At 34.9% G+C, this 115,343-nt stretch carries 89 protein-coding genes (2 of these 89 cut by a window edge); 36 read left to right on the top strand and 53 right to left on the bottom strand.

The features are described 5' to 3' along the window. Window positions 1–1,015, bottom strand: the 5' portion of a protein-coding gene (locus ACT3CE_RS10125) for a sugar-binding domain-containing protein (RefSeq protein ID WP_444709655.1). 1,460 nt of this gene lie to the left of the window's left edge; the window shows 1,015 of its 2,475 coding nt (coding positions 1–1,015); it begins with the start codon at window positions 1,013–1,015; its stop codon lies off the left edge, out of view. Window positions 1,016–1,227: 212 nt separating this feature from the next. On the opposite strand from ACT3CE_RS10125, the gene ACT3CE_RS10120 reads away from it, so the two are divergent. Beyond that, complete coding sequence (locus tag ACT3CE_RS10120; protein WP_444709654.1) at window positions 1,228–2,001, top strand: hypothetical protein; 774 nt, start codon at window positions 1,228–1,230, stop codon at window positions 1,999–2,001. A 163-nt stretch (window positions 2,002–2,164) separates the two neighbouring features. Here the strand turns inward: ACT3CE_RS10120 and ACT3CE_RS10115 are convergent, their stop codons facing one another. Then, entirely contained in the window at window positions 2,165–3,340 is a 1,176-nt protein-coding gene (locus tag ACT3CE_RS10115; protein ID WP_444709653.1) for a hypothetical protein, read from the bottom strand. A gap of 219 nt (window positions 3,341–3,559) precedes the next feature. Here ACT3CE_RS10115 and ACT3CE_RS10110 point away from each other — a divergent pair, with 219 nt between their 5' ends. The 6 genes from ACT3CE_RS10110 (at window position 3,560) to ACT3CE_RS10085 (ending at window position 14,194) form a co-directional block, all read left to right on the top strand. Beyond that, window positions 3,560–6,418, top strand: coding sequence for a glycoside hydrolase family 2 protein (locus ACT3CE_RS10110; RefSeq protein ID WP_444709652.1), 2,859 nt, complete (start codon window positions 3,560–3,562; stop codon window positions 6,416–6,418). Window positions 6,419–6,477: 59 nt separating this feature from the next. Next, window positions 6,478–7,887: a glycoside hydrolase family 30 protein gene (locus ACT3CE_RS10105; RefSeq protein WP_444709651.1), complete on the top strand. Its 1,410-nt coding sequence runs from the start codon at window positions 6,478–6,480 to the stop codon at window positions 7,885–7,887. A gap of 39 nt (window positions 7,888–7,926) precedes the next feature. Further along, entirely contained in the window at window positions 7,927–9,495 is a 1,569-nt protein-coding gene (locus ACT3CE_RS10100; RefSeq protein WP_444709650.1) for a beta-N-acetylhexosaminidase, read from the top strand. Window positions 9,496–9,536: 41 nt separating this feature from the next. Then, window positions 9,537–12,107: a glycoside hydrolase family 3 C-terminal domain-containing protein gene (locus ACT3CE_RS10095; RefSeq protein ID WP_444709649.1), complete on the top strand. Its 2,571-nt coding sequence runs from the start codon at window positions 9,537–9,539 to the stop codon at window positions 12,105–12,107. Between the two features lie 18 nt (window positions 12,108–12,125). Further along, the gene (locus ACT3CE_RS10090; RefSeq protein ID WP_444709648.1) at window positions 12,126–13,013 is read left to right on the top strand and encodes a hypothetical protein; all 888 of its coding nucleotides are present in this window, start codon (window positions 12,126–12,128) and stop codon (window positions 13,011–13,013) included. A gap of 368 nt (window positions 13,014–13,381) precedes the next feature. Beyond that, window positions 13,382–14,194 carry a nitrilase-related carbon-nitrogen hydrolase gene (locus tag ACT3CE_RS10085; RefSeq protein WP_444709647.1) on the top strand — a complete coding sequence of 271 codons (813 nt, stop codon included), beginning with the start codon at window positions 13,382–13,384 and terminating at the stop codon, window positions 14,192–14,194. Window position 14,195: 1 nt separating this feature from the next. Here the strand turns inward: ACT3CE_RS10085 and ACT3CE_RS10080 are convergent, their stop codons facing one another. Continuing rightward, window positions 14,196–14,375: a hypothetical protein gene (locus ACT3CE_RS10080; RefSeq protein WP_444709646.1), complete on the bottom strand. Its 180-nt coding sequence runs from the start codon at window positions 14,373–14,375 to the stop codon at window positions 14,196–14,198. Between the two features lie 873 nt (window positions 14,376–15,248). On the opposite strand from ACT3CE_RS10080, the gene ACT3CE_RS10075 reads away from it, so the two are divergent. Further along, window positions 15,249–16,895 carry a diflavin oxidoreductase gene (locus ACT3CE_RS10075; protein ID WP_444709645.1) on the top strand — a complete coding sequence of 549 codons (1,647 nt, stop codon included), beginning with the start codon at window positions 15,249–15,251 and terminating at the stop codon, window positions 16,893–16,895. Between the two features lie 117 nt (window positions 16,896–17,012). On the opposite strand, the gene trpA is transcribed toward ACT3CE_RS10075, so the two are convergent. The 6 genes from trpA to ACT3CE_RS10045 form a co-directional block, all read right to left on the bottom strand. After that, a complete protein-coding gene (gene trpA, locus ACT3CE_RS10070; RefSeq protein ID WP_444709644.1) occupies window positions 17,013–17,762 on the bottom strand; it encodes a tryptophan synthase subunit alpha in 750 nt (249 codons plus the stop codon). A 187-nt stretch (window positions 17,763–17,949) separates the two neighbouring features. Further along, window positions 17,950–19,782 (bottom strand): bifunctional phosphoribosylanthranilate isomerase/tryptophan synthase subunit beta, encoded by a 1,833-nt coding sequence (locus ACT3CE_RS10065; protein WP_444709643.1) that lies wholly within the window; start codon window positions 19,780–19,782, stop codon window positions 17,950–17,952. Window positions 19,783–19,789: 7 nt separating this feature from the next. Beyond that, a complete protein-coding gene (gene trpC, locus ACT3CE_RS10060) occupies window positions 19,790–20,593 on the bottom strand; it encodes an indole-3-glycerol phosphate synthase TrpC (RefSeq protein WP_444709642.1) in 804 nt (267 codons plus the stop codon). 2 nt (window positions 20,594–20,595) lie between these two features. Further along, window positions 20,596–21,588 (bottom strand): anthranilate phosphoribosyltransferase, encoded by a 993-nt coding sequence (trpD, locus tag ACT3CE_RS10055; RefSeq protein ID WP_444709641.1) that lies wholly within the window; start codon window positions 21,586–21,588, stop codon window positions 20,596–20,598. An 83-nt stretch (window positions 21,589–21,671) separates the two neighbouring features. After that, a complete protein-coding gene (locus ACT3CE_RS10050; protein WP_444709640.1) occupies window positions 21,672–22,241 on the bottom strand; it encodes an anthranilate synthase component II in 570 nt (189 codons plus the stop codon). 3 nt (window positions 22,242–22,244) lie between these two features. Beyond that, entirely contained in the window at window positions 22,245–23,645 is a 1,401-nt protein-coding gene (locus ACT3CE_RS10045) for an anthranilate synthase component I family protein (RefSeq protein ID WP_444709639.1), read from the bottom strand. Between the two features lie 930 nt (window positions 23,646–24,575). Between ACT3CE_RS10045 and ACT3CE_RS10040 the strand changes: the two genes are divergently transcribed. The 7 genes from ACT3CE_RS10040 to ACT3CE_RS10010 all read left to right on the top strand — a co-directional run bounded on the left by ACT3CE_RS10040 (window position 24,576) and on the right by ACT3CE_RS10010 (window position 31,806). Beyond that, window positions 24,576–25,730 carry a pyridoxal phosphate-dependent aminotransferase gene (locus ACT3CE_RS10040; protein ID WP_444709638.1) on the top strand — a complete coding sequence of 385 codons (1,155 nt, stop codon included), beginning with the start codon at window positions 24,576–24,578 and terminating at the stop codon, window positions 25,728–25,730. A gap of 86 nt (window positions 25,731–25,816) precedes the next feature. Further along, window positions 25,817–26,713: a prephenate dehydrogenase gene (locus ACT3CE_RS10035; protein ID WP_444709637.1), complete on the top strand. Its 897-nt coding sequence runs from the start codon at window positions 25,817–25,819 to the stop codon at window positions 26,711–26,713. 77 nt (window positions 26,714–26,790) lie between these two features. Continuing rightward, the gene (locus tag ACT3CE_RS10030; protein ID WP_444709636.1) at window positions 26,791–27,879 is read left to right on the top strand and encodes a chorismate mutase; all 1,089 of its coding nucleotides are present in this window, start codon (window positions 26,791–26,793) and stop codon (window positions 27,877–27,879) included. A gap of 74 nt (window positions 27,880–27,953) precedes the next feature. After that, complete coding sequence (gene aroB / locus ACT3CE_RS10025; protein WP_444709635.1) at window positions 27,954–28,997, top strand: 3-dehydroquinate synthase; 1,044 nt, start codon at window positions 27,954–27,956, stop codon at window positions 28,995–28,997. A gap of 20 nt (window positions 28,998–29,017) precedes the next feature. Next, window positions 29,018–29,449, top strand: coding sequence for a DUF523 domain-containing protein (locus ACT3CE_RS10020; protein WP_444709634.1), 432 nt, complete (start codon window positions 29,018–29,020; stop codon window positions 29,447–29,449). 90 nt (window positions 29,450–29,539) lie between these two features. Further along, window positions 29,540–30,523 (top strand): chorismate synthase, encoded by a 984-nt coding sequence (locus tag ACT3CE_RS10015; protein ID WP_444709633.1) that lies wholly within the window; start codon window positions 29,540–29,542, stop codon window positions 30,521–30,523. Window positions 30,524–30,879: 356 nt separating this feature from the next. Beyond that, window positions 30,880–31,806, top strand: coding sequence for a CsgG/HfaB family protein (locus ACT3CE_RS10010; RefSeq protein WP_444709632.1), 927 nt, complete (start codon window positions 30,880–30,882; stop codon window positions 31,804–31,806). A 93-nt stretch (window positions 31,807–31,899) separates the two neighbouring features. Here ACT3CE_RS10010 and ACT3CE_RS10005 read toward each other — a convergent pair whose 3' ends face one another. Beyond that, complete coding sequence (locus ACT3CE_RS10005; protein WP_444709631.1) at window positions 31,900–32,658, bottom strand: hypothetical protein; 759 nt, start codon at window positions 32,656–32,658, stop codon at window positions 31,900–31,902. A gap of 319 nt (window positions 32,659–32,977) precedes the next feature. Between ACT3CE_RS10005 and ACT3CE_RS10000 the strand changes: the two genes are divergently transcribed. Next, window positions 32,978–35,485: a DPP IV N-terminal domain-containing protein gene (locus ACT3CE_RS10000; protein ID WP_444709630.1), complete on the top strand. Its 2,508-nt coding sequence runs from the start codon at window positions 32,978–32,980 to the stop codon at window positions 35,483–35,485. A gap of 112 nt (window positions 35,486–35,597) precedes the next feature. On the opposite strand, the gene ACT3CE_RS09995 is transcribed toward ACT3CE_RS10000, so the two are convergent. Beyond that, window positions 35,598–36,635 carry a 3-deoxy-7-phosphoheptulonate synthase gene (locus ACT3CE_RS09995; protein ID WP_444709629.1) on the bottom strand — a complete coding sequence of 346 codons (1,038 nt, stop codon included), beginning with the start codon at window positions 36,633–36,635 and terminating at the stop codon, window positions 35,598–35,600. Window positions 36,636–36,844: 209 nt separating this feature from the next. Between ACT3CE_RS09995 and ACT3CE_RS09990 the strand changes: the two genes are divergently transcribed. The 4 genes from ACT3CE_RS09990 (at window position 36,845) to ACT3CE_RS09975 (ending at window position 41,237) form a co-directional block, all read left to right on the top strand. Next, window positions 36,845–39,223 carry a TonB-dependent receptor gene (locus tag ACT3CE_RS09990; RefSeq protein WP_444709628.1) on the top strand — a complete coding sequence of 793 codons (2,379 nt, stop codon included), beginning with the start codon at window positions 36,845–36,847 and terminating at the stop codon, window positions 39,221–39,223. 4 nt (window positions 39,224–39,227) lie between these two features. Next, a complete protein-coding gene (locus ACT3CE_RS09985; protein ID WP_444709627.1) occupies window positions 39,228–40,070 on the top strand; it encodes a DUF4249 family protein in 843 nt (280 codons plus the stop codon). 281 nt (window positions 40,071–40,351) lie between these two features. Then, entirely contained in the window at window positions 40,352–40,558 is a 207-nt protein-coding gene (locus tag ACT3CE_RS09980) for a hypothetical protein (protein WP_444709626.1), read from the top strand. 16 nt (window positions 40,559–40,574) lie between these two features. Continuing rightward, window positions 40,575–41,237 carry a hypothetical protein gene (locus ACT3CE_RS09975; RefSeq protein WP_444709625.1) on the top strand — a complete coding sequence of 221 codons (663 nt, stop codon included), beginning with the start codon at window positions 40,575–40,577 and terminating at the stop codon, window positions 41,235–41,237. A 67-nt stretch (window positions 41,238–41,304) separates the two neighbouring features. On the opposite strand, the gene ACT3CE_RS09970 is transcribed toward ACT3CE_RS09975, so the two are convergent. Further along, window positions 41,305–42,348: an NAD(P)/FAD-dependent oxidoreductase gene (locus ACT3CE_RS09970; RefSeq protein WP_444709624.1), complete on the bottom strand. Its 1,044-nt coding sequence runs from the start codon at window positions 42,346–42,348 to the stop codon at window positions 41,305–41,307. Window positions 42,349–42,482: 134 nt separating this feature from the next. On the opposite strand from ACT3CE_RS09970, the gene trhO reads away from it, so the two are divergent. The 4 genes from trhO (at window position 42,483) to ACT3CE_RS09950 (ending at window position 47,695) form a co-directional block, all read left to right on the top strand. Beyond that, window positions 42,483–43,517, top strand: coding sequence for an oxygen-dependent tRNA uridine(34) hydroxylase TrhO (trhO, locus tag ACT3CE_RS09965; protein WP_444709623.1), 1,035 nt, complete (start codon window positions 42,483–42,485; stop codon window positions 43,515–43,517). A gap of 58 nt (window positions 43,518–43,575) precedes the next feature. Then, window positions 43,576–44,577, top strand: coding sequence for a tRNA dihydrouridine synthase (locus ACT3CE_RS09960; RefSeq protein WP_444709622.1), 1,002 nt, complete (start codon window positions 43,576–43,578; stop codon window positions 44,575–44,577). Between the two features lie 566 nt (window positions 44,578–45,143). Further along, complete coding sequence (locus ACT3CE_RS09955) at window positions 45,144–46,595, top strand: TlpA family protein disulfide reductase (RefSeq protein WP_444709621.1); 1,452 nt, start codon at window positions 45,144–45,146, stop codon at window positions 46,593–46,595. A gap of 41 nt (window positions 46,596–46,636) precedes the next feature. Next, window positions 46,637–47,695 carry a DUF4932 domain-containing protein gene (locus tag ACT3CE_RS09950; RefSeq protein ID WP_444709620.1) on the top strand — a complete coding sequence of 353 codons (1,059 nt, stop codon included), beginning with the start codon at window positions 46,637–46,639 and terminating at the stop codon, window positions 47,693–47,695. A gap of 224 nt (window positions 47,696–47,919) precedes the next feature. Here the strand turns inward: ACT3CE_RS09950 and ACT3CE_RS09945 are convergent, their stop codons facing one another. The 14 genes from ACT3CE_RS09945 to dapA all read right to left on the bottom strand — a co-directional run bounded on the left by ACT3CE_RS09945 (window position 47,920) and on the right by dapA (window position 66,615). Then, on the bottom strand, window positions 47,920–48,381 hold the full coding sequence (locus ACT3CE_RS09945) for a hypothetical protein (protein WP_444709619.1): 462 nt from the start codon (window positions 48,379–48,381) through the stop codon (window positions 47,920–47,922). Between the two features lie 206 nt (window positions 48,382–48,587). After that, window positions 48,588–49,418 carry a YecA family protein gene (locus ACT3CE_RS09940; protein WP_444709618.1) on the bottom strand — a complete coding sequence of 277 codons (831 nt, stop codon included), beginning with the start codon at window positions 49,416–49,418 and terminating at the stop codon, window positions 48,588–48,590. Between the two features lie 157 nt (window positions 49,419–49,575). Continuing rightward, on the bottom strand, window positions 49,576–49,764 hold the full coding sequence (locus ACT3CE_RS09935) for a YgaP family membrane protein (RefSeq protein WP_444709617.1): 189 nt from the start codon (window positions 49,762–49,764) through the stop codon (window positions 49,576–49,578). 12 nt (window positions 49,765–49,776) lie between these two features. Continuing rightward, window positions 49,777–50,085 carry a hypothetical protein gene (locus ACT3CE_RS09930; RefSeq protein ID WP_444709616.1) on the bottom strand — a complete coding sequence of 103 codons (309 nt, stop codon included), beginning with the start codon at window positions 50,083–50,085 and terminating at the stop codon, window positions 49,777–49,779. Window positions 50,086–50,103: 18 nt separating this feature from the next. Continuing rightward, entirely contained in the window at window positions 50,104–53,337 is a 3,234-nt protein-coding gene (locus ACT3CE_RS09925) for an efflux RND transporter permease subunit (protein WP_444709615.1), read from the bottom strand. Window positions 53,338–53,419: 82 nt separating this feature from the next. Then, entirely contained in the window at window positions 53,420–54,505 is a 1,086-nt protein-coding gene (locus tag ACT3CE_RS09920; protein ID WP_444709614.1) for an efflux RND transporter periplasmic adaptor subunit, read from the bottom strand. 29 nt (window positions 54,506–54,534) lie between these two features. Continuing rightward, a complete protein-coding gene (locus tag ACT3CE_RS09915; protein WP_444709613.1) occupies window positions 54,535–55,869 on the bottom strand; it encodes a TolC family protein in 1,335 nt (444 codons plus the stop codon). A 442-nt stretch (window positions 55,870–56,311) separates the two neighbouring features. Next, complete coding sequence (locus tag ACT3CE_RS09910; RefSeq protein WP_444709612.1) at window positions 56,312–57,577, bottom strand: competence/damage-inducible protein A; 1,266 nt, start codon at window positions 57,575–57,577, stop codon at window positions 56,312–56,314. Between the two features lie 46 nt (window positions 57,578–57,623). After that, a complete protein-coding gene (locus tag ACT3CE_RS09905) occupies window positions 57,624–58,862 on the bottom strand; it encodes a M48 family metallopeptidase (protein WP_444709611.1) in 1,239 nt (412 codons plus the stop codon). An 86-nt stretch (window positions 58,863–58,948) separates the two neighbouring features. After that, window positions 58,949–60,010 (bottom strand): DUF6340 family protein, encoded by a 1,062-nt coding sequence (locus ACT3CE_RS09900; protein ID WP_444709610.1) that lies wholly within the window; start codon window positions 60,008–60,010, stop codon window positions 58,949–58,951. A gap of 27 nt (window positions 60,011–60,037) precedes the next feature. Continuing rightward, window positions 60,038–62,131 carry a hypothetical protein gene (locus ACT3CE_RS09895; RefSeq protein ID WP_444709609.1) on the bottom strand — a complete coding sequence of 698 codons (2,094 nt, stop codon included), beginning with the start codon at window positions 62,129–62,131 and terminating at the stop codon, window positions 60,038–60,040. 407 nt (window positions 62,132–62,538) lie between these two features. Beyond that, window positions 62,539–64,515: an LruC domain-containing protein gene (locus ACT3CE_RS09890; RefSeq protein WP_444709608.1), complete on the bottom strand. Its 1,977-nt coding sequence runs from the start codon at window positions 64,513–64,515 to the stop codon at window positions 62,539–62,541. Between the two features lie 90 nt (window positions 64,516–64,605). After that, the gene (locus ACT3CE_RS09885) at window positions 64,606–65,388 is read right to left on the bottom strand and encodes a hypothetical protein (RefSeq protein WP_444709607.1); all 783 of its coding nucleotides are present in this window, start codon (window positions 65,386–65,388) and stop codon (window positions 64,606–64,608) included. A gap of 306 nt (window positions 65,389–65,694) precedes the next feature. Beyond that, window positions 65,695–66,615 carry a 4-hydroxy-tetrahydrodipicolinate synthase gene (gene dapA, locus ACT3CE_RS09880; protein ID WP_444709606.1) on the bottom strand — a complete coding sequence of 307 codons (921 nt, stop codon included), beginning with the start codon at window positions 66,613–66,615 and terminating at the stop codon, window positions 65,695–65,697. Window positions 66,616–66,908: 293 nt separating this feature from the next. Between dapA and ACT3CE_RS09875 the strand changes: the two genes are divergently transcribed. Next, a complete protein-coding gene (locus ACT3CE_RS09875; RefSeq protein ID WP_444709605.1) occupies window positions 66,909–67,568 on the top strand; it encodes a hypothetical protein in 660 nt (219 codons plus the stop codon). 73 nt (window positions 67,569–67,641) lie between these two features. Here ACT3CE_RS09875 and ACT3CE_RS09870 read toward each other — a convergent pair whose 3' ends face one another. The 3 genes from ACT3CE_RS09870 to ACT3CE_RS09860 all read right to left on the bottom strand — a co-directional run bounded on the left by ACT3CE_RS09870 (window position 67,642) and on the right by ACT3CE_RS09860 (window position 70,225). Continuing rightward, a complete protein-coding gene (locus tag ACT3CE_RS09870; protein WP_444709604.1) occupies window positions 67,642–68,127 on the bottom strand; it encodes a YchJ family protein in 486 nt (161 codons plus the stop codon). A gap of 8 nt (window positions 68,128–68,135) precedes the next feature. Beyond that, window positions 68,136–68,987, bottom strand: coding sequence for a hypothetical protein (locus ACT3CE_RS09865; protein ID WP_444709603.1), 852 nt, complete (start codon window positions 68,985–68,987; stop codon window positions 68,136–68,138). A 95-nt stretch (window positions 68,988–69,082) separates the two neighbouring features. Then, complete coding sequence (locus ACT3CE_RS09860) at window positions 69,083–70,225, bottom strand: MFS transporter (RefSeq protein WP_444709602.1); 1,143 nt, start codon at window positions 70,223–70,225, stop codon at window positions 69,083–69,085. A 162-nt stretch (window positions 70,226–70,387) separates the two neighbouring features. On the opposite strand from ACT3CE_RS09860, the gene ACT3CE_RS09855 reads away from it, so the two are divergent. The 5 genes from ACT3CE_RS09855 (at window position 70,388) to ACT3CE_RS09835 (ending at window position 75,254) form a co-directional block, all read left to right on the top strand. Beyond that, entirely contained in the window at window positions 70,388–70,903 is a 516-nt protein-coding gene (locus ACT3CE_RS09855) for a nitroreductase family protein (RefSeq protein WP_444709601.1), read from the top strand. A gap of 3 nt (window positions 70,904–70,906) precedes the next feature. Continuing rightward, entirely contained in the window at window positions 70,907–71,875 is a 969-nt protein-coding gene (locus ACT3CE_RS09850) for a CobW family GTP-binding protein (protein ID WP_444709600.1), read from the top strand. Window positions 71,876–72,073: 198 nt separating this feature from the next. Then, window positions 72,074–72,529, top strand: a complete 456-nt coding sequence (locus ACT3CE_RS09845; RefSeq protein ID WP_444709599.1) for a hypothetical protein — start codon at window positions 72,074–72,076, stop codon at window positions 72,527–72,529. 148 nt (window positions 72,530–72,677) lie between these two features. Continuing rightward, window positions 72,678–74,897 carry a TonB-dependent receptor gene (locus tag ACT3CE_RS09840; protein ID WP_444709598.1) on the top strand — a complete coding sequence of 740 codons (2,220 nt, stop codon included), beginning with the start codon at window positions 72,678–72,680 and terminating at the stop codon, window positions 74,895–74,897. Between the two features lie 42 nt (window positions 74,898–74,939). Beyond that, entirely contained in the window at window positions 74,940–75,254 is a 315-nt protein-coding gene (locus ACT3CE_RS09835) for a heavy-metal-associated domain-containing protein (protein ID WP_444709597.1), read from the top strand. An 81-nt stretch (window positions 75,255–75,335) separates the two neighbouring features. Here the strand turns inward: ACT3CE_RS09835 and buk are convergent, their stop codons facing one another. The 16 genes from buk to ACT3CE_RS09755 all read right to left on the bottom strand — a co-directional run bounded on the left by buk (window position 75,336) and on the right by ACT3CE_RS09755 (window position 97,339). Further along, entirely contained in the window at window positions 75,336–76,415 is a 1,080-nt protein-coding gene (buk, locus tag ACT3CE_RS09830) for a butyrate kinase (RefSeq protein WP_444709596.1), read from the bottom strand. Between the two features lie 59 nt (window positions 76,416–76,474). Further along, a complete protein-coding gene (locus ACT3CE_RS09825; protein ID WP_444709595.1) occupies window positions 76,475–77,620 on the bottom strand; it encodes an acyl-CoA dehydrogenase family protein in 1,146 nt (381 codons plus the stop codon). Window positions 77,621–77,748: 128 nt separating this feature from the next. Then, window positions 77,749–79,563, bottom strand: a complete 1,815-nt coding sequence (locus ACT3CE_RS09820) for an acyclic terpene utilization AtuA family protein (protein WP_444709594.1) — start codon at window positions 79,561–79,563, stop codon at window positions 77,749–77,751. 40 nt (window positions 79,564–79,603) lie between these two features. Beyond that, complete coding sequence (locus ACT3CE_RS09815; RefSeq protein ID WP_444709593.1) at window positions 79,604–81,583, bottom strand: ATP-binding protein; 1,980 nt, start codon at window positions 81,581–81,583, stop codon at window positions 79,604–79,606. Between the two features lie 42 nt (window positions 81,584–81,625). Then, a complete protein-coding gene (locus ACT3CE_RS09810; protein WP_444709592.1) occupies window positions 81,626–82,426 on the bottom strand; it encodes an enoyl-CoA hydratase-related protein in 801 nt (266 codons plus the stop codon). 10 nt (window positions 82,427–82,436) lie between these two features. After that, window positions 82,437–84,044, bottom strand: a complete 1,608-nt coding sequence (locus tag ACT3CE_RS09805) for a carboxyl transferase domain-containing protein (protein WP_444709591.1) — start codon at window positions 84,042–84,044, stop codon at window positions 82,437–82,439. A gap of 108 nt (window positions 84,045–84,152) precedes the next feature. Continuing rightward, entirely contained in the window at window positions 84,153–87,503 is a 3,351-nt protein-coding gene (locus tag ACT3CE_RS09800; protein WP_444709590.1) for a methylmalonyl-CoA mutase family protein, read from the bottom strand. A 16-nt stretch (window positions 87,504–87,519) separates the two neighbouring features. Further along, a complete protein-coding gene (locus ACT3CE_RS09795) occupies window positions 87,520–88,317 on the bottom strand; it encodes a (Fe-S)-binding protein (protein WP_444709589.1) in 798 nt (265 codons plus the stop codon). A 72-nt stretch (window positions 88,318–88,389) separates the two neighbouring features. Then, window positions 88,390–89,649 (bottom strand): 4Fe-4S dicluster domain-containing protein, encoded by a 1,260-nt coding sequence (locus ACT3CE_RS09790; RefSeq protein ID WP_444709588.1) that lies wholly within the window; start codon window positions 89,647–89,649, stop codon window positions 88,390–88,392. 120 nt (window positions 89,650–89,769) lie between these two features. Then, complete coding sequence (locus ACT3CE_RS09785) at window positions 89,770–90,738, bottom strand: electron transfer flavoprotein subunit alpha/FixB family protein (protein WP_444709587.1); 969 nt, start codon at window positions 90,736–90,738, stop codon at window positions 89,770–89,772. 25 nt (window positions 90,739–90,763) lie between these two features. After that, a complete protein-coding gene (locus tag ACT3CE_RS09780; protein ID WP_444709586.1) occupies window positions 90,764–91,513 on the bottom strand; it encodes an electron transfer flavoprotein subunit beta/FixA family protein in 750 nt (249 codons plus the stop codon). A 96-nt stretch (window positions 91,514–91,609) separates the two neighbouring features. Beyond that, on the bottom strand, window positions 91,610–92,752 hold the full coding sequence (locus ACT3CE_RS09775) for an acyl-CoA dehydrogenase (protein WP_444709585.1): 1,143 nt from the start codon (window positions 92,750–92,752) through the stop codon (window positions 91,610–91,612). A gap of 116 nt (window positions 92,753–92,868) precedes the next feature. Then, a complete protein-coding gene (locus tag ACT3CE_RS09770; RefSeq protein ID WP_444709584.1) occupies window positions 92,869–94,113 on the bottom strand; it encodes a thiolase C-terminal domain-containing protein in 1,245 nt (414 codons plus the stop codon). A gap of 33 nt (window positions 94,114–94,146) precedes the next feature. Then, the gene (locus ACT3CE_RS09765) at window positions 94,147–95,475 is read right to left on the bottom strand and encodes a 3-hydroxyacyl-CoA dehydrogenase family protein (protein WP_444709583.1); all 1,329 of its coding nucleotides are present in this window, start codon (window positions 95,473–95,475) and stop codon (window positions 94,147–94,149) included. A 129-nt stretch (window positions 95,476–95,604) separates the two neighbouring features. Beyond that, the gene (locus ACT3CE_RS09760; protein WP_444709582.1) at window positions 95,605–96,384 is read right to left on the bottom strand and encodes an enoyl-CoA hydratase/isomerase family protein; all 780 of its coding nucleotides are present in this window, start codon (window positions 96,382–96,384) and stop codon (window positions 95,605–95,607) included. Window positions 96,385–96,631: 247 nt separating this feature from the next. After that, window positions 96,632–97,339 (bottom strand): YebC/PmpR family DNA-binding transcriptional regulator, encoded by a 708-nt coding sequence (locus ACT3CE_RS09755; RefSeq protein WP_444709581.1) that lies wholly within the window; start codon window positions 97,337–97,339, stop codon window positions 96,632–96,634. Window positions 97,340–97,622: 283 nt separating this feature from the next. On the opposite strand from ACT3CE_RS09755, the gene ACT3CE_RS09750 reads away from it, so the two are divergent. After that, window positions 97,623–99,665, top strand: a complete 2,043-nt coding sequence (locus ACT3CE_RS09750) for a hypothetical protein (RefSeq protein WP_444709580.1) — start codon at window positions 97,623–97,625, stop codon at window positions 99,663–99,665. 295 nt (window positions 99,666–99,960) lie between these two features. Here the strand turns inward: ACT3CE_RS09750 and ACT3CE_RS09745 are convergent, their stop codons facing one another. Then, the gene (locus tag ACT3CE_RS09745) at window positions 99,961–100,614 is read right to left on the bottom strand and encodes a hypothetical protein (RefSeq protein WP_444709579.1); all 654 of its coding nucleotides are present in this window, start codon (window positions 100,612–100,614) and stop codon (window positions 99,961–99,963) included. 154 nt (window positions 100,615–100,768) lie between these two features. Between ACT3CE_RS09745 and ACT3CE_RS09740 the strand changes: the two genes are divergently transcribed. Beyond that, the gene (locus tag ACT3CE_RS09740; protein ID WP_444709578.1) at window positions 100,769–101,098 is read left to right on the top strand and encodes a hypothetical protein; all 330 of its coding nucleotides are present in this window, start codon (window positions 100,769–100,771) and stop codon (window positions 101,096–101,098) included. A 125-nt stretch (window positions 101,099–101,223) separates the two neighbouring features. On the opposite strand, the gene ACT3CE_RS09735 is transcribed toward ACT3CE_RS09740, so the two are convergent. The 6 genes from ACT3CE_RS09735 to ACT3CE_RS09710 form a co-directional block, all read right to left on the bottom strand. Continuing rightward, a complete protein-coding gene (locus ACT3CE_RS09735; protein WP_444709577.1) occupies window positions 101,224–102,093 on the bottom strand; it encodes a GIY-YIG nuclease family protein in 870 nt (289 codons plus the stop codon). A gap of 135 nt (window positions 102,094–102,228) precedes the next feature. Continuing rightward, window positions 102,229–103,767, bottom strand: a complete 1,539-nt coding sequence (locus ACT3CE_RS09730; protein WP_444709576.1) for a UvrD-helicase domain-containing protein — start codon at window positions 103,765–103,767, stop codon at window positions 102,229–102,231. Between the two features lie 110 nt (window positions 103,768–103,877). Next, window positions 103,878–106,778: an NACHT domain-containing protein gene (locus tag ACT3CE_RS09725; protein WP_444709575.1), complete on the bottom strand. Its 2,901-nt coding sequence runs from the start codon at window positions 106,776–106,778 to the stop codon at window positions 103,878–103,880. A 492-nt stretch (window positions 106,779–107,270) separates the two neighbouring features. Next, the gene (locus ACT3CE_RS09720; RefSeq protein ID WP_444709574.1) at window positions 107,271–110,969 is read right to left on the bottom strand and encodes an ABC transporter permease/M1 family aminopeptidase; all 3,699 of its coding nucleotides are present in this window, start codon (window positions 110,967–110,969) and stop codon (window positions 107,271–107,273) included. Then, window positions 110,966–111,847 carry an ABC transporter ATP-binding protein gene (locus ACT3CE_RS09715; RefSeq protein ID WP_444709573.1) on the bottom strand — a complete coding sequence of 294 codons (882 nt, stop codon included), beginning with the start codon at window positions 111,845–111,847 and terminating at the stop codon, window positions 110,966–110,968. The genes ACT3CE_RS09720 and ACT3CE_RS09715 overlap by 4 nt, the downstream gene beginning before the upstream one ends. Before the next feature lie 300 nt (window positions 111,848–112,147). Beyond that, window positions 112,148–112,663, bottom strand: a complete 516-nt coding sequence (locus ACT3CE_RS09710) for a tetratricopeptide repeat protein (RefSeq protein ID WP_444709572.1) — start codon at window positions 112,661–112,663, stop codon at window positions 112,148–112,150. 238 nt (window positions 112,664–112,901) lie between these two features. On the opposite strand from ACT3CE_RS09710, the gene ACT3CE_RS09705 reads away from it, so the two are divergent. Continuing rightward, on the top strand, window positions 112,902–113,306 hold the full coding sequence (locus ACT3CE_RS09705; protein ID WP_444709571.1) for an FKBP-type peptidyl-prolyl cis-trans isomerase: 405 nt from the start codon (window positions 112,902–112,904) through the stop codon (window positions 113,304–113,306). A 58-nt stretch (window positions 113,307–113,364) separates the two neighbouring features. On the opposite strand, the gene ACT3CE_RS09700 is transcribed toward ACT3CE_RS09705, so the two are convergent. After that, window positions 113,365–113,835, bottom strand: coding sequence for an RNA methyltransferase (locus tag ACT3CE_RS09700; protein WP_444709570.1), 471 nt, complete (start codon window positions 113,833–113,835; stop codon window positions 113,365–113,367). A gap of 243 nt (window positions 113,836–114,078) precedes the next feature. Between ACT3CE_RS09700 and ACT3CE_RS09695 the strand changes: the two genes are divergently transcribed. The 3 genes in view from ACT3CE_RS09695 to ACT3CE_RS09685 are tightly spaced (at most 51 nt apart) and all read left to right on the top strand, a layout consistent with a single transcriptional unit that may run on beyond the window. Further along, window positions 114,079–114,372, top strand: coding sequence for an ArsR/SmtB family transcription factor (locus tag ACT3CE_RS09695; protein WP_444709569.1), 294 nt, complete (start codon window positions 114,079–114,081; stop codon window positions 114,370–114,372). A gap of 51 nt (window positions 114,373–114,423) precedes the next feature. Further along, window positions 114,424–114,816: a rhodanese-like domain-containing protein gene (locus ACT3CE_RS09690; protein ID WP_444709568.1), complete on the top strand. Its 393-nt coding sequence runs from the start codon at window positions 114,424–114,426 to the stop codon at window positions 114,814–114,816. Further along, a protein-coding gene (locus ACT3CE_RS09685) for a sulfite exporter TauE/SafE family protein (RefSeq protein WP_444709567.1) crosses the window boundary here: on the top strand, window positions 114,816–115,343 show its 5' portion. Its footprint extends 249 nt past the window's final position; only the first 528 of its 777 coding nucleotides appear in the window; it begins with the start codon at window positions 114,816–114,818; its stop codon lies off the right edge, out of view. The genes ACT3CE_RS09690 and ACT3CE_RS09685 overlap by 1 nt, the downstream gene beginning before the upstream one ends.

Here is a 115,343-nt window from a genome sequence, read left to right as displayed (position 1 = left end):
TGTCTTTTAAATTTGTAAGTCTTCGCTTCCATACGTCGCGGATAAAAACACCTCCAACAGCACCTGCATCGTGATGCAAGCAAACCCCCTTCAGTTTTATGTTTTTATCATTTAAAAAGAATCCTTTATTGGCATCAAAACGAATCGAACGAATACCAAAATCTACTTTGTATTCATCTTTCAATTCTTTTCCTAAAAACACCTGAACTTCGGCCGAGTATTGATTTGTTTCTTCTAAACTCCAAAGTTTAGGATTCGCAATATTCAATATCATAGATGTTGTATCCACATCTAAAACAGTAAGTTTTTTAGAACTACTTGAAACCAACTTACCTGTTTGGTCTTTAATAAGAACTTTAAATTTTAGTTTTTGTGCTTTTGCCAAAGTATTTTTTACAATAGAACTTACTTTTACTTTTGCTTGTTTTTGATTAACCTGCGGCGTTTCTACCCATACTCCGAACTGTGGCACATGCACTTTCGATGTACTTACCAATCGCACATTCCTATAAATACCCGACCCGGTGTACCATCGAGAATTGGCAAAGTTTGAATTATCAACCTTTACGGCAATCACATTTTGCTCATCAAATTTTAAATACTTGGTTAACTCGTAAGAAAAAGCAGAATAAGCATAAGGCCGTTTTCCTAAATAATGCCCATTAATCCATACTTCGGAATTGCTGGAAATGCCATCAAATTCTATATAAAACAACTTATTTTTTTGATCTTCGCTAAGCTTAAAGCTTTTACGATACCAAGCTATTCCTGTGGGTAAAAATCCTGTTGAACCGGAAGTATTTTCGGTAGTATAAGATTGTTCAATGCTCCAATCGTGTGGCAGTCTTAATTTGCGCCAAGCGCTATCGTCATAATTAAAACTATTTGCATTGGGTACATCTCCCAAATTAAATTTCCAGTTAAAATTAAAATCTTCAATTGTTCTAACGCCATCTGCCTTACTGGTAATGGTAATCAGTAAAAGAAAAAAAAGGACAAGACTAACTCTTTTCATACATTTAGGTTTTCATTTATTTACACTTACAAGAGGTAAACAATTCATATTTATTTCGAATAATACTACTTAATTACAAGCAAAACTATAACAAGCGGAGCGCAATTAATTGTTCTATCTTATCAATAGTTTAGCTATATTGACCAATATTAGTTGGAAAGTTGCACCACACAGATAACAGAAAAATAAATTTGAGAATTTATATTCAAATCATGAGACAAATACTGCAGATTTTAGTTTTATTGTTTTTACCATTATATTCTTTAGGACAATTGGAAAGCTATGGGAAACTAATTAATATTGAAGATAAAATAACAGAATCAAAAGCAAATACAGAAGAGATAAAAAAACATGATCTACGAAAGTTTTGGTTTAAAAATAAGACCGAACGTCGTTTTGCATACATTGGAGATAATTTTCAAAGATTAAAAATTGTTTTTCTCTCGGTAATTCAAAATACTGAAAACCCGCTGGAATATTTCGTTTATGGAAAAAGTAATGTATCTGATAATGTTTGTCCGTTTCAAGGTAAAATTATTATTAAAGATTCTTACTACATAACAACTCTTGAAAATCCCACTGCAAATTCAGGTATTATAATTGGTGAATATGTATTTTTTGAAGATCCGGACACTATTCATTCGGGTATTTTTAAAGGAATGTGCACAAGCCTATGGTACAAAGATAGTAATGGTGACATTAAATATGATAATCGCAATTCGGTTTCTGATTCTTACAATAACAACCAATTTACAGGCACATGGACTCAATATGGAAAACACAAAAATAAAACAGCAAATTGGGGAGATAGTAGAATTCCTGAATCGGGAAAACTAGATACTGGTGCTGGTGAATTTAATCCCAGAAAAGAATTCATGAAAAATGGCTGGGATTCATACATAAAAGCCTGGAGCGGCGGATACAGTAAAACCCAAACAGAAAATGCCCGAAAAAAAGAACAAGAAAAATGGTGGAAGGAAAAATAAACTTTATTTCACTTATCTACAAATGAATAAAGAACGACTACATAGTACTATTTTCATTGATTTCATTTTTTGTCCATTCGTATTTTTTCGAAATGGTAGAAACAAATCCAATATAGAAATATTCATTTTTCACTCTTAAAACAAAGTAAAGAATTTTCAAAATCTACTTCAAAACCTCTAACTCTACCAATAGACAGCTAACATCAGTTCGTTGCAAGCCACTCACCTCAAACAAAGCATTAAAATACTTCGATTCATCTGGTAATTGTTTTGCAAATTCTTTTAAATATGTTTTATCCGTAAAATTTCGCACCGTTGCCATCACACCAATATCATTATTCGACACAAAATACAAGACATTTTTACCATTACTAAGAGGTGCATAAGAGACCATAGCATATTCTACTTTTTGATTTTCACCAAAGCGAGTATTGTAAATTTTTTCGGCATTCCCATTTTTATATTTAAAACCATCATCAAAAATTGCAAACACTTTACTATCCTTTAAAAATAAAGATTCGGATAAATTCATGGTTTTATGTTGCCCAACAAACAAAAGGTTATGATTTCGCACATCGTCGTAGCTAAGCTTACTTTCTAACTCAAGATCAAAACTACTTTTGTTTTTTGTAAACCAACTACTTAATGAATGAACTGTGTATGGGGCCATTTTCGACATTAAAGTATAATCGGTTAATTGTAAACTTTTCTCGGGATGCTGCTTACTATATTTAATAAAATCGTTGTCGTTGTTAATTTCGCGATACAAAACTGCTCGTTCCTTTCCTTCTGGAAACCTCTCTCCCACTACGAATTGATCCGAAACAACAAGAAGGTTTTCAGAATTGGATTCAAAGTAAGACTCCCAAATAAAATTCGGTTTATCAGCAATTGTTTTCACAAGAAAAAAGCTCAGAATTACCAGTAACAATATCCCTGACAGAATTTTAATATATTTTATCGGGATATTAATTGTGTCGCCCTTTTCTCCTCTTGATTTATGATATTCTGCGGGCGATAAAAAGCTAAGATTGCACTGTCCTTTACGAATTTCGAACAGAACAGATTCATTGGTGCTGGTATTCTTATAATAATCTGCCAGCTTATTGCGAAGCTTGTACATATATGAACGAACCGTGCTGTTGCTTTTGTTTTCCGAATAATCAATTCCATAAAGTTCACTGCCAATGGTAATCTCGTTTATTTCTTCGCACGCTATTGCCTTTTCAACAAGGTATTTTAGCAAATTACTATTAGTAGGTGAGTTTACAAACAGTTTGTGAGAACAGATATTATCCAGTGCCTCTTTAATAAATTTTTCTTCCTTTTTATTGATCATACCACACAAAAATAACATGTTTTTTCTCTAATTCACACATTCTATTTTAAAATCATTTACTTTTCTGATTTTGAACTACTTAATCAATCATATTTAACCGTTAAATCACCGTTGCAGTCGCCGTTTCGGAACTCAAAACAAAGAAAACAATACAAGAATAAGCTACTTTCATCTGTATTATTGTAGTAAACAATACCAAACGAGTAAAAATCATCTCTAATGAATAGTAAAGCTATACTAACAGGTTTGTTTTTGACTTTCGGAACATTCGTGCTAGCCAGCTCAACAGATGGCTATCCGAAAACGAATCGTACAAAACAGAACATCAACCTAAATTGGAAGTTCTCTAAGATGTTGAAATCGGAGAAACCTATAGCAATTGCATTCGACGATAAAAAATGGGAAGATATTTGCCTTCCACACAATCCCGATCCGGTTTCGCTTTGGTTTGAAGATGCTAATGATATCTGGACACAGAAGGAATATATGCGTGACCAAAACTGGTACCGCAAAAAATTGTACATTGAATTGGACACCAACGAAAAAGCATTTATCGAATTCGAAGGTGTTCATAATGCCACCGAATTGTGGGTAAACGGAAAACATGTAGGTCGTTACTCAGTCAATGGCTATGTGCCTCATCATTTCGACATTACTAATTTTGTAAAATCTGGCGAACAAAATACCATCGTAATTAATGCCGACAACAGCTTTAACCCAACAATCGCACCCGATCCAGACCAAACTGACTATTTAAAATGGGCAGGAATATATCGTGATGTATATTTGGTAAAAACCAACAAACTGCATGTGAACTTCAACTGGGAGGATTTTGATGCAGGTGTGCACATTACCACTCCTTCAGTTAAGAAAAACAATGGTACCGTATCGGTAAAAACAACGGTTGTAAATGAATACAGCAAAGATGCCGATTGCCGCATTGAAACCATGATTGTGGATGCTGAAGGCTATGTGATTAAGAAGCTAAAATCAAGTACAAATATTACAGCAGGTCAACAAAAAATATTTCGCCAAACTACTGAGATAAGCGACAATTACAACTTATGGTCACCTAATAGTCCTTATTTGTATCGTGCTATTTCAGTGATTTACATGAATGATAAAGCAGTTGATTTTGTAGAAAACACCTTTGGTTTCCGTTCAATTGAATTGGTAGACGGACAAGGTTTGTTACTCAATGGAGAGCCTTTCTTTATGGTAGGTGTAAACCGTCATCAAAATTACCCACACATTGGTGATGCTGTTCCCAATTCTATGCACTACGAAGCCGCTTTACGCTACAAACAAGCTGGAATGAATGCCATTCGACTATCGCATTACCCACAAGACAATTCGTTTATTGAAGCTTGCGATGAATTGGGCATTTTGCTTTACGAAGAACCATCAACCTGGATTGGCTGGCACCAAGACAAGTGGATGGATAATTTGGAACAGTCACTTCGTGTGATGGTTCGTAATCATCGCAACCACCCTTCTATTGTTATTTGGGGAGCAGGTATCAACCACCGTGGCCCTGTACCCCAGCTCAACAGTGCAGCAAAAGAAGAAGATCCTTATCGTTTAACAGCAAGTGCTTCAAGCCCGTGGTGTGGAATTAAAAATGCGGGTGTTACCGATATTTATGCCACCATGGATTATCGAAAAACAGATTTCCCTGAGAGCGATTTCTGCATGGTGATGGAGCATGGTTTTTCGGAAAATGGATTAGGACAACAACAACATATTTCGAGATATAAAAAGCGTAACAACAACATTGGCACTTTGCTTTGGGTGGGTGCTGATTACAACCACCTGCGCGAGAACACCAAAAAAACCGACATGATTACAGAATATGGCTTGCAAACCATTTACCGCGTGCCTCGTCCTGCTTATTATTGGTATAAATCTGAGTTGACAAATGCGCCTTTCGTACACATTGCCGATCAATCTATTTATAAAAATCAAAAAATTCATGTGTACAGCAACGCTCCCGAAGTTGCACTTTATGCCGATGATAAATTGGTGGCCATCCAAAAACCAGACAACGACCTACTACGAAACCTAAACAATCATCCTTCATTTACTTTCCGCTATAACTGGACCAATGAAAGGTTAGTTGCAAAAGCACTTTACAATGGCAAAGAACAAACAAGACATTCGCGCACTAAAACAGGTGAAGCTTATGCCCTAAAATTGGCGGTAGACAACCCAGATCTATCACTCACAGCAGGCGGTTCCGATCTGAAAATGATTCGAGCTTATGTGGTTGATAAAAATGGCGAAGTAATTACCAACACCGATGTAAAAGTACATTTTGAAGCGCGTGGTGCAGGTTCTATTGTGTATGCCGACAAGGATTTTGTAAAAAACATGCAAGCCTATCATGGTGTTGCAACGGTTTATCTAAGAGGAAACACAGAAGTAGGCGATGTAAAAATAAAAGCGACTTCTGGAAAACTTAAGTCGGCAACTTTATCTTTAAGCACTACTCCATTCCAATCGGATGAGCTTGCTCACAAAGCAAAGGCAATTTACGATTACCCAATCCATAAAATTGATTTACAAACCAAAGGTCAGCTTTCGCAATTTGGCTGGAAAGTTGAAGAAGGTGGTGCTACTAAGGATTTTTCGTTCAAAACAGATGAATGCAGCTTCACCATATCAGCCAACACAAATTTGAAATGGCGCAAAGGAACTTATGCCATGCTCGGAGATTTAGCTTTTATGGGCTGCGATGGTGTATATGTAGGTTCGGGCAAACTCAAGCTTACTTTAAACGGATTGCCTAAAGGAAAGTATCAACTAAAAACCTACCATCATTCTTTCCAAAACAAAGCAAAACTTTTCCCTTACAACATGAAAGTAGAACGCAAGGATGCGAGCGGTGAATTCTCGTTTGTTTCAGACGATGATCATGTGGGTTTGTATGATGGAAAAGATGTTGGGGAGCGAAAACCAGTATCAGTTACCAACTACATCGAAAGCGATGGACTTAATCCGGTAAGCATTTCATTTGAAACGGATAAAAAGGATGCCGAAACCTGGTTGAACGGTCTGGAATTTAAAAGAATTAAATAAATCGTGATAGTTGGGACTCTACTTAAGTCGCTTCATCTTGAATTTTAAAAATATACAAAATGAATATTCTACAAAAAATAAAATTCATTAGCCTTGTTAGTTTACTGATTATTGCTCAAATGGCTTGTGCACAAGAAAGTCCAAGTGTAAAAATATGGGCGGCTAAACTTGATAAAGGTGAAGCTGCACCTCTATTCGAAGTGAAAAACGACACGGAAGGTAAAAAGGCAGGTTGGAAAAACCGCATTTACATTCAGCCGAATGTCACTTTTCAAACAATAGAAGGAATTGGTGGTGCATTTAACGAAATCGGTGGCGAGGCATTGCTTTCTCTCTCGAAAAAAGAACAAGATGTAGTCATGAACAATCTATTTTCGAAAGACAAAGCTGGTTTTACGTTTTGCCGAACGGCTATCGGCGCAAGCGATTTTGGAATAAATGCTTATAGCTATTCGATGACAGCTGATGATTTTGAAATGGAGCATTTCTCTGTTGATCGAGATCAAAAATACGTCTTGCCTTACATCAAAAGTGCATTTGCTATCAATCCTAACTTCACTCTATTTGCTTCGCCATGGAGTCCTCCGGCATGGATGAAAGAAAGTGGCAAGATGGTTGGTCTACAAAAAGAAGGCAACCGCATGAAAAGTGATCCTAAAGTTCAAAAAGCTTATGCCAAATACTTTGTGAAATATGTACAGGAGTATGCAAAAGCAGGTGTAAAGATTGACCGAATTTGTATTCAGAATGAAAATGATGCCGATACAAAATACCCAAGTTGTATTTTTCCGGCCAAAGAAATGGTTGCTTTTGCCAACAAATACATGGCTCCTGCTTTCAAGAAAAATAAAATCGAAACGAAAATTTATGCCGGAACGTTCAGAGCTGCCAACCAAATGGATTTGATGGATTTTGTTCAGTGTAAAAACATGGATGGCATAGATGGTATCGGCATTCAATACACCGAAACAAAAATTATTAACGATGCAAGAACTTTAGTTCCCAACATGAAAATCATACATACCGAAGGGGATTGTTATAACGGGAAAAATTCTGCTGAGGAAGCCGGAAACCGATTGAAGGAAGTGGCCAGCTACATCAACAGTGGAAGCACCAACTTCACCTATTGGAATATGATTTTGAACGAAACCACTAAAAGTGGTTGGGAATGGCCACAAAACTCACTTATCAATATCGATCGCAAAAACGGCACTGTACAATACAATCCTGATTACAACGCCATGTACATCATCAGTAAATTCATTCAGCCTGGCGATGTACGTATTGCCTCGGTAAATAGAAGTAATAGTCACCCCATTATTACCGTAAAATCTCCTGATGGAACTATTAAAGTTTTGCTGCAAAATACGAATGAAAAAGATGGAGTATTTGAACTAGTTATTGGTGAAAAATCTATAAAAGTTCATGCTCCTGCTCAGGCAATTACGGCAGTAGAACTAAAAAAATAATATTTAGAACCTAAAATAACACAATTAAAATAAATTGATATGAATAGTAAACAACTTTTCTTTTTAGTAGCAATGACACTACTCTTGGTCAACAAAGCCAAGTCTCAAGACATTACAATTATCCCTGAACCTGCAAATATCAAGATGTCTTCAAAAACATTGATATTTTCAAAAGAAACGTATTTAAACATAGATAAGAGCACGAAGAATAGCGCTTCATATTTAATAAAGCGTCTAAAAGAAGGCTTGAATTTAACATTGTCTGAAGATAGCCAGTACAAATCTAAATTATCTTTAATTTTGGATACTACTTATTCAGAAAACAAAGAAGCATATTCTTTAACCATTGACGAAAATATTGAGATTCGCGCTGCAGGAGATGCAGGATTGTTCTATGGTGTACATAGCTTTCTTCAGTTGCTACCCGCTAATGTGTACTCGAATACAGGGAAATCGCAAGGAAGTTATGAGTTGCCTCAACTCATTATAAAAGATGAACCTCGATTTGCCTGGCGAGGGCACATGCTAGATATTGCACGACATTTTTTCGACAAAAATGAAATTATGAAAACAATAGATGTAATGGCGTCACACAAGTTAAACGTTTTACATCTTCACTTATCAGACTTCGATGCCTGGAGAGTAGAAATAAAAAAATATCCGGAATTAATTAATGTAGGATCAAGAGGACATCACACAAGCTATGCAAAAGGGAAAGCTCGATACTATCTTTCTCAAAACGAAATTAAAGAAATAATTGCTTTTGCTCAAACCCGCCATGTAATGATTATTCCAGAGATTGATATGCCAGGTCACTCCACAGCTGCGGCTCGCTCTTATCCTGAGTATTTTGACGGCAAAGCCACCTATAACCCAGCCAAAGAAGAGTCCTTCGAGTTTATTTCTGACATTATAGACGAACTCATAGCGATATTTCCCGCTCCATATTTTCATATGGGAGGCGATGAGGTTTCTAATCAAATGCAGTGGGAAGATAGGGCTGACATAAAAGCTTTAATGGAAGAAAAAGGTTTTGCCACCTTAGATGAAGTAGAAGGTTATTTCGATGCTCGAGTAGTGAATATGGTGCTTGACAAAGGAAAAATTCCTATAGGTTGGAACGAGATGGCACATTTTGACGTGGATAAAAGAGTCCAGTTTCAGTGGTGGCAAAGTGATTTTAGTACACCAACAGGACAAAAAGCTATAGCAAACGATCATAAAATTGTTATGTCTTCAAGCAGCAAGCTTTATCTCGATTATCCTCAGCAATTTAATGAGCCAGGATGGGGAACAGAAACAAATAGTCTTAATGAAATTTATTTATGGGAACCCATTCCGAGTTCCTTATCTACAGAAAAAGAAAAATGTATTATCGGTGTCGAAGCTCCACTATGGACAGAGTTTGTGGAAAGCAACGAGTATCGTCAGTTTATGACTTACCCGCGTTTAGCTGGGCTTGCTGAAGTGGCATGGTCGCCAAAGGGTAACAAAAACTTGGCTGGCTTCAAAAAACGTATGGAATATCAGTATAAAAGATACAAAGCACAAGGAGTGACTTACCGTGCACCGGGAACCCATTCTGGGGATAAATACAAAGTGAATTAAGCTTGAAAGAGAAGAAAAAAATCCGTATTAATAGTTGGAACATGAAGAAAAAAAACATCTATATTTTAGTATTTCTACTAATAGGGAATATAGCCAACGCTCAAATCTGGAAAGATCCCAATGCAAAGCTCGACGCACGCGTTGACGACCTGTTATCGAAATTAACACTGGAAGAAAAAATAAGCTATTGCGGATCAAGAATCCCTGAAGTAAAACGCTTGGGCATTCCTTATTTTGAATGGTATGGCGAGGCTCTCCATGGAATTATTGGCTGGAACTGCACACAGTTTCCTCAGAACATTGCCATGGGAAGCACCTGGAACCCAGACCTGATGTTCGATGTAGCAACGGCAGTATCGAATGAAGCACGCGCTTTAAAGAATACAGGCTCTAAAGAAGTGATGATGTTCTCTCCTACAGTGAACATGGCGCGCGATCCACGTTGGGGACGTAATGGGGAGTGCTACAGCGAAGATCCTTTCCTGATGTCGGAGATAGCACGAATGTTTATTCGTGGTATGCAAGGCAACGATCCTAAATACACTAAAACAGTGACTACCGTAAAGCACTACGTGGCAAACAATGTAGACAAAGGCCGCGAAAAGCACCATTCGTACATCAACAAAAAGGACCTATACGAATACTATTTTCCGGCTTACAAAACTTGTCTTGTAGATGAAGAAGCAACTGGGATTATGACTGGACTAAACGGTCTTAATGGAATTCCGTGTTCGGCTCACGATTGGGCGGTAAACGGAGTTTTGCGCAAAGAATGGGGTTTTGAAGGTTATGTTATTGCCGACTGGGCAGCTGTTCAAGGACTGGAAGTGAGAATGAAATATGCGAAATCTCAGCCAGAAGCTGCAGCAATGGCCATAAAAGCAGGTGTTGATCAGGAGTGTTTCAGAAATGATAAGCGACAAGCACCCATGGTGAATGCCTTGAAACCTGCCATTGAGCAAGGTTTAATTACAGAAGCAGACTTGGATGTATCTGTTCGCAGATTGCTACGCTTGCGATTTATGACTGGCGATTTTGATGATCCATCACTAAATCCGTACTCAAAAATACCAGCAAGTGTAATGGAATGTGATGCGCACAAAAAATTGGCATTGAAAGCTGCCGAACAAGCCATTGTCCTTTTAAAGAATGATAATGTACTTCCCCTAAAAAAGGATACCAAAAGTCTTGCAGTGATTGGACCTTTTGCCAATAGATGTTGGATGGGAATTTACTCTGGCTTCCCAAATAGTAAAATTAGTCCACTAGATGGACTTAAGAAAGCAACTTCTGCCAAAGTAAGCTATGCCGAAGGTTGCGATGTGCTTGCTGATGCTGATGACGACAAAAAAATTGCTGAAGCGGTAGCCTTAGCCAAAAAATCGGAACAAGTTATTTTGGTAGTTGGAAACGATGAAAGCACTTCTACCGAAAATGTTGATCGTAAATCTTTACAACTTCCGGGCAATCAGCACAAGCTGATTAAGGCAGTTCGGGCTGTAAACAAAAACATCATTTTAGTACTTGTACCAAGTGGTCCAACAGCCATTAAATGGGAACAAAAGAACATTCCAGCAATTGTGTGTATGTGGCCAAACGGTCAGGAACAAGGAACTGCATTGGCCAATGTCTTATTTGGCGATGTAAACCCTGGCGGAAAACTGAGTTCTACATGGTTTAAATCGGATAAGGATTTACCTGATTTCAACGATTACAACATTCAAAGCGGACGTACCTATATGTATTTTAAAGGCAAGCCATTGTACCCTTTCGGTTATGGATTGAGCTACACCAATTTCAAAATTGACAATGTAAAATTGAGCAGTGAAAAAGTTAATCCTCTGGAAGATCTTATTGTATCTGCAAACATAACAAACACTGGTAAAATAGACGGTGACGAGGTTGTTCAGGTGTACATTCATGATGTGAAATCTTCGCAAAAAACACCTATAAAAGCCCTGAAAGGTTTCAAACGCATTAGTGTAGATGCTGGAAAAACTAGATCAGTTGAAATTAAACTTCCTTACGAAGCTTTTGCTTATTATGATACCATACAAAATCAATTTATGGTAGAAGGTGGTGTGTTCGAAATTATGGTGGGTAGTTCAAGCGAAAGTATTGCCGAAACAAAATCCGTGAAAGTAAAAGGTGGCCTTGTTCCTGCAATAAAAGTGGGACAAAAAAGCGGTTATTTTAATGCCAGGGACGAAAACAGAAAGCAAAAATGGGATTGTATCTACTCAGATAAAACGGCCATGAATTCATCAGAAAAAGGTAAAGCAGATGGCAAGGAATGGCTTGAGTACGAAATAACATTTGTGGATCCTGGTTTTTATGTGAACACCTGGGAAGCGGAATTAAACTTTACTTCAGCTACAAAAGAAGCAATTGTAGAAACATCGATGGCAGGAGCCAAAATAGGTTCATACACCATTATGAAAAATCAATTGAAGCTACCAATTCGCATCCCAATTCCACCAGAATACGGAAAACCAGTTCGATTAAAAGTAAAAACAATGCATGGTGAAGTAAATCATCACTCCATTAAAATTATTCCTCCGGGAGGTAAGAAGCCTTTTGTGGTTACCAAAGTGGTTGCTAAATCGGAATAAAAAAGTAAAATTATACGTATGAAAACAAAATACACATTACTATTTTTTGTAATGCTGGCACTTACTTTGGGCAACTCGTATGCCCAAAGTTGGGGCTACAATAACAACCGAATTGCAATAAGTTTCGACGGAAACAGTGCTCCCGATCATCAGTACAAATGGCCTATAGGTGACCCTGATGATTGGGGTGCAAGTGCAGCAAGCCTTGCAATTATAGCAAAGTTAGGTTTACAAGATCAATTGGTGCATTGTTCATACAATAATTTTATTGATGCACCTGCCGGGCCCGACAGCGAAAATCAGAATAAGATAAGTTGCGATGGTGCAATCAGTAGGTGGCATTTTAATGCAGGCAATTTTTATGATGTTACAACACAATTGGAGGAGGCTAAAACAAATTTAGCCTCTGAAATGGCCTCATCTACCGCCGATAATCCTCTGTACTTTATTCATGCAGGATTATCTGAATTTGTTTATCAGGCAGTAAAAAAAGCAATCGATCTGGGCGGATTAGAAGCGCTTAAGTATGTAAAACTTGTTTCGCACAGTGGTTTTAATGAAAATGAAACCCGCAGAGATTGGCATCATACATGGAGTGATATTCAGGAACTTTGTGGCAATAGAATTCAATATCATAAAATTATAGACCAAAATGCTTGTGGTAAGCCAGATGTGTTATGGTGTTCGGGAAAAGATTTTTCGCCTTGGTATTGGATGCGCGACCATCAAGACGAGGGGATTCGCTTTTTGTACAAAAGAGCACAAGCGCACAAAGCTGGCAAAGCCGATATCTCGGATGCAGGCATGTTGTATTGGTTATTCACTGGAGATGAAAATGGAAGCCCAGAAAAATTTAAACGCTTTTTAGGTAATGGAATCTTAAATTCAATGCAATTAAGTAAATGAAAAAATTTAAACACAAAGAGAATAATTGCACAATCCATTAACAACAAACACCAAAATCACCGATTTACAGAGAAAAAACCAGAATCCAGAGGATTCAAATGTTTGTAGATAATTCAGCACAACATAGAATATGACCCCAGCGGAGTAAATACCCCTAGCTTGAATCATTGCTCGAAAACACAATTTTGGCTTTCTATTTCTTCTCAAGCTATGAAACGTAAGAATTTTTGATAAATTTAAAATGGAAATAAAACTCATTCTGCAGCCAATTGCATACCTAAATAAATATGCATGCATTTGCCCATAAAAATTAAATTTCCAGAGCTATTTTTACAAACAAAAAACAACCCTTAACTAAGCGATAGTAAATGAAAGTTGCTGCAGTACCTATAAAGTCAATTATTGGAGACCTTAACTTCAATCTGGAAGAAAGCATTAAATGGCTCACCAAACTCAGTGCTCAAAATGTTGATTTTGTTCTTTTTCCAGAAATGAACCTGACAGGATACACCAAGAATATTGAAATAATTAAAGATGCTAATTCCAGAAAAGAAGATATTTTTAATTGTTTACAAAAAGCTTCCTCAGATTTAAATATAGCTTTTGCAGTAGGCTTTCCCGAACAGGTAGATATGAAATACTACATATCGCAAATACTATTTGACAATGGAAAAATTGCAGGCATTCATCGTAAAACACATTTAGGTCCAAGCGAAATGAATGTTTTCACGGCTGGAAACGAAATTGCTGTTTCAAATATAGGACAGCAATTTATAGGCATGCAATTGTGCTACGAATCGCATTTTCCGATAGTAAGCAGCATACAAGCAAAACTAAAAGCTAGCATATTAACTTATTCTTTTGCTTCGCCAAAAGAAAACTCTGCAACAAAACTCGACCGATTTGAACAATTTTTATGCACCCGAGCCTACGATAATTCCTGTTATGTAATGGCCTGTAATTTAAATAGTACATCCGATAAAGGAACACTTATTCCGGGTTTAAGTATTATTATTGATCCCAAGGGGAAAATAATATCAAAATCCTTAGAAAACAACATCAGTATATGTACTATCGATAATGAAAAATTAAACAAAATCCGAAACTCAAAAATGGCATGGTTCAACAAACATAGCCGTAATGATTTATATGCAAAATATTATACTAATGAACTGATGTAATTTATCCCCATAAGAGATAAAATATCTCTGCCCCCAAACCTGCAAATTGCAAATTTACAGGAACTGGAAAAAATTTAAGCACTAAGGTAGCCCCACCTCCTCCTCTTTCAAAATCCTCATAAACACGAATCCGTAACAGCACATTCCCTTTCCGTAACCTGGTTCTCGGTTTTCGCAACATCAACCACCTTTTCAGTAATATAGGCTAATTCTTCCGTGACATCCTTTTGCGTTTCCGTGACACAAACCTGCTCTTCCGTATGTCACGGAACAAGAAAATCGTGTCACGGAAGGGGTACCTCGTGTCACGGAAAGCAGAAACCCCTGTCACGGAACAAGAAAATCATGTCACAGAAGAGCAAAAGCTTGTCACGGAAAAGCTTTTTTATGTCACGGAAGAGGTAAGGTCTTGTCACGGAAGGGGTATCTCGTGTCACGGAAGTGACTTCTCCTAAAATAACTTGACAGATTATTACTGTTTTTTGGATTGTAGTATTTTATTTTTATCCAGTAACGATTTTACCTGGCCATTTAGCTGTTAATAACAATTACTCAGAATGGACTATTTGCCGTAATATCTGTCCAATAAGCTAGTGTATATTATTAAGAACTGAACTACTAGATGGCAATCCTATTTTATGGGTAATCTTATTTACCTGTTTGGTAAGTTGGTTTGTATATTTTATGCAATTACACAAAAGGAAGAAACTTAAAAAGAAATAAAACAAAAGCCAGCGTGAGCTGCTTTCTTCATCTTAATAAATTTTAGCTAATGCACAATACTATCGCCTTGCTTGGGTTTATCAAAAACCACACGATGGAATCTGCAGCATCAATGGGAAAATCTCATAACCAGCAGATAATTAGCTCATGATAAGTTTTACAAAAGAAAAATAAAAAGATCATCGAATAGGTCTGAAGCTTCTCAATAGATTTTTATGAATAAAAATCACAAACAGTTGCCCATTTAGAAAACAAATTCACTATTTTTATTTAGTTTGATTCCAAATATGGATGATAATGAATTTTTCAGTCACAAATTAAATAAAACTTCATGGCGCAATTTATATATAAGAAAAAGCCTCAGTCTTTTTCCTTTCAGAACATAAAAGGTTTTGCTTCACCCATTACCGTATTATATGGTGGAAAAACGGGCAACTCAAAATTTATTGCAGAACAATTAAAAGAGCAATTTCAAAAATACGAATTGTATCCTTCTGTAATTAGCATGAACGATTATGATGTTAATCATTTGCCAAACGAGAAGTATCTTTTTATTGTGGTAAGTACTCGCGGAGAAGGTGATCCCCCAGCACAGGCAAAAGCTTTTTACAAGCACTTATTTGGTAAACAGCTTGGCCACTTGCCTAACCTTAACTATTCTGTATGCGCTTTGGGCGATTCTAGCTATCAAAATTTCTGTAAGACTGGTAATGATATCGATTCACAATTGAAAAAGCTTGGAGCTAAAGCTTATATCCCTTTAATAAAATGCGATTTGGCATTTAAAACAAAAGCGGAATTCTGGGCATCATCATTACTAAATAAGTTCCAAAACAGACTAAATGGTGATAAGCTGAATTTAAAATTTGGAACGCCTGAAACAGGTCCGACTTTTACCCTTCGGGTTAAGGATAAATACCCTCTTACCAGCAAACAATCTACGTGCGAAATTAGTCATCTAATTCTGCAAACCAATCATGCTGATTTCACATATCAGCCTGGCGATTCTCTGAGAATTAAGCCTAAAAACCCTTATTCTCTGGTTGTTAAAATTATGCTTTTGCAGGATTATTCGCACGATACAATTGTGCGGTATAAAGATAAAAAAAAGAGTATTGAAGAATTATTGGTTACCAAGTTGGAATTAACCAATTTGAGCAAAGATGTGCTAAAAGCTTATTTGCAGCATACAGGAAATAAAGATTTAAAAAGCTTGTTTAAGAACGAAAACAGATTGTTTAAATACCTTCAGCTAGCCGATGTGTACGATATGTTACACGATTTTCCCTCCCAAATCGAAGCTCAGGATTTATGTCTTATTCTCGATAAAATAAATCGCAGAGAATATTCTATAGCATCGAGCGCGAATAAAACTCCAAACGAAATTCACTTGTGTGTAAAACAATTTAATTACTCCCTATTTAATCGTAATCGGATAGGCGCTTGTTCTTCGTATATAAACAAAGGCTTACAAGTAAATTCCAGTCTTAAAGCACAACTTATTCCGAACAATAATTTCCGATTACCAGAAGATGATAAACCAATTATAATGATTGGTGCAGGAACAGGAATTGCACCTTTTATTTCGTTTATGAATGAAAGAAATGCCTTAAACTCTAAAGCTAACAATTGGTTGATATTTGGTGAAAAACAAAAGAAACATGATTTCTTATATGAGAAAGAACTGGAATCTTTTGTAAAAAATGGCATTTTAAATAAAATGGATTTGGCATTTTCTCGCGATAAAGCAAAAAAAGTTTACGTACAGGATATACTTGCACTTAAGGGAAAAGAAATTTATCAATGGCTCGAGAATGGAGCTCACTTCTATATCTGTGGCTCTATTGCCATGGGAAAATCCGTTTTAAACAATCTTTTATTATTGGTCGGAAAAGAAGGAAAATATAGTAAAAACGAAGCTTATAACTATATTGAAAACATGAAGCAATCTTTACGTTTACACGAAGATTTGTATTAAAACACAGCTTTACTATTTAAGGAATAAATTAAATGCCATATTAAAATGCACCCACAAAGTAAAATCTAACTTTATGGGTGTATTTTATTGGGCTAGCTTTACTAATTCTACTAAATTTTAAAATAAGGCATCAATAAAATCAGCAGCATTGCCTTTTTCCAAAGCTTTTATAAATGCCGTTCCAATAATTGCTCCGTTTGAAAAACCAGCCGCATGCTGAAAGCTTTGCTTGTCTCTAATTCCAAAACCAATTAAGGAAGGAATATCCAAACTGGCTACCTTTTTAAAGTAGTCTTCCCTCTCCTTGCTTTGCTCTACTGCACCGCCCGTAGTTGCCGATGTAGAAACCATGTATAGGAAACCTTTGGCAGCCTTTTCGATTTTAGCCATTCGCTCGTTGGTTGTTTCTGGCGTAACCAACAAAACATGATACACCCCGTGCGCCTCAAACTTCGCTTGGTACTCCTCATGGTATTCCTCCAAAGGTAAATCGGGCAATATCACCCCATCAATACCACAAGCCTGGCAATCGGCCAAAAATGCATCAACACCATACTTAAAAACTACATTCCAATAACCCATTAATAGTAAAGGCATTGTTATGGTTTTGCGCGCATCTTTTAGCTGTGCAAATAACTTCTTTAAGTTCATACCATTATCGAGCGCTTGCTTGGCTGCCAATTGGATTACCGGCCCATCGGCCAAAGGATCTGAAAAAGGAATTCCAATCTCCACCAAATCAACACCTTTATCCTGCAAAAGCTGTAAAGTAGGAAGTGTATCTTCCAGGCTTGGATATCCTGCTGGAAAGTAAATCGATAAAATATCTTTTCCTTTATTTTGAAATAATTGATCTATTCTGTTCATGATAAACAATGAATAATTAACAATTAGAAATTAATAATTTACTTAATCCCAATTGTTAATTGTTAATTACTAATTCTCTTAATTTATAATACCCTCCTCTACCTATCGACTCCACAAAAACTTTCGGAATCTCCTAAAAAAGAAGAATTTTGAAATTGGCTACTTTTTCGTAATTATTAATTCTTAATTACTCATTATTAATTGCCCTCATATAGGTTTCCATATCCTTATCGCCTCGTCCCGATAAATTTAGCACAACCACATCGTCCTTGGTAAAATTCAGTTGATCTAAAGCAGCCAAAGCATGTGCTGATTCCAGGGCAGGAATGATTCCCTCCGTTTTTGCTAACATTTTAGCAGCATCTAATGCTTCCTGATCGGTAACCGATAAAAACTGTGCTCTACCCGATTCTGCCAAATGCGCATGCAGCGGGCCAACACCAGGATAATCCAGACCCGCTGAAATAGAGTAAGGCTCGGTAATTTGTCCATCTTCATCTTGCATCAGCATGGTTTTACTTCCGTGAATAAAGCCAATATCGCCAATGGTAATAGTTGCAGCTGTTTCGCCGCTCTCAACACCCATTCCCGAAGCTTCAACTGCTACCAGCTTCACCTCTTTTTCATCCAGATAATGATAAAAAGCACCCGCAGCATTACTCCCTCCACCTACGCAGGCAATTACATAATTTGGGTTCGGATTTCCGGTTTCAACGATCAATTGCTCGCGAATTTCTTCGGATATGATAGACTGCAAACGAGTTACCATATCTGGGTAAGGATGAGGACCTACTACCGATCCAATTAAATAAAAAGATTGGGGATTAGCGATCCAATCGCGGATGGCTTCGTTGGTTGCATCTTTTAAAGTCTGATTTCCTGAAATTGCAGGCACAACCTTTGCTCCCAACATTTTCATACGAGCCACATTTGGCGCCTGACGTTCCACATCTAAAGCACCCATATACACAACACATTCTAAGCCAAACAAAGCACAAACCGTAGCCGTTGCAACACCATGCTGCCCTGCTCCTGTTTCTGCAATAATCCTGGTTTTACCCATGTATTTGGCAATCAGAATTTGCCCAATGGTATTGTTAATTTTATGTGCGCCTGTATGCGTTAAATCTTCGCGCTTCAGGTAAATATTTGTATTGTATTTCTTCGATAAGTTCTCAACCTTAGTCAACGGAGTTGGTCGTCCCACATAGTTATCCAACAATCGCGCATAATCTTTCTGAAACTGCTCTGAACTTAATATTTTCAGGTAATTTTTGCGCAATTCATCTGTGTTCTTTCGTAACAATTCCGGAATGTAAGCTCCTCCAAACTGTCCATAGTAACCACGATCGCTTACTGCATATTTATTATTGCTCATCTTGTTTTTTCTTACTGATTTTACAAACTCTTTTACCAAACCAACTTTCTTTACTGCCGGACTTTCCTCAAATCCTGAATTAACATCTACACCAAATAACCTGGGATGCTGAAAGGCTTTTACCGCCTCTACATCGTCAATTCCAATACCGCCACTTAAAAAGAAAGCGGTTTCTCCTTTGTACTTTTCTAAAATCTGCCAATTGAATTTTTTCCCGCTTCCACCATAAGATTCCGATTTGGTATCAAACAGAAAATAATCACATTTTTTATGATAGGATTCCAATTGTTTAAATTGAAAGTTATCATTCACCTGAAATGCCTTAAACACCTCTAAGCCTGTATCTTTAATTTTTTTACACGTTTCTGGTGTTTCGTCACCATGTAACTGAATAACATCCAGTCTATATTTTTTTGCCAAAACAAGAATCTGCTCTACCGATTCATTTACAAAAACACCAACTTTTCGGATATCAGAAGGAATCGACTTTAAGATTTCTGCATCAAAATCGTCACCTAGAAAGCGTGCAGATTTTGAATAAAAGATAAAGCCCATATAGTCCAATGGCAATTCCATTAGCTCTTTAAGGTTATCTTTGTCGCGCAGACCGCAGACTTTAATTTTCAAATGCTCCGTCATCATATCTCAATTATATTGCTGCAACAATTTCTTTAATGAAAGACTTGCATGTATCTCCAGGAAAATCTGTTTTCATAAAATGTTCTCCCATTAAAAATGCCTGAAATCCATTCTCACTCATGTCTTTCACAACCTCCGGACTATCCAAACCACTTTCTGCCACGCGAATCATGTCTTCTGGTAAGCTCTTTGCCAAACGGATCGATCGTTCTGTATCTACTGAAAAATCCTTTAGGTTTCGATTGTTAATTCCTACCAAATCCACAAACTTGTTTACATGCTCCAATTCCGAATCATCATGAAGCTCAAGCAAGACTTCCATGCCCAAATCTTTGGCTATAAAAGCAAAATCCTTGCATCGTTGTGGACTTAAAATAGCTGCAATCAAGAGAATTACATCTGCTCCCATTGCTTTCGACTGATAAATCTGATAAGAATCTACAATAAACTCTTTTCTAAGCAGGGGAATGTTCAAAGTCTCTCTTGCTACTTTAAAATCAGAGTCTTGAGCACCAAAAAATTTCTCATCGGTAAGTACCGATACCATCGAAGCCCCTGCTTCCTGATAATTCTTCACCACATCTGCGGGTTTAGCCGTTCCGTTAATCACTCCTTTAGAAGGCGACTGGCGTTTAAACTCTGCAATCACACCCGATGCACCATTCCTGCCAATTGATTCCTTTGCGGAATAGCATTTACGCTTAAAACTCTCTGTTTCCATCAACTGAAAAATAGGCGTTTGCTCTTTCTGCATCGCAACTTCAGCCCGTTTTTGCTGAACAATTTTGTTTAGTATATTTTGCTTTGCATTCATGCTTAGTTTCTATTTGTCAGTTTCTGTAATACTTGATACGATTTACCCGAAAGCAAAGCATCCTCTGCTCTTCCAATGGCATCTTCTCTACTAATTTCGGGATGCAGACAATGAATTGCCAATCCAGCATTAATGGTAACTACCGCATTTTGAGCTTCTGTTCCTTTGCCATTCAAAATATCTACGAATATTTTAGCTGCTTCTTCAACTGTTTCACCGCCATACAACTCCTCAGGACTTAATTTTCTATTCCCAAATGCTTCTGGTTCCAGTAATTCTTCCATTCCATTTCCTATGAGCTTCACCTTACCGGTTAAAGAAACCTCATCGTAACCATCAATACCATGAATTACTGTAAAACTTGAATCTGTTTGCTGTAACAAATATTGATACAAACGAGCCAATTCCAAATCGAAAACACCCACTATTTGATTCTTAGGTCGCGATGGATTTACCAATGGACCCAGCATATTAAAGAAAGTACGTACGCCCAAATCTCTTCGGATTGGAGCTATATTTTTCATTGCCGGGTTAAACAAAGGAGCGTGCAAAAAACAAATTCCAGCTTTATCCAAATCTCTCTTCAAATCTTCTTCCTTGTTTTTAAACTGATATCCCAAATGCTCAATTACATTCGATGATCCACAAAAAGAAGATACGCCATAATTTCCATGCTTGGTGACTTTTTCTCCTGCTCCGGCTACCACAAAAGAGGCTAATGTTGAAATATTGAACGTATTTTTACCATCGCCTCCTGTTCCACACAAATCCACACCATTGTATTCTGATAAATCCACAGGAATGCAAAGCTCTAAAAGTGCTTCTCTAAATCCTGTTAACTCCTCAACCGTAATGCTTCGCATCATAAATACGGTCAGGAATGAGGTAATCTGAAACTCGTTAAAGTTTCCTTTGGCAATTTTAATCAAAACCTCTTTCGCTTCTTCCTTTTTTAAGGTTTTGTGTTCAAATAAATGTTGTAATATATTGCGCATTTTATTTTTGTTATTTTTATTAGCATTCAGCTTTCAGCTCTCGGCAGTCAGCTTTTTAAAACTCCTTACTTGTAGCTACAAACCTATCCGTTCAACCAGTTTTCAATCATTTTCATTCCCTCTGGTGTTAGTACCGATTCCGGGTGAAACTGCACTCCCTGTACATCGTATTCTTTGTGGCGGATTCCCATGATCTTTCCTTCTGAATCCTCACAGGTAATTGTCAAACACTCTGGTAAATTTTCTTTCACCACATTCCAGGAATGGTATCTTCCTGCCTGAAACTCTTTCTCCAAACCTTGCAGAACTCCTTTGTCATCATCTGTTCTGAAAACCGAAGTTGCCACACCATGATAAACTTTATCTAAATTTTCGATGCTTCCACCAAATACTTCGGCAATTGCCTGTTCTCCCAAACAAACACCTAGTATTGATTTACTTGCAGCATATTCCTTAATCACATCCTTTAAGATTCCAGCCTCATCAGGAATTCCCGGACCTGGCGATAGTAAGATCTTATCAAACTTTGCCACATCCTTCAATTCAATTTCTCTGTTACGATGAACTTCAACATCCTTAGCACCCAGCTTTCGCAGATATTCCACCAAATTATAGGTAAAGGAATCGTAATTATCTAGTACCAATATTTTCATATCCTATATATTTTCTGCAATAGCCAATGCTTTACGCAAGGCTGCCAGTTTGTTACTTACTTCGTTTAATTCACTCTCTTCGTTCGATTTTTCAACCACACCGGCACCAGCCTGAAAATACAGATGATTGTCTTTGCTCATAAAACTGCGAATTGTAATGGCCTGATTAACTTCACCATTGAACCCCAATGCTCCAATGCATCCTCCGTAAAAACCTCTGGCTGTTGGCTCATACTTATCGATCAATTCCATTGCACGATATTTCGGTGCTCCCGATAAGGTTCCTGCCGGAAAAGTATCGCCCATTAACTGGAATGGATTGTAATTTTCAGGTAATTCGCCCGATACCTTAGAAACCAAATGGATAACATGAGAGAAGTACTGTACTTCGCAAAAGGTCTCTACCTTGATATTCTGAGCATCTCGACTTAAATCATTTCTAGCCAAATCCACCAACATCACATGTTCTGCCTGTTCTTTCTCATCTTTCAGCAGTGCCTGAGCTAACTCGGCATCTTTAACTGCATCGCCGGTTCTTCTAAAAGTTCCCGCAATTGGATGAATATAGGCTTTCTTGTTTTTAATCTCAATTTGGGCTTCAGGCGAAGATCCCATAATGCGATACGATCCGTAATCGAAATAAAACAAGTAAGGCGATGGATTAATTGATCGTAAAGCACGATACAAATTAAAATCATCACCTTTATATTTTTGAGAAAACTGACGCGAAAGAACGATCTGAAATACATCGCCTCGTTTGCAGTGCTGTTTTCCTTTTGTCACCAAATTCTTATAGGTTTCATCATCCATATTGGATTGTTCCTCTCCATCCAATGTAAAAGTAAAAGCTGGCAAATTTCTATTTCTCAACAAATCAGAAACTTCTCTAATTCTTGATTCATCGCCATTCTTCACCAGTTCAATAATCTTTAAAGTATTATTAAAATGATTTACCTCGATAATAAAACGATAAAGCGAATAGCACATTTGTGGAATTCCAGATTGCTTTTTATCCAAATTAAAATCTAAATCTTCGAAATATGGTACGGCATCATAAGTCGTATATCCAAATAGCGCATTGGCCTTAGGAACATTTTCCTTTTCCTCTAAATCGAACTGATTTACAAAATCTTTCAGTTTTCCAGAGACAAATCTTTTTCCTTTACCCCGGGCATTGCAAATTTCCTTTTTGCCTTCTATTTCTTCAATCAATTCCCCATCTTTCAAAGTAATACTGGCAATAGGCTCTAAAGCAATAAAAGAACTTGCATTCTCCGGACTGTGGTAATCCGAACTTTCCAATAAAATTGCACCTGGAAAACGGTCTCGCAATTTGATATACATACTAACCGGTGTTATTACATCGGCAAGCATCTCTTTTTTTCTGTACTTAAATTTTATCATCTGGCTAATCGTTAAATTCGATTCAAAAAAAAGCGGCCTACTGAGATCAGTAGGCCGCTTGCTTTATTAGTTTATAATATCTGGAACTAAATTTTGCACATACGGAGGACACTTCCACTCATGTTGTTTGAGAGATTACAGCTGTGCCACCAATATTTGCATTTCATTCCTTGCATAATTTTTCTTTTTGCTACCACAAATCTAAATAATATTTTTCACAAACTCCAAATGTAATTCTTTAAAACAATTGAATAGCCACCCCATAAAACAGGCTACGCACCCTAATTTTACTACACTTACAGTGATGTTTATTTTTTTATTATTTTTTTTTAAATCAAATACAATAAATATTAAAAAAAAACACACCTGTACTTTTAAAGGGATATTAAAAATTAAAAGACCCTTTTTTCTACACAGCCCCCTGCAAAACACCACCTGAAAAATATTTTAATAAAAATATTCAAAATAACTCGCAAACACCTAATTTTACAGGCATTCAACTTGTAATCCAGAAACAATTCAAACGTTACCATTTTAGTAAGTTTTAAGCCCAAATTTGCAGGTAAAAAAATAATTCCTACATTTGAATCATAGTTAAGAAATAAACATTTGATATTAACGATGAAAACATTTAGTACTTACTTTTATTACTTCTGGTATTTCTATTATCCACAACGATAAGGGCAAGAATTGATATGTAAAAAATCGAACAGATACATAAAGTCTTGCCAAATAGGTAAGACTTTTTTTTATATTAAATTATACAATGAGCAATAAAGCATTTACATACCGATTTTATTTTTATTATTACTGGTTTACAACAAATCGGCAGGATGCCTTATACCTAAACTCATAGAAAACGTATAAAAATCCTGCTAAAAAAGCAGGATTTTTTTTTGACCAAAACCACAATATTTAATCAAATACAAAATGATTCAACCCGCAAATAGAACTCAAGGAATAAAAGAATACTATTTTTCGCTTAAGCTAAAAGAAATAGCGCGTTTAAACGAGGGAGAAATAAAGGTTCTTAATTTGGGAATTGGCGATCCGGACATGTCTCCTTCTGAAGATACCTGGAACATGCTTAAAGAAGCTTGTGTTCACCCAAAGAGTCATGGATACCAAAGCTACCAGGGAATTCCGGCATTACGCGAAGGGTTTTCGAAATGGTATAAAACCTATTTCGATGTAGATATTAATCCGGCAAACGAAGTATTACCATTAATGGGTTCGAAAGAAGGAATCATGATTACTTCTCTGGCCTACTTAAACAAGGGCGATGAAGTATTAATTCCCGATCCATCGTATCCTACTTATAAATCGGTTACTAACTTACTGGGTGGAAAAATTATTCCTTACTCATTAACTGAAAAAAATAACTATCATCCTGATTTGGATGAACTGGAAAAAAGAGATTTAAGCAAGGTAAAAATGATGTGGATTAACTATCCTCACATGCCAACCGGAGCAAGAGCCAGCAGAGAATTACTGGAACAAATTGTTGCTTTTGGAAAAAAACACAAAATCTTAATTGTAAACGATAATCCTTATAGCTTTATTTTAAACGACGAACCTATGAGTATTATGAACATTGAGGGTGCCAAAGATTGCTGTTTGGAGTTAAACTCATTAAGTAAATCGCATAATATGCCAGGCTGGAGAGTTGGAATGATTTGCGGAAGCGCTAAAATGCTCGATCCTGTTTTAAAAGTTAAAACAAATATGGATTCTGGCATGTTTTACCCGGTACAACAGGCAGCCGTAAAAGCTTTAAATGTAGATAAATCCTGGTACGATTCGATTAATCTTGTTTATAAAAAAAGAAGAGAACTGGTTTTTAAACTCATGGAATTGATAGAATGTAAACCAGGTAAAAATCAAAGCGGAATGTTTGTGTGGGCAGCCATACCTGAAAACTACAAAGACTGTTACGAGCTTAGCGACAAAGTATTAAACAAAGCAAAAGTATTTATCACTCCTGGAGGAATATTTGGAGAACAAGGATTAAAATACATCAGAATTTCGCTTTGCAGCAGTGAAGCAGTACTTGAACAGGCAATAGAGAGAATCAAAAGAATGTAACAAGCATCAAGCTACAACTATCAGGGAAATACAATAATTTTATACCTGACTTGAAGCATGCAACTTGAAGCTAAAATTAGATAAGAATGATAGTATCAGTAATAGGATTAGGATTAATAGGAGGATCGATTGCTATTGATTTGAAGAAAAATGGTTTTGCAGATAAAGTGATTGGCGTTGATAATAATCCAATGCACGCACACACAGCAAAAAAACTGAATATTGTTGACCAAATTCAGGATTTAAAGACAGCCGTAACATCTTCACATTTGGTAATATTAGCGATTCCTGTTAACGCTTGTTTAAAAGCATTGCCTCAAATTATGGATCTTATCGATCAGCAAATTGTTACCGATTTAGGATCAACAAAAGAAGAGCTAATAAATTCTTTATCGAATCATCCGAAAAGAAAACAATTTGTGCCCGCTCACCCAATGGCCGGAACAGAATTTTCGGGTCCGCAGGCAGCACATTCAGGTTTATTCGATGGTAAATGTTCCATTATTTGTAATCCTGAAGATTCCCATAAAGAGGCAATCAGCCTTGTTACCGACATGTTTCATGCACTAAAAATGAGATGCGTTTATATGGATGCCGAAGTTCACGACAGACAAACAGCTTATGTATCGCATCTTTCGCATATTAGTGCTTTTGCCTTATCTTTAACCGTGCTTCACAAAGAGAAAAAAGACAAGCACATTTTTGAACTTGCCAGCGGTGGATTCGATTCTACCGTTCGTTTGGCCAAAAGTTCGGCCGAAATGTGGACTCCAATTTTTAAGCAAAACAAAAAGAATATTACTAAAGTGCTTCAAAAATATATAGATACACTGCAACAATTTAAAGATTCAATTGAAAATGATGATTTAAAAGGTGTAGACAACTTAATTAATGAAGCCAACGATATAAGAAGAGTTTTGGATCAGAAAGAAAAAAATGAAATGGAAACTCTTAAAAATGCAGAAAAAACAATAAGAGCATAAAAAAAATCAGTACACTATTAATTAAAATAAAACCAAATTTTTAATCACTCGAAATAAAGAGTTAATAACATTATAGCATGAGTAAAAATCTAAAAATAGCGGAACTAAGTAGCTGGCCAATTGAACACATAGACAGACCATTAGTTATTGGTGGACCTTGCAGTGCCGAAACAGAAGAACAGGTAATGGAGGCAGCCCGAGGAATTAAAGACGCTGGAATTCCTATTTTCCGTGCCGGAATCTGGAAACCACGTACTCGTCCGAATAGTTTCGAGGGAATTGGAGCCAAAGGATTAATTTGGTTACAAAAAGTAAAAGAAGAAACCGGATTAATTACTGCAACCGAAGTTGCTAATGCTAAACATGTTGAACTGGCTTTAGGAGCAGGCGTTGATATTCTTTGGATTGGCGCAAGAACCACTGTTAATCCATTTGCCGTGCAAGAAATTGCGGATGCTTTACGTGGTCACGATATTCCTGTATTGGTAAAAAACCCTATTAATCCTGATCTTGAATTATGGATGGGAGCAATTGAAAGACTTCATGCTGTTGGACTAACCAGATTAGCTGCTATTCACCGTGGATTCTCTACTTACCAGAAATTGAAATACAGAAATGATCCACAATGGCAAATTCCTATCGAATTGAAACGAAGAATGCCACAACTGCCGATCTTTTGCGACCCTAGTCATATTACCGGCGATCGTGAATTACTGGAAGAAGTAACTCAAAAATCGATGGACCTAAACTACGAAGGTTTAATTATTGAATCGCACTGCAAACCAGAAGAAGCCTGGAGTGATGCAAAACAACAATTAACACCTATCGCACTTAAAGAACTTTTAGCAAACCTGGTTCTTCGTGATCCTGAAGCCGACAATGAATTGGTTGATAATACTCTTGGTGAATTAAGACATCTTATTGATGATTTCGATCAGAAGTTACTTGAATTACTGGAGAACCGCATGCAGGTAGCCAAAACAATTGGTCATTACAAAAAAGAGAATAACATTACTGTTTTACAGAACAAACGATGGGGATCGATTCTTGAAAAAAGCATGGTAAATGGTAAAAAGAAAGGCTTTAGTGAGCAATTCATTAACAGCTTGTTCAAAGCCATTCACCAGGAATCAATCAACCAGCAGGAAACAATAATGAACTCATAATACAAGATCTGAGATATTAGACCAGAGAAAATCCTTCTCTCTTCTAATATCTCCTCTCTCAAATCTCTATAATAATGAAAAGCATACGCATCAAAAATCAAAACAGCACCATTCTTATTGGTGAATCCTATAAAAATATCAGTAACTATTTACCCGAAAAAAAATGTTTCTTGATTTGCGATGAAAATATTTATCGTAACTACACCCAGTTTGTAGAACAATTCGATTATATAGTAATGGGTTGTGGAGAAAGCATTAAAACATGGTCATCGGTAGAAATGATTATAGAAAAATTACTCGATTTTGGTGCCGATAGAAATAGCTTTTTGTTAGGAATGGGCGGCGGTCTGGTTTCTGATGTAACTGGCTTTGTTGCTTCTATTTTTATGAGAGGATTAGATTTCGGATTTATTTCCACTTCCCTTTTATCGCAAGTTGATGCTAGCGTTGGTGGTAAAAATGGCGTAAATTTTGGGAAACTTAAAAATATGATCGGTGTTTTTAACCCTCCTCAATTTGTAATTTGCGATCCCATATTATTAAAAACTCTACCTAAAAGAGAGATCCGCAGTGGTTTTGGCGAAATAATAAAACATGCCTTTATTAAAGATGAAAACTTATTTCTATTCCTGAAAAAGAATAAAGAAAATCTATTAAATTTAAATGCCAATTTAATGGAAGATTTAATTTATAGAGCTGTCTCAATTAAAACCAATGTAGTTGAAAATGATCCTTTAGAAAAAGGAGAACGTAAAAAATTGAATTTCGGGCATACAATTGGTCATGCTATTGAGAACAATTCAGATTTAACACACGGAGAAGCGGTATCGGTAGGAATGGTATTGGCCAGCAAACTATCAGAAAGTGAAACCAACCTGTCACATTCTGATTCAAAGGAAATTAAAAATCTTTTAGAAGACTTTGAACTTCCCGTTGCAACTAATGTTTCATCGGATATTATAAATGAATATCTGGTTAAAGATAAAAAGAAGAATCGCTCATCAATTGATTTTATCCTTTTAAATAAAATTGGTGAAGCAAGTATTCAACCCATGGCAATTGATACCTTAAAAAGTAAAATTATTAGCCTGATTGAAAATCAAAAAACAAATTGTTAATTACTTTTAATTTTTATACAATGATTATTGTTAGTGCATGTCTGGCTGGTGTAAAATGCAGATATGATGGAAATAACAACCTAGTTCCCGAAATAAGAGATCTGGTACTAAATGGAAAAGCCATTGCTCTTTGTCCGGAAGAATTAGGAGGATTGCCAACTCCCCGCGTTTCTTGTGAGATAATACAATCGAACATCATGAGTAAGGATGGTAACAATTTTAGTGATGAATTTAACATTGGAGCGAAAAAAGTACTTAATGTAGCAACTACATTAGATACTAAATTAGCAATTTTAAAAACAAATAGTCCGTCATGCGGATATGGCCGAATTTATGATGGTACTTTTACAGGTAATAAAAAATCAGGAAATGGTGTCACCGCCAATTTACTTGAAAATACAGGAATAAAAATCCTGAATGAAGATAATTTTCATTCAATATTAGAAAAATAAATAATTATATAACCAGAAGAAATTATCGAGATTAAATCTTATTTTTCACATTTAAGACTCATATATTACTTCTTATAGCAACTCTAACAGATGAACAATTTCGGAAGAATATTCAGAATAAGCATATTTGGTGAATCGCACGGCAAAGGAGTTGGTGTTACTATCGACGGATGTCCTGCCGGAATAGACCTAAGCGAAGACGATTTACTGCAGGACTTAAGCCGAAGAAAGGCTGGAGCAAGAGGAACAACACCAAGAATAGAACAAGACTTACCCAATATATTAAGTGGAACTTTTGAAGGAAAAACCACTGGTGCTCCTTTAATTATTTTATTTCACAATAAAAATACAAAATCGAAAGATTACAGCAACCTTTTAGATAGTCCACGCCCTGGACATGCCGATTTTGTTGCCAAATATAAATTCGGAGAACACAACGATTACACAGGTGGCGGTCATTTTTCAGGTAGGATAACATTGGGAATTGTAGCCGCCGGTACTGTTGCTAAAAAAATATTGGGCAATGTAAACATCAATGCCAAACTTACCGAAATTGGTGGTCAAACTGATTTTGATGCTGCCATTGAAGATGCTTTACTTCAGCATGATTCTATTGGTGGAATTGTTGAATGTAAAGCCAATAATCTTCCCATTGGATATGGAGAACCATTCTTCGATTCGGTAGAATCTATGATTTCCCATCTGATTTTTGCTATCCCTGCTACCAAGGGAATCGAGTTCGGCTCAGGATTTGCTGCTGCCAAAATGAAAGGTTCCGAGCACAACGATAATTTCATTGATGGGTCTGGAAAAACAGAAACCAACAATGCGGGTGGAATCAATGGCGGAATTACAAACGGAAACGAATTGGTTTTCCGTGTAGCAGTAAAACCTACTTCATCAATCGGAAAAGCACAAAACACAATGAATTTTGCGAAAGGAGAAGTAGAAAGTCTTCTAATTGAAGGCAGACACGATGCCTGTATTGCACTTCGTGTGCCAGTTATTGTAGAAGCCGTAACAGCCATAGCTTTAGCAGATTTAAAACTATTAGACAAAGCACGAAAAGCATAATTTATTAGCTTATAAAAATATATTCAATCGATATGAAAAGAGATGTTGTTCGCGACATCTCTTTTTTATTCGCCGCTTTTACCTCTCCCTGCAGGGATCTTTCCTTAAAGGAGAGAATTAAAAAATCAGTTTCCTCTAGGATTTCAACGTCTCAAAATCCTCGATTGTTTCCCTCCCAGGGAAACTGCTAGCAGGCTAAAGGGTAAATTCCAAAAACTAACTTAAAGTGCTTGCTGTATTGACTAAGATATTATTCTCAAGTTAGATAAAACACCCTCTTTATAAACTGCTCATTTTTCTGTAACTTAGATATTATCTATTCATTATCAAAACTTTAACTAAAATTAAACCTCAAAATGAAAAATTACGGAAAATTGATACAATTGGCAGGGATAATACTTCTACTCACTTTTCTTGCCGCAAAAACCAGAGCACAACAACCACAAATTAAAAAAAGAATTGCGGTCTTTGTTTTCGAAGATAAAACCGATAAGAGCTGGCATTGGTGGAATCATAAAGGAGTAGGTCAAGGTGTAAGTGATATGTTAACAACAGCACTGGTAAAATCGGGAAACTACAGAGTTATGGAACGTGCCGAGATAGATCGTATTTTAAATGAGCAAGATTTCGGACAAAGCAATAGAGTTACACAGCAAAGTGCTGCTAAAATTGGACAAGTTTTAGGTGTTGAAATGGCAGTAATTGGTTCAGTATCGGAATTTGGCTATAAAAAAAGCGATACTGGTGGAGCCGTTAAAGGACTAGGAATAGGCGTATCGAGCCAAGCTGCAATTGTGGGCGTTGACGTAAGAATGGTAAACACGAACACCGGAGAAATTATTACTGCAGAGAATGTAAGAAAGAAAAAATCAGCCAAAGGAATAAAACTTCGAACTAATAAATTAAACTTTAAAGACAGAAAATCATTCGATCAATCCCTGGTTGGAAAAGCTGCACGCGAAGCCATAGAAGATATTGTTTCGATGATAGATAATAGTGCCAATAACATTCAATGGCAAGCTAAAGTAATTACCGAAAAAGCTGGTGTAGTATTTATTAATTCGGGTGAAGCCGATGGCTTAAAAGTTGGCGATGTATTTGCTGTTTACAGCAAAGGTGAAGATCTAATAGACCCTGACACGGGAATTTCGCTTGGTAGTGTTGATTCCAAAATAGGAGAAATTAAAATTACCGATGCCAGCATTGGTAACGGAAAAGCTTCTAAATGTTCCATTGTAAATGGATCAGGTTTTGCAAAAGGAAATTTTGTAAGGTTGCAATAAAACCTCAAATAAACTTAAAACAAAAAGGGGAAACAGATGTCTCCCCTTTTTGTTGGTATATTAATCTAAAATTTATGAAAATTCACTATAAACTTAATCCACATTCGGATTTTTCTCATATTCAATTACAAAAGCATAAAAAGTAGCACCTTCTCCCCCACGCAAATCACCAAAACGAACCGGGAAATGGCCCCAGGTAGAAACACGAGCCGTAATTTCACCATAACAAATCGCATCCTGATTACCACCAGTTACATCGTTGGGTTGAATAGTATTTCCTGGATCGCTATCAAGTACTCCATCATCCAAATTTTGACACCAATTGGTATACTCCCATTTTTCACCACTTAACCACATCCATCCTGCTGAGGGATCCTCTTCATGCGATTCATCACATGCTTGAAAACCTCCAATTGGCGGTCCATTGGTAACATTTGTTTTTCCCCATGTATACCAATCTACCTCTTCATCTATTAAACTAAAGACAAATTCATTTTCATCTTCTGTTTCCGGACAAAGCAAATATCCACCGCTAATTTGAGCCAGATAAGCAACACACAACCACTCAACATCTCCTTCTGGAATCTCCACAACTTCGTAATAGTGTGTTACTCCATTCTTATTTGTAAAGCTTACAGGCTTATTTCGGGTATAATTCCATATTTCATCCCAGCTTTTATAAACATTTTTATATTCCGATTTTGAATAATAATCTGTAATATCAAGAAGACTTATTTGACTTGCTACCGAACTCTTATCACCCTCAAAGCATCCGGTACATAGTACTACAAACACAAGAATACTATACAAAAACATGAGACTAAAAATTGCCATTTTGTGAGTTAATTTCATGCACTTCTATTTTATTTGCTATTGAACACTTCAAAAATCACATAAAATAAAAAGACAAGAAAAAAGAATCAATCGGCTGCTATATTATCATTACAGATTGTTAAATAATTTAAACGAATAAAAACTGCAAGTACAATAATTATAAATTATATTTTCTAAAACTAATAGATCATTTTAAAGCACTAAAAAAAATACCTGAGCCTATACATCCGGTAAATTACTTTGCTTATCGAAAAGACAAAAAAAATAGAAGATATTCTAAAGCTGTTCTGTATTTTTAGTTCCTAAATTTAAATTATAGATACAACAACATCCAATCATGAAAAAAAATCTACTAAGCTTCCTGTTTCTATTAATAGGAATTAGCTTGTTTGCACAAAAAACTCCGGTAACCAAAGCCAATTACGACTTGCCTTCACGTTTTTCGCCTGGCAAACTAAAAGGAATGGTATTCTCTACCAAAGTATATCCTCACTGGTTAAAAAACGGAGAAAAATTTTGGTATACTTATCGCACCTCAAACGGACAAAAGTATTATTTAGTAAACCCTGGAAGTAACAGTAAAACCAAATTATTCGATGCCGTTAAAATGGCATCAGATATGAGTCGTTTAACTGGCGATCCTTTTAATGCTAAAAACCTGGATATCAGCAAATTAAAATTTATTAAAAATGAAAGTGTTTTGCAATTCGAGGTAAAAAGTAAACTTGCCGAAGAGGAAGAAAAAGATGAGGAAAATGGTGACAAGCAGGACGATAAAAATGAAGAAAAGAAAAAGAATAAGAAGAAAAAAATGGTAGCTAAAGTTTGGCATTTCGAATACCAAATTGCCAGTAAAAATCTTAAGCTTTTAGATGATTTTGAAAAGCCTCTGGAGCAAAAAAAATGGGCTTCGGTAGCACCAAATGAGGAATACGTAATTTTTGCAAAACATCACAATTTGTATTGGATGGATGCCGAAAATTATAAAAAAGCCCAGAAAAACGAAAAAGATTCTACCATTGTTGAACACCAACTTACAACTGATGGTTTAGAGCATTTTGCCTATGGCAATACTGGTTATGGCAAAACCAATCGCGAAAAAGCGAAGGAAAAAGATGATCGTAAGGCTGCGTACGTAAGCTTCTCTCACGATTCAAAAAAATTCGCAATCACACGCGAAGATGAACGTAAAGTAAAAGATCTTTGGGTAATTAATTCGGTTGCCGAAGGTCGCCCTACTCTGGAGACCTACAGATATCACATGGCAGGAGAAAAAGAAGCTCCCCAATACGAAATTCAGGTTTTCGATTGGGAAAGCAAAAAATCAGTTAAAATAAATGCTGAGGCCTGGAAAGATCAAACTTTAAGTATTTTAAGAGCTCCCAGAAAAAAAATGAATGCCGATGACGATTTAAAATTCTCTAAATGGTTATCAGAAAACAGCAATACACTTTATTTCGAGCGCCAAAGTCGCGACATGAAACGAGTTGATATCTGCTCTGCAAACACTACAACTGGTGAGGTTAAAGTAATTATCAAGGAACGATTAAACACCTATATTGAAACACGAAATTTAGTTTCGATTAATAATGGTAAAGAGTTTATTCACTGGTCGGAAAGAGATGGCTGGGCCCATTTTTACTTGTACGATGCTGAGGGAAATCTTAAAAACCAAATTACTTCTGGTCCCTGGCATGCCGACAAAATTCAAGGTGTTGATGAAAAAAACCGCGTACTTTATTTTACTGCCAATGGAAAAGAAAATGGCGAAGATCCCTATTATTCACATCTTTACCGCGTAAATTTCGATGGGTCGGGATTAAAATTATTAAACAAAGGAAATTTCAATCATGAAGTAAGTTTAAACGATCAGACTCATTATTTTGTGAATAACTCATCAAGAGTAAACACTACTCCAGAATCTAAGTTATACGATTCGCGCGGTAATAAATTAATGGATTTGGAAACAGCAGATCTTTCTCTTTTATTCGAAGCTGGATATAAATTCCCAGAAATCTTTACAGTAAAAGCTGCCGATGGATATACAGATCTGTACGGAGTAATGTATAAACCATTTGATTTCGACGAAAATAAAAAATACCCGATCCTAACTTATGTTTATCCAGGTCCACAAACCGAGGCTGTTTATAAAAGCTTCTCAACACGTATGGATAGAGCTGATCGTATGGCTCAATTTGGATTTATTGTAGTTACAATGGGTCACAGAGGTGGTCATCCCGATCGCTCAAAATGGTATCACAATTACGGATATCAAAACATGAGAGATTATCCTCTCCTAGACAAAAAAGTTGCTTTGGAACGCCTGGCCAACCGTCACGATTTTATTGATATCAGCAAAGTTGGTATATTCGGTCACTCAGGTGGTGGATTCATGTCTACAGCAGCCATGCTTGTATATCCCGATTTCTTTAAAGTTGCAGTATCGGCAGCAGGTAACCACGATAATAACATTTATAATCGCTGGTGGAGCGAAACCCACAATGGAGTAAAAGAGATTGTTACAGAAACAGATACAACATTCCAGTATAAGATTGCAACCAACCCAAGTTTGGCCAAAAACCTAAAAGGAAAACTACTTTTGGTTACCGGTGACATCGATAATAACGTTCATCCGGCAAATACCATCAGAGTTGTAAATGCTTTAATTAAAGCCAATAAACGATTCGATTTCTTTATGTATCCTGGTCAGCGTCATGGATTTGGAAACATGAGCGAGTATTCTTTCTGGATAAGAGGTGAATATTTCTGTAAGCACCTACTTGGTGATTTCCGTAATGGCGCCGATTTTATCGAAATGCAAAACGAAAAACCTAAAACCCACTAATTAATTTACCAAATAAAATAAAAATCCCGGTTTACCATTGAAGTAAACCGGGATTTTTATTTCCACCCTAAATCTCTAAGTTTAGTGGCATCCTAACTCAAAACGGAAAATATTAAGCACAAAATTCTCTTAAAATTCGAACTGTCGAGTCCCAGTCAATACATTCATCGGTAAGCGAAACACCATATTTCAATTCTGATTTATCCTCAGGAATATTCTGACGGCCAAATTCAAGGTTACTTTCAATCATAAATCCAAAAATTGATTCATTCCCATTTGCAATCTGATCGGCCAAATCTCTCATCACATTTTCTTGTAGCTTAGCTTGCTTACAACTGTTAGCATGACTGCAATCAACCATTATTCTTGGAATCATTCCAATATCAGTAAGCTTATTCTCTACCTCCTTAACAAATTTTGCTTGATAATTAGGTTCCTTTCCGCCACGTAAAATAATATGCGAATGAGGATTTCCATTGGTTCGAACAACCGCCACATTTCCTTTAGGATTAATACTAACAAAATTCTGAGGAGCAGCAACAGCCTGCATGGCATTAATGGCAATATCCATATTCCCATCGGTACCATTCTTAAAACCAACTACCGATGACAAGCCACTTGACATATTGCGGTGACTTTGCGATTCGGTTGTTCTGGCACCAATTGCGGTCCACGAAAAAAGATCCTGAATGTACTGAGGTGTAACAATATCAAGAGCTTCGCCCGCTGCAGGCAAACCCAATTCTGCGATATGTATCAAAAGTTCACGCGCTTGTTTTAAGCCTTCCTCTATTTCACAGGAGTTATCCAGGTAAGGATCGTTAATTAAACCCTTCCATCCTACTGTAGTTCTGGGTTTCTCAAAATATACGCGCATCGCAATAAAAAGCTTATCTTTTAGCTCATCAGCCAACTGCTTAATTTTAGAAGCATATTCTTTTGCAGCATCAATATCATGAATAGAACAAGGACCAACAATTGCCAGCAAACGCTTGTCTTTTCCACTTAAAATATTTTTTATTGTTTCCTGCCCGTTATAAATTGTATCAACACATTTCGCACTTAAAGGGTACAATTCTTTTAAATCAAAAGGAGTTATTATCGATTGTTCTGTACTTATATTTAAGTTTTCTATTCTCGCATTTACCATATTCTCTACTCTTTATTGATATTAGCCTTCACTGTAATTAAGACTGCGAAAATAGAACTTATTTTTTTGAATTGCACATTCTTGAGCTCAGTCAAAGCAAATAGAAAAGATAAATCTGTTAAAAACTTGTTTCCTACTTTATTTCCATCTAAAAAAGTTCTAAATTCAAGATAATTTTATCTGGCATAAATTTTATTTCTCAATTATATATGAAAAAAATTACTTCTGGCTTTATTTTTATTCTAAGCTTATTTCTATCCACTGCTTATTCGCAAGAAAACTACACACTTAGCGGAACAATTCTGGATGCCAAAAATGGAGAAACTCTTTTGGGTGCTTCAGTATACTTTAAAAACACAAACATTGGCATTATGAGTAATGAATATGGGTTTTACTCCCTAAGCATGCCAAAAGGGAAGTACACAGTTTGCGTTTCTTATCTTGGCTATGCAAAATCCGAAAAAGAAATAAATTTAACGAAAAACCAAACATTCGATTTTGAAATTACACCCAACACTACTGAGCTTATGGAAATAGTAGTACGTGGCGAAGAAATAGAAAGAGCTAATATAAGTATTCCACAAATGAGTGTAGCAAAACTTAAATCGGCAAGTATAAAGCAAATGCCTGTTGTTCTTGGCGAAACCGATGTTTTAAAATCGCTGCAAGTACTTCCTGGAGTAACAAATAATGGAGAAGGTTCAAGCGGATTTAATGTAAGAGGTGGTGCTGTAGACCAAAATCTAGTTTTACTCGACGAAGCAATTATTTACAACACTTCCCATTTATTGGGATTTTTCTCGGTTTTTAATGCCGATGCTATTAAAGATGTAAAGTTGTACAAAGGAGGCATTCCAGCCAAATTTGGTGGCAGAGTTTCATCGGTTTTAGATATCCGTCAAAAAGATGGTAACATTAAAAATTTTAGCCTTAATGGAGGAATTGGAGCCATCTCCAGTCGATTGGCTTTGGAAGGTCCTATGCTAAATAAGAAAGCTTCCTTTTTAGTTGCAGGAAGAGGTTCTTATGCACATTTATTTTTAAAACTTACCGATAATGATAACAGCGCTTCTTTTTACGATTTAAACCTAAAAACCCATTACGAAATCAATAAAAAAAACAAACTGTTCCTTTCGGGATATTTTGGACGCGACAATTTTAATATTTCCGATGCTTTTGAAAACAGCTATGGTAATCTTACTGGTAACCTTAGATGGAATCATATTTTTAACGATAAACTTTTTTCTAACCTATCTTTTATTTACAGTAAATACGATTATCAGCTTTCCTTAAATTTTCTTGATTTCGATTGGGTTTCTGATATTAAAAACTACAATTTAAAATATGATTTTAAATACTACGCGAACGATAAATTTAAACTCGATTTTGGATTTAGTGGAATTGCCTATAAATTTAATCCGGGCGAAATTAAACCTACTACCGAAACCTCTGCTATAAATTACGACCAACTGGAACAAAAAAGAGCTTTAGAAAGTGCTGTTTATATTAATGCTGAATCCAAACTATCCAGTAAAATAAGCTTCCAATATGGAATTAGGTACAGTAATTTTATTCGCTTTGGTGGACAATATCTTGACAATTACGAAAACAATTTGCCTGTGTACTACAACCAAACACTTGAAATTTATGAAAGAGGCAATAAAACAGGAAATACCTATTCTAAGAAAAATGATAGAATTGCCGATTTTGACAATTGGGAACCCCGTCTGGCTCTACTATATAAATTAAATGAATCATCCTCTTTAAAATCTGCTTACTCAAGAACTACACAGTACATTCATTTACTATCGAATACCGCTTCGGTTACACCATTAGACGTTTGGACTCCAAGTGGTAAATACATTAAACCTCAGCTATCAAACCAATATTCCATAGGCTATTTTAAAGACTTTAAAAACAACATTTTTTCTCTCGAAGTGGAAGCATATTACAAGACAGTTGATAATAGAATTGATTATATCGATGGATCTGATTTAATTGGAAACGACCATATCGAAACGGAAGTGTTAAACGGTGAATTAAGATCCTATGGGCTGGAATTTTTAGTTCGTAAAAATGAAGGTCGGTTTACCGGTTGGCTTGCCTATACCTTTTCGAAAGCACAACAAAGAACACCAGGAGGCAAATCTGGAGGACCCGGTATAAACGACGGAAAGTGGTACAAATCGGCACACGACCGAACTCATGACATTTCCTTTACGGCAACTTATAAACTTAATAAAAAACTGAGCTTTAGCAGCAATCTTATTTTCCAAAGTGGCAGGCCAGTAACCTATCCTAATGGCCAGTATCAATACGAAGGCTTATCTATTGCTAACTATGATAGCAGAAATGCCAATCGCCTGCCTGCTTACCATCGTGTGGATATTGCTTTAAGCTATAAACCTAATCGTAAACCAAACAACAAAATAAAAGGAGAATGGGTATTTGGTATTTATAACCTATACAACAGACAAAATGCTGCCGCAATTTCCTTCGGACAAAACATAGATACAGGAGTTAATGAAGCCACACGAACCGCTATATTCGGAATTGTGCCTTCTGTTACCTACAACTTTAAATTTTAATATTATGCTTAAACATATAGTTTACATACTTACAATTACATTATTACTATTTTCAGCTTGTACTAAAGTTGTTAATGTTGATGTGCCTGAAGCTGATTCTAAATTAGTTATAGAAGCTTCCTTAGATTGGGAGAAAAATACAAGTGGGAATGTTCAGAATATAAAACTGAGTAAATCGACGCCCTATTTTTCGGATGATCAGAACATTACAGTAACAGGCGCTGTGATTACAGTTACCGATAAAACAAGTAATCAGGAATTTAAATTCGAAGATCAGAACAATGGGGAATATTTATGCACCAACTTTATTCCGATAATTAACAGAACATACAGCCTTAAAATTATTTACGAAGAAGAAACCTACACTGCCGAGGAAATATTGCAATCGCTAAGTGGAATTTCCAAAATAGATCAGTCGGTAGAGAATGGTTTCGACGATGAAGCTATAGAAATCAATATTTACATTCCCGACCCAGCCAATGAGCCAAATTATTACATGCTAAAATATTACGAACGTGGCGATCTGCTGTCCGAAATATCCGATTTAAAAGATGAATTTATTGATGGTAATGAAATTAAACTATTCTGGGAAAAGCAAGACGATGATGATACAAATGAGGAGGAGTTTAAAGCCGGCGACATTGTAGATATTCAACTTTATGGTATTTCTGAATCCTATTACAATTATATCAGCATTTTAAGTGAACAATCAGAATCGGGAAATCCATTTAGCACCATTCCTGTTGCATTAAAAGGAAATTGCATTAACACAACTAATCCCGATAATACTCCTTACGGCTATTTTAGACTTAGCCAATACGTACAAAAAACCTATACTGTTCAGTAGTTTTTTTATTTTTATCAAGTAGTCATATTCCGGTCTCTGCCTTGTACAGACCGGATTTTTTATCCCCAATATTTGCAGCAAATAAATATTACCCGCCACAAAAAATAAGCTTAATAAAGCTTCTCACAAATCCAGCTCCACCCAATTGTTACCTAAAAAACAAATTCTTCAATTTTCTGTTTACAAGAGATCCAATTCTTAATTCGGAAAATAAAATATTTGACACAATGCGATAATTTTCTTAAATTAAGTGACTTAGTACTAATTAAACTAATTGTAAAATGAAAAAAATTGGATTACTCCTTGGAGTATTATTTATGTTACTGCAAGCTTGCGCAGATTCAAAGCCTAAGAAAAACGAAACGTCCCTTACTCCTCAGCAAGAAAATACCGAAGTTACCGATTCTATTAGCAACAAGCTGGAAAACACAATAGAAGATCTTGAAAAAGCCGAAGAGGAAATTGATAAGATGTTAGAAGATTTATAAGCCTAAAACTAACAAAATGAAAAAAATTAAGATAAGTGTACTTTGCCTGTGCATAATAATGTGCACTAGCCAATTGCTGCTTGCCCAAAATATTTGGGAAAAGCAAGGCAAAGACAAAATGGAAAAAGTGCAACAAGAAAAAAAGGATTCCCTTAAAAAGATGATGAAAAACAAAAAATCGGAATTCAAAAAAAGAAGCAAATCGCAAAAAGACAGCATGAAAATGCAACACCAAATGCATAAAAATAAGATGCAGGGTGCAAAAGGTGATATGCAAACCCGAAAAAAAGAGATGATGGAAAGACGCGATTCCGTGAAATCTGAAATGATGGAAAAACGTGATTCGATGAGATCGGAAATGGAAGGAAAAGGCAAAGCCTATGGCAAAAAGAAAGAACTAAGAGGAAAAGAGTTTAGTGAAGAAAAAATCGAACAAATTAAAATGATACGTGAAAATCGTAAAAAAGAACTAAACCTCACACTCGAAGAATCGGATAATAAAATTAAAGCGGCTAAAGAAAGAATTAAAAATGCCCGTGAAAAATTAGAACGAGAAAAAAGCGAAGGCAATACCAGCGAAGAAATGTATCAGTCTAAACTCGAAAAAATTAATAAAGTAGAAAGTAGAGTTAAAGCTTTAGAAGAAAAAGTTCAAAAAATTAAATCAGAAGAAAAATAAAACCAATTTTAATTAAGAATAGCCTCTGTCTTAGTATAAATATGCAAAGCACAGAGGTTTTTTTTGCCTACAAAAATCGACGAATATCCACTTCTCTGTTTAAAGTATAGCCATTTACTGAGAGTACACGCACCATTTCACGGGCAAAATATGGTGCCAGCATAACTCCTTTGGTTCCCAATCCGTTTAAAATTGCAACATGCTTATGTAAAGGATGTGTACCCAATATAGGACGCCGATCGATTACCGTAGGACGAATACCTGCCCAATGTTTTAAAACCGTATATGGCAATTCTATTAAATCCTCCAATCGGGAAAGTAAATCTTTACGAGCATCTAAAGTCAATTCCTCATTCAGGTTTTTCCAATCGTAAGTAGCTCCCACTTTAAAGCGATGATTGCCCATAGGCAAGACAAATAAATTTTTGTTGAGAATAAAATCTTCCGCTAATCCTTTACATTCAATCTCGAGTAACTCACCTTTGGTAGGATTGAATCCAATCCCTTTAAAATAAGGATTTTCAGAAGCATGATGCCCTTCACAAAACACAATTGTCTGCGCTGATATTCCATGCCAGGTAATTGCTCCATCAATAAATCCAAGATCTTTGTATTCAAAATCCGATTCAATCAAAAAACCTTTATCCAGAAAGAACCCTCGCAATTTCCTAAGCAAGCGTTCCAAATTAACATAACCCGACTTAGTTACTCTTCCATACGAATCAAAATCTTTTATCCCCTTACATAAGGAATCTTTGCCAAGTCCCACAATATAATCCGAAAATTGTGCTTGCTCAATTCGCTCTTTCCACATTTTTTGTTCATGACTGGCTAAAGGCTTAATTATATCCATGGGATATAAAAATTTATGTCCCAGCTCACTTTCAATATCTTCATAAGTTTCTACCATTACAGGTAAAGCTTCATCAACCATCCAACTCTTAGTTAGTCGTTTAAAAACCAAAGGATTAAACATACCTGCAGCAATATCTGAAGCCTTGCTTTTGTGAGGACTCGAAATAATTGTAAAATTTAATCCGGCTTTATACATATTATATGCCAGTAACGATCCTGCAATTCCCTGTCCAACAATTAAAAACTGTTTTTCCATAAACCGAAATTAAAAATGAGAATGTAAAATAAACTATTTCAGACTTAATTATCTTTAATTTATCCAAAAATATTGTTTGAATACAAAAAACCTATACTTTTGTTATCCTTATTAATTCTAAATTAAAACAATAAATGTTACTTCATAATAAACTTAGTAAAGAAGAACTCAAGAAACAACTTGAAGAAGAAAACTTTAGTAGAAAAACACTTTCTTTTTATAGATATGTAATTATAGAAGATCCACAGAAAGTTCGAGATCATCTATATTTACGATGGTTTGAATTAGATTGTAAAGGGCGAATTTACATTGCTCGCGAAGGAATTAATGCACAAATGAGCGTACCAGAACATAATATTAAAGCTTTTTTTTCACTAATGAATAACCTAAAAGAACTGCAGGATATGCCAATAAAATGGGCCGTAGAGGATGATGGAAAATCGTTTTATAAACTCATTGTTAAACTGCGACCTAAAATTGTTGCCGATGGATTAAACGACAATGCATTTGATGTAACTGATGTAGGCAATCATCTCTCCCCACTCGAATTTCACAATCAAATATCTTTACCTAACACAATTGTTGTAGATATGCGAAATCATTACGAAAGTGAAATTGGTCATTTCGAAAATGCCATTTGCCCCGATGCAGATACATTCCGCGAAGAAATTGATATTGTAGTTAACAATTTAAAAGACAAAAAAAAGGAAAAAGTCTTACTGTATTGCACAGGAGGAATTCGATGCGAAAAAGCCAGTGCATACCTTAAACATCATGGTTTTGAGGATGTAAATCAGTTACACGGAGGAATTATTGCTTATGCACAGGACATAAAACAACTCGGCTTAGATTCTAAATTCAGAGGAAAAAATTTCGTATTCGATGAACGACTGGGAGAAAGCATAAACAATGAGGTAATTGCAAAATGCCATCAGTGCGGAAAAGCTTGCGATACACACACCAACTGCGCCAACAACGACTGCCATCTCCTATTTATTCAGTGTGATGAGTGCCGTGAAAAATATCAGGGCTGCTGTACCGACGAATGTGCACAGATTATTCAATTACCATCAGAAGAACGTACCAAACTACGATCTAAATTTCACGACAAATACAGCAAAAGTCAGATTTACAGACAAAGAATACGACCAAAATTGAAAGAGTTATAAATAAAATATTACTACGTACAATCAAAATTGACTAAACAATAAAAATCCAACTAATAAAATGAACAATTTCTGGCACAATATACAAACAGCAAATTTCTCACTGGCTCCAATGGAAGATGTGACGGACACTGTTTTTCGAGAGGTCGTATTAAAAAGCATGGAAAACGGAAAACTCCATCTTATGTTTTCCGAATTCACCTCGGTAGAAGGCTTTTGTCATACTGTGGGGAACGCTAAAGTAAAACACCGCTTGCGAATAAACGAATCGGAAAAGAATCTGCTTAAACAAAAAAATGTAAAGTTAATTGCCCAAATTTGGGGAAAAGACCCTGATAAATATTATAAAACGGCCCAATATATTAGCAATGAAACCGATTTTGATGGCATTGATATAAACATGGGGTGTCCGGTAAAGAATGTTGTGAAAAATGGTTGCTGCTCTGCCCTAATTGAACAGCCAGATCTTGCCAAAGAAATAATACAGGCCACCCGCGAAGCCACCCAACTTCCTTTAAGTGTAAAAACACGTATTGGCTTTAAAAAAATAGTTACTGAATCCTGGATTTCTCACCTTTTACAACAGCCCATTGATGCTTTAACCATTCATGGCCGAATTCAAAAGCAAATGTCGGATGGTAAAGCCGACTGGACCGAAATTAAGAAAGCAGTAAATTTACGAAACAAGTTAGCTCCTCATGTCAAAATAATTGGTAACGGCGATGTGGAAAGTTATACCGATGGTTTACAAAAAGTAAACCAATATGGTGTTGACGGAGTAATGATTGGACGTGGAATTTTCAAAAACCCATGGTTTTTTCAGCCCAGTAAAATAGACATAAAAATGGAAGAAAAACTGGCTTTATTAAAAGAACATACTCAAATTTTTCATTCAAGTTGGGGAAACGAAAAAAACTTTGCTATTCTGCGACGGTTTTTCAAAATTTATACCAACGAATTTAAAGGCGCCTCGGCGCTACGTAATGAGCTAATGAATACTAATACTGCAGAAGAAGTTTATGATGCTATTAATCGGTTTACAAATACGACACTCGATTTTTAATTACTAAAATGCAAATCCTATTAAAACTATATTTTACTTTTTTACATTCTGTTGTATTTTTAATAGGCATTATTATATTTTTCAAATTAGATCAGATAAACAAATTCTTCGAACAAATTATTACGTAAACTACCATCACAATAAAATACAATAAATTAGGTTAAATTACACTGTCACAAAACACTACTTTCACTAATCTTACAAAATAAATTAGATACAATTCTAACAAATACATTTTAATTCACAACTCGCTAAATATGTAGAAATAAAAAATTGTAAAAAGTATTTACATTAAACAAAACACATATTACAAAACTTAAAAACCAATAGAAACAACTGTAAAAAAAATAAATAATATTGTAAAATAATATCACAAACAATTAATTATTTTATTTAATATTTTGTAAATTGATCTGATAAATTCAATTTTAGAAATAGACATTAAAAACAGTTAAGTAATTTTTAAGGTGATTGTTGAGCAAGTAAACTAATAAAAATTATCTCAGCTTTTAAATTCACAGGAATAAATCATAATAGAATTAAAGAAAATCTCAAACTAAAGACCTATGAATAAAATCATTTTATCTGCCCTTACAATTGCCCTACTATTGGGAGCATGCACACAAAATAATACAAAAAATCTGGCGATAATAAAAGGAAAAGCCCATTCTGATGTTAAGGAAATTAAATTTGAATGGTTTAAACAACACAGTGCAGATATGAAACGCCCTCAGCATCTTGCAAAAGTAGACAGTCTGGGAAATTTCGAGATATCTATTCCTGTTCAAAATATTAGCAAAGGTGAAATGCTTGTAAACAAGCGAAGCTATGATATGATTATACAAGCCAATGATCGTTTAGAAATCAACATCACCAAAGATACAGTTACATTTAACGGAAAGGGAGCTGAAAAAAATAAGTTCCTTCAGATACTATCGCAAAATAAAAAATGTTCCAAAATGAATATCATGATATCGTGGTATAGAGAACAACACGAATTCTCCGAATTCTTTAGTATGATTGAAGAGTATGTAGATATAAGAAATGCTGAGTTCGAAAAGTACAATAACAGCCATTCGTTGAATCCTGAATTCATTGAGTATTTCAATATAAAAAATGAACTGGATCAAATTGACATGTACCAACAGGCAAGTATTATTTATTCGCGTAAAAACCGAATCCCTATTGATTCTGTACAAATACCTTCGAAATATAAAAAACAGTATACCCTTAAAGGATTTGCTAAAGACCAATATTTAATAGCAGACAACTATTTAGATATATTATATCAATTCATTCGAAATGAGGTAAATAAACTACAATCTATCAACAGAAATTTAGAAACTGATTCTCTTAGATTAGCTATTATTATGGATTCCTTACCTGAAAAAACAAAAGAACATTGTCTTGTACAAGAATTATATTATGATTTTTCAATCTACGACAAGTACGACTCAACAATGATGGCATCTTTTAACAAAATAAAATCGGATATCAACTGTATTAATTTTATTGATAATGAACTAAGCAAATTCAATAAGAAAAATGCAATGATTGGAGCACCTTTACACAAGGATTTTCTGCAAACAGTAGTTTATGATACTACAAATACAAAAATGACTATCTCAGATATATTATCAAAAAATAAAGAAAAAGTAATATATATGGATATTTGGAGTTTAGGATGCGGTCCTTGCCGAATTGCCATGCCACATTCTAAAAAGCTACACGAAAAATTAAAAAAATACCCTATCGAATTTATTTACATGACTGTTGATTCTTATTCAGATAAATTATGGAATGAGGTTTATGAAGTTTCTCAAGAAAAAGAAAACCAATATCGCTTTGAGAAAGGTTTTAACTCAAAGTTGCATCAGCTATTTAATATTATTATCATACCAACCTATATTTTAATCGATAAAGAAGGAAAATTAGTATCCTATAATGCCGAAAGACCCAACAAAGGAAGACAGGATAATCCTGATTTAGAGAAGATATTAATTAAACTAGCCTCATAAAAAGAAATCTAATTAATTAAACATATTTAAAACAAGCTGATATGAGAAAACTTATCCTTATATTTTTATTAATATTTAACGGAAATTTATTTTCTCAAAACAAGTGCCTAAGTCCAAAAGTTGATGAACGAATTGAATTGTTGAGTATCGTGTTTCGTTTAGCAGATTCACCAGAATATAAAAACAATACTATTAAACGATATACCGATTCAATTGATAATTACTTTAAGACATACAAAAACCACAGCGTAATAAAAATGGCATCGCAATTTCGAGATAAAAATGGTGTTTCATTCGATGCTGTGCCGTCTTTGGCTATTCATATTAAAATAGTAAACGACTCAATTAAATTTAATCCTACGCTTACAAAAAATAATTTAGATGATAGATGGACAAAAAAGGAAGAAGACTTTATTCTTCTTTTAGATGATTTTTATCGCAAAAGTAATTTTCAAAACTTCTTTAATCAGAATCAGAAATTTTACGAAATTGCCATTAATCGATTCACTAAAATTTCTAATTCCATTAACTTGTTATGGTTCGAACATTTTTTTGCTTGCGCTCCCAAAGGAAAATATAATGTGGTACTTAGTTTTACCAATTGGGGTAACTACGGACCTAAGATTACAAATAAATCTGGCATTGAAGACATTTACTCTATTTTATCTGCCAATAGTACAGATAGCTTAGGCTACCCAACCTATAAAACCAATAAAAAACAAACCTTAGTACATGAATTTTGCCATTCATTTTGCAATCAACTGGGAGAAAAATATTATCCTGAAATGGAAAGCAAAGCTCAAGAACTATATCTATCAGTATTAAAGTTAATGAATAACCAAGCTTATGGATCTGCACAAACTATGATTAATGAAATATTGGTAAGAGCATCGACAATAAAATATTTAGAAGATGAAGGAGCTAATTCACAACAAATAGATAAGCTATTAGATAACGAAGAAGCAAAAGGATTTTTATGGATAAGAAATCTTTACCAAAGCTTAAATGTGTATAGTAAAAATCGAAAAAAGTACCCTACGCTAGACAGTTACATGAATCAAATTATAAAAGTGCAGGAAGAGTTTAGTATTGAAAGCTAATATTAGCAACTAATAAAACAACCCCACTGCATAAGATAAACAAAAATTACACTAACTGTCAGAATAAGTGAATCCTATAATTTCGATAGTAAATTTGAAATTATAATTCTGCATAAAAACATCTATGTACAATATAAATATCCGATTTAATTTTAGTTTGTTACTTTAGTAAAAAGTTTTCTTTTGCAAGATTAAATTTTAATTGATTTGCTATCGATACTAAATTACACAATCTCATTAATTGTAAATGATTGATTTTTAAATACAACCACTTCTCCTGCTTTTTTCCCCATAAAAGCTTTTGCAATTTCAGAATGAAGAGAAACAAAATAATATTGATTTTCGCCAATGCTATATTGCCCCAATGCAGCCAATAAATAAAAGCAAATTTTATTCGTAATTACCAAAGAACCAAAACTCACTTCCTCATACATTTTATCTAAGTTAACCTGATCTAAAACTTTTTTTAGTTCTAGGCTATTTTGCATTTGCTTGTTTGCTTTTTCCTGCTCTAGGTGAATCATGGCACGACCAGTCTCGTGCTTATCTCCTGCTGTACTTTTACTCTCACTTCCAACCGATTCTTTTAAATCTACCAATGCTTTTTTATTTTCATCAATTGTAGATTGTAAATTCTCTAAAGCCAATTTATAAAGCTCTTTTTTTAGCTGTAGCTGTTTACTCATATATATTTATTTCAATCTGCTAAAAATAATCATTAGAATTCGATATGCCATATTTATTAACTGTTCCGATTAAAATAAATAATAAAATGTAAATTCCGCTATATTTCACAAATCCTTCTTTATCGAAATACAAAATCATTAAAAAACGGTTTTATTATTCTAAATAAGAACAATAAAACCGTTTCTAATAATATAATAAATTCTGCTTATGCCTGATTTTTCAGGCAACATTGTTTATATTTTTTACCCGATCCACAAGGACAAGGATCATTTCTATTTATTTTTCCTTCTTGTTGAATTGGCGATTCGGTAGATGCAAAGATATGTTCCATTTGTTGGTAATGATTTTTCCACTCCGAATCCCGCATTTCGCAAAATGCTACTCCCTTTTGAAAGTCGGTTACTCTACCCTCCATTACATCAATATAATATTGCAATTCAATGGCTGTGTGTTTACCTTCGAACTTCGGTAACATCGCTTTAAACTTTGCAAGGGTATCTTCTCTCATTAAATCTCCTAATACTCGGATGTAATGATCTAACCAATGAAAATTTTCTTTCTCTAAAATAGAATGAATGCGATCAAATTTTTCCTCTTGTGCATAGTACAAGGCCTCAAAACAAAAAAGATAAGGTGTTTTATTTTCTTTTTTTATATTCTCTTCAATAAAGTACAATACTTTATCAATAAAGGCATTTGGGTATTTCTTTGCCAGCAGTCCAACCAAATAAACTGCTTGTTCATTCATTAAATCCCAATCTTCCTCTGTTGTAAACAAATCCAATAAAGGTTCAAAAAGATCTTCTGATAAATGCTTCTCGGCAACCACAGCATACCATAAAGGCGCTGGCAACATAATTCTAAGTTCATCAGAATAGTATGCTTCTCCTTTATATGCATTTTGTAATGCGTAAACCAATTTTTTATTAATATCCTCACTATTTTCCTGATTTCTTAAAAAATCAATGGCTTCGTAAGGAATCCCTTTCGAACAGGTATCTATTACCTCAAATGCTTGTATTGTAGAACGAATCATATTGTCAATTTTATAGGGCAAAGATATGGAAAATTATACCTGAATACCTAGGGATTTTTACTTCTTTAAAGCAGCTTTGTTTTAATAAATAAAAGTCAAAAAAATATCCCGAAGTACAAACTCCGGGATAACAATCAATAAAACTAAAACTAATGGATTAATCCTCCACCTTAAAAACTTTCTTTAAAATATCATCCATCAAGCACCATTTGGTTATAGACGATTGCAAGAGATTTAAACCAACAAATGCTGTAAGTAATAGCCAATTTTCATTCACATAAGCTGCAAGTAAAACACTCACCAACACAATGGTTCCGGCAAGTCCTCTTATTATTCTCTCTCTCATATTATTTAATATTTATATAAACTTCTCAACATCAAGAACATAAGCATGCATTGGACTACAACATTTTATGCTCAAATTAAATTTTTCAATCTGTTTGAACAGATCCGTTGCTTTCTCTTCCTCTAAAAAAGTAAATGTAGCTGCCGAATCGTAATGATCTTTACCAGAACCAAACCAGTTTGAAGTATTCGATTTATCACTTTTTTTCTTGGTATAGCCTTTCACATCAAATTCGCTGTAAGCACTAATTTCTGCTTTATTGTAAATTTGCTTTAAATCATCGTAAAAAGCTTTCACACAAAATATAACAACTACTTTCATAATTTTGATATTTAAGATTTACTGATCACTATTCTCACTTATCTGATTATTTTCAGTTTGCTTAGAATATTTCTTCTTCTCTGTCATGTAATAAATTAATGGCACAATTACAAGGGTTAAGAATGTTGAAGCTATGGAACCTCCCATTAAAGATATCGCTAGCCCCTGGAAAATTGGATCGAAAAGAATTACTACAGCACCAATTACAACTGTTCCGGCAGTTAGTAAAATTGGAGTTGTACGCACCGCTCCAGCTTCAATTACTGCCTCTTTTAACGGAATACCATCTTTCAACCTCAGATTTATAAAGTCGATTAATAATATGGCATTCCTAACCATTATTCCTGCTAAAGCAATTAAGCCAATCATAGAGGTAGCTGTAAAAAAGGCACCTAACAACCAGTGTCCAATTAAAATTCCCACCAGAGATAAAGGAATAGAAATCATCATTACAAATGGAACTTTAAAGTTCTGAAACCATCCTATTATTAGCATATAGATTACTAATAAAACCACAGCAAAAGCGGTTCCCAAATCGCGAAATACTTCATAAGTAATTTGCCACTCTCCATCCCATTTTAAGCTATAATTATCTTCCAAAAATGGTTGTTCGGTGTACTCTTCTGTTAATTTATATCCCTCGGGCATTTTAACATCCGACAAGTGATCAGAAATTTCCATGATACCATAAACAGGACTTTCCAATTTACCCGCTACATCGGCAGTTACATAAACAACCCGTTTTTGATTTTTTCTATATATACTTTTTTCTTTTACCTGCTCACGAATATCCACAATATCGCCAATAGGAATTAACTGACCAGTTTGAGTTAAGATATTTATCTTTTTTAAATCGCTTAAGCTACTTCTGTCTTTCTCCTGTAAACGAAGATCAATACCTACCTGCTCGTGTTCATGTTCCTGATACAACTGTGAAACTTCATGACCACGAAGAGCCATATTCAAGGTATGAACAACCTGTTGAGTAGAAACTCCGGCCAACATTGCTTTTTCTTTATCAACATTAAATTGAAATTCTGTCTGATCATCTTCTACCAGCCAATCTACATCTACCACATCATCGGTTTTTCCAAAAATAGATTTTACCTGTTTGGCTACCTGAATTTGACCTTCGGTTTCAGGTCCGTAAATTTCGGCTACCAATGTTGACATTACCGGAGGTCCTGGCGGAACTTCCACAACTTTAACATTTGCATTAAATTTTTCACCTATTTTCTGCAATCCAGGTCTAAATGCCTTCGCAATATCATGACTTTGCAAATCTCTATCGTCTTTATGAGTTAAGTTTACCTGAATATCTGCTACATTCGATCCTCTTCTTAAATCGTAATGACGAACCAAGCCATTAAAATTCATAGGAGCAGCAGTTCCTACATAAGTCTGATAATCAATCACATTTTCCTGCTGTGCAATATATGCTGCTAACTCTTTGGCCACCACAGCTGTTCTTTCCAATGTTGTTCCTTCGGGCATATCAATAATTACCTGAAATTCGTTCTTGTTATCGAATGGCAACATTTTTACAGCAACAAACTTAAAATATATCAAAGTCATTGATGCCAATAACAATACACTTACAAAACCAATAAAACTCCAACGCTTTACTTTCGACTCTAACATAGGGCTTATGGTAGCCTTATAAATCTTATAAATTTTAGAATCTTCTAATTTAAATACCTCTTCTTTTTCATCCTCTTTTTCATTAAATCTTAACAATCGGTAAGCTAAATAAGGTGTAATTGTTAAAGCTACTAAAAGTGAAAATATCATGGCTATAGAAGCACCAATTGGCATAGGACTCATATAAGGTCCCATTAATCCGGAAACGAAAACCATTGGTAAGACAGCTGCAATTACTGTAAATGTTGCTAAAATAGTTGGGTTACCCACTTCGTCGATGGAACGCAAGGCGGCTTGCATAAATGGCAATTGTTTCATTTTAAAATGCCGGTGCATATTTTCAGCAATAATAATCGAATCGTCGACCACAATACCGGTTACAAAAACCAATGCAAAAAGAGTAATACGATTTAAAGTATAATCTAAAAAGTAATAACTAAACATGGTTAAAGCAAAGGTTATGGGTACCGAAAGGAAAACCACTAATCCACCACGCCAACCCATGGCAAGCATTACCACAAATGTAACTGCAATAATAGCTCCTAAAAGGTGTAGTAAAAGCTCCGATACTTTATCAGATGCTGTTTCACCATAATTTCTGGTTACATCTACATTAACATCCGAAGGAATTAAATCTTTCTTAAGCACCTCTACCTTATTTAGTATCTGTTCTGCAACTTTCATTGCATCGGCACCTCTACGTTTGGCAACAGAAATAGTAACAGCCGAATAATCTCCTGCATATTCCTTCTTAGCCTCATTCACTTTCCCGTATCCAAAACTTACATATTGCGATGGTATTTCGGGTCCGTCAATTACTTTGGCAACTTGCTTTAAATAAATTGGACTGTTTTTATAAACACCCACAACTAAATTAGATACATCTTCGGTATTTTCGAGAAATTGTCCGGTTTCAACCAGATACTCGGTATCATGACTATTAAAAGAGCCCGAACCAATTTGCTGATTAGAAATTTGTATCTGCTGAGCAATACTTAAAGCATCGATATGATAGCTAGCCATTTGCTCGCGATCTAAAACAACACGTACTTGTCGCGAACGACCACCTATTACCTTTGTTTCGGATACTTCGCCAACTTTTTCAATTTCATTGTTTACTTCCTGGGCTATTCTTTTCAGTTGAAAATCGTTGTAGTTTTCGCTCCAAAACGTTAAACCAAGAACTGGAACATCATCAATTGCCCGAGTTTTTATTAAAGGCAATGATATTCCTTTGGGCATTTGATCCATGTGTTTCATAATCTCATTGTACATTTTCACAAGAGATCTTTCAATATCTTCGCCAACTACAAATTGAACAATAAGCATTGCTTGTCCAGGCATTGATGTAGAATAAACATACTCGACACCCGGTATGTTAGCCACTACTTTTTCCAGTGGCTGCATTACCCGCGATTCAATTTCCAATGGGCTTGCTCCCGGATACATTAAAAATATATCGGCAATGGGAACATCTATTTGTGGTTCTTCCTCTCTTGGAGTAAGATACGCACTGTAAACACCAATTACCATAAAGGCAACCATTAAAAGAGGTGTTAGTTTCGATTTTATAAATAAATTGGCTATTCCGCCTGCAAATCCTGTTTTCATTTATTCATGTATTTAGTAATTAGTACAGATAAATATTAGCTCAGAAATTTTTCTTAACTAAATATATTTTATCTACTTACTTTCACTTTTTAACAACTTTAGCACCATCCCAAATTTTTCCCTTGTAAGATGCTATGTATTGCTCATTATCACTTAAACCGGATAACACCTCAACCATATTATTACTTGTGTTCCCAATTCTTATCCAGCGAAGCATTGCTGTTCCCGACTGACTAAGAGTGTAGACACCTGTTAACTGGCCTTTTTTTACAAGAACATTTTCAGGAATCATAATACTTGGCATTCCACCTTTTTCGAGTAAAACATTAGCAAACATACCGCTATAAATTTTTCCTTTTTGCTCAACATCAGGTCTTAAAACAATTTTAGCTTCGAACTGATTTCCTGTATACAAGGCAGAAGGATTAACCTCAGTAACTATACCTTCTATTTCAATATTATTTAAAGCACTAACACGTACTTTAACAAGATCGTTTTTCTCAATTTTAGAAATTTCAGTTTCTGGAATTCTAGCCATTACTTTATATTCTCCTGGTTTTTCAAGTGCCAGTAATGGCATACCTGGTGAGGCCAAATCTCCTTCGTTCATATATTTTCTTGTAATAACGCCATTGTAAGGAGCCTTAATTGCTGTATAAGCGAGCATTTCGTTAACTTCAACTTCCGCTTGCTTAACAGCTTCCAATTCTGCTTTTGCCATATTATAAGCAGTCGATACATCATCCATTTCCTTTTGAGATGCACTTTTTTGTTCAAATAATATGCTAAAGCGATCGAAATCCTTTTTCGCATTTGAATAGGCAGCTTCGGCCTTTAACATATTTGCTTTTACCTGCGATTTCTTTGCCTGAATATCTTTATCCTTAATCTGAATTAAGAGTTGTCCTTTCTTAACTTTCTGACCTGGCTCTACATAAATTCTGGCTATTTGCCCCATAATTCGGGTCCCTAAATTAGAATGGGTTTCGGCTTCTATTTTTCCCGAAAAGCTTAACAATTCAGGTCTGTTTTCAATTTTAGCAGTCTTAAGTGTAACCACAACATCGGCTTTCGAGCTTTCTTTTGCATTGGGCTTATCGCCACACGATTGTAATCCAAAAAAAATAACACCTGCAGTTGCTATGAATAAATATTTTTTAAAGTTCATATCTGTAATTCTTTTGATTTTAGTTTAGCTTATTGTAGATCTTTTTCGAGTAACAATTCCAATTGAAATACAGCAACATGATATCTGTATAATGAATTGATATATTCTAAATTTTTAAGCAAGGAGGCAGATTCTGCTTGCAGCACATCTGTGGTTTTTTCTAGTCCTTGTATGTAACGATCCTTACGAATTCGATAAGCTTCATTGGCTTGTTCCATTGCCAGCTTACTTAGATCTATTCTATCGAAAGCTAGTTTAAGATTTCGCTTGGCACCTTTTATTTCCATATTATTTCTGGAAGCATAATCGGCTAAATCCAACTCCGCTATTTTTAGTTCTGCTTTTGCCTTCTGTACTTTTCCGGTGTTTTTATATCCTCCAAATAAATTCCATGAAAGACTAGCACCAATTATATAGTTATTTGCTGATGTACCAAAAAGCTTATCATCATTCCATTCGTAAGCTCCATAAGCATTTAATCTGGGTAGAAATTTCATTTTTTCAGATTTTAGCATGTTTTCTCTTGCTTCAATCCCTTTTTTGTAAGCCATTAAATCAGAACGAATTCCTTCATCTTTATTCTTAGCAAGCCCTTTCAGTATTGATACTTGTCTTCCTAATCGATCGGTTGTAACTATTGGTGTGTTAATATCCAGCCCCAACATATAAGCTAAAAATTCACCAGCTTGTTTTTTATTATTTTTAGCATCGGCCAACTGAGAACTTATTTCCAGAACACGAACTTTAGCGGCCAAAAAATCTGCTTCTTTTACGTAGCCTTGCTCTAGATTATTTTGGGTAAGCTCCAATGCCGACTTTGCTGTTTCTTGTGATTTTTCGTACACCTTTACAGCTTCCTGAGCCAATTCGAGTTGATAATATGCTTTTTTAACCTCGAACTGCGTAAAGTTAATGGTTCGTTCGGTTGTATAATCAACAGCTTGTCTTTTTGCATTGGCTGCTTTTCTTCCATAAATACCATCAAAATTAATGATAGGCTGCTCCACCTCTATTTTGGTATTGTAATTTTCTATTCTATCAGGATCATTTAACAAAACAGGATTAAAATCGGCTGTAGTTGCAATTTCCTGTTTTAACTTAAAACCGAAAGTTGCCAATGGATCGTTTGTAGTAACAAAAGAATGAGACAAATTAACATTAGGAAGAAATACCGAATTACTTTGGCGAAATTCTGCTTTTGCAGCATTTCCAAGCTCTTTGGCCTTGTTTATTTGTCGGTTACTCTCTTCAGCTTTTTGCAAAGCATCCTTTAAACTTAATTCTAATTCTGCCTGCTGCGCCAAAACGACATTTGAATTAGCAGCAAACAAAACAAAAATAATAAGGTAGATAAAGTTTCGCATATTCTGTTATTTGTTTATTGATTTCGACTCAAAAATATACATGTTTATTTATATATCCAAATATCTAGATATATTATATCTCTATTTAAATTTACATCTTAACAAAACAAGATCGATTACTCATTGAAATTTAATGATTTAAAAAGAAAAACACAATAATTACTTTATATAATATTTATTGATTTTTTATTTTCATAAATGGAATTTTAAGCAAAATTTTCGATACAAAAATCCCCTTGAGAATGGAAGTAATATAGAATCAATGCTAGAAGAAAAACTACATTATTAGACAGGCTAGTAAATCGATAAAAATTACGATCTTCTATTTATAAATAAAAATAGAGGACAACTAATATTGATTCTAGAAACAATATTAGTAAGTTAAATAATAAAATAAGTTGCTAGGCATCTATTAAGATACCTAGCAACTTATTAGCATAGTTTAATTACTACAGTTACAGTAAACATCTTTCTTTTTAAGTTCTTGTAATAAAAGTCCTAAAACCTTTAGAGCTGATACTCGAATGTTTCTTTCCCGTGCTTTATATAAGCTTAATTTTTTAGAAATTACACCATTTTTTGATGCCATTGCAATCCATATTGTTCCAACGGGTTTTTCTTCTGTACCGCCATCGGGTCCTGCAATTCCAGATGTTGCCAGAGCATAATCAACATTTAAAAGTTCTCTGGCACCTTTTGCCATTTGTTCAACTACCTGCTGACTTACCGCACCATATTTCTCTAAATCATCAGATTTTACTTTCAGCACATTTTCCTTAATCTCATTCGAATAAGAAACAACACTTCCTTTAAAATATCTCGAACTACCTGCATGCGAACTTATTAAATGAGCAATATAACCACCAGTACAACTTTCTGCGGTTCCCAAAGTCATTCCTTGCTCCAGTAACAATTCGGCAACGCTTTGTTCTATGGGCATATCATCGTAAGCAAAAATATTATTGGGAATAATTTTCTTTAACAATTCAATTTGCTCATTAATTCCAGCCTTTAACCGATCTTCGCTTTCCCCTTTTGTACTAATTCTTAAACGAACCTCACCTGGTGATGGTAAATAAGCCAAATGCATATAATCAGGTAAATTGCCCTCCCAATCAATTAGCATTTCGGCAAGAACCGACTCCCCTATTCCTTCGGTCATAATTGTTTTGTGAACAATAGCCGGAGTAGAAAAATGTTTCTGCAATGCTTTTAATACTTCTTCTTGCATTATCCCCTTCATTTCGAAAGGTACTCCTGGCATGGAGATTACTACTTTCCCATTTTTTTCGAACCACATACAAGGTGCCGATCCAAAATTATTATCAATAATTCTGGCTTTATCCGGAATAAGCGCTTGTTCTCTGTTAAACTTGTTCATGGGGATACCATAACCAGCTAGTCTTTCCTTTACTCTTTTAAAAAGTCTGGGATCCTCAATTAAATTCATTCCAAAATAATCGCTCAGCGTTTTCTTGGTAATATCATCATTTGTTGGCCCCAAACCTCCGGTCATTAAAACTAAGGATACTCTCTCTAAAGATTCTTCTAAAGAGTTAATAATATCCGATTTCTGATCAGAAATACTATTGATACGAGATACATCAATTCCAACTTTATTTAACTCTTTTGCCATCCAGGCCGAGTTGGTGTCAACAATCTGTCCAATTAATATTTCGTCGCCAATTGTAATTATTTCTGCTTGCATTATTATTAATATGATATTAAAAAATTAATTCTTACATGTATTAAGATCACTTCTTGAATCCAATAGCCTGCAATCTTTGTAAAAGAGTTGGATGTGAATAATAAAAAAAGACATAAGCTTTATGCGGTGTTAAATTACTTAATGAACTTATGGAAAGTTTTATTAATGCATCACCCAATGCTTGTCCCTCGTATTTATCACTGGCAAATTCGTCAGCCTGATATTCGTTATGTCTCGACCAAAAATTCATAATCAGACCTAAAATTGATGAGATAGGCGAATATAAAATGCCGAATGCAATTAAACCAAGATGAAAGCCATGCACTTCGGCACCCAATGCTTCCGATAAAGCAGGATTTCCAATAAAAATGGAGAAAATATAAAACATCAATCCTGTTTGTAACAGAGATATTAAAATTCCGCTTAAAGTATGTTTTTTCTTATAGTGACCTATTTCGTGAGCCAAAACAGCTACAATTTCCTCAGTGCTTAGTTCATTAATTAAGGTATCGAATAAAACAATTCTTTTCTTTGCTCCCAAACCACTAAAATATGCATTCCCTTTCGATGATCTTTTTGAGCCATCCATCACAAAAACATTATCAAGTTTAAAATCTGCTTTATCGGCAAATGCTTTTATTGCTGATTTTAATTCCCCATCTTCTAAAGGTGTCTGCTTGTTAAAAAGAGGAACTATTAGTGATGAATAAAACATGGTCATAAAAATCATGAAAGCTGCCATTACCGACCAAGCCATCCACCAAAAATCTTGGGTTGTTTGCTGATAAATCCATATTAACAAAGCCAACAATCCACCCCCAATTATTACACCTAATATTCCTCCTTTTATCTTATCTAAAATAAAAGTCTTTAAAGTGGTTCTGTTAAATCCATATTTTTCTTCAATCACAAAAGTGGAATAGTAAGAAAATGGCATACCTATTATGCTCGAGACTAACATAATTACTCCAAAAAACAAAAGCGCGACACCTATTGGATTGTCGGTAAATTGTCTCACCAACTCATCGAGCCAGGCAAAACCTCCCATTAATATCATTAAAAAGCTTGCTACAAAACTTAAACTTGATGAAATAAAACTAAGCCTATATTTTTCCTGCTGATATTGCTGCGATTTACTGTATTTTTCGCGATCGTAAATTCCTTCCAGTACTTTGGGCAATTCGGGTGACCAATTGCGTAGGTTTAGCACATCGAGTACTCTTTCTAAAATAAAATCGAAGGCTAAAATTCCAAGTATTATATATAGTATTGTTGTAGATGTCATTTGTAAAATTTTTAATATAAAAAACAAAATTAAAAAACCCCTGAGAGAATCTTCTTTCAGGGGGCATATATTTTAGTATATATTTATTATTCACCAAAAAATTTATCAAGTAAATAATTATTTTGAGTTCTTTGAGTGAGTTGTTCAAAGTATTTTTTCACTTTTTTAAATTCGCTTGGTTCTTTTTTCATTTTACGATATAAAGTTACCGATTTTCTCATCCAATGATTGGCTTGCTTAAAATCATTTTTTAATTCGTAGGCCATGGCCAAATTATATGCTGCTCGTGCAGATATTTTTAAATCTTTAGCTTCTGCTAATTTTTCCCAAATAGAAATACTTTGTTCCAGATTATCATTCTCGAGATAATAACGCGCCAAAATAAAATCCTGATCTCCAGCTACAAAATACTCTCTGGTAATATCGGTCCATTGGGGAGATATTAAATTGGCATATTTACGGCCAATTTCGTAGGCTACATCGGCGCTTATTTCTTTTCGGCTAGGTATTTTCTCCTCTACCAAACTTTCATAGGAACTGGAACTTACCTCGGAATACAAACTATCCATTACTATTCGCTCGTCGAGCAGTTTTTGTAATAAAGGATCGTATATTCTCCAAACCGAATAATACTTAATATCAGTAATTCCCCAATTTTCTTCTTCACTAATTATTTTATATTCATTAAAAATCAGAATGTCTTCTAAACAAACTAATACATCCGAACCTGTCGATTCACAAATACTATCAACCTGGGTCCATTCCATTGGTTTATAAACCCGTTTGCCAGTAAAATGCTTTTGTGGTAATTTGATATAAGGAATCGAATCAGCCCCCAAATACTCCGATAAATTTTCCGATAAACCCAAATAGCAATTCAGGGATCTTATGCTATCATAGTTTAATGAATCCTTAATTGTCATCTCATTCACCTTATAATAATCCCCTACTGAATCAATATCAAAACTGGTATTTCTATCTACAAAACCAAATGTTTTAACATCCGGAGGAATAATTATTTTAGGTGCTTTTAAACTTTCGAACTGATACAAGGCTGTTGTTTGACACGATGATAAAATAAAGATCAGGAATATCAATAAGTAATTTCTTACTCCACCCTTAAATAGAAAAAGTAAATGTATAGTCATTTGGCAGTATTATTCTTTAGATTAGGATTAGTTTCCCAGCCAGTATTTCTTCAAAAACCATTCCAAAATCATTAATATGATAATAAAACTTAGTAAATATAATAAATCTACTGCATTCCCATATCTTACTTCCGAAGAAATTGTTGTCTTTGTTTTCTCTCCAGAAAGCAAAAATTGTTTAAGATCTTTCAAACCAGACAAGGTAAAATATTGTCCGTTCGATTTTTCAGAAATCTGTACCAACACATCCTTATTAGCTTGTAATGTTTTAGATTCCAAACTATTCGATCGAACAACAAATTGTCCCTTTCGTTCCAGATTCTTCTCTAAACCTATTGTTTTAACCCAATATTTATATTCTCCCTTTTTAAGGAAGTTTAGGGACAATTGATAAGCGCCATCCTGCCTGTTAAAAGTGTAATCATAGGTATTGGAATCACTATCAGATAATTCGAATTTTAAATCAGCAGCATTCGATATCTGATAACTTTCATTGTACAGCTCTGCATTTATCAAAATATTATTTCCTTCAATAAAATCTTTTTCATGCTTTATTACTAATTGATTTTTTTTAACTTTTAAAGCCTGATATTGCATAATTCTATTCACCAACTCATTAAAATGCTGATGTGTATCGTTCATTTGATATTCGTACAATTTCCATCGCCATATTCCTTCACCAAAAATCCAGGAAATTTTCTGATCCTGAATATTTGAAAAAGAAATTAAAGGATATGAGGTTTCTATTCCTTTTACCTTTTGATAAGCTAAAGTGTAATTTTCAACACCAAAAGTATAATCACCAAAGGGAACTAATAATGGTGGTAATTTTGTAAAAAACTCTTTATTCGAAGATTGAGTCTGAAATAAAGAAAATACATCGTTTTCTGAATAGACTGCATCACGAAATAATCCATCTTTATTAGAAAACTGCAGACCAATATCCAATTTATTAAGCTCCAATAAATTGGTATTCCCACCTACTACCATCAATAAAGGTATTTTTTCTCGCTTAACCTGCTGAAATAATCCTGGATAAGATTCACTTTTTGATGGAATTTGATACATGACACACAAATTAACATCTCTTAAATTGGCTGTTTGTTTTGATAAATTAATAAGTTCTGAGCTGAAATTTGAATTGTTATCTATCGCCGATTTTAATGCTGAGATATCGGGATGATATTGATCAAAACAAATGGCAATTTTTCGTTTGCTATCCAGGACATCTACAACAAAATCGGCACTATTATTTTTAAGTGAATATTCTTTTACATTCGATTTTACTTCTGTAGTAAATCTTTGAAGACCTTTATACTCAGGAATAATCATATAATCTTTTTCAGCATAAAAGGATTCCTGATTAACAATAAGATTATCTTTCACAAGTACTTTATTGCCCCTTATTATTAAGATCTGCAGCTTACTTCCCTTTGCATTGTTTGCCTTAATACCAATACGAACAGGTAGTCGACTATTAGTAAAACCAATACGATTCGATTTTACCGAGAATAGAGAAATATCATTTACAATACTGGTATCTCCTAATTGTAAAGTATGCACCGGCAATGATAGTTCTTTTGCCAGATAACGTGGATTTCCACCCACATTATACAAACCATCGCTTGCTAATAAGACCTGAACATTCTCACGATTTCCATAATTATTCTTCAAATAAGTCATTAGCTCAGAAAAATCGGTATAAGAATAGTCAAATTTAAAACTATCTAATTGCTCAACCTGTTTTCCAAATTTTAGGTACTGAATATCGTAACGATTCTCTAATGTACTTAATAAAGTAATTATATCTTTTGGATATTGATTCAAATAATAGGACGAATCTTTACCTAATCGCAATGAAGAGGAATTATCCTGAGCAAATATTAATGCAGGCTTATTCTCTATTCGTTTTTTATATTTTAATTGTGGTGCAATTAGTAATATTAACAACAAGAACAAAGCTAAGAAACGTAATGATCCTAAAGTAAGAATTTGTGAAACCGACAAATTATTATGATATGGTTTACGAAAAAAATATTGCCAATACACAAGCCCGAATGCTAGCAATGTAAACGGCAATAAATACCACAAAGAATATTGTGTAACAAGGGAAATATCCAATTCTTATTTTTTTATAATTAGTAAAACAAATGTAATAAACTATTCGCCTTGCATCTACTAAGAATTAATATTTTTTAAGCCAATAAAATAGATTTTTAATGAATTCACATAAATAATTGAAAAAACAAGACTTTGCCAAAAATTAGTTTTGTTATGTGCTGAAATTATCCGCTTTATCAAGCAAATATCTTATTGTTTTAAAATGGTCTAACCGATGTAGAAGCGTATTAATTAATCTTTTAAACTTCTTTAACAAATTTTCAAACCATTTAACCACCTAAGCAATTACATTTGTAATGTAAGATTAAGGAAAAGTGGTTTTTTCATAAATAGAGTAAATAGGGTTATAAAGTGAATAAAAAAAGTCGGGTGGTTCCCGACTTTTTTTGTTTTATTAATTTCTAATATTAATTCGTTTCTAAATAATTATAATCACGATAACCAGATTTTTCCTTGTACCAATCGTCATACTCGCTTCCGCCTGACTCGGCCCAATTCTTAAAATAAGGATATCCTAATACTACTTCCGACTTTTCTTTTGGATAAGCAAAATCATGAATAATATCTATACCCCAAGGTAAATTATAACTGCCCTTGTAATAGACCCCCTTCTCCACATCGCTATTATCGTCATAAGTTCCGAAACGACTTTGATCCATTAAATCTGTTGGCGCCATATTTGAACAATGTAACTCGCGCCCGCGATCCTTATTTATAAAAATAAAAGGGTTAATATTTCCCAATACATCTATAGGCTCATTATAGGTAATTACAATTTCTAAATCAGACTCATTTTTGTTTGCCCAGGCATTATCAAAAGCTATAATAACAGGGAACGATTGTTCCATTTCTAGGCCTTTACTATTCACATTCACAATATTTTCAGTAAGATTGTAGCCAGTTACCTCCTTAATTAAGGATTCATCCATATTAAGCTGGATTCCAAATCCATTTACAAATGATCCCCCAATATTTTTAATGACGAAATTTGCTATTGTTTCTACAATTTTACCATCAGCATTTTCAACGTTTGTGTACCTGTAGTTCAATACCAAATCGTTAAAATCATAGTCTCCTTTAGCAGGCCATAAATCTTCAAATGCATAAGTTCCCCAACCATAAACCGATGGTGTATATGTCGTTGTTGCTTTATCGGCATCTTCTGGAAATTCATCATAAAAATCAATAATACCATCCCCGTCAGTATCTAAATCTTCAATACTATCTTCATCGTAAGGTAAGGTTGCTAAATCGTGAATAAGTGTACTGTATGTTGAACGAGCTTCCCATCCTCCAGTAACTTTATCCATAATAAAATTTAGACCTTCGTTACCAATTGCTGTTGCCCACCACAATTCATCGTTAGAATCAAATGTTAAGGAATTAGGATAATTTGGAAGAGACTCTGAACTAATCCAAGTGGCATCTATAGTATTCCCCTCGTTAAAATCGCATCGGTATAAACCTGTGGTACTGGAAATATACATCACTCCATCTTTATCGAATGTTAAATCACCACCCGAAGTACTTTCCAATCCTCTAATAACATAGGTTGCAAGTTTTTCTGCATTAGATGGATTTAAAGCATAAACATATTTTGATGTAGAAAAATACAACAAACCATCATTACGATTATATCCTAATCTTGGTCCCCCAGATCTAACATACCCTTTAGTTTCCCAGGTTCCTGCATCAATATCGTAACAATACAAACTATAATTTGGATAATTGTTACCTATGGTATAAAGCTTTCGCGATACGGGATCTATTGCACATGTATAACTGCCTGTATTGTCGGGCAACGAACTAATAACAGTTAATTCATTTGTAGTCTCGTTAATAGTAAAAAGATCGCCACTGCCATTTGTACCGTAAAAAATATCAACGGTTTCGCCTGTTGATTTTGTAGTATGCTTTGCAAACTTAGCTGTTGTTCCGTTCACTTCAACAATAGAAGAACTAAAAATTCCCATATCATTCTTTACAATGTACAAAGAATTACAATATGCCGGAATGGTAATATTTTTTTCAAAACTACTTTCGTCGGTTATTACCGTAGCAATTTTATTATTTAAAGCATTTGCAATTTGCAAGGTTGCTGTCACCTCTTCTCCTGCCTCATCGGTATAGGTAACCTCTGAATCAGTATAATCTTCATCGTACAAATAAACAGTGTACTTAACTAAATTTGAATTGGTTTGTTTTGTTCCACTAAATGAAACGACAATATCTTTAGCAGTCTCAAAATTAAAATCGAAAGGAATATCCATCTTCGACATTACATCTAAATTTTCCTCCTCTTCAACAATATTAGGGCTATCTAAACATCCTTCTAAAGAGAATAAAGTTAAAACAAGCGCTAAAAACATTACATTCTTTCTCATACTGTAATTTTTAATAGTAATTAATGGGTCGTAGTTTTTTTTAACAATAGTCAATTATTTATTTTTAAATCATATACCCCTCATATTCAGTTAGATATCAAAACCTGGTCTTATAAAATCTTTCGAATCGGGAAAAACTTTATCAACCAAAGCTCTAAAACCTGATAAAAGCAATAAAATTGGGAGCATTCGATCTTCTGATTCGGGAAATCGATTAAGGAAAAAGCTCCAGGAATCAATTGATCGATCGATAGAAATTAAGACAACTTTTGCCGAGGCAATGCTATCGTGTTTATAAAATTCATTTCCTGTTTCTTCGGTATTGGCTTTACTTCGTAATGATCTAAATAATTTACTTGGAATTATGAACTGATACCAATGAATAATCTCCGAAACATTAAAAATCATTTTTTCATCTTCATTCATTTCATCTTCCTCTGTAAAGTCGCAAAGTTCTTTAAGAGTATTATTGCCTACTTGAATTAATGATTCAAAATCGGCAAACCATGAATCAACCAGTTCGGAATATTTATCAGCCTGAAGCATTAACTGGCTTTTAAATATCAAATCATCTTTTTCTTCCTCTTCATCAGCATCATAATGAAGCGCTTTTTTAGGCAATTCCATTCCTAAATCTTTTGCTGCCTGGTTAAGTAACTCCATACTTATCTCGAACATTTCATCGAGATTCTCCATGGTAGAAGAAGCTTCATTCTCTGTTAACTTAACATCTGAAACACCTTCATCCATCATTTTATAATTAAGACAATTTGATGTAAAGTCGCAACGCTCACACCAACCATCGCAATAGTTATAAATTCCAGGAATTAGATTCGGATTTTGTATTAATGCAAAGAGTAAGTCTTTATTCATATTAGTACTTAAATTTCTTAAGGTTATCCTATTTTTAAAGAGATATCCTGTTTTACAGATTATTGTACTATATAATATCAATTAGGTTTCAATATATGTTCATGTTTTTTTTTAAAGAATATAGATACAGAAAAAAAATCATTTATAATCACCTATAAATCAATATCATTATAGACTAATTGAAAAGTAAGTAAAATAATTGAGAATAATAAAATAGACTCACTTAGAGTTTTTATAAAAAAATAAGCTACCTTAAAAATAAGGTAGCTTAGGAAATATTATAGTAAATATAATTTTTATTACTGATTATAACTCTTCTATTTCTGACATGTAAGTTGAAGTTTGAACCAATAACTTTTGAAGTTCAACCAGCAAAAGCGATTTGTTTTCCTCCTCCATAGTACTCATTGGCGAACGAAATTCTTCTTGCACCTTTCCCATTAAGCTTAATCCTGTTTTAACAGGAATTGGATTTGATTCGATAAAACACAATTGAATAATTTGTAAATATTTTAGATGTATTTCTCGTGATTTTTCAACATCACCATTTAAAGCATATTTTATTAAATCGTGAAACTCCTGAGGAAAAAGATTCGCTGCAACCGAAATTACACCATCAGCACCCAGACAAACTGCTGGGAAAGCCAAAGCATCGTCTCCCGAAAAAACCATAAAATTTTCTGGTTTATCTCGTAAAATACATGCCAATTGCTCTAAATTACCCGAGGCTTCTTTAATTCCGGCAATATTATCCACTTCCATGGCTAGCTCTACTACTAAATCGGCAGGTATATTAGAGGATGTTCTACCTGGAACATTATATAATATTACAGGTACAGAAACAGACTGCGCAACCTGAGTAAAATAATCTTTTAAGCCTTTTCGCATTGGCTTATTATAATATGGTGCTACAAGTAATACTGCATCGGCACCCAGAGATTCTGCAAGGCGAGAGTTTTCTATTGCTGTATGGGTTGAATTAGAACCTGTGCCCGCAATTACAGGAATACGTTTATTAACTTTCTCGATTACGAATTTTATTACTTCGGTATATTCTTCTTTCGAAAGAGTTGCTGCCTCACCAGTGGTTCCACATACAACAATTCCGTCAGTTTCATTTTCCAAATGAAAGTTAATTAAACCATCCAGTGCTGGGTAATCAACATCTTTATCTTTCGTAAAAGGTGTTACCACAGCAACAAATGATCCTTGCCAAACTTTTCTCATTTTCTCTATATCATTAATAAATAAATTCTGAATTTATTTCAGAACAATAGTAAATAATACCGGTTAACTCCTAAAAATCTCACAAAATATTTATTCGATGAAATTGTTTAGTTGTTAACCGGCATTACTCCTTGATTAAAAATCCTACTGGTTAATGTAGGCTTGTGGTTTATGCCTGCAAATATAGATTTAGTGATGGGATCAATAAAATTTTTAGAAAATTTATTCAATTTTTCTACATTCTGTTAGTTTTTCAACATATTTGTAGAGAAATTCAACAAATACTAAAAAAAATGATAACAATTCCACAAGTTGTAGAAAAAATTGTGAGCTCTCAGCCATTTTTAGCTGAGGCATTAGTCGAAGGATTAATCAACATTTCGTCTTTGGCTCGCAAGATACAAAATCAAGTTGAACAAAGTGTAAAAAAACCAGTTAAAATTGGTGCAATTATTATGGCATTAAACCGATTAGCTCCAAACTTAGAAGTGAAAATTAATCCTGGATTAAAAGATGTAATTACAAATGTAGGAGATATTATTGTTAGGTCGCATCTGGTTGATTTTACCTATAAAAATTCAAATACCCTTATTGAAAAACACACAGAATTGTTAAAATCTATAGGTCCTAATCAGGAGTTTTTTTATACCATGGTACAAGGTGTATTTGAATCGAATTTGGTAGTTTCCAGTTCGCTTCAGCAAAAAGTTGAAGAAGCATTTTCAGGCGAAGAGCTTGTATCCAAAAGCGAGCGACTATCTTCGGTAACCTTAAAGCTTCCGGCAACAAATAGCTTACAACTTGGTTTCTATTATTTTATATTAAAAAACATTGCCTGGGCTGGTATTAACATACAAGAAGTAGTTTCTACTACTAACGAATTTACTTTAGTAGTTAACGATGCCGATATAGACAAGACATTTTCTGTTTTAAAAAATATGGGGAATCATTAATTGACTCCCCATTTTATCTCGTTCCATTATAAATAAAAATTGCCCTATGCTTTTTATTTATATGGACATGATATTATTTACCATAACAGCATTTTTTGTATTTTTTACCACTTCCACAGAAACAAGGATCATTTCTGCCTGGTAATTTTTTCTTGTGTTCTGTTTTTGGATATTCTCCCGAAACATACATCCAGTTATTATTTTCTTTCCTAAAAAAAGAATTTTCATGTAATACTTGTTCTATGCCATTCTCGCGATAATATGCTTTAAATTCTACAAAACCTTCCTTATCGTTTTGCATTCCTTTTTCAGTAGATAGCACCTCTAATTTAATCCACTCTACTGATTTTGCCCAGTTTAATATTTCTTCTTTTTCCTCTACTGGTCGAGTTTCAGGAGTATAAGTATTTAAAATGTAATCGATATTGGCAGTTACAAATGCTGCATATCTGCTTCGCATCAGTTCTTCTGCCGTTTCGGCTAATTTTAAACCTTTGTGAATGCCACCACAACAATTTTCGTAGCTTACTAATTTTCCACAATAACAAATATCACTCATGTTTGCTATTATTTATTAAACTCTTCGAAAAATACATCAAGCTTATCAAAATCCTGTTCCCCAATAAGACCTAAGAAATTTGCAAAATTTGGACATACCGGTTCTAATGCATCTTTAATTTTAAACATGGCATTAAATTCGGTTATAAATTCGGCACGCATATCAAAAGAACTAACCAATGTTTCGTAAAATACACGGAATAAATTCCCTTCGCTGTATAAAACCTGATCGTCGATAGATATTACTTTTAACAGATTCTTCAATAACTTTACATCTTTAAGTTCTATTGCAACAGCTAAACCTTTTGTATAATTTGCAAACAACATCTGCAGCGATTCCTTATCGTTATACTCGGGAATTGGAACTGGTGTAAATTTACATGAATCGAAAACCTTTATGGCTTCCTCTTTGTTTCCGACAACCAAATGCATAAATGCACGAACATTTATCAAGCTTAAATTATAGAATTCCTGATATTTATCTTTAGGCACATCAAGTAAAGCTTTATCTAGCACTTGTCCACCTTTAAGCATTGCTTCTTTTATTTTTTCGTCGCCACGCTTGAAAGAAAATTCGGCCATATATTGCAGTGCCCAATTTAATCCGTAAATCCATTTCCCAAAATTCGAACAAGAAGAATATCCTTTTGCATATTCCTCGCCTGCCTCGTTTAATTCTCCAAATAAGGAAAAAGAACCAGCCCGCAATTGTAAAATTTCAAGATAAAATTGTGCTTCCCCTTTAAGCTCTTCTACTCTATTATCGTTTAAAAACTGACGAATAATTTTCGGATCTTTCTCTTGAATTCCTTTATTATACAACTCTACTAAAGATTGATATACCTCTTTACTAATCTGCATATTATATCATTTATATATTTTAAACACCAATTATATATGGAGTCAACTATTGTAGCAAAATCAACAATAAGCTTATTTCCTTATTACTACTGGTATTATTTTAATTTATTTGTTCTTATTAACTGTACAAAACCCAATGAAACTATACTTAAAATTGCTCCGGCCAAAAATGGAATTTGAGGATTTATCATCCATAAAAACCCTCCAATTACAGGAATTACAACTGCCGAAATATGGTTAATACCAAAGCCAACTGCCATTGATGGAGCAATATCCTTCTGATCTCCTGTCTTTTGAAAATAGGTATTAATTCCCATCGAAAATCCGAAGAAAACATGATCGATAACATATAAACCTGCTACAAGTAGGCCATTCTCAATATAAGCATAACCCATGAACACAAAAATCAAGAAAAAATATTCGGCTGAAAGCATTTTTCGTTCTCCAAATCGATTAATTCCTCTTGCAATATATGGTGAAATAAAATAGGTAATAATATTATTCACAACAAAAAGAATAGCAATATCGCTTACCGAATAATTGTATTTTTCTACCAGCATAAAAACAGCAAAAACCACAAATATTTGTCTTCGTGCCCCACTTAAAAAGTTAAGTACATAAAATAACCAATATTTTTTACGCAATACCATTCCTTTGTTTTGAGGTATAATATTTTTATCGGTAGGCTTCCAGAATAAAGCCCACACGCCCATAGCAAACACTGCAAGGCCTATTAAAATAAAACTCGATTGAAGAGATAAAACATGAGAAATTCCATAAATAAAAGCTCCCATACTAATATTTGCAATGGCAGTCCAACTTTTTTGTTTAGCAAATACAAAAGGCGATTTTTCAATGGAAAAATATTGTAATGTAAGCGACTTATTTGTCGTTTCGAAATAATGAAAACCAACCGACATAATTAGGGTTGTGAAAATCAATCCGTAAAAGGAAGGAAAAAAACCAGTAAGTGCTACACCTAAACCAACAAACAATACTGATATTGCAGATAAGCGATGCTCTTTAATTACCAAAAGCAAATAAACAACCAGTAAAGCTAAAAATCCAGGGATTTCGCGCACCGATTGTATTACACCCACCTGAAATCCATTAATTCCAACCTCATCAACAGCCAAGTTATTAAACAATGTTCGCCAGCCCTGATGTCCTGCTGTAGCGGCAATTACCAATAACATTAAGTATTGGTACATGATATTTTTTTTCAGGTCCTTTGTCATTTCAAAATTCTATTATTTTAAGTTCGCGAAGTTAGTAAAATGTATGAACAGATCAGTTTCTTTAGGCCAGGAATAACAATTAACACTGAATATCTCAATTTAGGCCTTTTCTATTGACTAATTATTTTACATTTTTGCATCTGAATCGTTAAAACAAAAAAGATGGATTTTAAATCATTAATATCGAATCGCTATTCTGTACGATCCTATTTAAGCAAGGAGGTAGAAAAAGAGAAATTGATAAAGATTCTTGAAGCCGGACAAATTGCTCCATCGGCAGTTAATCTTCAGCCCTGGCATTTTATTGTGGTACGCGAAACTGAAAACCACAAAAAATTCTCCGAAATATATCATCGCGATTGGTTTAATGAAGCTCCAGTTTACATTGTTGTTTGTGGAGATCACAAACAAGCCTGGAAAAGAAAAGCTGATGGAAAAGACCATACTGATATTGATGCTGCAATTGCCATTGATCACATGACATTGCAAGCTACCGAACTTGGACTGGGAACTTGCTGGATTTGTAATTTTTATGTTGAAAAATGTAGCGAATTCTTCAATCTTCCAAAACACATAGAGCCAATCGCTATTATTTCTCTGGGATATCCAAAAGAAAACAATATACCAGTGAAAAAAAGAAAATCATTTGACGAAATCGTTCATTGGGAAAAATTTTAATACATGAGTAAAATTCCAGTTACAGTAATTACAGGCTTTTTAGGTTCAGGCAAAACAAGTTTGCTTAACCATTTAATAGAAATTTATCCTGATAAGAAATTTGCTATTATTGAGAATGAGTTTGGTGAAGAAAATATCGATTCTGAATTGGTTGAAAATATCGAAAACCAGGATATTTTTGAACTTAGCAATGGTTGTATCTGTTGTAATCTAAATCAGGAATTGTATTTGGTATTGCAAAATCTGATTGAATCAAAACACTCATTTAATCATTTGTTAATTGAAACTACCGGTATAGCCGATCCTGGAAGTATATTGGCTTCTTTCATTAGTGATCCTTTAATAAGCAGAAAATTTGAACTGGACAGTGTTATTTGCCTATGCGATGCATTAAATGCCTCTGCCAATTTCGAGAAAGAAGAAATTTTAAACAAACAAATAGCTGTTGCTGATCTTATTCTGATTAATAAAACCGATTTGGTGGAACAAAAATGCATAAGTGAGCTGAGAGAAAAACTGCGCCTTCAAAATAATTTTGCCGAAATTTTAAACTGTGCACACTCAAAACCAGAATCAAAGAATCTATTAGATCGTTTTTCTTATGATGCATCGAACGTATATCAATACATTTTGGGTGTTGAAAATGCTAAAAATACAAGTAATCACAACAATAGCCATGGTATACAAAGCATGTGTTATTCGAGCCATAAACCTTTAGATCAGCTTAAAATTGGAATGTGGCTGGATGCATTTCTACAATTTAATCAGGACACGATTTACCGGGTAAAAGGGATTTTAAATCTTGCTGGTGTTGATAACAGAATCGTTCTTCAATCGGTACACACACAAATACAAACTACAGTAGGAAAAGTCTGGAATAAAAATGAAGAACGAGAAAGTAAAATTGTAATTATTGGTAAAAATTTAAACAGGTCGGTAATTGAAAAAAACCTGAATGATTTAAAAGCCTAAATATATATCTTAATTCTATTTTTTATTTAAACTTTTAAGATGAAAGGCTCGTAAACAATGCTAAACCGTACCTACTAGTAGGTATTTTCGAGGTATTTTTAAAATTTAACAAATAAAAAAGAAAATCTTTTCACCCTTTTTCTAATTTTGTCTGTATTAAAGATAGTACAATCAAGTAAACGTGTTTTAAGCAAAAAAATGAAACAACCACTTAAAAATATAATTTCTTTGATTCTGTTGGCTTTTTACCTAACAGGATTTTGTGGTATTCATTTTGTAAAACACAGTTGTTTTAGCTGTAACCATTCAGAAATACAACTTAATATTGGTTGCGATTATCTTAGTGATAGTAATGAACACGATTGTTGTTGCGAAAGTCATAATCACACTCACGATTCTAAAGAAAGTTTATGTAGTTGTGAAAACTGTTTTTCCTGCGATTATGACTTTATTTATCTGAAAACCAATCCAACAACAACACTTACTGAAAATAGTAAAGCTCCTATTGCTTTGGAAATAAATTTATTTCAAACTTATTCTTCCAATTTAGAGCTTATAATTACTCCTAAAATCGCAAAATACGATTTCGAATATCCCTGTACTTATAGCTACAAAGAAGTGTTCAGGGAAAATATCTGTTGTTTTATTTGTTGATACTTCAACAAAACTTTCTGACTACATATTTTTGCGGGCATCTAATATCTCGCAATAATAAATCAAACACTTATTTGTCTAATATACAATTAAATATGAAGCCTAATATTTAAGGCTTTATTAGCCTAATTGTATCAATATATCATGTATGAAAATTAGAATTATAACGATAATTCTTTCTCTTCTGCCAATAATTTCTATTGCCGAAAATATTAAAGGAAAAGTTATTGAAAAACAAAAAACGGGAGAAGTAATTCCCTTAGCAGGAGCATCAATATTCTGGAAAAATACAACTATTGGAACCGCAACAAATGCCGATGGTGTTTTTAAATTGAACTCCACCAGTAAATCCAATACTCTTGTTGTTCAATTTGTTGGATACGAAACCAAAGAAATAGCTGTAAAACAAAGAAATAAAAATGAAATTATTGTCGAAATGAGTCCCAATATCGCTCTTAATGAAATTGTTATTTCTAAGCGAAAATTAGGTACAGTACTCGACCGCAACAGCCCTATACAATCGCAAAGCATTACAGGAGCTGAACTCTGTAAAGCTGCTTGCTGTAATTTATCCGAAAGTTTCGAAACTAATGCCTCGGTTGATGTATCCTATGCTGATGCTGCAACGGGAGCAAAATCAATAAAACTACTGGGACTTACCGGTAAATATATTGAAATGATGACTGAGAAAAATCCGAATTTTAAAGGATTAGCTTCGGTATACGGTATGGTTTATGTTCCCGGCCCATGGATGGAATCAATTCAGGTTTCGAAAGGTGTAGGATCTGTTATTAATGGTTATGAGTCAATTACAGGACAAATTAACATTGAGTATCAAAAACCACAGCGATCTCCTAAATTTTATGCCAATATTTTTGCCAACAGCATGGGTATGTCTGAAGCAAATATCATTACGTCAGCAAAATTATCGCCAAAATTAAGCACTTCAATTTTAGCTCATGCTCAGGATAATGATAAGGAAATTGATCACAATCACGATCACTTTTTAGATGACCCTATGGTGAAACAATACAATTTTATTAACCGGTGGAATTGGGATGCAAGTCAGTTTTTTAAAGTTCAATTTGGCGGAAAATTTATCGATGAAGAGCGTATTGGCGGACAAAAGGGCTTTAATGAAAACGAAGCTAATAACATCGACAATGCCTACAGAATTAACATTGATACCAGAAGATATGAAGCCTTCGCTAAGTTTGGTTACATTTTCCCTGAAGATGATGACAAAAGTATTGCTCTGATTACCAACTTTGCTTCGCATGAACAAAATTCGTTTTACGGATTAAGAAATTACAATGCAGAACAGAAGTATTTCTATGCAAACCTATTGTTTCAATCTTATATTGGAAATCTGAAACACAAGTATACTACTGGTTTATCTTTTGTTTACGATGATTTTAAAGATTACCTAAGCGGTGATAATCTGGGAACAAATCGAACCGAGAAAGTTGCTGGTGCATATATAGAATACACATGGTTGCCAAACGAAAACATTACTTTGCAAACGGGTTTACGCTACGACACACACAATATTTATGACAATTTTGTAACACCTCGTATTCATTTCAGATATCAGTTTGCTCCAAAATCAACTATGCGTTTGGCTGCGGGTAGCGGAAGAAGAACCTCAAACCCTATAGCCGAAAACAGCTTTTTACTGGCTTCGAACCGATCTTTTGATATATCAGATAATTTAAAACAAGAGAAAGCCTGGAATTTTGGGTTTAGCCTTACTCAATATTTCGATCTGTTTGAAAAAGGATTTACCTTATCAGCTGATTTCTACAGAACAAGTTTCGATAATCAGGTAGTTACCGATTTAGATTACAGCGTAAACTCGGTTCGTTTTTATAATCTGGATGGAAAATCGTGGGCTAACAACTATCAGGTAGAGCTAAAATTTGAGCCAATAGAAAGATTTAATGTAACCACAGCCATTCGTTTCTCGGATGTGAAAGCCGATATCGACAACGAATTTAAAAAAGTACCATACGTAAACCGATACAAAGGATTAATAAACTTATCGTATGCTACCAATTTTAACAAATGGCAATTCGATTTTACCACTCAATTTAATGGAGATATGAGAATTCCTTCAACACAAGAAAATCCGAGTGAATTTCAGCGAAGAGAAGAGTCTCCGGCCTATGCCATTATGAATGCACAGGTTACCAAGAGATTTAGAATTTGGGAATTGTATCTGGGCGCTGAAAACATAGGGAACTACACGCAAGAAAATCCTATAATTAGTGCCAACAATCCATTCGGAGAACATTTTGATGCTTCAATGATTTGGGGCCCTATACAGGAACGAAAATTTTATTTAGGAGTTCGCTTAACTATCGAATAAAATCACATTAATAATAAATCTTAAATCAATAAAATTTAAAACATGAAAAACTTATCGCAATTTGTAAAAAGAAGCATTTTAGCTCTAAGCATTGTTATTATTTCGGCCACTGCTTATGCAGGCAATAAATCTGAAAAGAAAATAGAAACTGTTGTTTTTAAAGTTGAAATGGACTGCATGGGATGTGCAGGAAAAATCGAAAAAAATATCCCTTTCGAAAAAGGTGTTAAAAACTTAAAAGTGGATTTTAAAAATCAAAAAGTAAGTATTACTTATAAAACAGAAAAAACCAATAAAGAAAACCTGAAGAAAGCAATAGAAAAGCTAAAATTTAAAGCTGAAGAGATTAAAGAATAAATTCAAAAAATAATAAAATGGGCTGCAAAAACAGCCCATTTTTAATGTGTAATTATTATCCAAAATAAAACTCGCAACTTACTATTCGTAATCTAATATCTCTGTTTCTTCTCTCATAATCATTCTGCCATAGTCACTTAAAGCAGCTAAAACTTCTGCTCCCGGATATATAATTACAGGAGCAATTTTTTCAACTCGATTTCTTATTTCCGTCACAAATTTTTCATCTTTTGCCATACCGCCGGTAATAATAATTGCATCAACTGCTTCGCCTCCAAATACTGGAAACATAGAACCTATCGACTTAGATACCTGATATGCCATGGCTGCTAATACTTCGCTCGCCTTTTTGTCGCCGGCATCTCTCATTTTACAAACTTCGAAGCCACTATGGGTTTTAAAGTAGGCATATAATCCTCCTTCGCCAGTTTGCATTTTCATCATTTCTTCCTGTGTGTATTTTCCTGAATAACACATCTGAATCATTTCACCCATTGGCAAACTTCCACTTCGTATGGGCGAAAATGGTCCATCCCCATCATAAGCCTGATTCGAATCAATAACTTTTCCTTTATGATGAGCACCAATACTTATTCCACCTCCCAGATGTGCTATTATAAGATTCAATTCTTCATATTTCTTATAAATACTCTGTGCGTATTTCCTTGCACTGGTTTTTTGATCTAATGCATGAAAAATAGAACGTTTTTTAAATTCTGGTCGCCCAGTAATTCGAGCAATATCATCTAATTCATCCACCACAACCGGATCAGCCACATAAGCTTGAGAACCTTCAATTTTATCGGCAATGGCATAAGCCAATAAACCACTTAGATTCACTACATCCTTACCATATTTATCCTTGGTAAGATCTTTTATCATTAGCTCGTTTACACGATACACACCCGATTTAACTGGTTTTAATAATCCTCCACGTCCAATTATTATTTTAATTTGATTTATTGGAATATCGTTCGACTCCAATTCTTTCATAATAATATTAGTACGAACCTCCAGCTGATTGTAAAAATTTTCAGAATCGCCTAATTCTTCGGCTTTATGATTTATTTTTTTTAGAAAAACCGGGGAATTCATTCTGTAAACTGCAATTCTTGTGAATTGCATTCTCGGATTTAAAGCTAATATCAGATCTTTACTCATTTTATACTATTTTTAATGTTAGTAGCTTGTCTATTTGTTCACTCGTATATTCATTATAATTAACAACCAATATATCTGGAAATAACCATTCTTTGTATTTCTGAAGTTCCTTCGCCAATCTGTAAAAGACGCTGATCGCGATAAAAACGCTCTACAGGATATTCTTTCATTAGTCCATATCCGCCATGAATCTGAACGGCTTCATCGGCAACTTCTTTTGCAATTTCGGAACAATATAATTTGGCCATTGCTGCTTCTTTTCCAAAGTCTTTTCCTGTATCCTTTAACCAGCAAGCCTTATAAAGTAAGTTGCGAGCTAATTCAATTTTTAGAGCCATATCAGCCAGCTTAAAAGAAATTGCCTGAAATTTTGATATGGGTTTTCCAAACTGTTTTCTTTCCTGCGCATAGGATAATGCCAATTCAAAAGCCCCTTGAGCACATCCAAGTCCCATGGCCGCAATTGATAATCTGCCAGAATCAAGTGTTTTAAGCATTACTTTAGATCCCATTCCACGCTTACCAAGAACATTTTCTTTGGGAATACAACAAGTATCAAAAAACATTTCGGACGTATCAGAGGCTCTCCACATTAATTTACCATGCATGGCTCTTGAAGTCCACCCTGGCGTATTTCTTTCTACAATATAGGTTGTAAATTCCTTTTCATCGCCATTAATAGCACTTATTGCTTGCACAGTAACACCAGAACAGATACTTGCTGAACCATTGGTAATAAATATTTTCGATCCGTTAATTTCCCAACTCTCACCTAAATCTTTTGCATAAGTCTTAGATCCTCTTGAATCGGAACCAGCTTCGGGCTCCGTTAATCCAAAAGCCCAAAGTTCATTTCCAGTGCAAAGCCCGGGCAGATATTTTTGCTTTTGCTCTTCAGTTCCAAATTCATACAGGGGACCTATTCCTAATGAGTTATGCGCTGCCAGAGTAGCCGCATGAGATCCATCTACTCTGGCAATTTCCTCTACTGCAATAATATATGATAAATAATCGGTATGTTGACCTCCATATTTTTCAGGAAGAGTCATTCCGAATAGCCCCATCTCTCCCATTTTCTTTGTCAATTCGACAGAAAATTCCTCTTTCTCATCCAATTCCGGGGCAAGTGGTTTGATATCACGCTCGGCAAAATCACGAACCGCTTTTCTTATAATCTCATGTTCTTCAGTTAGATATGGAAACATAAATAGTAAATTATCAATTAATAATCAGTAATGTATATTCTCATTACCCAATCCATTTTTTCTATCTTAATGCATTTTAAGTTAGTAATAATCAAATATTATCCCAAGCTAAAAGATTGTATTCGTGTCTATTTATATATTTTCTTATTGGCTTTATTCAATAATTTCTCTGGAATAAGAATTTGCTGATTCAGCAAGGCAGATGCAAATGTTTTTCCTTGTGCATCAATCATCAAGGACTTTGTTCCTCCACCATCCAAGGATTCTTCCAAAAGAAAATTAAGAGCCTGTAAATTATCAATTTCAAAACGGGTAACTTTACCTTTGGTCATATCTCCAAACATCTCTGCAACTTTCTTCCCTGTTAAATCATGCTTCAGATAATGATATATCTCCTCGGATCTCGCCAAAATGCCAATATTTACGGTATCTCCCTTATCTCCCGATCTTCCCAAACAAATATCACGCAGGTAAACGGTAAGCAAACGATCCTCTTTCCAGGACGGATCAACATATTCCGTATGCTCTTTTTCTTCGAGAACCTCCATCTCTTCCTCATTTCCTAAAATGGAACCAATATCATGACTCTCCACAACTTCTCCTTCAGCATTTAAAATATGCACCGTAGAAACAATACATTCTTTAGGTATTAAGCTTGGCCAATAGGTAATCACCTGCTGCATGCGAGCTCTGCCCCCAGTTACTGCAACTCCTGATGGGCCGGAAAGAATCAATGGAGCAATACTCATCGAAAAGTTCTTTATTTTTGAAACATCAGTATCATAAACCGATAATCGTAACAAAATTTCATTCGGATCGATATTTTCAGCCAAATGCTGATGACATGCATTATAACCTACAAATTCTGTATTCTTTTTCTGATAAGAAGTATTTAGTCGTTCCCAGAAAATCTTTTCAAATTCCTGTGCCTTTTTTAGCACACGACCACCACTAATCACAATCGAACTTGTTGCTTTGTATCCGTCCTCGAATGCCATGGAAACTTTTAAATATGGTGTGGATGCATACCCTTTTGCATTCTTCACTAAAACACGATTTTCACCAACTTGCTCAAGGCTTAAATAACTAAAATCGGCAACCACATCCGGACTAATGTATTGGGCTGGATTACCCATTTCGTATACCAATTGCTCGCGAATGGTATCAATACTAATTAATCCGCCTGTATTCTCGTGCTTATAGACCGTAAACTCTCCATTTTGCTGCATTTCGACAATAGGATATCCCATGTTATCCCAACGCGGAATTTTCTGCCAATCGGTAAAATTTCCACCTGTCGATTGAGCTCCACATTCAATAATATGACCTGCAACTAAGCCGGAAGCTAGCTTATCCCAATCGTTTAATTTCCATCCTAATTCATGTACAAAAGGAGCCATTGTAACAGATGTATCTGTAACACGACCTGCCAATATTAAATCAGCACCACTTTCCAATGCTTTTAATAAAGGTGGAACTCCCAAATAGATATTTGCACTCTGAATATTATCCGCTATTTTGGTAAAATCCTCGCCAGAATCCATATTCTTAAAATTAGCTTTATCAGGATAAAATTCATCAATTCGATCAATAATATTATCTCCATCAACAACAGCAATTTTAATGGAAATGCCTTTTCCCTTCAATTCAGAAAGAATTTTTCGGGCACAGCCAATTGGATTAATACCTCCGGCATTAGTAATCATTCTAACACCCTTTGCTTTCATTAAATCAGCCACATCAACAATCTGATCAACAAAATCGGTAACATAGCCTAAAGATTCGTTTTTAAGCTGCTGTTTTCGTAGAATACTCATGGTAACTTCAGCCAAAAAATCTGATGATATATAATCCACATCGCCTCCTTCTAATTGCCGGCGCAGAACTCCAAGGTCATCACCCCAGAAACCTCCTGCATTTGCTATTCTAATTCTGTCTTTCATATCTAATGTAGTTAGGTGTTTATTTTTTAGTGAGCTGCAATCAATTAGAAATTTCCAATTGCAAAAGCTTCATTTTATTCTGTACCTGATCTCCCTCATTCACAAATACATTTTCTATAATTCCTTCGAAAGGAGCCAATATGCTATTCTCCATTTTCATTGCCTCTACAATAATTAAGACATCTCCTTTAGCAACCTTTTGCCCCTCAGAAGCTTCAATTTTCACAATTTTTCCGGGCATAGGCGCTAATATATTCCCATCATTCAACCGATTCGTATTATCACTCTCGTTTATCTCAGATTGAATTTCGGACCACCGTTCCAACTCATAAACTAAACCTTCACAGCTTACAAAACTCTTCCCTTCAGCATTTTTTGATCGATAAAACTGATATCTCTCCCCTTTAAACTCAAACAATAGATAATCTGTATTAATCAATACATTTTCAATCACATAAGCCTTACTCAAAACTATTATCCTAAATGGATTTTCGCTAATTATTTCAACATCAACAATCTCCTCATCTACAATTCGAATTCGCTTTCCTTGTTGTCTCCAATAACCTATCTCTTCCCAAACATTATCAAACTTTTCTCTATTTAATTCAAACAAAGCAAAGCTGATATAAAATAAATCCGGAGATATATCTTTCCTCTCTTTTTGCATTTTCAGTTTTAATGCTTCAGCATGATCCTGACAAAAATGAGTAGAAATATTATTCTGCTTAAAGTCATTTGTATTTAGCAAAGTATGCAAGTACATGATGTTATTTTTTATCCCATGTATCTCATATTCATGTAATGCATGATGCAAACCTTCAATGGCCAAACCTCTATTCTCATCCCACACAACTAATTTTGCAATCATAGGATCGTAATCAGGATGTATCGTACAGGCACCCTTTACTGCAGAATCTAAGCGCAACCGCCCTTCAAAAAGTTTAGGTACCTTGTAAAAACTGATCTCACCAGGCGATGGTATAAAATCCCTTTCCGGATCTTCAGCATATATCCTTGCTTCTATTGCATGCCCACTTAACTGTATATCATCTTGTTGCATTTTCAACTTACGCCCGGATGAAACCAATAATTGTTGCTCAATCAAATCAACACCTGTAATCATCTCCGTTACAGGATGTTCAACCTGAATACGAGTATTCATTTCCAGGAAATAATAATTCAGATCTTCATCCACCAAAAATTCTACTGTTCCTGCATTAGTATAATTCATTTCCTGTGCTAAAAAAACAGCCATATTGCCCATTTCCTTCCTCAACTCGGGCGTTAGTGTTGGCGATGGAGCTTCCTCAATCACTTTTTGAAATCGCCTTTGTATAGAACATTCACGTTCGTATAAATGCACAACATTTCCGTACTTATCAGCCAGAACTTGCACTTCAATATGACGTGGATTCCGTATGTATCTCTCTATTAAAACAGTGCCATTGCCAAAATAGGTAGCCGCTTCGCGCGATGTAGATTCCAAAGCGCTATTTAACTCTTCTTTTTGTCGAACAATTCGCATTCCTTTACCACCACCACCTGCAGCAGCTTTAATTAGTAAAGGAAATTTCATTTTTTGCGCCTCCTCAATTAATTTGGCCGAATCACCTACAACTCCCTCCAAAACAGGCACTCCAATTGTTTTAGCAAACTCACGAGCGTTTACTTTATTCCCCATTAATTCAATTGCATTTGCATCGGGGCCAATAAAATCAAAGCCATGATCAACACACAATTGCGAAAACACAGAGTTTTCTGCTAAAAATCCATAACCTGGATGAATTGCATCGGCACTTGCTTTTTTAGCAATCTCTACAATCTGATTAGAGTTAAGATAAGTTTCCTGCAAACTATTTCCCTTCAAGGGATATGCTTCATCAGCTTGTAAAACATGTTCGGCATCACGATCCAATTCTGTATATAAAGCAATGGTATGAATCCCTAAAGCTCTAGCTGTTCGCATGATTCTTAGAGCTATTTCACCTCGGTTTGCTATGAGTAGTCGTTTATAGTACATATTAATTTCAATTTGTAATTAAAAATGAATAATTACTAATTCTTAATTATCTAAAGTCCATTTCGGTTTGCGTTTCTCCAAAAAGGAACTCATTCCCTCCTGTCCTTCATCTGATTGACGAAGTTCTGCAATCATCTTAGCCGTATTTTCCATGGCTTGCTTATGATTCCAAACATTCTTCACATCATAAAGCAATTTCTTGCAAGTAGAAACTGCAATGGGTCCACTCGATTTCAATTTAGAAATCAAATCTTCCAATTTTGCTTTTAGTTTCTTTTCGCCAAAGGACCAATTCGCCAATCCTGCTTGTTGCGCCTCTTTCCCATCAAATCGCATTCCTGTAAGCATCAATTCTTTCGATTTATATTCTCCAACTCGCTTCATCACGTATGGTGAAATGCAAGCTGGTACAATTCCGATTTTTACTTCGCTTAGAGAGAAAACCGTATTCTTATGCGCCAAAACAAAATCACATGCAGCTAACAATCCATTGGCACCACCTATTGCCGCTCCATGAACAAGCGCTATTGTTGGGAATTTACATGCATAAACTGCATTAAAACACATCGATAGCCTGTAACTTTCCACATAATTCTCTTCATAAGAGTAATTGGCAACCCCTTTCATCCACTTTAGATCAGCACCTGCACAAAAAGATTTTCCTTTTCCTTTCAGGATAACTACTCGTAAAGTTTCATAATCCATCTTCTCAAGGTCTTCAAAACAGTCAATAATTTCGCCAATCATCACCTCGTTAAAGGCATTGTGAATATCTGGACGATTTAAAGTAATCGTTCCAATTTTGTCTTCTATATTAAATTCTATAGTTTGAAATTCTTTCATTATCAGATTTTTACATTCTAAACACACCAAAATCAGGCTCACCAAACTCTTTGTTTAAAGAAGATGCAATACCCATTGCCAAAACCTTTCGAGTATCAGCAGGATCAATTATTCCATCGTCCCATAGTCGAGAGGTGCTGAAATAGGCAGAACCTTCTTTCTCGTACTTATCTAGAATACTTTGTTTTAATTTGTCTTGTTCTTCCTGCGGAAACTTCTCACCACGCTTTTGCAATTGCTGCTCTTTCACTTGAACTAGCACACCTGCCGCCTGTTCGCCTCCCATTACAGATATCTTAGCGTTCGGCCACATAAACAATAATCTAGGTTCATAAGCACGACCCGCCATTGCATAATTTCCAGCTCCAAAAGAACCGCCTACAATCACTGTAAATTTTGGGACTTGAGCATTTGCAACTGCATGAACCATTTTGGCTCCATCTCTTGCAATTCCTTTGTGTTCGTACTCTTTACCCACCATAAAACCGGTAATATTCTGAAGAAACACCAATGGAATTTTCCGAAAACTGCACAGTTCAATAAAATGAGCAGCTTTTAAAGATGTTTCTGAGAAAATAATACCATTATTGGCAATAATACCTACTGGAAAGCCCATAATCTTAGCAAAACCCGTAACTATGGTTGGAGCATATCGCTCTTTGAACTCCTGAAACTTACTTCCATCAACAATTCTTGCTATCAATTCCCTTGCATCAACTGGTTTCTTAAGATCTAAAGGAGCCAATCCATACAATTCATCCACTGGGTAAGCTGGCTCCTTAACCGTTTCCCTTTCCAAATTGTATTTCTGAACCTTCGGCATGCTCTCAAAAATATTACGGCAAATTTGAACGGCATGTCGGTCATCTTCGGCCAAATGATCGGCAACACCCGAAATTGAAGTATGCATCTCGGCACCACCTAATTCCTCTGCACTAACATCCTCGCCAGTTGCAGCTTTAACCAATGGAGGTCCACCAATAAATATGGTTCCTTGTCCACGAACAATAATGGTTTCATCACTCATGGCAGGAACGTAGGCACCTCCAGCAGTACAAGATCCCATTACAATGGATATTTGAGGAATTCCCCTTGCCGACATTTTCGACTGATTAAAGAAAAATCGACCAAAGTCATATTTATCAGGAAAAACTTTTGATTGTTCGGGCAAGAATACACCGCCAGAATCCACCATGTAAATACAGGGCAAATGATTTTCCATTGCTATTTCCTGTGCTCGTATGTGTTTTTTAATGGTCTCTTTAATGTAAGTACCACCTTTAACCGTCGCATCATTCGCAACAATTATACATTCCCTTCCGTGAATAACACCAATACCCGTTACAATTCCGGCTGATGGAAATTGATTTTCATATTGATCGCAAGCCGCCATCGCAGAAAGCTCCAAAAAAGGCGTATTCTTGTCAAGCAAAAGCTCAATTCGATCCCGAACCAAAAGCTTTCCCCGTTTCAAATGGCGCTCTTTGGCTTTTTCATCAACACCCTTCAAAATTCCTTTCAATCGGTCTCGATATACACTCATTAACTCATCGTAGGACTTTCTGCTATCCAAAAAATCTGCAGATTGCACATCTATTTTTGATTCTATTTGATTCAATTTTATTTATAATTTAAGGTTAATTATAAGATCTTTTATTCTTATTTATCTCTAAAAAAATAGACAATTGCTATTTTTTACTGCAATCTAACGAACTATATTGTTAAGTTACATATTTCTTCTGTATTGACCACCAACTTCGTACAAGGCATTTGTAATTTGTCCCAAAGTACAGTACTTACAAACCTCCATTAATGCAGCAAACACATTTTCATTCTTCAAAGCCGTTTCCTTTAGTTCAAGTAAAACTTTAACTGACTTATCTTTGTTATTCTCTTGCACCAACTCCTTGAAATTGACTTGATTTACCTTTTCTTCTTCATCAGATCGAATCACTTCTTTGGGCTGAACTGTTGGCGATCCTTTCTTACTCAAAAAAGTATTCACACCTACTATTAGCAAACCTCCATTGTGCTTCAAACTTTCGTATTGCAATGACTCAGATTGAATTTTACTTCGCTGATACATGGTTTCCATGGCGCCCAAAACACCTCCACGCTCCGTTAAACGATCGAATTCAACCATAACCGCCTCTTCTACCAAATCAGTCAATTCTTCAATGATAAACGATCCCTGCAAAGGATTCTGGTTTTTTGCCAAACCAAGCTCTTTATTGATGATTAATTGGATTGCCATTGCTCTTCGAACAGACTCTTCGGTTGGTGTCGTTATAGCTTCGTCATACGCATTTGTATGAAGAGAATTGCAATTGTCGTAGATGCCTGTTAAAGCTTGCAAAGTGGTTCGAATATCGTTGAATTCAATTTCCTGTGCATGTAAGGATCTGCCCGAAGTTTGGATGTGATATTTCAATTTTTGGGAGCGATCGTTGGCTTTGTAAAGATATCTCATGGCCTTCGCCCAAATTATTCTCGCTACACGACCAATTACAGTATATTCCGGATCCATTCCATTGGAGAAGAAAAAAGACAAATTTGGAGCAAAATCATCCACATTCATTCCTCTCGAAATGTAATATTCTACCAGAGTAAATCCATTCGATAGAGTAAAAGCCAATTGAGTTATTGGATTCGCTCCTGCCTCTGCAATGTGATATCCAGATATGGAAACAGAATAGAAATTTCGCACTTGATTTTGTATGAAATACTCCTGAATATCTCCCATCATCTTCAAGGCAAAATCAATGGAGAATATACAGGTATTCTGTGCCTGATCCTCTTTCAACATATCTGCCTGAACTGTTCCTCTTATTTTGCAAATGGTTTCCTTTTTAATTTTCTGATAGATATCTTCGGGTAAAACCTGATCGCCTGTTACCCCCAATAACATTAATCCCAAACCATTATTTTCTTTAGGCAAATCGCCTACATAGCCTACCCTATCTTTGCCAGCGTAAATTTCTTCAATCTTTACTTTAACCTCTTCTTCCAAACCGTTTTCACGGATATAGATTTCACATTGCTGATCGATTGCTACATTCATAAAATAAGCAACCAACATTGGTGCAGGACCATTAATCGTCATGGATACAGACGTTTTTGGATCGCATAGATCAAAACCACTGTATAATTTCTTCGCATCATCTAATGAAGCTATGGAAACGCCTGCATTGCCTACTTTTCCATAAATATCTGGACGGTACTCAGGATCGGCACCATAAAGGGTAACTGAATCGAAAGCAGTGGATAAGCGAACAGCCGGTTGGTCTGCAGCCAGATAGTGAAAGCGTTTATTGGTTCTTTCCGGTGATCCCTCTCCAGCAAACATTCTTGTTGGATCTTCACCCTCTCTCTTAAATGGAAAAACACCTGCAGCATAAGGAAATTCGCCAGGAACATTCTCTTTCAGATTCCATTTTAGGATATCTCCCCATGATTTATAGTTAGGAAGTACAATTTTAGGAATTCGTGAATAAGACAATGTTTCGAAGTAAGTATCGACTTTTAGCTCTTTACCGCGAACCATATACGAGAAAACATCAGCTTTATATCTTTCCTTCTTTTCTTCCCAAACATCAATAATATCCTGATGCTTAAAGTCTTTAGAAAGTTTGATAGATTCACTGATTATATCATTTATAACTTCTTCTTTTTTAATTAGTTTTGAAGCCTTATCTAAAGCATACAATTGATCAGCAATTTCAGATTGCTCTTCAGCCTTTCTATTGTACCTACGCACAGTTTCCGCTATCTCCGAAAGGTATTTAACTCTAGCTGGAGGTACAATTTCAATTTTTTGACTAGCTTCTAAGATCGGTTTTCCATTCTTTGCAAATGCCGTCTCTTTGTTTGCAGATAAAAGCTCAATTAAGGCATGATAGAGCTCATTTACGCCATGATCATTAAATTGGGAAGCAACTGTGCCATAAACTGGCATATCGTCGGAATTTTGCTCCCAAAAGAGATTATTTCGTTGATATTGCTTTTTCACATCACGCAAAGCATCTTGTGCACCTTGCTTATCGAACTTATTAATGGCAACTAAATCAGCAAAATCGAGCATATCGATCTTCTCTAATTGTGTTGCTGCACCAAATTCAGGAGTCATCACATACAATTTCACATCGCTGTAATCCACAATCTCTGTATCTGACTGTCCAATTCCTGAACTTTCCAGAAAAATACAATCAAAGCCTGCAGCCTTCATTAAGGTCAATGCATCGTCAACATGTTTGGACAAGGCTAAATTTGCTCTTCTCGTAGCCAATGAGCGCAAATAAATGTTTGGATGGTTGATGGCATTCATTCGAATTCGATCCCCTAGCAATGCACCACCACTCTTCTTCCGAGAAGGATCAACAGATAAAATAGCAAGCTTCAATTCTGGGTAATCAATTTGAATTCTTCGAATCAGCTCATCGGTAAGTGAAGATTTACCTGCACCACCTGTACCTGTGATTCCGACAACAGGAACACTACTGATTTCAGCCTTATTTTTAAATTCCACAAACAGATCAGACTGTTGTAGTTCATCTTGTTCTGCTAATGTAATCAACCTCGACAATAAGTTTATATTACCTACACTAAGTTTTTTTATTTTAGGGAGTTCTACACTTTTAAATTCATAATCTGATTTTTCAAGAACCTCATTTATCATTCCTTGCAAGCCTAAATTTCTACCATCATCAGGAGAATATAGACCAGCTATACCGTATTCTACTAATTCCTTAATTTCAGCAGGAAGTATCACACCACCGCCACCACCAAATATCAGGATGTGCCCTGCATTTTTCTCCTGCAGAAGATCATACATGTACTTGAAAAACTCGTTGTGCCCACCTTGATAAGAACTAATTGCAATGGCCTGTGCATCTTCCTGAATTGCACAATCTACTATTTCTTCTGCAGATCGATTGTGTCCCAAATGGATTACTTCCGCTCCCGAAGCCTGAAGAATGCGTCGCATAATATTTATCGATGCATCATGTCCATCGAACAGAGAAGTTGCCGTTACAATTCGAACTGTATTTTTAAGCTTATATGTTGTATTTACTGTCATCCCCCTTGATTTAGTTCTACAATTCCAACGCCTTCTCAATAATCTCTGCCACATCTAAATTCTGCAAGTTCTCTTCTTGATTTTTTAGTTTGATACCATCTGTTAACATGGTCATGCAAAACGGACAAGCCGAAGCCACTTTATCTACTTTTGCTTCAATTACCTCTTCAGTTCGCTCAATATTCACTTCCTTATTTCCTTTTTCGGCCTCCTTAAACATTTGAGCACCTCCAGCGCCACAGCACAAAGCAGAACTTCTTGCACGCTTCATCTCTTTTATCTCGCCAAAAACTGCCTTTATAACATTTCTCGGAGCATCATAGATCTTATTTCCTCTGCCTAAATAACATGGATCATGGTAAGTAATACTTTGACCTTTGAAAGGATTATTGCCCAAATCTAATTTGCCCATGCGAATCATTTCATCTAGAAAAACCGTGTAATTAATCAGCTCATAATTGCCCCCCAATTCCGGATATTCATTTTTTAGCGTATTGTAGCAATGTGGACAAGTGCAAATAATCTTTTTCACTTTATATCTATTCAATACTTCTATATTTTGCATGGCTTGCATCTGAAAAAGCATTTCGTTTCCAGCTCTCTTGGCAGGGTCTCCAGTACAACTTTCCTCTTTCCCTAAAACAGCGTAACTAACAGCAAGATGATTTAAAATTTTAGCAAAGGCCCTAGCTACTTTTTGATATCTGACATCGAATGCTCCCGCACAACCAACCCAGTATAAATATTCAGGTGTTTCGCCTTTCGCGACAACATCAGCCATTACAGGTACATCTATTTTTGTTTCTATACTCATTTCAATATATCTATTAAATGATTACTTTTCCTAAAGCACGACTATCAGCACTAGCACAATAAGGTAAGCTAACTATTCTGCCCATTTCATTCTATCCTCTGATGAGAATTGCCATGGTGCTCCGTTGTTTTCAATATTGGTAAACATGGTATTTAACTCTGCTGGTGCCGAAGCTTCCTCCATCACCAAATACCTTCTCATATCCATTATTAAGTTTGGATGACTAATATCAATTGGACATTCCTGAACACAAGCATTACAAGTCGTACAAGCCCAAATTTCTTCTTCTGTAATGTAATCTCGCAAGAGCGATTTGCTATCCTCTTTTCCCAATGCCGCCAAGGGTCCTTTTTCATCCATACGCTTTCGAACATCAACAAAAATCTTTCTAGGAGATAAAAGCTTGCCTGTGATGTTTGCAGGACAAACATCCGTACAACGGCCACATTGCGTACAAGACAAAGAATCCATATAGTTTTTCCAGCTAATGTCTTCAATATCTTTCACACCAAATCGAGCAACTTCAGTATCCTCATCGTAAGCAGCTTCAGGATCCAACATCAACTTTACCTCACGAGTAATACTTTCCAAGTTTGGATACTTTGTAATTGGCTCTAGATTAGCCAAGAATACATTCGGAATGGACAAAAACACATGAAAATGCTTTGAATAAGGCAGATAGTTCGCAAATGTGAATATCAAAAGAATATGAATCCACCAGCCTGGTTCCTGTAACCAACCAAAATCCCAGCCAAACAAATTAACAAAAGCTGCAGAAACGGGATAAACACCTTCATATCCATTGGGATGATTACTAATATATCCCATATTGAAACAAATCAGTGACACCATTAAAAAACCAATAAAAAATAAGGATAGTTGAGCATCCCAATTTGCTTTCGCTGTCATTTCCACCCCAGAGAAACGCTTTATCTTCATAAACATTCGGCGAATGCTAAATACTATAATAAAAACAAGAATTAACAAAGCAAACACATCTCCAGAGGCCATAACGACATCATAAAACCATTCTGTAAAGGCAAAAGCTCTATCAACTCCTGATACACCATCCACAAGCATTTCTATGCTTCCTAATGTAATCACAAGAAAGCCCCAAAACACTAGAGCGTGCATTAAACCAATTACCGGCTTACGAAATATTTTCGCTTGCCCGAAAGCCACATTTAAAGTATGAGAAATTCGAGCACCAATGTTTCGAATTGGATAAGAAGGCTTAGTTAGCTTGAAAAATGACCTCAATCGTCTTACCGAATAGGCAAACACGCCAAGTGTAATCAACAATGCGATGATAAAAAGAATCTGTTTGGTCATATTCTGGATATTAAGAATTCACTTACAATTTATGATGTTAGTTTTAATCCTGAGCAAAACTTAAGAAGCTATAAGTAACAAGAATTCTTATGTCTTGATACTTTTTATCTACTACTTATATTATGATTTTGAATTTCTGAATGCTTCTGTTAATCTTGGTAAAATTTCCATTGCATCGCCAACAATTCCATAATCGGCAATTCCAAAAATAGGCGCTTCGGGATCGGTATTAATTGCCACTATGCATTTACTTCGGCTAATACCCGCAACATGCTGTATCGCACCTGAAATACCAGCTGCGATGTATAAATTCGGTGCAATTACTTTCCCTGTTTGTCCTACATGTTCTTCATGACCACGCCATCCTTCATCCGAAACCGGACGAGAGCAAGCTGTTGCTGCATTTAAAACTTCAGCTAAATCTTCAACAGGTCCCCAATTATCCGGACTTCTCATTCCTCTACCGGCTGAAATCACCACATCAGCATCGGAGAGAATTACTTTATTTTTCTGCTCCTCCTCTTCAATAACCTGAACTTTAAATAATTCCGTATCTACTTCTGGAATAAATTCTTCAATCACAGATTCTACTGGATTCTCAACAATTCCAAAACAATTTTTAGCTATGGTAATTATTTTTACTGATGAATCGATTTGAACATACCTAAATGCTTTTCCCGAAAACACTCTTTTTTTAACAATAAAAGGATCGAGAGACGTCGGCAATTCCTGAACCGAAGCAACAAGTCCGGCCTTCATTTTAACTGAAACTCTTGGAGCAATTGCTTTTCCACTATTGTTATCGCTCAAAACAAGTAGCTTTACACTCTCTTTTTCAGCAATTTTTGCAAGTACCTCGGCATATACACGACTTGTTAGTATGTTCATTTTAGGATCATTTACAGAAATAATTTTATCCGCTCCAAATTTTCCTAAACTCTTTAGTTCCTCTTCTGCTACCTCACCAATAGAAACTACAATAAGGCAGCTACTTAAATCGCTGGCTAATTTCTTGGAATAGGAAACCAACTCATGCGTGGAACTTTTAAATTTTCCGTTCCAATTTTTGGCAAATGCTATAACTGACATAGGCTATTTTTTTAGTTTTTTTGAATTACAATACCTTAGCTTCATTTTTCAGAAGCCCAACCAATTTCTCTGCTTGCTCTGCTTCAATCATTTTACAAGCTCCTTTAGCCTGAGGTAACTCAAACTTCACGGATCTGGTTAGTATTTCAACTTCGGCAGCCGGTTTCACCTCTAAAGGTTTCTTTCTAGCCATCATAATTCCGCGCATTGCCGGAATTCTAGGTTCATTTGCGATTCCTTTCTGCACAACAGCCACAAAAGGAGTTGTTGTCTTTATTTTTTGTTTACCCCCCGGAATTGCCCGATGCAATACAATATCAGCATCATCAAAATCAATATGCGTAACAGATGATATTCCCGGATAATCCATAAACTCAGCAATCATAGCACCAACAGAGGATCCATTGTAATCGCTGGATTCTATTCCACTAAAAACAATATCATAAGGATTTTCTTTAAGAAACTCTGCAATTTGCCCGGCTACATGATAAGCATCAGCTGCATTTGCTTCAATTCGAATGGCTTTATCGGCACCAATTGCCAGAGCCTTTCGTAAGCTTGCATCGGCTTTTGCATCCCCAACATTAATAATACAAACTTCATCAATAGAATTTCCATCATCCTCTTTCAACTCCACAGCTCTTGTTAAAGCCAATTCGTCCCATGGATTTATGATCCATTGGATACCTGAATCATCAAACAAGGTATTCTCTTCCTTAAACTTTACCTTAGTGGTGGTATCCGGAACGTTACTAATACAGACCAGTATCTTCATATAATGTTTAATTTAAGTATTTGTTGAATTGTTTTTATTCAGATTATAGCAACTAAAAAGGTTTAAATCAATCATCTAAAACATATTAATTTTTGATTATTCCGACAGTAAGCCTCTGGAAATTACTATTTTTTGTATTTCGGAAGTACCTTCGTATATCTGTGTTAATTTTGCATCGCGCATTAAACGTTCCACATGATATTCTTTCACATAGCCATACCCACCATGTATTTGAACCGCTTCGGTAGTTACCTTCATTGCAGTTTCGGCAGCATATAATTTTGCCATTGCACTTGCTTGTCCATAAGCTTTTCCCTGATCTTTTAACCAGGCAGCTTTCAGGCAAAAAAATCTTGCCGCCTCAATTTCTGTAGCCATATCAGCCAATTTAAAAGCAATTGCCTGATGTTTTATAATTTCTTTCCCAAATGTTTTTCTTTCCTGAGCATACTTTAGTGCTAATTCGTAGGCTCCTGAGGCAATTCCGAGAGCCTGAGAAGCAATCCCAATACGTCCACCTTCTAAGGATTTCATGGCCAGTTTAAAACCAAATCCCTCGTCTCCCAATCTGTTTTCTTTTGGTACCTTAACATTATTAAACATTACCGAGTGGGTATCAGATGCCCGCATCCCCATTTTATTTTCTTTTGCTCCAAGGGTAATCCCATTTGTTTTTGCATCAACCAATAATGCATTAATACCCTTGTGTTTTAGTTCCGGATGAGTCTGAGCTATAACAATGTATGTGGAAGCAGTTTTTCCGCTGGTAATCCAATTTTTAGTACCATTGAGGATATAATGATCACCCCTATCAACAGCCGTAGTTCTTTGAGAAGTAGCATCTGAACCAGCCTCCGGCTCAGACAATAGGAAAGCTCCTATTTTCTCTCCACGAGCCATTGGCTTTAAGAATTTTTGTTTTTGCGCTTCGGTTCCATATTTTTGCACCCCCCAGCACACCAATGAATTATTTACCGACATAATTACAGAAACAGAAGAATCTACCTTCGAAATTTCCTCCATTGCAAGCACATAAGAAACTGTATCCATGCCACCTCCGTCGTATTCAGGATCAACCAACATTCCTAAAAAACCTAATTCGGCTAATTTTTTCACTTGCTCAACTGGATATATTGCTTTTTCATCTCGTTCGATAACGCCAGGCAATAATTCTCGCTGTGCAAAATCACGAGCAGCATCACGAATCATTAATTGCTCTTCGGAAAATTCAAAGTTCATAACATTACTTTTTAGGTGTGATAAAATAAACTACAAGACTCACGAACAAATCATTAGTTTATTCTTACTATACTATTTACATACTTTATGTAAGCTTTATTCCGATCAGATTAAATCTATTCCCCTCTTTTGTAAACTATTGCCACCAATGATTTATCATCGCCTCCCATGTTAACAGACAATGCATAAGGCCGCTCCTTTTTCAATTCAATTTGAGCATTACCCGCTTTTCCGGTTAACTGCTCCCAGATGGTAACAGCCTGATGCACTCCTGTTGCCCCCGTGGGATGCCCCCAACCAATTAGGCCTCCAGTGGTATTAAATGGAACTTTACCACCTCTTGAAGTATGCCCTTGTAAAACAAAATCGGGTCCTTTTCCCTCTTTAGCAAAGCCAATTGCCTCAACCCCCAGAATTCCTGCAATAGAAAAGCAATCGTGTACCTCAACCGTTCCCAATTGATCTATACTAATCCCTGCCATACAAATCGCCTTGCTAACAGCATCTTTCATACTTGTTAAGGAGGTCATTATCTCTGGTTTTTTAGTGATATCTGCCACCACATGAGAAAAGCCTACTATTTCAACAGCATCTTTTGCTTCCAAACCAATTTTCTTTAATCCTTCTTCCGAAACAATGGCAATGGCAGAAGCACCATCAGAAACCTTTGAGCAGTCGAATACATTTAAATGATCGACAAAACGTTTGGGGTTAACCGGCACATTTGCTGTCTTTTCTAGATCTTTATTCTGATTATGATATTCCTGAGCAGTTTCGCACAATCTGGCATTTTCGATCGCATTGCAGTACCATTTTGCCATCGCCTTGCGAGTAGTTTCTCTGCCAAATTTTTCGTAGTATGCACCTGCTCTATCGCTAAAAACACCCGGAAAAAAATAGGCATGACCTTCTTTACGTGTTTGCTGCCATCCAGCTCCAGCCAAAACATCAGCTCCATACATGGCTTTCATGGTATTTTGTACTTCGAATCCCAGAGCAAGAACAACATCGGCTGTTTCTGCCAGTATAGATTTTATTCCTGTTACCAGAGCCAGACCTCCCGATGCACAGGCACCCTCTACTCTCACCGATGGTTTGTATTTTAAATCCGCATCAATAATTGGTAAAAAAGCAGGAAGATTAGCTTGCTTGTTAAAACGTGATGCCATAAAATTACCAATAACCCCCTCATCAACATTTTTTGCCCCGCCAATCATTTTTAAAGTTCCCTGTCCGGCCTCTTTTATGTAATCTTCCAATCCCGGGCGTTGCTTTTTCGGATGAAACTCTTTTCTGCCAGTACCCATCGAAATGGTATTATATCCGGCTAGCATATATATTTTTTTGCGTAAAGTTTTCATATCATTAAGGTGTGAGATAGTAAATAAAATACATTAGAAATAATTATTGATAGGTCCGTAGGCATGGAAAAAACCTGTTTCCATTACCGTATTCACATCGGCTGCAGATTCAGCTACATTTGTATCAACAAGCATCTGACCAATTGCCTTTGCATTTTCGCCATAGGCAATGGCCATATTTGCACCCACACTATCTATTTTGTGCAATTCTTCGAAAAAATTCTCCAGCAGTTCGGTTCGGTTCTTTTCACGAACCACCGATTTCCAGTAAATCTTAAAAGTTGGCAGTTCCCCCATCATGGCGGCACAATCCATCTCAATACCTTCTATTTTTACATATTTCCCAGTCTCTAAATTGTATACTTCTTTAATTCGACCTTTTTGATATTTAAATATTCCATCTTTTTGAGAACCATCGGCAAACTGACCACCTTTTATGCCTCTATCGAGTAATTTATTTAATGCATCATGCGATAATTTTTCATCCGGAAAAGAAGCCTGCATACTTTCTAAAATAAAGCGTGTTACATCTACGCCTACATAATCGAGCAATTGAAAAATCCCCATTGGGCGAACCAATAAATCGCGACTAATAGTATCTAGTAAGAAAAAAGCTTTAGCCCAGCCTTCTGTTTGGGCTAAGTCTTCTGCTTTTTTTAAGGCATAAAGGGCATCGCGCATAAAATGACCATTCCCGATAAAACCTGCCACATCATTAGATTGAACCACCGTTTTCCTCATCGACCCAGCCAAATCGACAGATAGATTAACCAATTGTTGATTTATATTTTCTGGTTTTATTACCTCTAATAGTTTCTGTACCACAGGAGGATTGTAAAAATGATATCCTATGATGTCACCAGTAAGCTGAGCTTCCTTCTCAATTTCGCCAATTGGAATTGAAGAGGTATTGGTTAAAAACCAAGCGTCGGGGTTGTTTTGTTTTATCTGTGAAAACAACTTTACTTTTAGGTCTTTATCTTCTTTTATCGCTTCGAAAATCAATTGCGAATTATATGCTGTTTCGATTCTGGTAGACGTTTGAATCATTGTCATTACCTCATTAATAAATTCAGTAATAATTTCTTCGTTGTCGCATAAATCATGACGATCTTTATACCAACCTCTCAGTTCAACAATATTTTTCTCTGCATATTTTAGTAATTGCGATTTTACATAGCCAAGTAAATTGACCAGTGCCAGTTGTGACACATCTATTGCATTCAGAGTAAATTCTTTCTTTTCTTTTCCACCAATTTTTAGCTTTGCCATTTCTAATGATAGCAAAACGAAAATGCCGCTCCCCATTTTTCCTGCGGCTCCTAAAACACTAACATTATTCATTTTTCGGATCAGATCCATATTTTATTATTTTAATTGTACTATTCTTACTCTTGCGTAGGTGTACTTTTTCATTTGAGTAAAAAACAACACCCATTATCAGGACCAGCTTAATGCATTGGCATGCAAAAAGTCTCCCTACAAAATTGATTACTCCCAGTTTGGTTGGCGTTTTTCCAAAAAGGCGTTTACACCTTCTATTCTTTCTTTTTGATCGATAGTAAAAAGACGAGCAAATTCTTTTGATTCCATTTTACTAGCTTCCTGCACATTCATTTCCATTCCCTGACGTACTATTTTTTTTACTAGTTGCACGGCATTGGGACTTTTCGATGAGATTATATTGGCCAATTCGATGGCTATATCCAAAAGCTGACCTGGGGGTGCTAACTTTTGAATCATTCCGAGTTGATAAGCTTCGCTTGCACTAATTCCTTCGCCAAGCATCATTAAATACATTGCATTTCCTTTACCAGCAAGACGTGCTAATCGTTGTGTACCATTAAAGCCTGGAACCAAACCCAAATTAACTTCGGGCAATCCCAAACGGGCCTTTTCGCAGGCCACCCGAATATCACAAGCCAGTGCTAGTTCTAAACCTCCCCCAAGAGCAAAACCGTTAATGGCTGCTATTACCGGAATATTCAGGTTCTCAATCTGTTCGAAAACCGTTTTGCCCATTTCTGCAAAATCATAAGCCTCCTGAGGTGAATAGTTCTGCATTTCTTTTATATCGGCGCCAGCAATAAAGGCTTTGCCTTCTCCTGTTATTACAAGAACTTTTATGGATTGTATGTATTCCTGATTCTCTAAAAAACTGGCTAGTTCTTTAAAAACATTCACATTTAAAGCATTTAAGGCTTTAGGACGAGCCAAAGACAAAATTCCTATTCGGTCTCGTTTTTCGAATTTTAGATCTTTAAAAATCATAGGTGTGAGTAAAACTTTTTTGCATCTACATATCTAAATATAACAAAAACTCTCAATATTTAAAAAGTAAAATATCATTGTTTCAGACGATTAAGCTGCATCCTTCATGTTTAGAGGACTTTAATTGAAATAAAAAAAGTTAAGAAGATCTTTTTATCACTTACTGGCTTATAAAAAACAAAAAAACCCGATTCACATAGAATCGGGTTTTGTATTAGTAAAGATGTAATCTTACTAAAGCATTTTCTTAAGCCATATTGTGATATACATTCTGAACATCGTCGTTCTCTTCCAATTTCTCCAGCAGTTTTTCAACATCAGCAACCTGATCTTCAGGGAGCTCTTTTGTATCCATCGGAATTCTTTCGAAACCAGAAGAAATCACAGTCATCTCATTTTCTTCAAGGTAAGATTGGATTTTTCCAAAATCAGAAAAAGCGCCGTATAACATTACACCATCTTCTTCAGCAAAAACCTCATCAACACCAAGATCTATAACTTCAAGTTCCAGTTCTTCAATATCCTGACCTGTGTTTTCAATTTTAAAATGACATTTATGCTCGAACATAAATTCAACGCTTCCAGCAGTACCTAAACTCCCTTTGCACTTGTTAAAATAAGAACGCACATCAGCAACAGTTCTTGTATGATTATCGGTAGCTGTTTCAATAAGAACAGCGATACCATGAGGTGCATATCCTTCGTAAACAATCTCTTTAAAATCTTTTTGCTCTTTAGAAGAAGCCTTTTTAATTGCACGCTCAACATTATCTTTAGGCATGTTGGCTGCTTTGGCATTTTGAATAACTGCACGCAAACGAGAATTAGATGCCGGATCAGGACCACCCTCTTTTACTGCAATAACAATATCTTTCCCGATTCGGGTAAAGGCTTTGGCCATCTTATCCCAACGCTTCAACTTACGCGCTTTTCTAAATTCGAATGCTCTTCCCATAGTTTATGTATAAAAATTTTCCGCAAAAATAACACTTGTAATTCAATCTGTGAAAAAAAACCGGCATTTTTTATTTTTTATACGTACCAGCTATACCAATTGAATAAACTTATAGGGCATCCTATCTGTTTACTTACTACTTAGTACTGTTTACTTTACTGATGATTTACACCACCGATTAACAAAACAAAATAGATTGTTTTAAAATGAGATTGCTTATTGTTTGAATTTGAACAAATCACTACTTTAGTCGAATCATTAAAAATAAACCTATACTAATCAAATGAAAAAGATAATTATTCTGTTTTCTGCAATGCTATCTCTGGCCTCCTGTGGAAATCAAATTCAATCTGAAAAAAAAGCAGATGTATCTACGATATCTGCCAGCACAATTCATCAGACGATTACAGACTTAAGTAAAAATTCTTTTGACACAAATTTACTTGAAAAAGGAGTAAAGCATGCTGCTCTTTTATGGCGCGAAAGCGATGGTTCGGAAGAAGATTTCAAAACTTTCTGCTCTAAAAACTACATCACCACTAAGGCAGAAAAGGAATTGGTATTTGAGAAGATATCAAGAAACATTGAAATTATTACGGGAAATTTTAATAAGATAACGCTTAATTTACTTGAGCCTGTTCATTTAAATACGTTTAAACAGCACCCTATCGACAATGCTTTTGGTGCTTATAGTGTAGATTCTCATTGGATGAATGATTTCTATCAGAATAAAATTGCATTTACCATTGCACTTAACTTTCCATCGTTTAGTTTGGAAGAAAAAGAAGCCAATGCTAAAAACTGGACCCGCCAACAATGGGCTTATGCACGTTTGGGCGACTATTTTACTGCCAGAGTTCCTGCAGAGTTATTGCAAGCCGCCGGAAGAGCTGCCGCAGGTTCGGATGTTTACATTATGGATTACAATATTTATGTTGGACATTTGACCGATGCCAATGGAAAACGTTTTTTTCCTGAAGACAAAGTTCTTTTATCGCACTGGAATTTGCGCGATGAAATAAAAGCCAACTATGCCAACAAGAATGATGGTTTGGAAAAACAAAAGATGATTTATCAGGTTATGCAGCGCATTATCTCACAGGAGATTCCTGAAAAAGTTATTAATAGTGGCGATTTTGAATGGGACCCCTACACCAATCTGGTTTACCAAAATGGAAAAGTAATTGATGCTACTCCTGAGCCAAACGAGAGGTATCAGCAAATTTTAACTAATTTTCATGCCAATAAAGCAATTGACCCTTACTATCCCGATCAGAATACATTTATTAAAAGACAATACGACGGGGCAAAAGAAATATCGGCGGAAGCAACAGAGAAAATATTCACTGATTTTTTACGCTCGGAAACAACACAAAAAGTTGGTCAATTAATTCGCAAACGATTAGGTCGCGATTTAGAACCCTTTGATATTTGGTACGATGGTTTTAAAGCCCGCAGCGGAATGGATGAGTCGAAACTAGACGCCAAAACCAGAAAATTATATCCAAATGCAGCAGCTTTAGAGGCTGATTTGCCTAACTTATTAAAGAAACTGGGTTTTACTAAAGAGAGAGCTCAATTTTTAGCCGATCATATTTCTGTTGATCCGGCACGCGGTTCGGGACATGCCTGGGGGGGTGCTGCCAAAGGACAAAAAGCTCACCTTCGCACCAGAATTAGCGATAAAGGAATGGATTACAAAGGATACAATATTGCAATTCACGAATTTGGCCATAATGTAGAACAAACCATTTCTTTGTATGATGTTGATAATTTTGTAATGAATGGCGTTCCAAACACGGCTTTTACCGAAGCTTTGGCTTTTATCTTTCAGAAAAGAGACATGCTATTGCTAGATATTAAAGATGATTCGCCACAGAAAGATGCTTTAAAGAAATTGGATCTTTTTTGGAGTGCTTATGAAATTATGGGGGTATCCTTAATGGATATTCGCATGTGGAGATGGTTGTATGCAAATCCTGAAGCTACAGCTGCTGAACTTCGCGATGCTGCTATGGACATTGCCAAAAAAGTTTGGAATGAGTTCTATGCTCCTGTTTATGGTGTAAAAGATCAGACTATTTTAGCTGTTTACTCGCACATGCTAAATAGCCCCTTATACTTATCGAACTATGCTTTTGGTAATGTAATTGAATTTCAACTGGAGCAACAATTAAAAGGCCGAAGTTTTCCTGCCGAAGTTAATCGTATTTTTAAGCAAGGACGTTTAACCCCTAACCAATGGATGCTTGAAGCTACGGGTAATGATTTATCGGCTCAGCCACTTTTGAAAGCTGCTAAAGAGGCTTTGGAAGAGTTGGAATAGAAATTAGTAAGCTTTGGTTTTAACATACAAAAGACTGTCCCTTATGGGATGGTCTTTTTCATTTATAATCTAAATCGTAACCACAGGATCAAAAAAAAGTGTATGCCTACTTCCTTTTATTCATGCGTCATTTCAACGGGTATTCATGAGCTCAGTTTGTACGGTTCTATCGATGAGAATGCAAACAGAGAATCGAGGGCGGATAAGCACATGCAATTTTCAGGCTAAAAAAAACTGAGAGCATCACTTGAAGTGACACTCTCAGTTACTTTAATTGTATGTAGTAAATGGCGAATTAGCTTCGAACCAGAATACCCAAAACTTCGAGATGCTGAGGTGTATCGTAAAGAGCAATTTTAGCCATAGTATCAAAATCATCCATCCACTCGCTTAATGCGAGAAGGTCTTCATTTTTTGATACCGTTGCCATTTGCGACTCTCCCATTTCTCTATCGAAATCGGCACGCAAAGCAAGCAATGTATCCAATTCTGATAAACAAGTAACAGCCACCTCAGGCGTTAACTTTATAAGAGCCAATTTGCCCTGAATGGCAGTATTGGAACTTATTACCGTGTAAAATAACTTGCACCTATCGAAAAAATCGGTGTATTTCGTAGGGAACCGCCCTTTCACACCCAGCTGTATTAAGATATCAGGATCTTTCTTACACAGAATAAGTGCTAAATCTCTGTGTTTTTTGAACTTCATTTCTAAGGCGCTAAAAGTTGTATGATAAGAATTGGATACCACACGGGTCTCCGACTCCTCCTCTTTTTTTAACTCCCAGCTATCCTTAGCTTTGTTATACACTTGCCAGCCTTCGGCAAACTTTGCATCATCAACACCAAATTCGGCTAATGCTGCTTTAATTTCAGGATGCTTTTCTGCATTCGTCAATGCAATACGTGAACGTTCCAAAAATTTTGATTCAGATCTAAAAGATGTCATTGTTTCGATTTTTAAAAGTTAACAATAAGATTTATTCAAATCGAGAGTTAATTTACTTAATTAGAATGATAAAATAAAATTTTAAAGAACATAAAAAGTAAATTGTGTAAACTATACATCTTCACCTAAGCTACTTGCCCAGTAAAATCGGTAAATGGAGCTCAAAATTAATTTTGTAGGCGGTAGAATTGATAATGTAGCTGGTAGAATCCATTCTGCAAGCTCAAAATCGGCTCATTTTCAGGTAGAATTGGCATATCACAGGGTAGAATCGACAAATCATGCCTCCGATTCGATGCTGCAAGCTTCGGTTGCATTTCGCACTTGGTTTTATGCCAATGTAAGCGGTTTTATGCCTCCGCAGGTGGTAAAATTGATGATTTCTTATAACAGCATAATAAATTCTAGCCTCTTACCTAGTAAACCATATAACAAGTACTACCTATTTTGGGTGGGCTTACTATTTTGTAGATTCGGAAGGTGAATTTTAACACTATTTTTTAAAATGAGCGCTTTTTAAAAACAAGCTTAACCACACGAGAGGACTTGTGTGGTAGTAGTGGTATCATGTTGGGCAGTCCCTGCCACACGAACGCTTAGTTGTTAGGCTTAGTTTTTTATTAAATTTTCTTCAATTGCTTTTAATGTTTTACCATTAGAATCTTTCCAACTTTGAGGACCGCTTCTACTTGTTCCTGCAACTAAAGCAGCGGCATAAGAAGAAGAACTTAAAACAAGGTCTTTCATTAGAATCAATCTATTGTCTCTTTTGATAAGAGTTTTTTCTTCGATTAGTTTATTTCTTAATAAGTTGATTTTTCCAGGAATACTAGTTGTTGTTTCTAAAGAAATTTCCGAATCTTTTATAAGTAGGAATCCTTCATCACTTTGTTTTCCATGAGCAATAAGTCCATTTACATTAAATGATAAATCATGTCCACCTAACAAATTATTGTCTGGTTCTGTAATTGATGAATTTAAAGGTTCCAATAATCGATGACCAAGAGTTCCTAATAGAATTCGGCAATTATGAATATACTCTTCCATAGCATCTTTGTCTGCCCTAGGTAAAGTTGATTCAGTAGGTTGGTTGCCATTTTCTAAATTATACCTATCTGCAATTTGTGTAAGTGTTGTAAGTCTAGATTCTAAATATTTTACATGAGATTTAGTAAGATTTTCATCTTTGCTAGTGAAAATTATGACTTCATTCCAAAAATCTTTTTTTCTATCATGTTCAGTTAGTCTTTTAAATACGTTTTCAGATTCACCTATGTAAACAGTGTTTTTTTCATCAGTAGAATGCTTTTCAAGTAAAAAGTAAACACCAGGTCTTTGTGATTCTTCCCAATTCTTAAGTTCTGAGAATCTGCTTCGCGGACAAGCAATTGCTTGACCAGACCAATTGGCAATTTCAACATGACGTAATCCACTTGGAGAACCATCTGATAAATATATTTTAATACTCCTTCCGAACATTCTGTTTTAGTTTTTTAAAATTAAGCCTAGCTATTCAATAAGCATAGCCCCCGCTGCCGCACGCATCTCTTCGTGTGGCTTTTTTTCTAAAGCAAAACCACACGAGAGGACTCGTGCGGTAGCAGTGGGTTCATTTTATTTTTTTATGAATTCTGACATTCTCCCTTGATAGGTTTTCTTTCTCCAATTGTATTTAAATTCATCTTTATTTACAGTGTTAACAAAGCGTCCCGTCCAATTTACCTGAGAAATAATATGTAATGACTTTTTTGCTCTTGTCATTGCTACAAAAAGTAATCTTCTTTGTGCTTCAATAGTATCAAGTCCCTTTTTTGAATTGGGAACAATGCCCTGTACAGCACCTAATAGAAAAACATGGTCTGCCCCAAGCCCTTTTGATTTATGTATTGTCATAATATTTACTTTATCTGGCTCGAATTCAGCTTGCGGAGTTAGTTCTTTGGTAAGTTTACTAATTGATTCTAGTAAATTATCTTCATCAATTAACTCTACTAAATTTGAAAACTCAGGGTGACTTTCATTAAAATCAGGAAGAGCAGGAGGTACTGATAGATAAGATTTAAATGGTTCTTCTATTTTATTTAGTTCTAATAACTTTGCAATAACAGTAGCGCCATTAATGTCGGAATCTAACCCTTCCTTGATAATTGTTTGAAATCCTTTTCGGTCAATAAGTCCAATATTTATGTGATAAAAAATTAGGTTTAATATCTTGTGATTGGAATAAATAGACCTTAACAACCAAATTCTTTGAAGTTCATCAATGCTTATAGAATTCCCAATAAAATCGACTATAGGTATATCGTTTTGTGTCAAAAATTCCATTACTGAGATTAGAGGATTTTTAACAGGGCTTAATATTAAAATTGAATCTTCACTTGTTTTTCTAATTGCATTTATTCTTTGAAGTATTTCTATGTTTACTTCATCACAATCAAGTATTTGGTCAATGTATAGATTCCCATCTTTACCTATTTTATTCCAAGGTTTATCGACTCGATTTTTATTTTCTTTTATTAGAGCTGAACTAATATCAACAATACAGTCAGGGCATCTATAGCAATTATTTTCGTGCTCAAGATTTATAACATTTTTATCATTATGTAAAGATATTAATACGTCAGGGTCAGCATCTTTGAATCCATAAATTGACTGGTCATCATCTCCAAGTATTATTGTTTCACTAGCAATCTTTGCTAATTCAAAAACAAGTTCTTGTTCACTTTCATTGAAATCTTGGAATTCATCAACAACTAATAAATCTATTTTGCCAATAACATCTTGAATATAAACAGGATTATTTTTAATGAATGAACTACAAGTACTAATCATATTTGAAAATGTAGTACATCTAAGTTGCTCACAAATTGTATTAAAATCAACTTCAATTTTAATAGATAGTTTCTCCAAAGACTTAATTTCTATTGGGTGAAGAATATGGAAATTGTCCATCGGATTTATAGACATAGCATAACTATGCAATGTTCTACATCTAACATTATCATAAGTTTCAAAGCTATCATTAAGGTCATTTACCGTTGCGTTTGTAAATGACAATATTAAAACTGATTTTGCATTACTATATTCTTGGTCAATAATTCCACGAATATTTGTTGTTTTACCTGTTCCTGGTCCTGCCAAAAGTACTTTCATGTTCGTTTTTTTATATGCCACCTAACGGCTAGGCTATGAAGCGTACTTTTTTGTGTTGCGCCTGCGGCAAAAAAGTATGATTTATGAGCCATTGTTAGCGAATGTTATTTCTACTTAATACTTCTAATAAAGTCTTTACTCCCATCAATTTCATTACCGATTGTTAACTGTTTAGATTTCATATACAACTTCAAATTAGCAACTGTTTTTATATCCAATTTGCAATTTTTAAAATACATCAATGGGGTTTCTCCAGCTTTTGATATTAAATGTTTACTTATTTGAGATTTTTGATCATTCCTTGATAAATCTAAGTTACTGAAATCAACATCTGTAAGTCTACATTTATCAAAAACAATACTAGCCATTTTTGAATTATTAAAGTTGACATTATACAAATGGCAGCTACTTAAAATAGGTATTTGAAATTTACAACTATGAAAGGTAACATCTTTAAGTCTGTAAAACTTACAATTATTGAATGACTCATGATAGAATTCAATATTTTCAACAGGTATATGTGGAGCTGAAGTCCTTTTAAGCAGAGGTAGTACAATATCTAAGTTTCCTTTTAATTCAAATTGTTTTTTTATAAAAGCGATTTTAAAAGCTTTTATTACAAACTTCACATTTCTATTACTTGAAATTAATTTTGAACTACCAACCATAATTAGTCCTAATAGGATTATTACCAGAATTAAAAATGGTAATAATAATAGGATTAGTGCTGTCATTGACCAAGGGATATAGTAAAAGTATAATATAGTTGTTGCAACTATAAATGCTAAAAAAAAGAATCCAATTAATGTATCACCCCTTTTTAGAAAAAATCTAGTTGTTGAGTTTTTTACATGGCTCAAAATACTACATTGCACTAATAATAGTAACGCAGGAATTTTTTTATTCTCCTTGTGTTCGTTCGGAATTGCGTCATATATAAAACTGACGATTGAGTTAGACCAATCTTCGTATAGAATTTGCGATTTAAACTTCCTATCCTTGATTAAGCTTATAATCTCCTTTGCTACGAAATATTCGAAAAAAGATTTATGGACAAATCGAAAGTAGTCATTATCTAATTCAATAAAATACCCTGTCAAAATCTCATTCTCAAAACCTTCTTTTTGATATTTTTTTGAGAGATTTTTTAATTCATATATTTCTATAAATTTATTTAGTTCATCTTTTATATAGTCTGCACTAATTTTATATTGTTTAGACATAAAAATCTGAACTGCAATATGCCTAAAGAAAGATTTAATAAATTCTCGCTTTTTGTTACTGTCTGGAATAGCTGATTGAATTTCTTTACTCTCTTGTCTGTTTATCCAATAATTTACATACTTCTCAATAGCCCCACCTGGATTATGAATCTCCTTGCTATCTTTCCGATGCAGATTGGGAAGCATTTCTCGAATTATATGCATGAGAGATGGCCTTTTGCATAATTCTAAAATGCTTGGAGCGCTAATTATCCAATTAAATAACTGTTCTGTTCTTTCTGGTTTATAATACTTAGATATGTAATCTTTTATTTTTGAATCATCTAAAAAGGATAAACGAATACTACTACAATATGGCTGTGTTTGAATTACTTCTTCCTCTTTTGATATAATATTAAGCGTATGCCTTAATTCAAAATCAGAGGGAAAATACGAAGATCTACCTGCTAATAATATTTTATTATTCTTATAAGCTAGTTTCCAAATTTCATTAATCTGCTTAAACCTATCCTCGTGAGTCCCCACAAAACCCATTTCATCAAAAGCATCTAGAAGAAATAAGATTTTCCCTTTATGAATTAATATTTCAAATAACTCATAGTCAACACCTAGATTCTCAGCTACAAAAGCACTAAGTGTCTTTTTGATACCTCCATGTCTAGGAGAAGTGTTGTTTAATGAGATGAAAACAGGAAACCTAAAAACGATACCTTTATTAAGGATTTCTTCGGACATTACTTTTGAGAAAAACTTAAGAAAAGAAGTCTTTCCCATTCCGTAATCTCCCAACAAAACTAAATGTTTAGGATCTGGAGAGTTTATCAGCCAATCTTTAATATATGCTTCAAGATTCAAATTTGGAAATTTCTCTTCTTCCAGTGAGTAACTGGGCATTATGAATGTTTCAGATAAAGTTTTCTTGTCTGTATTTTTTGCTACAGCAGAAAATATTTTTTCATTGTTGTATTTTGTAATTAGAGATTTAAGATATAACCTAAAATCTATGAGTTCATTTAGTATAGTGTCTTCAGTTCTTGCGAAAAAATTACTAATGCTCAATTTTTCAAAATTAGCGTGCTTCGCAATATAATAGTAGTCATACAAGTATTCTATTTTGTCCTCTTTGGGTTTTAGCTTTTTTATTAATTTCTGCAGTTCTTCTAAAGTTTCTCGTTGTTGGGTTGCAGTAATATCAACCAAATTTTCATTATCGAGATATTTTGCTACAATAAAGTAGTTCCTAAACCCCTCATTATATTTCCCATACAATAAATTATCTTTTGTAGACACATTTAATGTCAATCCTTGCTTTTTGTATTTTAATTCAAAATAGTTTTTAAGCCTTTCGTGAAAAATTGGAGATTCCTTAAAGTTGTCTTCTGGAAATGCTAAATCTTTTTTTTCTGCATCATTCCCATTTTGTCTTGTAACATAGTTTTGAATCGCTTTTTGGTTTCTTGCTTTAAAAGCAATGTTGAGTAAAAAAACAACTGTTACACAGAGTATCCCATAAATTCCTATGGAATAAATTTCAATATCTGTATTGAATTTAGGTAAATCAAATTCGAAAGTTTTATTTGCTATTTCTATTATCCAATTTAATATCTGTGGTGTTATTGACGGATTAATAATGCAAAATGCTGTAAATAATGTAGCAATTGCATATTTGAAAATATAATTACTATTCTGACTGAACCGACCTTTTTTTGCTTTAAAATACCATCCGATGATAAGTTTTATAAGGATGAAAACAAGTACTAAAGTGAAGATGTATAAAAATGTAATCATTAAATAAGTTTATTTCTTAAATGGTTAAAATGAGCAGAAGTATGTTTATCTTTAATATCCCTAACTATTCAGTAACCCTACCCATACTATCGATATATTTCCTTTAGGCAAAGTTGCTTTTTTATTTTTGTTGTAAATATAATAATTATTTTGCGAGCTATAAATGGAGCGAAACTATTGTTTTTATGAAAACTATAATCGCTATCTAGTAAAGTAGACTTCTCCCCGCTGCGGCACGCATCCCTTCGTGTGGCTTTTTTTCTAAAGCAAAACCACACGAGAGGACTCGTGTGGTGGCAGTGGACAGATTACTTTAACCTGATAATATGAACTAGAGGAGAAAATTTTCACATTTAACAGTTCGTAAACTCTGCGCAAAATTACAACTGTTACTCTAAGAAATCTGAGCGCACTATTTATTTTTTAATCCATAAAAAAAAGGATGTCCTTACATTTAATTCGGACATCCTTTCCTAACTATTTGAATTGTACTTATACTGTTTTCTTAGTATCAGCTACAGCTACTTTTTCCTTCACTTTTTCAGTATTATCGGAAGTTTTTCTATCAATTAATTTATGATATGGATCAATTCCTACGCTACTGGGTTTTTTATCTACAACAAAAGAAAACTTATTCTCTTTAGCGGTAATGTGAATTTTTTTAAACAAGATTTCCTGCTCTACTTTGTTTTCGTCTTCAACAAAAATAGCGAGGTCAATCCAGTCGTTCATATCCACATACTCTTTATCCTCTTTTTTACTGTTGGTGTTAAAAGAGATGCTAAGCGCTCCATCATCAGTCTCTAAATTAGTTGTACTGTCTTTTGCGGTATGAATAACTCTGTATTTCTCTGCTTCAACAATAAAATCGACTTTGTATTTGCCATCCTCAGTTTTGCTAACATAGGCACTGTCTACTTTATTATCGAATAATGTAATGGTCTCTAACATATCCGTAATCACATAATCGAGAGAATCGGGCATATAACGATGCATTAAATCGACAAATTCGAGCGAAGTGGTATAGGGAGGCTCCTGGTAAGCTACCTTAGAGATGTATTCGCTAAGTGCTTTATTCAAATTATCGAGTCCCATATAATCGGATATGGCATACATAGCCACAGCTCCTTTGTTGTAATGTATGTATTGTTGATTCTCGTTATACATTAGCGGTTGTTCTTTCACACTTTCACCACCTCTTCCTCTAAGATAACTGTTAAGCTCTTCTTTCATGTACTTCCGAATTTTAGCCTTTGAATATTTCGTTTCCATCACTTTTATAGATGAATATTCAGCCAAACTCTCCGACATTAAAGTAGCACCTTGAACATTTGCTCCAATAACCTGATGAGCCCACCACTGATGTGCCATTTCGTGAGCAGTTACTTGATAGGCATAACTTGCTGCACCTTCAGCCGATTTGTCCTCCTTAGCAATGAATCCAATGGCTTCTGAGAAAGGAATGGTATTCGGAAAAGACTGTGCAAAAGTTCCTATGGTACGAGGAAATTCAATAATACGTATCTGTTTGTGAGGATAAGGGCTATAATTTTCGCCATAATATTTAAGTGAAGCTTTTAAGGCATCATCCATATCGGCAAGGTTATACTCATGCCCTTTATTGTAATAAATCTCGATATTTACGCCCTTGTATTTATCGCGAAATACTTCATATTTTCCAGATACCCAGGCGTAAAAATTAAGAATGGGTTTATCCATTTTATAATGGAAATAAGCTCTATCGCCTTCAATCCATTTTTTCTGTAAATAACCTGGCGCAATAGCTATTTGATCAGCAGATGTACTCACCGTAGTTTCAAAATTAACCCAATCGGCACATTCCGAAATATATGTATTCCCCAGTGCCAATGTATCTGTTGGCGGAGCCATACGATCACGTTTGGGCAAATTGTATTTTTTACGCACCGTATTGTCTGATAATTCCCCAGAATGAGAATACCCAAAAGAAGGAAAACTACCATTATTAAAAAACGTTCCATTGGCTAAAACAGGCGAATTGTATCTTAAAAAATGATTTTTTTCATTGCGAAATGAAAAATGCATCTCCATTGAATCTCCAGGCAGTAATGGTTTTTCTAACTGGTAAATATTATACTGAAATACGGTATCCTCACTCACCAAGTCGGCTGTTCTCGAAAAGTCAACAGTCGTTTTCTTGTAAGAATAGTTTACATGAATGGAATCTATTGCCTCATTTGTTTTATTCTTTACAATGTATCTTCCATCAACATTTAAATCGTGCGTTTTTGGATACAAATCGACATCTACCTTAACATCGGTAATACGAGGTTGAGCAATATTGTAATATTTGGAATATTTTTTCTCCCATTCTACTTTATCAAGCTCCGATTGTTTCGATGTTTTATGCTCATGCTTCACGTTATCGAACCAATAAATATAGCCACCAATAAGCACAAAGCATAAAATACTACTAGTAAGCGAAGTGTATAGTGTGCGAGTAAGATTTTCTTTGGCTCTGTGGAAGCGTATTTTAATGGTTTCGCGAACACCACGGCGCCATACTGCCAAGCCAAGGGTTAATAAAACAGAGGCAAAAAATAACCAATACAAGCGATAAAAAAGATAAGCAGGAATAGCCCTACCGTATCCGTTCATGTCGGAATAAAATGTGCCTGGTCCTGAATTAAAGTTAAATAGTTGTTGTTCGATTCCAATCTTACTAATAAAAGGACTCGCAATAAAAAATATAAATAAAATGAAAAATCCGACATAAAAATTGGATACTAACGACTGTACAAACATAGACAAAGCAGCCCATACTATATACACAGGCAGCAAGAACACAAACAACTGCAAGATATAATGCAAAGGTTCTATTACATAGTAACCATCGATAATTTGAAGGCATATACAAGTGAACATGACAACCCCTAACAAGAGAATTTGCACCTTAACTAAAGCAATCAGTTTAGAAAAGTATTGCACCCAATTAGGAGTACAAGTTACATCGACCAATTCGAACATTTTTGCACGTCGCTCGCGTTGCACAAGCATTCCCGAATACAAAAAGGTAATTAGTAAAAGGAACAATTGAAACATAGAACCGGGAACCATCAACATTTTCCACGTAGTAGGATAAGTAGCTGTTCCCATAATATTCATTACGGTTGTTTTTGCAAACACCATAAACAAAATACCAAATGCGACTACTACCATAAAAGGCACTGACTTTATAATGTACTTAAAGTTCATAATCGACATGCTCCACATCAATTTCAAATTCGAGCTATAACTATTGTCGATAGTTACTTTAGGCAGATTTATATCCCTAAGATTATTGAAATTATCTTTAGTAACAACGGCTCCTTTTTTTGAGAACCAACGAAAGGATAAAGCATGTTGCGAGAACTGAAACTTGTAATAAGTAGCTGCAAATAAGAGAGCCGATACAGAAAGCCAGATTAATCGGTTTATTAAAACCAATCCTCCCATGGGTAATAAATTCGCATTACGCTCGGCTACATTCCAATATTCGGTTGCATTTTTCATTGCCGAGGCTCCAAAAGGATCGAGAAGTGCAGCTAGCGTTTTACTATCTAAATCACTCATTAATCTTTGTGACATGCCTTGTACAATAAACAAGATAATCATGGTAATAAAACCAGCACCTAAATTTCTTGTAAATGTAATAACGCCAAACACAATAGCACCAAAAAGAAGAATGTTAGGTAAAACAACGAAGCCATAAATCTGTAAAAAGGCTAAAGGACGAAATGGTCCTAGCAATTCAGGATTAACACCTGGCAAAAAAGGAGCTATGATAAACCCTAAACCAAACACCATAAATATTGCCATTGTAATAACAATAGAACTTACGAATTTTGCCAAAATGTATTCAGATTTACGAAAGGGATACGAATACAAAATGGAATGCATTTCGGAGCTAAAATCACGATTTATAGATCCGCCAACAATGGATGGAAGCAAAAAATACCCCAAGGTTAAAATTCCAAAACTATTGAGTAAAGCAATGGGCGAATTCGCCAGACGTACCGATGCCATGGTAGCTGTATTGCTATCGAATACCCCAAGACTACCAGCCATAATTAAAGTGGCAATAATTAAAAGAACTGCAGAATAAATATAGGTAGCTGGATTTTTAAACCAGTATTTTATTTCGAATTTAAAAAGTGTATAAAATTTACTCATGATAACTTCGCATTTTTGAGTGTAACAAAGTAAACATCTTCTAAATCGGCTTCTTTTGAGCTAAACAACTCATCGGGCTGATTTTCGGAGTAAACATTAATATTCATACTATTATCGTCGTTGAACTTACTCGAGAGAATTTCATATTTTTCTTTGTGCTCATTTAGCTCGCTTCGTTCAATCCTCTTCGTCCACATTTTACCTTTCAGCTGATCTACCGACTTTCTGGGGGTTTGGTGAGTAAGAATTGAACCTCCGTTCATAATGGCCATATCGGTACAAAGTTCTTTTACATCCTCAACAATGTGGGTAGAAAAAATAACAATGTGGTTGGTTCCAATCTCCCGCAAGACATTAAGAAAACGGCTACGTTCGGCCGGATCTAATCCTGCAGTTGGTTCATCAACAATAATCAATTTAGGATTATTAAGTAGAAGCTGAGCAATCCCAAAACGTTGTTTCATTCCACCCGAATACCCCGCAACATTTTTCTTGCGTTCATCGGTAAGGTTTGTTTGTGCCAACACCGCTTTAACAATCTCTTTACGCTCCTGCTTGTTCGAAATTCCCTTAAGTTCAGCAAAATGCAGTAATAAATCTTCAGCCGACATTTTTGGATACACACCAAAAGTTTGAGGCAAATACCCCAGGCCATTGCGAAGCGCCATTTTATCTTCCATAATGTTAACCCCATCGAAAACTATTTTTCCTGAATCGCCTTCCTGAAGGGTCGCAATGGTACGCATAAGTGTTGACTTTCCAGCTCCGTTCGGACCTAAAAGACCAAACATACCTGTTCCTATTTTTATGCTGATTTCATTCAAAGCCTTAACTCCATTGCTATAGGTCTTTGTAAGGTTCTCGATAATTAATTCCATTGGGTATACTATTTAAGAATTGTTATAAAATCATATTTATAAGTGCAATAATCATAAGATCCAGCTTAACAATTTTAGTCGCAAAATTCTATTTTCTGTTAAGTTAGTATTTACTTAATTTTGTAATGATTTAGCAGTTAAACTTTTCAAAGTTATCAATAAGAATAACATAATCAAGAAAGAAATGTGTTTTTATAGTTACTATAATTTGATTTATTTAAAATAGAAGTCAAAAAAAAAGACTGCCCTTTTCAGAACAGTCTTTTAGTACAACTTTATATTTTATTCGTTAGCTAAAAGCTATACTCGCTTCATCATGTTTTCGATTTCTCGCACCTGAGCGGTCAACATTTTTCGTTTGTCTTGCTTTTTAGCCTCTTGCAAATAGTATTTAGATAGTTTCTTATTACGTTGCGATAAATATATCCCTGATAAATTCAACTTAGAAACGGCCTGATCTGTATCAGTTCTAAGCCCTGTTTTTAAGGCTTTTTTAAATAGTTTTTCAGCTTTAGAATTGTTATGCTGCTGCGACTCCATTAATCCTGACAAATAATAAAAATATGCTTCCTGGCTTTTTATCATTCTCTCTGGATTCTTTACCCTGTTCAACACTTTACCTGCCTTTTCGAACTTGTTTTTTCTTACAAAATAAAAAGCCAAAAGGTTCTTCTCATTTTTAAAATGCAACAAAACAAACAGGAGTGAAATTAATACCAATACTACTCCTACAGACACTAATCCCTTAACAAAAAGAACAATAGACACTGGCAATAAAATTCCAGCAATTAGTAAACGCACATACTTATTCATCATACTCATATTTTTAAATCTAAGTCTACAAAACAAAGCATTTTTTACTATAAAACAAGCATTCCAGCACTGACTTTTTCATTTTTTTTCAGTCTGACATAAACTACTTCTAGTTTGTTTTAATAATTTCTTTTTTCAAATAGATTACTGGTTCATCTCTTATTTTCAGCCAACTATTTATAGGTAACGTAAATAATTATAATATTTGCAATAAATATATTAATAATAGACTCGAATTTTAATGAAAAAACCGAATTACAGATTAAAAAACGAAGAAGAAATTAGGTCCTATCTTGCTAAGCATAAATTAAAAGCTCAAAAAAGTGAATCGGGTTTGTATTATCTTATTCATCAGAAAGGAGAAGGTATTTATCCAGATCAGGATTCAAATATTACGATAGCTTATATAGGATACCTAAGCAATGGAAGCATTTTTGACCAAAGTGAAAAATTAGAAATTAATTTGGGCGATGTAATTAAAGGATGGTCAGAAGGAATTCAACATTTTAAAGAAGGAGGAGAAGGAATTTTACTTATCCCCTCTCATTTGGCTTATGGTACCACCGATTATGGATCGATACCAGCTGGTTCTGTTCTTATTTTTGATATCCATTTGTTAGAAGTGAATTCATCCAGATCTTTTTAAGAAACACGACTCCTGCACACTGTAAACTAATTGATGCGTAATGTCCATACAATTAAGATTAGTAGAGTGTTTCGCCCAACTTTAGTTTTAAATTACGGTCGTACATAATAATACTGCCAGCTACAGAAACATTCACACTCAAACGAGTATCGAACTTTACCAGATGGTGTGATTTCTCTATTGCATTTTTTGTTAAACCATGATCTTCTGCACCCAATAAATATACACACCTGCGAGGATGCTTATATTCTTCCAGAGGTACAGCTCTCTCGTCGAGCTCCACACCAACCAAAACAGCTCCTTTAGGTAGGTGTTCATAAAAATCCTCGAAATTCTCATAATGAAAATAAGGCATTGCACCAGTTGCTTTATGGGTATCGCAAGCCTGTTTTGCATAGCGTTTGCCAACAGTAAATATAAAGCTGGCTCCCATATTCTGTGCCGATCGCCATAAAACGCCTAAATTTTCTGGTGTTTTACCATTTTGAATTCCTATCCCAAAAAATCCCTGTTCTAAAGTATCAATCATTAATTCTATTATTTAATTCCGTCGCAAATATAACTTTTTATCAATCATTAGAAAATGTAGATTTTTTGTTTACAAACAAAGATTTTGAAAGGCAGCTTGTAAAATACATAATATATTTTTGCAAAATAAGATCTATTTGGTAATTTAGCCAAATAGATTTTTTATTGTAGTATTTATTTACAATTATGATTATCGAAAAAAAATGGAATTGCAGAGTAAGCATCCTTAACAGAAATAGTGACTATGAACAAAAATATTGAAAAAGAATTTTCGGAAAAAGCTGAGCTTTTTAAAGCTTTAGCACATCCTACACGCTTATTCATTATTGAAGCTGTGAAAGACAAAAAAATGTCTGTTAACGAAATTACCAAATTAGTTGGAGTTGATATTTCAACCATATCAAAGCATCTTGATATTTTAAAAAAACATAAAATAATTAAAGGTGAAAAAGAGAAGAATTATATTTACTACCATTTAGCAATCCCTTGCATTCTTGAATTTATGAATTGTGCAATAAGAGTAATCAATAAAAAATAAAAAAATTTGCGATCCTATTTGGCTATTTGGCCAAATATAAAGAGAAGTAGTATGAACGAAATTGAAAAAGTAATTAGTGAATTAGACTTTCAATATTTTGGAACAGGGCAACACAAAATGGAAGCAGAAACATTTCTTGGAACTGAAAATACAGTATTTTTAGATGTAAGAGCAAAGGAAGAAACCGACACATTAAAATTATCCTTAAGTCATTATTGCGAAGTTTTAGAAATACCAACAAACGAAATTCCTAAAAGAAGAAATGAAATACCAACAGATAAAACTGTAGGAATTTTTTGTTCGGCTGGTGTTAGAGCAAGTATTGTTTTTGCCTATTTAAAAAGTAAAGGATATCAAAATATAAAAATAATACCAGGAGGTTACCCACCACTACTTGCTGCCATAATGCCAGGAAAAATATACAAAAAATTAAGTACTAAATAATGGACATTTGGATACTAACGATTCTAATTATGCTTATCGCATTTTTTATGACCATGACCGGACGAGGCGGTGGTAATTTCTATGTACTTAGTTTAGTACTATCAGGAATAAGCATGAACATATCAGCCTCTACAGGGCAATTTATTTTAATGTGTTCATCGCTAGTAGCAGCCATTCTTTTTAGCAAGCAAAAAATGAACAATTGGAGTTTAACACTTCTACTGGGTTCATTAATTTTTGTATCAGCACTACTTGGTGGCTATTTGGGTCAGTATTTTAGCGAAAAATTACTTAAAGCAATTTTTGCTGTACTTATGTTTCTTGCAGCTGTTTTAATGCTCAAAAAACCAAAGCAAAAATTAAAAACCCACCACAGATGGATTCTTTCAATAAAATCTAATAATGAGGCATTTTATATTAACTTACTGGTAACCGTTCCAATTGTATTACTTACCGGTCTTATTTCGGGAATGGTTGGTGTTTCGGGAGGTTCTTTTTTAGTACCATTAATGCTTCTAAGTATGAAT

The sequence above is a fragment of the Marinifilum sp. RC60d5 genome (assembly GCF_052400665.1).
Classification (GTDB): Bacteria; Bacteroidota; Bacteroidia; order Bacteroidales; family Marinifilaceae; genus JBQTGK01.
This window is presented reverse-complemented; position numbering and strand designations above follow the sequence as displayed.

Excerpts from the sequence above, each read along its gene's own strand:
- ACT3CE_RS10120 (WP_444709654.1), top strand. The coding sequence starts at position 1,228 with ATGAGACAAATACTGCAGATTTTAGTTTTATTGTTTTTACCATTATAT.
- ACT3CE_RS10115 (WP_444709653.1), bottom strand. The coding sequence starts at position 3,340 with ATGATCAATAAAAAGGAAGAAAAATTTATTAAAGAGGCACTGGATAAT.
- ACT3CE_RS10110 (WP_444709652.1), top strand. The coding sequence starts at position 3,560 with ATGAATAGTAAAGCTATACTAACAGGTTTGTTTTTGACTTTCGGAACA.
- ACT3CE_RS10105 (WP_444709651.1), top strand. The coding sequence starts at position 6,478 with ATGAATATTCTACAAAAAATAAAATTCATTAGCCTTGTTAGTTTACTG.
- ACT3CE_RS10100 (WP_444709650.1), top strand. The coding sequence starts at position 7,927 with ATGAATAGTAAACAACTTTTCTTTTTAGTAGCAATGACACTACTCTTG.
- ACT3CE_RS10095 (WP_444709649.1), top strand. The coding sequence starts at position 9,537 with ATGAAGAAAAAAAACATCTATATTTTAGTATTTCTACTAATAGGGAAT.
- ACT3CE_RS10090 (WP_444709648.1), top strand. The coding sequence starts at position 12,126 with ATGAAAACAAAATACACATTACTATTTTTTGTAATGCTGGCACTTACT.
- ACT3CE_RS10085 (WP_444709647.1), top strand. The coding sequence starts at position 13,382 with ATGAAAGTTGCTGCAGTACCTATAAAGTCAATTATTGGAGACCTTAAC.
- ACT3CE_RS10080 (WP_444709646.1), bottom strand. The coding sequence starts at position 14,375 with ATGTTGCGAAAACCGAGAACCAGGTTACGGAAAGGGAATGTGCTGTTA.
- ACT3CE_RS10075 (WP_444709645.1), top strand. The coding sequence starts at position 15,249 with ATGGCGCAATTTATATATAAGAAAAAGCCTCAGTCTTTTTCCTTTCAG.
- trpA (WP_444709644.1), bottom strand. The coding sequence starts at position 17,762 with ATGAACAGAATAGATCAATTATTTCAAAATAAAGGAAAAGATATTTTA.
- ACT3CE_RS10065 (WP_444709643.1), bottom strand. The coding sequence starts at position 19,782 with ATGATGACGGAGCATTTGAAAATTAAAGTCTGCGGTCTGCGCGACAAA.
- trpC (WP_444709642.1), bottom strand. The coding sequence starts at position 20,593 with ATGAATGCAAAGCAAAATATACTAAACAAAATTGTTCAGCAAAAACGG.
- trpD (WP_444709641.1), bottom strand. The coding sequence starts at position 21,588 with ATGCGCAATATATTACAACATTTATTTGAACACAAAACCTTAAAAAAG.
- ACT3CE_RS10050 (WP_444709640.1), bottom strand. The coding sequence starts at position 22,241 with ATGAAAATATTGGTACTAGATAATTACGATTCCTTTACCTATAATTTG.
- ACT3CE_RS10045 (WP_444709639.1), bottom strand. The coding sequence starts at position 23,645 with ATGATAAAATTTAAGTACAGAAAAAAAGAGATGCTTGCCGATGTAATA.
- ACT3CE_RS10040 (WP_444709638.1), top strand. The coding sequence starts at position 24,576 with ATGATTCAACCCGCAAATAGAACTCAAGGAATAAAAGAATACTATTTT.
- ACT3CE_RS10035 (WP_444709637.1), top strand. The coding sequence starts at position 25,817 with ATGATAGTATCAGTAATAGGATTAGGATTAATAGGAGGATCGATTGCT.
- ACT3CE_RS10030 (WP_444709636.1), top strand. The coding sequence starts at position 26,791 with ATGAGTAAAAATCTAAAAATAGCGGAACTAAGTAGCTGGCCAATTGAA.
- aroB (WP_444709635.1), top strand. The coding sequence starts at position 27,954 with ATGAAAAGCATACGCATCAAAAATCAAAACAGCACCATTCTTATTGGT.
- ACT3CE_RS10020 (WP_444709634.1), top strand. The coding sequence starts at position 29,018 with ATGATTATTGTTAGTGCATGTCTGGCTGGTGTAAAATGCAGATATGAT.
- ACT3CE_RS10015 (WP_444709633.1), top strand. The coding sequence starts at position 29,540 with ATGAACAATTTCGGAAGAATATTCAGAATAAGCATATTTGGTGAATCG.
- ACT3CE_RS10010 (WP_444709632.1), top strand. The coding sequence starts at position 30,880 with ATGAAAAATTACGGAAAATTGATACAATTGGCAGGGATAATACTTCTA.
- ACT3CE_RS10005 (WP_444709631.1), bottom strand. The coding sequence starts at position 32,658 with ATGAAATTAACTCACAAAATGGCAATTTTTAGTCTCATGTTTTTGTAT.
- ACT3CE_RS10000 (WP_444709630.1), top strand. The coding sequence starts at position 32,978 with ATGAAAAAAAATCTACTAAGCTTCCTGTTTCTATTAATAGGAATTAGC.
- ACT3CE_RS09995 (WP_444709629.1), bottom strand. The coding sequence starts at position 36,635 with ATGGTAAATGCGAGAATAGAAAACTTAAATATAAGTACAGAACAATCG.
- ACT3CE_RS09990 (WP_444709628.1), top strand. The coding sequence starts at position 36,845 with ATGAAAAAAATTACTTCTGGCTTTATTTTTATTCTAAGCTTATTTCTA.
- ACT3CE_RS09985 (WP_444709627.1), top strand. The coding sequence starts at position 39,228 with ATGCTTAAACATATAGTTTACATACTTACAATTACATTATTACTATTT.
- ACT3CE_RS09980 (WP_444709626.1), top strand. The coding sequence starts at position 40,352 with ATGAAAAAAATTGGATTACTCCTTGGAGTATTATTTATGTTACTGCAA.
- ACT3CE_RS09975 (WP_444709625.1), top strand. The coding sequence starts at position 40,575 with ATGAAAAAAATTAAGATAAGTGTACTTTGCCTGTGCATAATAATGTGC.
- ACT3CE_RS09970 (WP_444709624.1), bottom strand. The coding sequence starts at position 42,348 with ATGGAAAAACAGTTTTTAATTGTTGGACAGGGAATTGCAGGATCGTTA.
- trhO (WP_444709623.1), top strand. The coding sequence starts at position 42,483 with ATGTTACTTCATAATAAACTTAGTAAAGAAGAACTCAAGAAACAACTT.
- ACT3CE_RS09960 (WP_444709622.1), top strand. The coding sequence starts at position 43,576 with ATGAACAATTTCTGGCACAATATACAAACAGCAAATTTCTCACTGGCT.
- ACT3CE_RS09955 (WP_444709621.1), top strand. The coding sequence starts at position 45,144 with ATGAATAAAATCATTTTATCTGCCCTTACAATTGCCCTACTATTGGGA.
- ACT3CE_RS09950 (WP_444709620.1), top strand. The coding sequence starts at position 46,637 with ATGAGAAAACTTATCCTTATATTTTTATTAATATTTAACGGAAATTTA.
- ACT3CE_RS09945 (WP_444709619.1), bottom strand. The coding sequence starts at position 48,381 with ATGAGTAAACAGCTACAGCTAAAAAAAGAGCTTTATAAATTGGCTTTA.
- ACT3CE_RS09940 (WP_444709618.1), bottom strand. The coding sequence starts at position 49,418 with ATGATTCGTTCTACAATACAAGCATTTGAGGTAATAGATACCTGTTCG.
- ACT3CE_RS09935 (WP_444709617.1), bottom strand. The coding sequence starts at position 49,764 with ATGAGAGAGAGAATAATAAGAGGACTTGCCGGAACCATTGTGTTGGTG.
- ACT3CE_RS09930 (WP_444709616.1), bottom strand. The coding sequence starts at position 50,085 with ATGAAAGTAGTTGTTATATTTTGTGTGAAAGCTTTTTACGATGATTTA.
- ACT3CE_RS09925 (WP_444709615.1), bottom strand. The coding sequence starts at position 53,337 with ATGAAAACAGGATTTGCAGGCGGAATAGCCAATTTATTTATAAAATCG.
- ACT3CE_RS09920 (WP_444709614.1), bottom strand. The coding sequence starts at position 54,505 with ATGAACTTTAAAAAATATTTATTCATAGCAACTGCAGGTGTTATTTTT.
- ACT3CE_RS09915 (WP_444709613.1), bottom strand. The coding sequence starts at position 55,869 with ATGCGAAACTTTATCTACCTTATTATTTTTGTTTTGTTTGCTGCTAAT.
- ACT3CE_RS09910 (WP_444709612.1), bottom strand. The coding sequence starts at position 57,577 with ATGCAAGCAGAAATAATTACAATTGGCGACGAAATATTAATTGGACAG.
- ACT3CE_RS09905 (WP_444709611.1), bottom strand. The coding sequence starts at position 58,862 with ATGACATCTACAACAATACTATATATAATACTTGGAATTTTAGCCTTC.
- ACT3CE_RS09900 (WP_444709610.1), bottom strand. The coding sequence starts at position 60,010 with ATGACTATACATTTACTTTTTCTATTTAAGGGTGGAGTAAGAAATTAC.
- ACT3CE_RS09890 (WP_444709608.1), bottom strand. The coding sequence starts at position 64,515 with ATGAGAAAGAATGTAATGTTTTTAGCGCTTGTTTTAACTTTATTCTCT.
- ACT3CE_RS09885 (WP_444709607.1), bottom strand. The coding sequence starts at position 65,388 with ATGAATAAAGACTTACTCTTTGCATTAATACAAAATCCGAATCTAATT.
- dapA (WP_444709606.1), bottom strand. The coding sequence starts at position 66,615 with ATGAGAAAAGTTTGGCAAGGATCATTTGTTGCTGTGGTAACACCTTTT.
- ACT3CE_RS09875 (WP_444709605.1), top strand. The coding sequence starts at position 66,909 with ATGATAACAATTCCACAAGTTGTAGAAAAAATTGTGAGCTCTCAGCCA.
- ACT3CE_RS09870 (WP_444709604.1), bottom strand. The coding sequence starts at position 68,127 with ATGAGTGATATTTGTTATTGTGGAAAATTAGTAAGCTACGAAAATTGT.
- ACT3CE_RS09865 (WP_444709603.1), bottom strand. The coding sequence starts at position 68,987 with ATGCAGATTAGTAAAGAGGTATATCAATCTTTAGTAGAGTTGTATAAT.
- ACT3CE_RS09860 (WP_444709602.1), bottom strand. The coding sequence starts at position 70,225 with ATGACAAAGGACCTGAAAAAAAATATCATGTACCAATACTTAATGTTA.
- ACT3CE_RS09855 (WP_444709601.1), top strand. The coding sequence starts at position 70,388 with ATGGATTTTAAATCATTAATATCGAATCGCTATTCTGTACGATCCTAT.
- ACT3CE_RS09850 (WP_444709600.1), top strand. The coding sequence starts at position 70,907 with ATGAGTAAAATTCCAGTTACAGTAATTACAGGCTTTTTAGGTTCAGGC.
- ACT3CE_RS09845 (WP_444709599.1), top strand. The coding sequence starts at position 72,074 with ATGAAACAACCACTTAAAAATATAATTTCTTTGATTCTGTTGGCTTTT.
- ACT3CE_RS09840 (WP_444709598.1), top strand. The coding sequence starts at position 72,678 with ATGAAAATTAGAATTATAACGATAATTCTTTCTCTTCTGCCAATAATT.
- ACT3CE_RS09835 (WP_444709597.1), top strand. The coding sequence starts at position 74,940 with ATGAAAAACTTATCGCAATTTGTAAAAAGAAGCATTTTAGCTCTAAGC.
- buk (WP_444709596.1), bottom strand. The coding sequence starts at position 76,415 with ATGAGTAAAGATCTGATATTAGCTTTAAATCCGAGAATGCAATTCACA.
- ACT3CE_RS09825 (WP_444709595.1), bottom strand. The coding sequence starts at position 77,620 with ATGTTTCCATATCTAACTGAAGAACATGAGATTATAAGAAAAGCGGTT.
- ACT3CE_RS09820 (WP_444709594.1), bottom strand. The coding sequence starts at position 79,563 with ATGAAAGACAGAATTAGAATAGCAAATGCAGGAGGTTTCTGGGGTGAT.
- ACT3CE_RS09815 (WP_444709593.1), bottom strand. The coding sequence starts at position 81,583 with ATGTACTATAAACGACTACTCATAGCAAACCGAGGTGAAATAGCTCTA.
- ACT3CE_RS09810 (WP_444709592.1), bottom strand. The coding sequence starts at position 82,426 with ATGAAAGAATTTCAAACTATAGAATTTAATATAGAAGACAAAATTGGA.
- ACT3CE_RS09800 (WP_444709590.1), bottom strand. The coding sequence starts at position 87,503 with ATGACAGTAAATACAACATATAAGCTTAAAAATACAGTTCGAATTGTA.
- ACT3CE_RS09795 (WP_444709589.1), bottom strand. The coding sequence starts at position 88,317 with ATGAGTATAGAAACAAAAATAGATGTACCTGTAATGGCTGATGTTGTC.
- ACT3CE_RS09790 (WP_444709588.1), bottom strand. The coding sequence starts at position 89,649 with ATGACCAAACAGATTCTTTTTATCATCGCATTGTTGATTACACTTGGC.
- ACT3CE_RS09785 (WP_444709587.1), bottom strand. The coding sequence starts at position 90,738 with ATGTCAGTTATAGCATTTGCCAAAAATTGGAACGGAAAATTTAAAAGT.
- ACT3CE_RS09780 (WP_444709586.1), bottom strand. The coding sequence starts at position 91,513 with ATGAAGATACTGGTCTGTATTAGTAACGTTCCGGATACCACCACTAAG.
- ACT3CE_RS09775 (WP_444709585.1), bottom strand. The coding sequence starts at position 92,752 with ATGAACTTTGAATTTTCCGAAGAGCAATTAATGATTCGTGATGCTGCT.
- ACT3CE_RS09770 (WP_444709584.1), bottom strand. The coding sequence starts at position 94,113 with ATGAAAACTTTACGCAAAAAAATATATATGCTAGCCGGATATAATACC.
- ACT3CE_RS09765 (WP_444709583.1), bottom strand. The coding sequence starts at position 95,475 with ATGGATCTGATCCGAAAAATGAATAATGTTAGTGTTTTAGGAGCCGCA.
- ACT3CE_RS09760 (WP_444709582.1), bottom strand. The coding sequence starts at position 96,384 with ATGATTTTTAAAGATCTAAAATTCGAAAAACGAGACCGAATAGGAATT.
- ACT3CE_RS09755 (WP_444709581.1), bottom strand. The coding sequence starts at position 97,339 with ATGGGAAGAGCATTCGAATTTAGAAAAGCGCGTAAGTTGAAGCGTTGG.
- ACT3CE_RS09750 (WP_444709580.1), top strand. The coding sequence starts at position 97,623 with ATGAAAAAGATAATTATTCTGTTTTCTGCAATGCTATCTCTGGCCTCC.
- ACT3CE_RS09745 (WP_444709579.1), bottom strand. The coding sequence starts at position 100,614 with ATGACATCTTTTAGATCTGAATCAAAATTTTTGGAACGTTCACGTATT.
- ACT3CE_RS09740 (WP_444709578.1), top strand. The coding sequence starts at position 100,769 with ATGGAGCTCAAAATTAATTTTGTAGGCGGTAGAATTGATAATGTAGCT.
- ACT3CE_RS09735 (WP_444709577.1), bottom strand. The coding sequence starts at position 102,093 with ATGTTCGGAAGGAGTATTAAAATATATTTATCAGATGGTTCTCCAAGT.
- ACT3CE_RS09730 (WP_444709576.1), bottom strand. The coding sequence starts at position 103,767 with ATGAAAGTACTTTTGGCAGGACCAGGAACAGGTAAAACAACAAATATT.
- ACT3CE_RS09725 (WP_444709575.1), bottom strand. The coding sequence starts at position 106,778 with ATGATTACATTTTTATACATCTTCACTTTAGTACTTGTTTTCATCCTT.
- ACT3CE_RS09720 (WP_444709574.1), bottom strand. The coding sequence starts at position 110,969 with ATGAGTAAATTTTATACACTTTTTAAATTCGAAATAAAATACTGGTTT.
- ACT3CE_RS09715 (WP_444709573.1), bottom strand. The coding sequence starts at position 111,847 with ATGGAATTAATTATCGAGAACCTTACAAAGACCTATAGCAATGGAGTT.
- ACT3CE_RS09710 (WP_444709572.1), bottom strand. The coding sequence starts at position 112,663 with ATGATGAATAAGTATGTGCGTTTACTAATTGCTGGAATTTTATTGCCA.
- ACT3CE_RS09705 (WP_444709571.1), top strand. The coding sequence starts at position 112,902 with ATGAAAAAACCGAATTACAGATTAAAAAACGAAGAAGAAATTAGGTCC.
- ACT3CE_RS09700 (WP_444709570.1), bottom strand. The coding sequence starts at position 113,835 with ATGATTGATACTTTAGAACAGGGATTTTTTGGGATAGGAATTCAAAAT.
- ACT3CE_RS09695 (WP_444709569.1), top strand. The coding sequence starts at position 114,079 with ATGAACAAAAATATTGAAAAAGAATTTTCGGAAAAAGCTGAGCTTTTT.
- ACT3CE_RS09690 (WP_444709568.1), top strand. The coding sequence starts at position 114,424 with ATGAACGAAATTGAAAAAGTAATTAGTGAATTAGACTTTCAATATTTT.